Here is an 80821-nt window from a genome sequence, read left to right on the forward strand (position 1 = left end):
GGCCAACCTGCTGTCCCGGCCGGAGACCACCATCGCCTCCTACGTGGAGGAGCTGCGGGCGGGCAACCGGCTCGCGGCGCTGGCCGTCGAGGGCGACGAGCGGGCGGCCGTGCACGCGGCGTTCGACCTGTCCTACACGGCGTTGAAACCGGAGCTGGCGTCGCTGTTCCGGCTGCTCAGCCTCGCGCCGGGGGACATCACGCCGGACATCGCCGCCGCGCTGGGCGGCCTGACCACGCAGGACGCGCGCCGCCGGCTGGACCGGCTGGCCACGGCCAACCTGGTCGACAACCACGCGCCGGGCCGGTACCAGTTCCACGACCTGCTGCGCGACTACGCGGCCGAGCGGCTGGCGTTCGAGGACGACCCGGCCGAGCGCGCGCAGGCCCAGCGGCGGCTGCTGGACTGGTCGATCCGGTCGGTGGACAACGCGACCGACGCGGCGAAGTCCAGCATGCTGCGGCTGCCGCGCGAGTCGGTGGTGGCGGGCGTGACGCCGCGCGTGTTCGCCACCGCGGCCGAGGCGCTGGCGTGGCTGGACGCGGAACGGGCGAACCTGGTGGCCATGGTGCTGCACGCGGTCGACCGGGAGCCGGACCGGGACTGCTGGCAGCTCGCGGACGCGTTGCGCCGGTACTTCTACGGCCAGGGCCTGCCCGCGGAGTGGCTGGCGGTCACGAAGGCCGGGCTGTCGGTGGCGCAGGCGATCGGCGACCCGGTCGGCGAGGTTGCGATGCTGTCCTCGCTGGGCACGCTGTACTGGACGATCGGGCAGCACCGGGTGGCCGTGGACTGCTTCCGCCGCGCCATCCCGATCCAGCGGCGCGCCGGGGCCGCGCCGGCGGCCGAGGCGGCGGTGCTGATCAACCTGGGCGGCGTCTACATCGACACCGGCGAGCTGGAGCAGGCCGCGGACTGCCTGGAACGGGCGCTGGTGATCACCCGCGGCATCGGCGCGCTGCAACAGGAGGGCGTGGCCCTGATCAACCTGGGCGGGGTGTACCTGCAGCTCGGGCAGCTCGACCGGGCGGTGTCGTCGTTCGAGGGGTCGCTGGACGTCGGCAACCGGCTGGGCGTGTGGATCACCCAGGCCGACAGCCACCGGGCGCTGGCCGAGGTGCACCTGTTCCAGGGCCAGCCGGAGCGGGCGGCGCAGCTGTACCGGCGGGCGGTGGACCTGTACGAGCGGTCCGGCGCACGGGGGTTCGTGCACATCCCGCACGAGGGCCTGGCGCACACGTTGAACATGCGCGGCCGGTACGCGGAGGCCATCGAGGAGGCGTCCAAGGCGCTGGAGATGGCCGAGCGGCTGAACAACCTCAAGGGGGTCTGCGACACCAAGAACGCCCTCGGCGAGGCCCTGCACGGCGACGGGCGGCACGCGGAGGCCGTGGAGCTGCACACCGAGGCGCTGCGGATCGCCGAGGAGAACGGCTACCCGTGGGGCATCTGCGCGGCCCGGCGCGGGTTGGCCGTGGCGCACCGGGCGGCGGGCCGGCTGGACGAGGCCCGGTACTCGGCCCAGCAGGCGCTGGACAGCGCGGTCCGCTACCGGCTGAAGCTGGCCGAGGTGGACGTGCTGGCGTTGCTGGCCCGGGTGCGGCTGGACCAGGGCGACGTGCCGCAGGCGCTGGACCTGGCCCACCGGGCGCTGGACCGCAGCCGGGCGACCGGGCAGCGGTACGTCCAGGCCCGCGCGGCGCACGTGGCGGGGGACGCCTACGCGGCGGCGGGGTCTCCCGACGACGCGCGGGCGTTGTGGACGATGGCGCTGGAGTGGTTCACCGCCATCGGCAGCCCGGACGCCGAGGTCGTGCGGGCGGCCCTCAACCGGTGAGCGCCCGGTGGCCGCTCAACCGGTGAGGACGATCCGGTCGGCGCGGTCCCTGGTGCCGTCGACCGCGAACCAGCCCCGTTCGAAGGCCTGCCAGCGCTCCAGGTGCCCCCGACTGGCCTCGCCGTCCCGCGCGACGGCCCGTTCGAGCCGTTCCCGCGCGTCGGGCAGCTCGACCCAGACCGCTTCGTCCAGCTTCGGCGCGATGGACCGCCGGGCCGCCGACACGCCCTCGACGACGAGCAGGTCGGGCGGCTCGACGGTCACCCACTCGCCGAGGCGCGGCAGTCCCTCGCTCCAGTCCATGCGCCGGTAGCGGGCCGGGCGGCCCGCCCACAGCGGTTCCAGCACGTCGGCGACCAGGCGCGGCCACCACGACACCGGGTCGTCCCAGGTCGCGAAGTGGTCGGTCGGCACCACGACCCCGCCGAGCGTGGCCGCGAAGGTCGACTTGCCCGACCCCGAGGGGCCGTCGACGGCGACGAGCCTCACATGCTGCGCCGGCCGGAGAGGGCTCGGCCGAGCGTGAGCTCGTCGGCGAACTCCAGGTCACCGCCCATCGGCAGCCCCGACGCCAGGCGGGTCACGGTCAGGCCGGGGAAGTCGCGCAGCATCCGCACCAGGTAGGTGGCGGTCGCCTCGCCCTCGGTGTTCGGGTCGGTGGCGATGATGATCTCGTTGACCTCGGTGCCGATCCGGGTCAGCAGCTGCCGGATGCGCAGCTGGTCGGGGCCCACCCCGGACAACGGGTCCAGCGCGCCGCCCAGCACGTGGTAGCGGCCCTTGAACTCGCGGGTCCGCTCGACGGCCAGCACGTCCTTCGGCTCCTCGACCACGCAGATCAGGGTCAGGTCGCGGCGCGGGTCGCGGCAGATGCGGCACGTCGCCTCGGCGGAGACGTTGCCGCACACCTCGCAGAACACCACGCCGTCCTTGACCTTCTGGAGGGCGTCCTGGAGCCGGGAGATGTCGGCCGGGTCCGCCCCGAGGAGGTGGAATGCGATGCGCTGCGCGCTCTTGGGACCGACGCCCGGCAGGCGGCCGAGTTCGTCGATCAAGTCCTGGACGGGCCCCTCGTACATCAGCCGAACAGCCCGCCGAGGCTGTCCAAGCCGCCCATGCCGGAGGCCAGGGGCCCCATCTTCTGCGCGGCCAGCTCCTGCGCGGCGCGGTTGGCGTCGCGGACGGCGGCCACGACCAGGTCGGACAGCGTCTCCACGTCCTCCGGGTCGACCACCTTGGGGTCGATGTTCAGGCTCTTCAGCTCGCCGCCACCGGACACGACGGCGGTCACCAGCCCGCCGCCCGCGGTGCCGGTCACCTCGGCCTCGGCCAACTCCTGCTGTGCGGCGGCGAGTTGCTGCTGCATCTTCTGCGCCTGCTGGAGGATCTGCTGCATGTTCGGCCCACCGGGTTGCACCGCGGGTTCCTCTCCTCTGGGGTTTGCCACCAGCGTAGTCGCGCGCTCAGCTCTTCAGCGGGCGCGCGCCCAACTCGTCGGCGAGCAGCTTGAGCACGACCTGCTCGGGGTCGAGCTGATCACCGGCGTCACCGGGCCGGGCGGCCTCGGCGAGCATCTCCTCCTCGTCCACCGGCTCCGGCGGGAGGGGTTCGTCGGGCTCCGGCGGCTCGGGCGGCGGCGGCACGTCGTCCACCGGCGCCGACCGGCTCGGCGGCTGCCGGGGCTCCTGCGCCCGAGCGGCCTGGCTGGGCCGGGTGGGCGCGGGCCGCTGCTCGCGCTGGGGCGTCGGGCGCGGGGCGGCGGCCTGGTTGGGCGCGCCGTGCACGCACCGGACCTGCCACGACCCGCCGAACACCTGGCTGAACGCCTTGGCCATCGCGTCCACGAACCGCGGCTCGGCGAGCCGGCGCGCGAGGGGCGCGGACGTGTGGGTGATCGTGACCGAGTTGCCGTCGACCTCGGCCACGGTCGCGCCACTGGTCAGCAACGCGCTCGCACTGGGCCCGGCCAGCCCCTTGACGATCCCGCACAACTCAGCCCACCGCCGCCGAACCTCCGCGACATCCACCCCGCCCGAGGTCGGCGGAGCGGCTTGGGCGGGCTGCTCGACGGGCGCGGTCGGCGGCTCGGGACGACTCGGCTCGGGTGACTGCGGCGCGACGGCAGGACGGCTCGGCGCGACAGTCTCGCTCGGCGCGGCGGGTGGCGTGGCAGGACGGCTCGGCGCGGCCGGCGGTTGCGCGGGTGGTGCCTGCGGGGCGGACTCGGGCTGGGCGGGCCGCTGCGAGGGTCGTTGGAAGGTCCGCCCGCCTTCAACCGCCGCACCACCACCGACCGGCCCACCGGCGCTCGGCCCGCCAGCGCCCGGCCCGCCAGCGCCCGGCCCACCGGCGCTCGGCCCGCCAGCGCCTGGCCCGCCAGCGCCCGGCCCACCCGGGCTCGGCGCCGCGGCACCCGCGGGCGGGCCGTACTTCTCCAGGCGTTCGACCCGTTGCAGCACCGCCGACTCGGCGTCGCTCGCCGACGGCAGCAGCATCCGCGCCGACACCAGCTCCAGCAGCAACCGCGGCGCGGTGGACCCGCGCATGTCGGTCAACCCCTGGTGCAGCACCTCGGCCCACCGCGTGACCGTCGCCGGCCGGGTCGCGTCCCGCTGCGCGAGCATCTTGACCAGCACGTCGTCCGGCACGTTGACCAGCCCGCGCTCGCCCGCGTCCGGCACCGCGTGCAGCAGCACCAGGTCGCGCAGCCGGTCCAGCAGGTCGGAGGCGAACCGGCGCGGGTCGTGCCCGGCGTCGACCAACCGGTCGATCGTGCCGAACACCTTCGCGCCGTCCTCCTCGGCCAGGCCGTCCACGACGTCGTCGATCAACGCCACGTCGGTCACGCCGAGCAACGCGATCGCCCGGTCGTACTTCACCCCTTCGGGGCCCGCACCGGACAGCAGCTGGTCCATGACCGACTGCGTGTCCCGCGCCGAACCCCCGCCCGCCCGGATGACCAGCGGGAACACCGACGGCTCAACCGCCACGCCCTCGGCCGCGCAGTTGCGCTCCAGCAGCGCGCGCATCGCCGACGGCGGGATCAACCGGAACGGGTAGTGGTGCGTCCTCGACCGGATGGTGGGCAGCACCTTGTCCGGCTCGGTGGTCGCGAAGATGAAGATCAGGTGCTCCGGCGGCTCCTCCACGATCTTGAGCAGGGCGTTGAAGCCCTGCGTCGTGACCATGTGGGCCTCGTCGATGATGAACACCCGGTAGCGCGACTCCGCCGGCGCGTAGAAAGCCTTGTCGCGCAGCTCGCGGGCGTCGTCCACACCGCCGTGGGACGCCGCGTCCAGCTCCACCACGTCCACGCTGCCCGCGCCGTTGGGCGCGAGGCCGATGCACGAGTTGCACTCGCCGCACGGGTCGGGCGTCGGCCCCTTCACGCAGTTCAGCGACCGCGCGAGGATGCGCGCCGAAGACGTCTTGCCGCAGCCGCGCGGACCGGAGAACAGGTAGGCGTGGTTGACCCGACCGGCGGCCAGCGCCGTGCGCAGCGGGTCGGTGACGTGCTCCTGCCCGACCACCTCGGCGAAGGTGGCCGGTCGGTACTTGCGGTAGAGGGCGAGCGCCACGTCGCAGACCCTACCGAAGGGGTCCGACAGAAGAAGGGGACCCCGTGCACCCGCCAGAGCCCACTTATCCTTGCTGCCTTCCGGCCCTGGGGAGGTTCATGGGATGTGCGCCGCACGAGGTCCACGGCAAGTGTAGCCGAGGGTCAGCGGAGCGTTTCCACCACCACCTCGTGCAGGCCCGGCGCGGCGACCACGACGCTGTCCGCACCCGCGTGCCACGGCCCGCCGGACGCCGTCGTCACCACCGCCCCGGCCTCGGTCGCGACCAGCGTCGCGCCCAGCAGGTTCTCCGCGTCCCGGCCGAACTGCCAGAACGCGTCCAGCCGCCCGCCCGCGACGTCGGCGACCTGCCACGACGTCGGCCCGAGGTTGCGCACCGCCGCGACCCGGTCGAGCACCCCGGGCAGTCGAAGCCCCGCCACGGCGTTCGCGCCGGGCTGCCGCACGTGGGGGTGGCTGGTCGCGACCACGGCCGCCGTCGGGTCGGTCTTGCGCGACGGCACGACCGGCACCCCGTCACGCCACGCCCCGACGCCCTTCTCCGCCGCGTACGTCTCCCCCAGCCACGGCGAGTGCAGCACCGACAGCACCGGCTCCCCGTCCCGCAGCAACGCCACCGACACGCACCACTGGGGCAGGCCCTGCAGGAACTGCACCGCACCGTCCACGGCGTCCACCACCCACTCGCCACGCGGCAACCGGTCGAGCAACTCCGCCTCCGCCGGCCCGTCGACGGCCCGGAACCGCTCCACCAACTCGTCCCACGACACCGGCGGCACGCTCGGCTGAAGCCCACGCAGCCGCTCAGCCACGTCCGCCACCACCTCGATCACCCGTTCTCTCATGCGACCAAGGCTGGTTCCCGGATGGCGTTCGCGTAGCTTGCAGCCATCGACATGAGCGGAAATGGACACCAATGACCGCCGAACTGGCGTTCCAGGACCAGCGCGTGATCTCGGCCCTCCAGGTGGACGGCCGCGCCACCCCCGGCCGCATCGCCGAAGTGCTCGACGTCTCCCCGCGCACGATCGCCCGCAGCCTGACCCGGCTCGCGCCGCACGTGCGGGTCGTCCGCGTGCCCAACCCGGAGCACGGCCTGCGCGGCGCGACCCTGCTCCGCGTCCGGGTCCTGCGGGGTCGGGTCGAGGTCATCGCGGATGCCCTGGCCCAACGCCCCGAGGTGCTGTTCGTCGACGTGCTGAGTGGCGGCGAGGAGATCAGCGCGGTGGTCCTGGACGGTGTCCCGGCACTGCCCGCCAACGCGATCACGTCGGTCCGGGCCCTGTCGGTCCTGCACGTGTTCTCCGACGCCGCCGACTGGCGAACGGGCCTGCTCACAGCGGGGGAAACCGCCGCCCTGACCCCGCCGCCCCCGACGCTGGACCACACGCCGGACGCCGTGGACCAGGCGATCCTGGCGATCCTCGCCACCGATGCCCGAACCGGGCCGGGCGCCCTGGCGTCCGCGACGGGCACCCCGGAGTCCACCGTCCGCCGCCGCGTGGACCGCCTGGCGGCCTCGGGCCACCTGCGCACCTACGCGGTCGCCGACCCCAGGCTGTTCGGGCTGACCGTGGACGCGAACGTGTGGATGACCGTCCCACCCGGCCACCTGGACGCCCTCGGCCGCCGCCTGGCCCGCCACCCGCTCGTGCACGGCACCCTGGCGACCACCGGCCCCACCAACCTGACCACCGCCGTCTTCTGCCGCGACCTCCCGGCCCTCTACGGGTTCGTGACGAGCCTGAACGACATCCCGTCGGCCGAGGTCACCGTCGTCGGCTCAGCCGTCAAACGCGCCGGCCGCCGGGCCCGCTGAGCAACCTCCAGACCGCGATGACCACCCGTTTTGGGGACCGGAAGGTGCCTCCGTTAGACTCCTCGGCGGAGGATTCGCATAGCGGCCTAGTGCGCACGATTGGAAATCGTGTTGGGTTAACCCCCTCACGGGTTCAAATCCCGTATCCTCCGCAGAAAACGGCCCCGCCCGGATTTCCGGGCGGGGCCGTTTCGCGTTGTCGGCGGGTCAGCCCCGCACGCACTCCGCGAGGTCCTCCAGCAGGTGCACCATGCGGTCCACCTGCGGGTTCCCCGTGCTCGGGCGCAGCTTGACGACCTGCGGGTCGTGGTCGCTGGCCTGGTCGGTGAACTCGGCGTTGATGTGCACCACGTCGTAGCGGTACCGCGTGATGTTCGAGCTGATCAGGATGTGGTCCAGCGTCTGCGAGTTGCCGTCGAAGACGTAGCTGTACCGCTCGGCCTCGGGCAGCGTCGAGATCAGGTCCACGACCGTGCCGCCCGCCGTCAGCGTCTGGACCGTCGGCGAGAACTGGTAGTCGTTGATGTCACCCGCGAGCACCACGTTCGCGCCGCGGTCGACCGCCTTCACCTGGTCCACGAACGCCCGCAGCGCCGCGGCCTGCTTGAGCCGCTGCACCTCGGAGGACCGGTTGGGCTCCTGGTACCGGCCGTGCAGGGCCTGGTCGCCGCCCTTGGAGTTGAAGTGGTTGCCCACCACGAACACCGTGCGACCGCGGAACTTGAACTCGCCCGCGAGCGGCTTGCGGCTGTTCGCCCAGGCCGGGTTCGTCGGGTCGATGCGGCCCGGCGACACCGACAGCGCGGCGCGGCCGTGCTCCCGGACCACGGACACCGGGGTCGTCGCGTCGCCGCCGGCGCGGTCCACGAAGGACACCCGCACCGGGTTGAACAGGAACGCCACCCGGATGTTGCCGCCCGGCTCGCCGCCGTCGGTCTTGTTCTGCGGGTCGATCTGCCGCCAGTCGTAGCGCGGGCCGCCCGCCGCGACGATCGCCTCGGTGAACTTGGCGAACGTCTGGTCCGCCGCGACCGTGCCGTCGTCGGTGGCGCCGTTGTTGTCCTGGATCTCCTCCAGCACGACCACGTCCGGCGAAGCGAGGTTGTTCACCACGGCCGCCGCGAGCCGGTCGAACTTGGCCTGCGCGTTGGTCGCGGCCAGGTTCTCCACGTTGTAGGTGGCCACGGACAGCTCGTACTGGCGGGCCGCGTCGGTCGCCTCCGGCTGGATGCCGCCGGACACGTGCTCGCCGACCGACTTGGTGGCCAGGGTGTAGCCGCCGAAGTTGGTGTACTCGACGTTGCCGACCGTCGCGCCGCGCCACACGTCGCCCACGTTGGACGCCTTCGGGGTGGCGCTGCCCGCCTTGACCTTGATCCGGCCGCTGTTGGGCTGGTCGTAGCCGAGGTAGACGGTGCCGCCGCGCGGGGTCGGGTTCTGGTCCGGCCGCGTGGTGATCCAGGTCTCGCTGAAGCCGTTGGTCGGGCCGACGACGCGGGCATCGTCGACCTGGACGTACATGCCTTCCAGCGACTCGTAGTAGTCCTGGCCGTACTTGGCGGGCTCCAGCGGCAACGTTTCAATGCTGCCGCCGCCCGCCGTGGGGGTGAACCCGTCCGGCGGGGTCAGCACGACCGGGGCCGGCAGGGCGTTGCCCTTGGACAGCACGGTGACCGTCGCGCCGGTGATCTCGGTGAGCGTCTGGTTGGCGTTGGACGCGTTGTCGCCGCCCGGCCGGTACTCCGCGACGGTGCCGCTGACCAGGACGGAGTCGCCCGGCTCGACGGTCGGCGCGAGGCCCGCGGTGTAGACGAACACGCCCTCGCTGGTGCGCGGGTCGGTGTCCGGGGCGGTGTCCTGGATCCAGAAGCCGCGGTCGCCGGTGGCGCGGGTGGCCGTGACGACGCCGGGGACGCCCGCGACCTTCGCGCCGGTCAGCGGCGAGAGGCGGGTGGTGCCCTGGACGTCCCGGATCCGCTTGTCACCGGGCTGCGGCTCGGGGTCCGGGTCGCCGGTGCCCTGGCCCTTGGAGTTCACCGGGGTGGGCGCGCCGATCGTGAAGTCGGCCGCGTTGTCGTCGGTGTCGGTGAGGGTCGGGCGGGCGGCGGACGTGGTGTTGCTCAGATTCGCCGTCGGGGTGGTCTCGCGGACCACCGTGGCCGAGCCGTAGCCGACCAGGTCGCGGACGCGGGTGTCGGCCGCGCAGTCGGCGGCGGTCTTGCAGGTGAGCGGCTCGGTGCCGGTGACCAGCGCGACCGTGCCGCCGGTGGCGGACATCGCGATGGCGCCGGTGACGTCCGGGGCCGGCAGCTGCACCGTGCCACCGGAGCCCTGGGCCTGGGCGACCAGGAAGCGCTTGCCGGGCTCGACGGCGCCGGTGAGCGGCGTGGCCTGCCACTGGCTGCCCGCGCTCGCGCTGCCGGGCAGGTACTGGACGCTCCACCCGGCGAGGGCGACCGGGCTGTCACCGCGGTTGGCCAGCTCGACGAAGTCGCGGGTCAGCGTGGCGCCCGAGTTGCCGCCACCGCCGTAGACCTCGGCGATGAGCGCATCGGGGCTGGGCGCCGCGGTGGCGGGCACGACCAGGGCCAGGGACACGGCCGAGGCGGCGGTGACCGCTAACCCGACGCGGAGCGGGGTGGGTCTCAACGGATCCTCCGGAGAAATGTTGGCGGGTCCGCGCATCCTCCCCGGATCGAATGAACTTCGGTAGAAGGCGTCACTAACTGTTGACCCTCCACGGGCACACGCTGGCGACATGGGTCGGCGTGTGATCACCCACAGGGCGGATTGCCCGTCTTCACTCGAACGTGTGTTCGAACATGGGGTAAGCTCGATCACGTGCCAAGCCGGTGGCCCTCCCAGCGCCGGCGGGGCGCGACGCACACGACGGGGCGCCGCCCGCCTGACGAGGCGGCGCGGTGCCCCCGAAGGTGGCACCTTGACAAGACCAGAGCGAAAAGCGGACGGGGCCCGTTCCGCGATGATCGCGACGCGGCTCGTACCGTAGCGCCTCAGAGCCCGGCCTCGCCTCGGCAGCCGAGCGCCCTCCACACCACGGCCCCCTCCGTTCCGCGCCAGGGCTCGCCGACGACCGCACCCGTCACACACCGGACCGACTGATCCGCACCGGTCCGACACTGATGTCGAGCCCGAGCAACCAGACAGCGCTCCCCACCAGGAGGACTCCGACGGCCGCCAGGACGATCAGGCGGATGGTCGAACCCCAGTCCTCGACGGCGCGGGCCAAGGTGGAACGCGAGTCCCACCGGCCACCGCTGTCCGCCGGGCATTTCGACTCCTCGCCGCCCTCCTTCTGCTGCCCCGGTCCTTTCGCACCCGTGTGATCACCCACCTTCCCATCCGGCCCACCGATGTGCTCAACCTCGAATGCGGCACCTGAAGGGTTTCGTTCCGACCCGTCGGGAATGGACACAAGTCCAGTGTGCGTATCGGCCGGAACTCCACCAAGCGACGATGTGTACACATCTGGTCCACTGTCCCGACGCAGCCGGTGCTAAATTTCGCCCATGTTCCGCTTCGAGGAACCGCTGAACGAATCAGAGATCGGCATACGCGAGGCGCGCATGCGGTTGCCCGCCCTGCTGAGCACCGTCGAGTCCGGTAGCCACGTAGTCCATGTCACCCGTAGGGGAAAGCGCGTCAGCGCCCTCGTCAGTCCCGACGTGGCGGAGAGCATCGTGGCCGTTCGGGGAGCCCGCGGCCCGGTCATCCCGGGTGACATCGCCGGAGCGATCAAGCTCGTCGAAGCGTTGATGGCCGAGGACGAGGCACGCGCACCGTCCATCGACACGAAGGAGACGAGGCGCGAAGCACTAGTAGGTGCGTGCCTGACGCTCGTGGACATAATGCTTCCAGACCCGGTCCTCAACGAGGGCGAGCTTGAGGTCGACCTCGACGAGGGTGGCCAAGAAACGAAGTACGTGGCGGACTTCCTGGTCCGCTCACTGTACAGGCACCCACATGTCCGCACCGCAGCACTCGAAGCGATTCCTTTGATAGCGGGCAGCATCTGGGCCGCTCAAGTCCAGGGTTCCGCGGCGGAACACCGCCTGACGATACCGGCGGAAGTCTCCATCGGTGAATGCTACGGGTGGGTCATCGCGCTCTGGCAGCTTTGCCGACTCATCAACGCTGTGTGCGGCGACGGAGCGGCGGAGGAGTTGATGTACACCATTGAGGAATACTGCCGGACCACCTATGCCGGGACGCGATTCGAGGTTGGCTAGCTCGTCGGTTGCAGCACCACGGCTCTGCTGCCCCGACCGCGCGCGACCCACTTCGGGCAGGACGCCGTGCGGGGGTCGGCGGCTTCTGGCGGCTCGGCTCGATGTCGAGAGCCCCCGCTGCCATGATCGGCAACGGGGGCTCTCGTCTGCGGTGGCGGTGGGATTTGAACCCACGGAGGCTTGCACCTCACACGCTTTCGAGGCGTGCTCCTTCGGCCGCTCGGACACGCCACCGCCGAGAACAATACAAGACCGGGGCACCCGCCCGTCACCGGGGGGTGGCAGGCGTCGTCGGGAGGTCGTCGCGGCTGGTCACCGCCACACCTTCATGACCTCCGCCAGGCGCACCCGGGCCCGCGCGAGCCGACCGCGCACCGACTCCTCGCTGGCCCCCACCACCAGCGCGATCTGGGCGTAGGAGAGCCCGTCCACCTCGGCCAGCAGCCAGGCCGCCCGCTGCGGCTCGGGCAGCCGGCGCAGCGCCAGCCGCAGGGCCGCCACGGCGGCCACCACCTCCGCCACCGCGGACGGGTCGCGGGGCACCTGGCCCGACCCGACCGGCGTGACCCCGAAGTCCGGCAGCTCCCCCACCGGATCGGTCCTCCGCCGCCGCAGCACCCCGAGGCACTCCCGGTAGGCCACCCGGAACAACCAGGTCCGCACGGCGGCCGGTTCGGCGAGCGAGTCGAGCCGCCGCCACGCCGTGGCGAACACCTCCTGGGTCACGTCCTCCGCCTCGGCCCGGTCACCCAGCAGGCGGACGGCGAACCCCAGCACCCGCCCCTGGTAACGGCGGACCAGCACCTCGAACGCGGCCAGGTCGCCCCGGGCGACCCCACCCGCCAACACGGCGTCCACGCTGTCTACCGACACGCAACCGATCGTCGCAGCGCGCACTGCGGCCCGCCGATCAACGGCTTCCCCCGTGCGGGGTATTTCCGCCCGGCCCGGCCCGCGGCCCGGTGACCGCGATCACATGTCGGCGAAGAACGACTCCATCAGCGCCGCGCACTCGTCCGCCAGGACCCCGCCCACCACCTCGGGCCGGTGGTTGAGCCGGCGGTCGCGGACCACGTCCCACAGCGAGCCGACGGCCCCGGTCCGCGGCTCCCAGGCCCCGAACACCACCCGGGCCACCCGCGCGAGCACCAGGGCGCCGGCGCACATCGTGCACGGCTCCACCGTCACCGCCAGGGTGCAGCCGCCCAACCGCCACCCGTCGCCGAACACGGCCGCCGCCGCCCGCAGCGCCAGCACCTCCGCGTGCGCGGTGGGGTCGCCGAGGGCCTCGCGGGCGTTGCAGGCCCGGGCCAGCTCCGCGCCGTCGGGGCCGTAGACGACCGCGCCGATCGGCACGTCACCGGTGCGCGGGGCCAGCCGGGCGACCTCCAGGGCGGACCGGACCAGGTCTTCGTCGCTCACGCCTGGATGGTGTCCAGCAGCTTGGTGAACTCGTCGCCGAACCCGCAGCGCTGCGCGATCATCTGCAACTGCTCGTCGGGGTACAGGTCCACCTCGTCCACGATCACCTGCAGCTCGTGCTGCGGCATCCCGAGGTCGGCGAGGATCGCCAGGTCACCCTCGGGCCACAGCTCGTCGTCCTCCTCGTCGGGCGGGTCCACCCGAAGGAGGTCGAGCACGTCGGCGGCGATGTCGTAGTCCAGGGCCGCGGCGGCGTCGGAGAGCAGGAGCGACACCCCGCCCGGCACCGGCCGCAGGACGATGAAGAACTCGTCGTCCACCGCGAGCAGTCCGAAGACGGCACCTGTGGAGCGCAGTTGGCGCAGTTCGGTGATGGCCGCGTCGAGCTCGGACAGCGCGGAGCTGTCCATCCTGCTGCACCGCCAGCGGCCGTCCTCTCGGACCACCGCGACAGCGAAGCCGTTGACCGGCTCCTGGTGTGCCATGTGCACACCGTAGGGCCACCGGACCGCACCCGGTAGCACGGGGGCCTCGGCTCCGGGCGTCGGGGACCGTCCGGTGCCACTATCGGAGGATGAGCACAACTCTGCCGAACGCACAGACGACCACTTCCGAGCCCCGGTTCACCGGGCTCTCGGAGGCCGCACGCGCGCTCCAGCCCAGGACGGTGGCGCTGCGCAGGCAGGTGCACCGGCACCCGGAGCAGGGCCTCGACCTGCCCGCGACGCAGGCGGCGATCCTGCACGCGTTGTCCGGGCTGCCGTTGGAGATCACGACCGGCAAGTCCACGTCGTCGGTGGTCGCGGTGCTGCGCGGCGCGCAGCCGGGGCCGTCGGTGCTGCTGCGCGGCGACATGGACGCGTTGCCGCTGCAAGAGGACACCGGGCTGCCGTACGCGTCCGAAGTGGACGGTTCGATGCACGCCTGCGGGCACGACACCCACGTGGCGATGCTCGCGTCGGCGGCGCGGCTGCTCAGCTCGCGGCGCGAGGCGCTGTCCGGGCAGGTCGTGTTCATGTTCCAGCCCGGCGAGGAAGGGCACCACGGTGCCCGGCACATGCTCGACGAGGGCGTGCTCGACGCGGCGGGCGCGCCGGTGGAGAAGGCGTTCGCGCTGCACATCACCTCGACGCTCCAGTCCGGCGTCGTGGTGTCGCGGCCCGGGCCGACGATGGCCTCGGCCGACACGTTCCACGTGACGTTCACCGGCCGCGGCGGCCACGGCGGCATGCCGCACGACGCGCTGGACCCGATCCCGGCCGCCGCCGCCCTGGTCGGGGCGCTGCAGACGCTGGTGGCCCGGCGGGTGAGCGTGCACCACCCGGCGGTGGTGACGGTCGGCCACATCAAGGCGGGCACGACCACGAACATCATCCCGGAGACGGCCCTGGTCGAGGGCACCGTGCGAACGCTGTCCGAGGAGACCAGGGCGTTCGTGCTGCGGGAACTCCCGAAGGTCTGCGAACACGTCGCCGCCGCGCACGGCTGCACGGCGAAGGTGGAGATCGTGCCCGGCTACCCGGTGACGGTGAACGACGACGAGGTGGGCCCGCGCGTGGGCGCGGTGACCGCGGCAGCCCTGGGCTCCCGCTGGTCGGCCCCGATGGACGACCCGCTGATGGGCGCGGAGGACTTCTCGTACGTGCTCCAACGGGTCCCGGGCGCGATCGCGTTCCTGGGCGCCTGCCCGCGAGGCGTGGACCTGTCCCACGCCGAACCGAACCACTCAAGCCGAGTCCTGTTCGACGAGGCCGCGATGGAACACGGCGTAGTCGTCTACACCGCCTTCGCCCTGGACGCCCTGCGCTGACCACCCCGTGGGGCGCGGCAACCTCCACCCCGCGCCCCACGGCCAAGCGCAACCCACTGACCACCAGCCCCGCCGCCGCCCCGCCGAGCACGCGCCACCAACCCCGCCCCGCCGAGCACGCCCCGCCGAGCCACCGCTTCCGGCTGCCTGCACGCCTCGCCCCGCCAAGCCCGACCCCGCTCACCCGCCGCGCCCTGCCCACCGCGCCCTGCCCTCGCTTCCGTGCCCGTGGCCGCTCCCACCGGCGATTCCGGCTCAGCGGTGGCTGGTGATGAAGCTCGACTTGGCTCGGGTGTAGTCGTCGTGATCCGGGTCGCCGGCGTGGTCGCGGGCTGCCTGGTCCTTCACCTCCTCGTGCGCGCGGCGGGTGGCGGGGTCCGTCCTCAGCCGGTCACGGAAGGCCGTCGTCGCCCTGCACCACGGGGACGCGCGGTGTCGTGGGCGCGGAGTTCCGTCGCCACGGACTCGGACCGAGGGCCTCTGATCACTTCGATCCGCACGGTCCGGGAGACGTGCCGGGGCACTCACCGGTTGCGCAGTTCGCGGGAGATGTCGGGGTGCGCCGGCAGGATGAGCCCCGTGCGTGACGTGTGCGTGGTCGGACTGGGGTTGATCGGTGGCTCGGTGCTGCGGGCCGCCGCCGCTGCCGGGCGGGTGGTGTGGGGTGCCACGGCCTCGGCGGCGGACGCCGACGCCGCGCGCGGAGACGGCTTCGAGGTGCTGGACACCGGGGACGCCCTGCGGCGGGCGCGGGAGCGGGACGCCCTCGTGGTCGTCGCCGTGCCGCTGCCGGCGGTGGAGGACGTGTTGCGGTTGCTGCCCGACGGGGTTCGGCTCACCGACGTCGTGAGCGTCAAGGGGCCGGTCGCCGAGCTGGTCGCTCGGGTGGCTCCGACGGCCCGGTACGTCGGCGGGCACCCGATGGCGGGCACGTCGGCTTCCGGGTGGGGCGCGGGCACCGCCGACCTCTTCCGGGACGCCGCCTGGGTGGTCACCGCGGAGGACGGCTCCGACGTCGACGTGCTGACCGACGTGCTGGAGCTGGCGCTGGCCGCCGGGGCGCACGTCGTCCCCACCACCGCCGCCGAGCACGACGCGGCCGTGGCCCGGATCTCCCACCTCCCCCACGTCCTCGCGGCGGTGCTGGCCAGCGTCGGCGCGGACGGCGGGCCGCTGGCCCTGGCCCTGGCGGCGGGCTCGTTCGGGGACGGCACGCGGGTCGCGGGCAGCCGGCCCGAGCTGGTCCGCGCGATGTGCGAGGGCAACCGGTCCGCCCTGCTGGACGCCGTGGACGACGCCCTGGGCCGGTTGGGGGCCGCGCGCGGGTCGCTCGCGTCCACCGGGGGCCTGGCCAAGACGATCGACGCCGGGCACGCGGCGCGGCGGGCGCTGGTCGAGGGGCGGACCGCCGAGCTGACCGACCTGACCATCGACCTCACCTCGCCGCAGGCGCCGGCGGCCCTGCGCGCGCTGGGGTCGCGCGGCGGGCGGATCGTTGGGCTGAACGGCAGCACCGCGCTCGCGCGCACCTCATAGGCTCGACGGGTGCGGCGCAAGGTCCTCGTCTGGCTCGGCGGTCTCGTGCTCGTGGCGGGCGCGGTGGTCGTGCTGCGCAACGAGTCCGCGCCGCCGCCGGCGCGGGAGTTCGCGCGGTTCCTGGACGAGCGGGTGGAGCAAGTCGCCGACACGCAACCGCTGCGCCGGCCCGCCGACCTGACGCTCACCGCGCTGGACGCGACCAGCCTGCGCGCCACGTGGACGCCGACCGACGGCCTGACCCACGGTGGGTTCGAGGTCCGCTGGGCCGGCCGCACGCGCCTGGTGCGGGGCACCGAGACCGAGCTGACCGACCTCGACCCGGACGGCGAGGTCACCGTGGAGGTGCGGGCGGTGGGGCCGCTCGGCGACCGGTCCGAGCCGGTGGTCGCCCAGGCCGTGCCGCGCCTCGCGCACGACCCGGCGTGGGCCGACGGGCTGGTCCAGCCGATCGACCGGTTCGACGGGCCGGAGGCGTTGAGCCCGCGCCGGTGGCGGGTCGTGGACGGCGGCGGCGAGTGCCTGGGGCTGCGCCCGCTCAACGGCCGCCGCCTGGAGGTCGCCTGCGACCTGCTCGACCTGCAGTCGAACGTGCCGATGCGGCTGGGCGTGCCGGCGGCGGACGGCGCGGTGGGCCGGGTCGTCGTCACCACGGACGGGCCGACGGCCGCCGACGGCCGCGTGCTGCTGGCGCTGCTGCCCGAGCCGTTCCACGGCCTCGGGCACCTGACCAAGCCGTACCCGCCGGGCTCGGTGGTGCTGACGCTCGCGCGGCACGGCGCGACGTTCGACTTCGGCGACGGGCTCACCCCGACCACGAAGGTCGTCCCGGTCATCGGCACCGCCCCGCCGCCCACGCCCGGCGTGCGGCACCGGTGGGAGCTGCGGGTGCTGCCGGACGCCGTGGTGGCGTTGCGGGACGGCGAGGCGCTGGCCACCGCGCCGGTCGCGGTGCCGTGGACGACCGCGCACCCCCGGCTGGGGTTCCGCGACGCGCGCGGCACGCGGGTGGACACGTTCGGCGTGGGTGGCGCGCCGGAGAGCCCGGTGCCGGTGTCGCTGGTGCGGCTGGGCCCGACGCGGCTCGTCGAGGACGTGCTGGTGCCCCTGGGCACCGTGGCGCCGAACCGGCTGGAGGGCGCCAGCGGGGTGCGGGTGGTCGCGCGGGTGGCGCGGCAGCGCGGCGGCGAGGCCCTGCCGGTCACCGTCGAGTTCGGGGACCGGTCCGCGCCCGCCGTCACCGTGCCGTTCGGCGGGACCGGGCCGATGGCCGCCCAGTTCGTGCACGCCGACTTCCCGCAGCCCCTGCCGGACCGGGAGGTCGAGGTGCGGCTGCGCGCGCCGGAGGCGTTCTTCGTGCTCGACGCGCACCTGCTGGTGTCCGACGGGCAGGCCACGGCGCGCCGCCCGTTGCCGCGGGTGGCCGACCGGGGACCGGTGACGCCGGAGGTGCCGGAGGCGGTGGTGGCCGTCGTCCACGAGAGCGGGCCGGGTGGCGCGTTCCCGCGCGGCGGCAAGGCGCGGGTGGTGGTCGAGCTGGACGGGACGCCGGGCGAGGTGGCGGCGGTCAAGGGCGTCGAGGTGGACCTCGACGGGGAGGGTGTCGTCGTGCTGCCCGTGAACGGGTCGGCGGGCGGGCGGCTGGAGTTCCTGGTGGACCTCGACCGGGTGTCGACCGGCAGCCACCGGGTGGCCGTGCGGGTGCTCCCGGTGGACGAGCGGGGCCGGACCCGGTCGGCGGAGTACTCGTTCGAGATCCGGCCCCTGTAGATATCGGGTGCGCAACGGCCCGTGACCGCGATCACCTCGCGACATAGCTTGACCGGATGAACCGTCGCCGGATCGCCGTCATCGCCGCTGGTGTCGTGCTGTTCGGCGGGGTGGTGGCGGTGTTGCGGACCAACGGCGTCGGCGAACCGGCGACCGCGACCTCGACGTCCCAGCCGCCGCCCACGTCGCTCGCGCCGTTCGCCGCGCCGGGCGTGCTGGTGCCGACGCCGGGGGCCGCGCCGGGGTCGCCGCGCGCCCCGCGGGTCGTGCCCGGTCCGCGCCGCCTCCAGGTGCTGTGGACCGGGGACGCGCCGGGCTACGAGGTCCGCTGGGGCCGGGACGGCAAGCCCGACCAGACCAGGCTCGTCGCGCAGCCCGCGACCGAGCTGACCGGGCTGGACGACGGGACCGAGTACACGGTCGACGTCCGGGCGGTGGACGCGTTCGGGCAGCGGTCCGAGCCGCTGCGCGTCACCGGCACGCCCAAGACCGCGCAGGTCGGCGACTACGCCTTCGCCGACACGTTCGACCGGCCCGACGCGCCCGACCCGGCGCGGTGGCGGCTCGCGACGCGGGGCACCTGCGCCCGCGCCGGGGCCGACGCCGGCCGGCTGGTGATCAGCAGCACCTGCGCGGCGGCGCCGACGTCGCTGCGGTCGCGGGCGCCGTTCGTGCTGCGGGACGCGGATGAGCTGGGCCGGTTCGTGGTGGAGACCGACGCGCCGGGCGCGGACGGCGAGCTGTTCCTCGACCTGGTGCCGGGGCCGGTCAGCACGGTCATGGGCGACGGCCTGCCGCCCGACGCGGTCCGGCTGCGGGTGGCGTCCGGCAACGGCAGGACCACCGCCGAGGTGGTCACGGCCGAGGGCGCGCCGTCCACGGTCGTGCGGGAGGTGCCGCCGCTGCACCACGCCCTGACCCACCGGTGGGAGCTGGTGCTGCGCCGCGACGGGACGCGGGTGCTGCTCGACGGCGACGTGGTGGCGACCAGCCCGGCCGTGCCGCGCTGGCGGGAGGCGACCGCGCTGGTGTCGGTGGCCGGGCCGACCGGGCAGCGCGTGCACGTGGGGCTGGTGGCGTTCGACGGGGCTCCGACCGGCGCGCCGCCTGCGCTGGCGGGTCCGCCGGTCCAGGTGGCCGTGGTGCCGGACTCCGGTCCGCTGACCGGGTCGCCGATCACCGGGGTGGCCGGCGGGCAACTGCGGATGGCCCTCCTGCACACCGACGGCTCGCCGACCGCGCCGGAGTTCACGCTGGCGGTCGGCGGCACGCGGGTGCCGCTGCGGCCCGCCGTGCCGGGCGCGCCGTGGCGGGCGGGCGTCGGGTACCCGGTGGTGGCGGACGTGCCGGCGGACGCGTTGCTGCTGGACGACGGCCGGCTGCGGGCGAACGTCCTCACGCCGCTGCGCGTCCAGGCCACCCACGTGGACCTGGAGCTGACGCCCGCGCCGGGCGCGCCGGTCACGTCGCCCACGGGGACGACGCCGTTGCCCGAGGTGGAGCTGGACCTGGCCCGGATCGACGGGACGATCCTCGACGCGAGCGGCAAGCCGGTGCCGGAGGGCGCGACGGTGCACCGCGGGCGGCTGGTGTTCGACCTGACCCTGGTGGGGCGGCCCGGTCAGCGCGGGACGGGCCTCGCGGGGCTGGCCGGGTTCACCGTGCGGCTGGACGAGGAGCGGGTGGCGGCGGTGCCGACGAACCTGGGCGGGCCGGGGGTCGCCGGGACCTACCGGCTCGCGCTGGACACCAGCGGGCTGTCGGCGGGTCCGCACATGATCGAGGTGCGGCTGTTCAGCACGTCCGCCGACACGCGTCCGACCTCGGCTTTCGTGCCGTTCCTGGTGACCGCGTGACCGGGGCGTGATCTGCCGGACCCGGGAGTCCGGTGTCAAGATGGGGCCATGCAGCGCCCGCTGATCCTCGACGCCGCGCGCACGCCGTTCGGCCGCTACCGCGGCGGGCTGGCCGGGGTGCGCGTGGACGACCTGGCCGCCCTGCCGATCACCGAGCTGCTGCGCCGCCACCAGGTGGACCCGGCGCGCGTGGACGACGTGCTGTACGGCAACACGAACGGGGCGGGTGAGGAGAACCGGAACATCGGCCGGATGGCGGCGCTGCTGGCCGGGCTGCCGCCGACCGTGCCGGGGGTCGCGGTGAACCGGCTGTGCGCGTCCGGCGGCGAGGCGGTCGTGCAGGCGGCGCGGGCGTTGGCGCTGGGTGACGCGGACCTGCTGGTCGCGGGCGGGGTGGAGGGCATGACCCGGGCCCCGTTCGTGGTGCCGCGGCCGGACAGGCCGTTCGCCGACCGGCTGGAGCCGGTGTCCACGGCGCTGGGCTGGCGGCTGGTGAACCCGCGGATGCGGGCGGAGTGGACGGTGCCGCTCGGGCGGGCGGCGGAGGACGTGGCCGTGTCGCTGGGGATCACCCGCGAGCAGATGGACACCTACGCGCTGCGGTCGCACCGGCGGGCGTCGGCGGCGTGGGACGCGGGCGTGCACGACGGGTTCGCGTTCGCCGTGCAGCTGCGGGACGGGTCGGCGGTTCGGCGGGACGAGTCGGTGCGGCCGGAGACGTCGCTGGAGAAGCTGGGCCGGCTCGCGTCGGCGTTCTCCGAGGGCGGGCCGGTGACGGCGGGCAACTCGTCGCCGTTGAGCGACGGCGCGGTGGCGGTGCTGATGGGCACCGAGCGGGTGGCCGCCGACCTGGGCGTGACGCCGCTCGCGGAGTTCCTGGGCAGCGCGGTGACGGCCGACGAGCCGCACCGGTTCACGCTGACCCCGGTGACCGCGATCCGGAAGCTGCTGGCGCGGCTGGGGATGGCGGCCGAGGACGTGGACCTGTGGGAGATCAACGAGGCGTTCGCGGCGATGGCGCTGTCCGTGCTGCACCACCTGCCGGAGGTGGCGCGGGAGAAGGTCAACGTGCACGGCGGCGCGATCGCCTACGGGCACCCGCTGGGCGCGTCCCTGCCCCGCGTGGTGGTCGACCTGTGCCGCCACCTGCGGGCCCGCGGCGGCGGCACCGGCATCGCGGCGGCCTGCGTGGGCGTGGGCCAGGGCATGGCCATCGCGGTGCGCGCCTGATCCGCCGGCGCGTCAGATGCGGTAGGCGATGCCCGGGTAGTCGACGACCAGGCCGGTGCGGTCCACGGTGATGTCCTGGCGGAAGTCACCGCTCTCGAACGACACCACGGAGTGCTCGTCGCCCACCGACACGGTCCGGTACTTCTGGCGCACCAGCCGCACCGACAGGTCGGGCAGCGTCACGTAGACCACCGGCAGCTCGTGCTCGCCGGGCTCGGTCTGGAGGTTGAGCCGCCGGATGGGGATGGCGTTGAACAGCACCGCGGACTGCACGTCCACGTCCACCGCCCCGTCGAAGTCGGCGCGCTCGGCGCCCTGGCCGTGGTCGACCAGCCAGACGCCCTCCGAGGACCGGGACACCGAGATCTGGCGCTCCTCGGACACGGTGGCGGTGCGCAGCAGCAGCCGGGTCACGTTGCCGGTCTCGCCGACGCTGACCTCGAACGAGCCGCTGAACTGCTCCTCCGGCCCCGCCGTCACGATCCGGCCGGACGCCCGCAGCTTGCGCTCCGACAGCAGGAAGCGGACCTGTTCGAGCCGGGGCACGTCGTACCCCTGCCAGGTCACGATCTGCGCGGAAGGAGAGCGGGCCTCCCCGGTCTGGGTGACCCGCTCAGCCGTGTTGAACGAGTTCACGCTCCACCCGGAAGGATGTCCTTGGCCTTCTCGGCCACCTGCTTGACCTGCTCCTCGTGACCGAACTTCCCCGCGATGAAGTCGGCCGCGGCGTCGATGCCCTGGTCCACCTTCTCGTGGTTCTCCTCAAGCAGCTCGGACGCCTTGTTCTTGATCTCGTCGAAGTTCATCGTGCTCCTTCGCACTCCTGACGCAGGCTACCCGAATCGCCCCCGCGTCCCCAGCGCCAAACGCTACCGCCGGCGTGCGGAGATGGCTCGCCGTCGCCTGGTCGACCACGTCCCGTGGCCGTGAACCAGGAGCCACCCCGTGACCCGGCCGGAACCGCCGACCCGGCCGGACCAGCCCACCCAGCCCACCCAGCCCGCCCAGCCCCGAACCGCCGGACCAGCCCGAACCGCCAGCCCAGCCCGAACCGCCGGGCCAGTCCCAAACCGCCGGACCAGCCCCGAGCGCGGAACGGCCCCCTCGGGAGTCCCGAGGGGGCCGTTCGTCGAGCTGTCGCCTATCAGGCGGTCTTCTTGCGGCGCACGATGATCAGTGCGGCGGCGCCGGCGCCGAGCAGGCCGAGGCCGATCAGCAGCGGCACGAAGATGGACGCACCGGTCGAGGCCAGGTCGTCGTCACCGCCACCGGCGGCCGGGGCCGGGGTGGTGGTGGTCGTCGGGGCCGTGGTCGTGGTGGTGGTCGTCGTCGTGGTGGTCTCCGACGGCGTGGTCGGCTGGGTGCCCTCGGTCCACTTGACCTTCGCGGTGTCCTTGACCGACGCCGGGGTCGGCTTGGCGATCACCAGCGACTGGGTCTTCTTGCCGTCCTTGCCCACGAACAGGCGGCCGTGCTGCAGCTCCGCGGTGGCGCGGACGGTGAACTCGACCTCGCCGGGCGCGACGCCCTCGTCGACCTTGACGTAGACCTCGGCGATGTTGACCTGGGAGGCGGCGGTGAGGTCACCCTTCGCGGCGACGTCGAGCTTCTTGCCGTCCTTGTCGGTGAACGTGACGCCGGTCGGCAGGTTCGCCTCGATGGTGCCGGTGACCGCCGTGGTGCTGATGACGAACGGGCCGATCAGCGTGCCGGCCTTGCCCTCCAGCTCCTTCGGGTCGATCTTCAGCGTCGGGTTGGGCTCCTGGTCGAGGCCCGGGTTGTTCTCCGTCAGCTTCTTGTACATGGCGAGCACGTCGGCGTCGACGTCGTCCGGCTCGACCGTCGGGTCGCTCTCCTTGAGCACCGCGCCGTCGGTGAAGTGCCAGATGGCGGCCTGCGTGGCCGCGATCACCGCGCTCTCCTTCGCGCCCTCGGCGCCCAGCTCCTTCGCCGCGTCCTTGTAGGGCAGCTTCGGGTAGCTGTGGTGGAGGATCCAGTTCACCTTGGCCGCGTTCTCGGGGAACGTGGAGTCCGGGTTGGGGTGCTCGCCCCACGGAGCCTCGATCAGCGGGGTGCCGTCCTCCAGACCGGTGGGCAGCTCGACGCAGTAGGCGACAGCGGTGTCCTTCTCGCCGCCTTCCTTGATCAGGAGACCGATGAGCTCGGTGTTGACCGGCTTGCCACCGTCGTAGTCTTCGAGCTTGCCGTCCGCCTTCTTCTTCTGCAGGTGCACACCCATGCCCTGGATGTCGGCGGAGGGGTGCGGCTTCACCTCGACCGCGTCGGCGACGGCCGGGAGCGCGGTGGTCAGAGCGAACAGAGAGGCGCCAAGGACCGCAGCCCCTACGCGCTTCAGGGTCAACCGGGGTGCCATGTGTCTCCTTGAGGCTCGCGAGTAGCCCGTTGGTGTGGTTCGAGGCGGCGGGCTTCGAGTCGTCTTCGGGGGACCGCCTGGCAGGGGCTCCGACACCGAATCGACAGGAATCGGCGGAACACTATCCGATCGAGTTACCCCCGAACAGGTGTGGGTGACACTCTGTGTAGCAGTGGCTACGAGCAGCCAAAACGCGAGTGGACAGTCCACAAGGGACGATCGAAACGGGGTCCACGCTTGGGCCGGGCGGCCGTTTCGCCTACCGGCGAAAGGTCTCGACCAGTCCAGCCGGAACAGATCACCGCAGGTCAGGGCTGGTGTGGACCACCGACGCGGAAACCCGCGGGAACAAACCGACGCCGGTCCGTTGCCGAAAAGTGATCTAGGCGACCAGTTCGGCCGCGCCGATCGGCCGGATGTCCCCCACGCGCAACGAGGTCCCGGGCAGGCACAGGTCTTTCGCCGTCGGCGGCTGTCCACTCAGGATCCACTTGCACAGCGCCGCGAGCTGGTATGACACCAACGGGGGAACGGCATCCCCCAAGTGGCGGTAAGCGTTGCCGATGATGGACACGTCGAACCGGAACTTGCGCGGGAACCCCTGCAACAGCGCCATCTCGCGGACCGTGCACAGGCGGTGCTGCACGGGGTGCGCGTACCGGCCGTTGCCGACGTGCCCGCACTCGCGCTTGATGGTCCGCGCCGGCTCGTCCCACCACATGCGCCCGTAGACGTCCGGGTGGGACCCCCACTTGCCGTCGTCGATGATCTTGCGCTGCGCCGGGTTGAGCAGCTCCTCGGCGGGCGAGCCGACCAGGTCGCCCCACGAGCCGCCGTCGGCCGGGATCGCCATCATGCGTTCGAGGGACTTCGCGCTGCGGAACGACGGCGACACGTGCATCGCGTCCTCGGGGTCCGCCACGCCCGCCTCAACCGGCGGGAGCTTGCCGATCGCGCGCCGGACGGTCACCGCGCCGGGCCGGACCTCCCAGCCCGACCAGAGATCCTCCATGGTGCGCAGCGGGACGCCGGTGTCCACGGCGACGACCATCGCGCGCTCGCGCAGCTGCGGCAGCCCGAAGCGGGACAGCATGTGGCAGCTCGCGTCCACTTCGTACCCCAGCTCGACGAGCTGGTCGACCAGGCCGTCCAGGTGGTGGCGCTGCTTGCCCTTCACCAGCTCGCGGGCGTTCTCCAGCAGCATGACCCGCGGCCGGAACTCCGCCACGTACGCCGCCACCCGGCCGACCAGCGAGTTGCGCGGGTCGTCGCGCAGGTGGTTGGCGGGCGAGATGCGGGTGAAGCCGGAGCACGGCGGGCAGGCGACCAGCACGTCCAGCTCGCCCCGGCGGAGGTTCCAGACCTGCCGCAGCACGGCGGGGTCGAGCCGGCCGAGGTCCACCTGGAGCGGGTCGACGCCGATGTTCTCGCGGTAGGTCCCGTTGCAGCGCAACGAGCCCAGCCGCGACGACGGCTTGCCGATCTGCGCGTCGGCCGCGCCGACCACGGTGAAGTCGCGGTGCGCTTGGAACCCGAGGCTCATCCCGCCCGCGCCGGAGAACAGGTCGACGACCTTGTAGCTGGGTCCGCGCACCCGGCGATCCTACGGCGCGACACCAAATCCCCCGTGCGCGGTTGCCGGGTGCCGGCCGGGTGGATCACGTAGCTTGCCCGGCACGCGAGGCCGCGCCGGTGTGTCGCGGCGCGTTCGGGACCGATCATGTTCTTCGATCTGACCCGAACGCCCCGCGACGCACCGGCCCGCCGGCGGCCGAGCCTCCGCGACGAAGGAGCGGCAATTGGACGCAGCGCTGCCACCCGCCTGGCAACGACCAGACCCGTTGCGCGGCTTGGACAAAGTGCCGTGGTCCGACTTGGACCACGGTCCCGGTGTCGATGACCTGCTGCGCGCGACGGCCGAAGGCGACCCGGACGCGATCGCGGAGCTGGAGAGCCGGCTGCTGGACGACGACACGGTGTCGGAGGCGAGCTTCCACGCCGTGCCGTTCCTGGTCGAGCTGGCGGCCAACTACAAGGTGCCCGGCGCGGCGCGGGACCGGGTGGTGTTCCTGCTGGCCGCGATGGCCCTGGCGGGCGCCGGGTTCACCGACGACGGCAAGCGGACCCGCCGCCACTGGAACCCGGTGCGCCGCGAGCTGCCCCGCCTGCCGCCGGACTGGATCACCCAGACGCGGTACGCCGTCGCGAAGGGCGCGCCGAAGGTGTTCGACGCGCTGGCCGGTGCGGAGGTGGCGTGCGCGCTCGCCCTGGCCGTCGCGGTGCCCGAGGTGGTGCCCAAGCACGTCGTGGACGTGGCGCAGGGCATCGCCTTCGCCGGCACCCACCCGCAGTTGCTGGTGGAGGCGGCGTGCGTCGCCCTGCACCTGCTGCTGGACGAGGGCACGGACGACACCTGGGCCTACGCCATCGCGCAGGGCGACCCCGAGGAGCTGGCCCGCTACGAGAGCGGCGCGTACCCGGCCCACCAGCCGCCCGTCGTGACGGCGCAGCTGATGGGCTACCGGTACGCGTTCCGCGCGGCCTACGGCTGACCCGCCCGCCGGCGGGCGCCTACGCCGTGACCGCGCCCAGCTCGACCACCGGGTTCAGGACCTCGTCCTCGACCGCGACCGGGACGGCCGGCTCCAGCGGGCCGAGCGCGGTGCCCCACTCCTGGTCGGCCAGGGCGAAGGCGGCCACCGTCAGGGCCACCACCGGCCGGCCCAGGTTGAGCTGGTCGGCGACGAAGTCCAGCTCCAGCCGGGCCCCCAGCGGCGACGGGCGCAGCCGCAGGTACCCGTGCGGGGTCTCGTCGGGGTGGGCGAAGCGGCACGACCACTCGGTGAACACGATCGGGCGTTCCACCGTCTCGGTCGGGTTGAGCGCGCGCACGTTCGCGCCGACCGAGCCGTGCCGGAACGCGTCCGCCGCCCCGACCAGCAGCTCCTCGAACTCGATGGACGACACGCCCAGGTCGTGCCCGGCGACCAGGGCGACCTGCACCAGCGCCAGCGGCAGCTGCGGCAGGGCGTCCTCGAAGCACACCATCGCGCCGCCGTAGCGCGTGTTGATCTCGGTGGGCAGGAAGCCGTCGGCGGTGGCGATGCCGTCGAGGGTGAACGTGCCGCGGTAGTCGACCGTCTCGCGCAGGCGTTCGCCGACGCGGCGCGCCAGGTTGCGCATCTCCTCGCGGATGCGGGCCGGCGGGTCGTAGTACGACGCGCAGCCCGCGTAGAGGAACCGGGCCTGGCCCGCGCGGCGCGGGACGACCATCTCGATCGGGCGCAGCACGGCGGTGCCGTCGGGGAAGACGATGCCGTGCACGCTGACCGGGATGCCCTCCAGGAACGGCATCACCCGCACGAACTCGCACTTGGGCGCGAGCACCTGGAACGCGTCCAGGGCCTCCTCGCGGTCGCGGACGCGGCGCACGAAGTTCGCGCCGCCGTTGATCGCCGGGCCGTCGCCGGACCAGACGACGCCCGCGCCGCGGTCGAGCTTGAGCGTGGCGTCCCACAGGCCCTCGAAGTCGAGGTCGAGCACCACGGCCGGTGCGCGCGGCGCGGACAGCTCGTCCCACAGCGCGTCGATCGTGGTCTTGTTCTCCAGGTCCACCCATTCGGGGCGGCGCGCGTTGAGCACGGGCCGGCCCGCGAACTCGGGCGTGTGCACGTAGGGGGTGCTGATCACCAGCGCGTCGCCGGTCGGGTCGAAGTCCTCCAGGACCTCGCGGACGCGGCGGTTGGGCGAGGTGAGCAGCCGCGTCAGGCGGTTCTGCTCGACGGCGACGAACCCGCCCGCGATGCCCAGCGGCACCCAGCGGGCCACCTCGGAGTCGTGCAGCGGCGCGTGGTCGTCCGTCGAGAGCACGAGCGTATGGCGGGCACCCAGCTGGTGCAGCTCACCCGCGCGCGTACTCAGCCGGGTACCGCCCGCGAGCACGACCAGCCGGTCGCCGAACAAGGTGCCGAGGCGCGCGTGGAGCGCGGAAAGGACATGATCCATCGCCGAGAACTCGCTTTATGAGAAGCAGACGAGACAACCGGCGAGCGCCGGGTGTCACGCACTGTAGAGGTCCGCGAGTGGATCGGCCTAGCACGGTCTGGCAACGACCGGATGAAACTTGCCGATGGCGGTGGAACCCGCCGCGCGAGATCATCGAGCGGCGGCGCGAAGCACCTGGTCAACCTGGATCAGGAAGGCCTTGCGGTGGTCGGTCTGGGGCACCTGGAGGAGGAGGCCGAGCAGCGTGTCGTCGAGCGACGGCGGTGCGGCGGCGACGATCGCCGCGGCGGTCTCCAGGAAGCGCTGCCGCTTGGCCTCGTGCACGGCGTGTTCCGCGAGAACGCCCTCGATGCTCGTGTGCATGGCTGGGTGCGGGTAACTCACTTGGGTTGTATCGGCCGCCGCCAACAACACCTTTAGGGTCAATTTCCACCGGTTCGCTGACGCCCGACCGGGTGGTTGACGGCCTGTGCATCGCCGAACGGGTGATCGTGTTGGAATGTCCGGCATGCGTGTTCTGGTCACCGGCAGCCGGGGCTACCTGGGTCGTCGCGTTGTCGAACAACTCACCGGGGCCGGGCACGAGGTGGTGCCGTTCGCGGGCGACGTCCGCTCCGCCGAGGTGCCGGCGTGCGACGGGGTGGTGCACCTGGCGGCGCTCGTCCGGATCAGGGAATCGTTCAACAATCCCCTCGACTACTACGACGTCAACCTGACCGGCACGCTGCGGCTGCTGCGCGCGGGAGCGCCCCGGTTCGTCCTGGCGTCCACGGCGGGGGTGTACGGGACGCCGTGCGGCCCGGTGCTGGCGGAGGACCACCCGCGGGTGCCGACGAACCCTTACGCGGCCACGAAAGCCGCCGCCGAGGACGCCCTCACGTGGACCGCGCGGACCGGCGTGGCGGGGGCGGTGCTGAGGTTGTTCAACATCGCGGGCGGCGGCGACCGGGACGACACGCGGCTGGTGACGCGGGCGTGCGGGGTGGCGGCGGGCCGGGTGCCGTCGCTGGAGGTCTACGGGGACGGGACGGCGGTGCGCGACTTCGTCCACGTCCGTGATGCGGCCCGGGCGTTCGTGCTGGCCCTGGAGACCGCCGAGCCGGGTCGGTGCGAGGCCTACAACGTCGGGGCGACCCCGGCGAGCGTGAACGACGTGCTGGCCGCCGTGGAGCGCGGCACCGGGAACCCGGTCGAGGTCGTCCGCCGCCCCGCCCACCCCGGTGAGACGCGGGAGCTGCGGGCCGACACGGCGAAGCTGCGCGGCCTGGGCTGGGAGCCGCGCGAGTCGGGCCTGGCGGAGATCGTCGCCGACCAGTGGGCCGCCGAACGCCGCCACTGACCCGGGCTCGCGGCCGGGCAGGCGGGCCAGCCGGGGCAGCGGGGTAGGCGGGCCGGGCGAGGCAGGCCTGGCGGGCGGGCTGGCAGGGCGGGCAGGCGGTCGGGCAGGGCGGGCAGGCGGGCAGGGCGGGCGGGCAGGCGGGCAGGGCGGGCGGGCAGGCGGGCGGGCAGGCAGGCGGGCAGGGCGGGCAGGGCGAGGCGGGCGGGCCGGGCGGGGGCCAGTAGTCGGCGCGCGGTCAGCGTCGTTTGGGCACTGGCACCCGGTCGAGGTCGGCGGCGACCACCAACTCGCCGTCGAACACCTCCGCCGCCTCCGCCCGGAACGCCCCGGGGTCGGTGTAGCGCTGCGAGAAGTGCGTCAGCACCAGCTTGCGCACCCCGCACTCGGCCGCCACCCGCGCCGCCTGCCGCGCGGTCAGGTGGCCGTAGTCGACCGCCAGCCGCTCGTCCGCGTGCAGGAACGTCGACTCGATCACCAGCAGGTCCGCGCCGTCCGCCAGCTCGTACACCCCGTCGCGCAGCCGCGTGTCCATGACGAACGCGAACCGCTGCCCCGGCCGCCGCACGCTGACCTCGTCCAGCAGCGGCGGTTCCAGCGCCCGCACGGCCGGGCCGCTGATGCCGCGCGCCGCCAGCAGCTCGGGGACCATGCGCCGGCCGTCCGGTTCCACCAGGCGGTAGCCGTAGGTCTCGATCACGTGGTCCAGCCGCCGCGCCTCCAGGACGCCGAACGGGCCCTCCGCGACCACGCCCGGACCGTCCACCGGCACCTCGCGCAGGTCCAGGGTGTCGAAGAACGAGCTGGCGTGCCGCAGCCGCCCGAAGTACTCCTCGCCGGACGCCGGGTAGTAGGCGTGCACCGGGTGCGGCGCGCGGTCGAGGGACAGGCGTTGCACCACGCCGGGCACGCCCAGGCAGTGGTCGCCGTGGAAGTGCGTGACGCACAGGCGGGTGACGTCCCGCGCGGGCACGCCGGCCATCAGCATCTGCCGCTGGGCGCCCTCGCCGGGGTCGAACAGGAAGCCCTCGTCGTCCCACCGCAGCAGGTAGCCGTTGTGGGCGCGGGTGCGGGTGGGTACCTGGCTCGCGGTGCCAAGCACGACCAGCTCACGGGGTGACACATGGCAGAGTCTGCGGCATGGAGAGTCTGCACGCGGTGTCCCGGTGGCCGGTCGAGACGGCGGCGGCGGCGGTCGTCGACGCCTCCGGGCGGGTGCTCGGCGCGACCGGCCCCACCGACCACCGCTTCCCCCTGGCCTCGGTGACGAAGCTGCTCACGGCGTACGCGGTGCTGGTGGCCGTGGAGGAGGGGGCGGTGGAGTGGGACCAGCCGGCCGGGCCGGAGGGTTCGACGCTGCGCCACCTGATCGCGCACACGTCCGGGTTGGCGTTCGACTCCGCCGCGGTGCAGGCCGCGCCCGGGACCAAGCGGATCTACTCCAACACCGGCTTCGAGCTGATGGCGGACACCGTGGCCGCCGCCACCGACATCCCGTTCGCGGACTACCTGGCCGAGGCCGTGTTCACGCCGCTGGGCATGACGTCGTCCACTTTGGACGCCTCCCCCGCCGCCGGCGCCACGTCCACCGTGGACGACCTGGTCCGCTTCGCCGCCGAGGTGCAGGCCCCGAAGCTGGTCTCCGCCGGGCTGGTGGCCGAGGCGGTGTCGGTGGCGTTCCCCGGCCTGCGCGGTGTCCTGCCCGGCTACGGCATGCAGAAGGACAACGCCTGGGGCCTGGGTTTCGAGATCCGGGCGGACAAGTCGCCGCACTGGACCGGCACGACCAGCTCGCCGCGGACCGCCGGCCACTTCGGGCAGAGCGGCACGTTCCTGTGGATCGACCCGGACGCCGGCGCGGCATGCGTGGCGCTGGCCGACCGGCCGTTCGGCGAGTGGGCGGTGGCGGCGTGGACGCCGTTCACCGACGGGGTGCTGGCGGAACTGCGAGGCTGACCACGGCCTGGCCGCGGACCTCGCCGCGCCGCACGGCCTCGATGGCGCGCGGGACCTCGTCGAGCGGGTAGACCCGGTCCAGCACCGGGCGCACGTCGCCCGCCTCGATGAGATCCTTGAGGGCGAGGAGGCCGTCCCGGCTGTCCTTGTGCACCAGGACCTTCACCTTGAAGTGGCGGAACGGGGCGGCGAGCAGGGCGCGCAGCCACCGGTCGGTGCCCATGAACCACTTGCCGCCCGTGCCGCCGACGAGGACGAGCGCCCCGCCGGGCTTGAGGACGCGTCCGCAGTCCTTGAGGGACGGGTTGCCGTAGACGTCGATGAGGGAGTCGTACCGGCCGCCCCACTCGCCGCGGGTGTGGTCGAGGACGCGGTCCGCGCCGAGGTCGCGCACCAGGTCCGCCTTGGCGGGCCCGCGGATCCCCGTCACCTCCGCGCCCCGCGCCTTGGCGATCTGGACCGCGTACGTGCCGACGCCGCCGGACGCGCCGGAGATCAGCAGCTCCCGCCCGGTCGCCGCCCGGACGGCCTGGAGCGCGGTGAAGGCGGAGAGCGGGACGGCGGCGGCCTGGGCCGGCGTGAGGTTCGCGGGCTTGGCGACGAGCTGGGCCGCGGGCACGGCCACGAGTTCGGCGCAGGTGCCGCCGTGCCGGCCGAACACCTCGTCCCCCGGTTCGAACGCGGTCACGCCGGCACCGCGCGCGGCTCGGGCGGTTCGACGTCCCGCACGACGAGCACGTCCTCGGGCGCTCCGTAGCGTTGGTGCACAACGGCCTTCACCTGGCTCACCCCTCCGGGTACTGGAACACGTCGGTCAGCGGCACGCCGAACACGCGCGCGATCTGGAACGCCATCTCCAGCGAGGGCGAGTACTTGCCCTGCTCGATGGCGATGATGGTCTGGCGGGTGACGTCGACCGCCTTCGCCAGCTCCGCCTGCGTCATCTCCCCGTGCGCGAACCGCAGCGCCCGGATCGAGTTGGTGACCTTCGTCGGCTTGCCCACTCAGAACCCCCGCCGGTACGCGACGAGCTTGACGACGCTGCCGACGACCGCCGCGAGGACGAACGCCGCGTACATCGCGTTGGCGTTCCAGAAGTGCCGGGCCTCGGCGAGGGTCAGCGCGAGCGGGCCGACCATCGCCACCCCGAGCACGGTCCCGGCGACGTACTCGCCGCGCCGGTTGACGTCCCGGTCGCGCTCGTCGGTCTTCTGGTCGCCACGCGTGAAGACCTCGACCAGGATCCGCGCGACGACGGTCCCGACGATGGCCAGGCCGATCGCCCACAGCAGCGCGCCCTTGTAGGTGACGTCGACCAGCGGGCCGTCCCGGTTGAGCAGGACGACCGCGTACGCCGCCCATGTCCCGGCGGTGACCAGCAGGTACACCCATGTCCCGCGCTCTTCGTACGACACCCCGACCCCCATCGATGTAAAGCAGGCTTGACACGAGCCAGTGTCAAGCAGGGCCGACATGGTGTCAAGCATGTTTGACATGACCCGGTCGTCCGGGACAGTCCTGGAGCGCCGGGACCGCTTGTCGGACACCGGTTCGCACGGATTGCCTTCGAGTCGAGCGACCTCCGCTCGTCACCCCTACCGAGGAGAAGGCTTTGATCACCCTGCTCAAGAGGTTCGGCAAGAAGTCGGCCCTGGCGCTGGCCGTCGCCGGCGTGCTGGGCGCGGTCGCGCTGAGCGCGTCCGACCGGGCCCCCGAGATCGTCCCCGTCGCCGCGACGCAGGCCGACCGCGCGAGCCTGGGCGCGGAGACCGTGAGCGCGCTGGACAACCTCGCCCGCACCGGCAAGCTCACCGACGCCGACCGCAAGGCGCTGGCGAAGAACCGCGACGTGGCGCGCCAGGTCGTCGACCCGGCCAAGACGAAGGTCCACGAGGTGTCCACCGCGACGGGCGGGAAGGCCGGCAAGTCCGGCTGCCACCGCGCGGACCGCTACATCTCCTACAAGACCCTGTTGGGCGCGAAGGCGTTCGAATGGCACAAGGTGCTGCACTACTGCTGGTCGGCGAGCGGCAAGGTGACGATCAAGGAGCGCCGGCACTACATCAAGAACAACGACGGCTTCAACTACGACCGTGGTCTGGTGAGCAACACGCAGAGCGGTAAGAACACGCCGCACTACGCGTCCACGATGCAGGGCAAGGTGGAGAACTGCATCGTCAAGTACGGCTGCATCAAGATGAACAACCCGTACATCCGGATCGTGGTCAACGGCAAGAAGGGCCTGCCGTACCAGATCTGGCAGCGCCCCTGAGCGGGTCCCGACCCTGCGCACGAGAACCGCCGCGATGCCCTCGCGGCGGTTCTCGCTCTTGTGCCTACTCGTCGCAGAGCGCGGTGGCCGCGAGCTTCTTGTGGGCGGCCTCGAACCGCTGTCGCGTCGCCGGGTCGAACGGGTCGATGGCGCCGTGGGTGATCGAGAACTCGATGCGACGGGCGCCGTCGGCCGTGCTGTACATGTACGAGGTCGCGCTCTGGGTGCCGCCGGTGTGGCCGAAGGCGGTGCAGCCCGGGGCGAAGTCGTTGCGGAACAGGCCGAGCCCGATCTGCTCGCCGGGCACCGGCGTCGGCAGCGAGGTGCGCATCTGCGCCAACAGGTCGGGCCGCAGCAGCCGGCCGCCGAGCAGGGCGGTGAGGAACGCGTCGAGGTCGCGGGTGGTCGAGATGATCTCGCCCGCCGCGCCCGCCCAGGACGGGTTCATCCGGGTGATGTCGACGACCTGGAGCCGACCGTTCTCCGGGAAGGCCATGTAGCCGCGGGCGTGCGGGCCGGGGATGCCGGTGCGCGTGCCGGGCAGGGTGGTGCCGTGCAGGCCGAGGGGCTTGAGGATGCGCCGCTCGACCTGCGTGGCGTACTCGGTGCCGGTGACCTTCTCGATGAGCAGGCCGAGGAGGGCGTAGTTGGTGTTGGAGTAGGCGTAGCGGGCGCCCGGCTCGAACCGCGCGGGCTTGGCGAGGGCGGTGCGGACGAGGTCGTCGGCTTCGTAGGTGCGGAACAGGTTGTCGACGTACTCGCGGCCCCACAGGGGGAGGCCGGGGTCGGGTGTGCCGTCGGCCTTCACGTCGCCGGTGTAGTTGAAGAGGCCACTGGTGTGCTGCAACAGCATGCGGACCGTGATGCGGCGGTCGAGCCCGAACCGGGGCAGGTGGTCGGCGACCGGTTCGTCCAGCCGGACCTTCCCTTCACCGACGAGCTGCAACACCACGGTCGCCACGAACGTCTTGGTGATGCTCCCGGCCCGAAACCGCCCGCCGGGCAACGGCTGCACCGAACTCCCCAACTCCCGCGCCCCAGCACTACCCACCCACACACCCCGCCGATCGTTGACCCGAACCACCACACCGACCCCACCGGCCGCCACGACCTCACCCATGGCCTGCCGAACCCCGGCCGCCCCCTGGCCCCCCGGAGCCGCAACCGCCTGCCCACCCAGCCCCACAGCCACCGCGACAGCCGCGACGACACCGATCCACCGCATTCCGGTTCCCCTCAACGCTTCGAGATTGTCGAGGTCGAACCTAGGAACGGAAACCCGCGCCGAACATCTCGACAGCGCCCGCCCCGTGGTGGTGCAGACACCACCTTTTGCTTTCACCGAGCCGGTCACGCTTCACCACATCTACGTTGCCAAACGCCCCTTCCGCCGGCGTAACTTCGCGGACAAAGCATGACCCGCGACGCCGTCGAGGGCGCGACACAAGCCGACGACCTGGCCGCGCTCGGGAGAGGCACATCGAGCGGGGCTTGGGCGAGCAACAGTTCAGCGCACTGCGCCAAGCAGCCGACGACGTGGACGACGCGGTCGCGGGCGCGCGTGAGAACGTCGCCAACTCACTCGAACCCAGCTCGACCGCCGCGTCGGCCAACCGGGGCTGGCTCTCGTCCGGGGCGCTCGCCGAGTGCCGGCAGGCTTGGTCCGATCACCTCGTCGGTGTCATCGAGCGGACGGCCGAGGCGCTGGACGACCTGCACTGGGAGGCGGAATGACCACCGGGATCAGGTGGAGGTCTTGGGCCGGTGTGGCGGTTCTTGCCGCTGTGGGGAGCGTGCTGCTCAGTGCGCAGGCGCATGCGGTGCTAGCGGCGTTTCACCAGCGCACGGCGCACCTGTGTGACGGCTCCCTGCCGATGCCGGCCAGTTCGTACGTCTACGCGTGGAGTGGTGTCGCGGCTGCGGTCGTGGCTGCCGTGGGGGTGGCTCTGGTGGGGAGGGCGGCGGTTCGCCCTCTTGGTGTGGTGCTTGTCGTCATCCTCGCGCTGGCGGTGGGTGTGCTGTTGGTCTCTGCCGGGTGGACGGTGTGGGACGTGTACCAGGACGCACGGCCCGTCGCGCGGGTTTGCGGCGGGTAAGCGGCAAAGCAAGACCGCCGCGAGGTTCTCGCGGCGGTTCTTGAGGAGCGCGCTCGGCAGGATTCGAACCTGCAACCTTCTGATCCGTAGTCAGATGCTCTATCCGTTGAGCTACGAGCGCATCGTTCTTCAATTGTCACCCGACCGGGGTCGGGTGTTGCGGAGGCTCCGGGATTTGAACCCGGGATGGGCGGTAAACCCAAACCGCATTAGCAGTGCGGCGCCATAGACCAGACTAGGCGAAGCCTCCCGGAGCCCTGCGGTACGACGCATAGGTTACACATGCCGGTGCCCTACTAGCAAAACGCCCCCCTCCTACACCCATCCGCGCTGGTCAGAGGGTGTGGAGGGGGAGTTCACCGGGGGTTCAGGAGGCGCACTTGTGGCGTACGTCTCCCTCGATCATTCCGACGCCAGCGCCAGGAACGGGGTCAGGGCGTCCGGATTGCGCAGGGCGTCCCTGCTCACGGCCTTCTCCGGCGGGGTTCCGGCCAGGATCTTCTTGACCGGGACCTCGCACTTCTTGCCGTTCAGGGTCCTCGGGACCTCATCCACGGCGATGAAGCGGTTCGGGACGTGGCGTGGGGACAGGTTGGTGCGCAGTTCGCTCTTCAGGAGCGGTTCGACGGTCGACAACTCGACGTCGGGGGCCAGGACCAGGAAGCACAGCAGTTCGCCGTCGGTCTGGCCCGCACCGGACGTGTCGATCACCAGCGAGTCCAGCACGCCCTCGACGCCCTCCACTACCCGGTAGAACTCGCTGGTCCCCATCCGGACCCCGCCGCGGTTCAGGGTGGAGTCGCTGCGGCCGTAGATGACCGCCGAACCCCGCGGCGTGACGCGGATCCAGTCGCCGTGCCGCCACACGCCCGGGTACGTGTCGAAGTACGCCTCGCGCAGCCGCGACCCGTCCTCGTCGCCCCAGAAGAACACCGGCATGGACGGCATCGGCTCGGTGATCACCAGTTCGCCCACCTGGTCGACCACCTCGTTCCCGGACTCGTCGTACGCCCGCACGGCCGCGCCCAGCGCCCGGCACGACAGCTCGCCCAGCCACACCGGCAGGTCCGGCGCGGCGGCGACGAACGCGGTGCACAGGTCCGTGCCGCCGGACACCGAGGCGATCTGGACGTCCCGCCCGACCGCGTCGGCGATCCAGCGGAAGCCCTCGGGGGTCAGCGGCGCGCCGGTTGAGCCGACCACCTTCAGGCCCGTGAGGTCGTAGCGGGTCGCGGGCTTGAGGTCCTCCTTTAGGCACGACTGGATGTACGGGGCGGACGTGCCGAAGTACGTCACCCGGTGCTGCTCGGCCAGGTGCCACAGGACCGACAGGTCCGGGTGCGCGGGGCTGCCGTCGAACAGCACGATCGTGGTGCCCACCAGCAGGCCGGACACCAGGAAGTTCCACATCATCCAGCCGGTCGTGGTGAACCAGAAGAACCGGTCTCCCGGGCCGAGGTCGCTGTGCAGCGCCAGCATCTTCAGGTGCTCCAGCACGATCCCGCCGTGCCCCTGGACGATGCCCTTGGGCAGGCCGGTCGTGCCGGACGAGTACAGCACCCACAGCGGGTGGTCGAACGGCACCGGCTCGAACGCCAGGTCGGCGTCGGCGTGCTCGCGGAGCAGCGAGTCCCACGCGACCGTCCCGGGCAGGGTGCCGCCCAGGTAGTCGACCAGCACGGTGGCGCGAAGGGACGGGATCTCCGCCCGCAGCTTCTCCACCGTCGGCCGCACGTCGAACCCGCGCCCGTTGTACCGGTACCCGTCCACGGCGACCAGCACCGTCGGCTCGATCTGGGTGAACCGGTCGGCGATCGCCCGCGCGCCGAAGTCCGGCGAGCACGACGACCACACCGCGCCCAGCGACGCCGCCGCCAGGAACGCGATCAGGGCCTCCGGCGAGTTGGGCACCAGGGCCACCACGCGGTCGCCGCGGCCCACGCCCAGCTCCACGAACCCGGCCCGCACGGCCGCCACGCGGCGGCGCAGCTCGCGGTAGGTCAGCTGGGCCGCCAGCCCGTCCTCGCGGTGGAAGATCACGGCGAGGTCGTCGGTGTCGTGCCGCAACGCGTGCTCGGCGTAGTTCAGGGTCGCGCCGGGGAACCACTCCGCGCCGGGCATCGTCCGGGCGCCCAGGACGGCCGTGGGCGCGCTGTGGAAAGCCACCTCGAAGAACTCGGCGAGAGCGCCCCAGAACGCCTCCAGGTCGGTGACGGACCACTCGTACAGCTCCGAGTAGTCGGCGAAGGAGAGGCCCTTCTCGTCGGCGAGCCAGGTGCGGAACGCGGCCATGCGGCTGTCCGCGACCCGGTCGGGGTCGGGACGCCACAGCAGCTCTGCCTCGCCGGCGGCGGTGCCGGCACGCATGTCGGTCATACCTGAAGTTCCTAGCTCATCGGAGCGCCCGGAACCACAGTCGCCAACCACACACCGGTTCAGTTGCGGCTGGCGCCCGCCACCAGGTGTTCCACGGCGGAGGCGAGGCGCGCGGCGTCCACGGGCGCGACGACGAGCCACGTGCCGTCGCGGCGGACCAGGTACCGGCCGTCGGCGGTGTCCAGCCACGACACGGTGTCGCCGGTCGGGTGCAGGTAGCCGTTGCGGTTGCGGGCGATCACGCCGACCTGGCCGCCGCCGCGGCGGGTGGTGACGGCGCGCATGAGCGTGTTCGCCTCGGGTTCGCGCAGGCCGGCGCGGCGCAGCACGTCCAGGAAGCCCTCGGTGCCGTCCTGCTCGCCGGCGCGGCCCGCCGCCAGGTAGTCGTCCCAGCGGACGTTGACCGAGCGGCCGGAGCCGGGCGGCGCGGGCGGGAGGGTGCCGACGGTGGTGGCGGCCAGCGCGGTCGGCCGGAACCCGGTCACCTGCACCTGCTCGCCGACCCGGCCCGCGAACGCGCCGTGCCACGCGGCGGTGGCCAGGCCGCGTGCCTGTTCACCCCCGCGGGTGAACACGACCTCCAGGCCGATCTCGAACTCCGCGAGGCCGCGCAGGACGCCGTACAGCTCCTCGTCGGGCCGCTGCACGGTGCCCAGGCCGCGCGCGAACAGCTCGCGGGACGTGGTCTCCACGAGCCGCGCGCGTTCCTGCTGGGTGTGGCCGTAGTGCCGGGTGCCGAGCGGGACCGGGTGAGCCTCGCGGTGGACCGCCTGCCAGAGCAGGAAGAACTCCAGGGTGCTCAACCGGAAGACTCTGTCGGTCACAGGCCGATCACCGGGGGAGCGGCCTTGCGGTCGACGCCGAACACGTTGTCCTCTTCCTCCAGGTACCCGGGCCGGTTGCGCTCGTTGGACCCGGCGGAGCCGCCCGCGACCGGCGGCGGGGCGGCCATCGGCGCCGCGCCGATCATGCCCGACTGCGGGGTGACCGCCTTGGACGACGAGAACTGGCTGGTCACGCTGCCCGGGTGGGCGCTGCCGGTCCGGTCGCCGACGAAGCCGGGCGTCGCCGCGGGGCTGCCCAGCGGGCCGCCACCGCCGCCGGCCGCGCCGCCCATGACGGGCACGGGCATGCGGCCGGGCGCGTAGCCGCCGCGCCCGCCGGACCCGCGGCCCTGCTGCGGGGCGGTGTGCTCGCGGCCGGGCTGCGACTGGGGCTGGCCGGCGACGACGTGCCCGCCGGAGGTGTCCGGCGGGGGCGTGCCCGGTCCGGTCGGCGGGGCCACCGGCGGCGTGGTCGGCGCGGCCACCGGGTTGGGCGGCGGCACGAACGACGGGACGGTCCGGTCCACCAGGTAGGAGTTCTGCTGGAACATCGCCATGACCTCGGCGGCCTGGCGGTGCGAGGCGTCGGCGGTCAGCACGGAGTCCACGGCGGGCGCGCCGACCCGGTCGATGCCGGTGAACGGGCTGGTCGGCGCGGTGGGCGCGGGCACCGGCTCGACCGGCTCGCGCAGGCTGTCGACGGGCAGGCGGTCCTCGTAGCCGCCGTCCACCAGCGGGCGGCGGGCCGAGACCAGCGGCGAGCGCACGGGCGTCGGGGCGACCGGCGTCGGGGCGCCGGTGAGCGGGCCGCCGGTGGCCGGCGGGACGGCCGGGTCGGGCAGCGGCGGCGCGGGGACCGGCGCGGGCATCATCTCGCGCGCGGTCTGGACGTGCTGGATCTCGTCGCCGATGCACTTGGCGACGTTCTCGGCGTGGTCGCTGGTGTTCAGCGCCCACTTCTCCACCGACTCCAGCGCCTCCCGCGCGCGGTCGGCCGACTCGCCGGACCACGCCTGCTGGGACTGGGCGATGGCGCGCGCGAGCAGCTCGTGCACGTCGGCGAGCTGCTTGCCGACGGCGGTCCAGTCGGCCTGCGCCGAACCGGCGGCCTTCAGGTCGACGCCCTCGTGGATCATCTTGTAGAGGGCCTCGTGCGAGTAGGTCATCCAGTCGACCTTCTGGCCGAGGTCGCTGGGCTTGTCGTGGCCGTTGTGCTGACCGTTGTCGCCGTTCTTGTGGTCGTTCACGGGCCCTTGACCTCCCCGGCCTTGCCGAACGCGTCCGCGGCCTCGTCGTCCGCGTCCTCCAGGTTGCGGGCGGCGTCGCGGATGGTCTTCTCGACCTCGAACAGCACGTCCAGGAAGTCGCCGATGACGGAGACGGCCGACCGGTCGTCGCCGACGGCCACCTCGCGCAGCCGGCGGCTGATCGCCTCGCCGACCCAGTTGTTGCCGAACTTGAGCTCCACGTCGAGGTTGTCCACGGCGGTGCGGTGCACGCCGTCGACCAGGTCGCGGGCCTGGGTGATCAGCTTGACCAGGTCCTGCACGGCCTGCTTGTCCAGGTCGAGCTTGACCTCGCCCTTGTCGACCGCGTCCAGGGCGGTGGTGGCCTTCTGGAGGTCGGTCTCGGCGGAGTTGGCGAAGGTCGGGTTGGCGGCGGCGAGCGTCTCCGGCTTGATCACCTGGGTAGCCGACTGGTCAGTGCCCGTCGAGGTGGTCGGCGCGTCGGCGGGAGCCGTCGGGGGCGCGGGGGCCGGTGGGGTCGCGGGGGCCGGCGCGACCGGCGGCGGCGTCACGTACGTGGGCGCGTCGGCGATCGGCGGTGTCGTCACCTGGGTCGGCGCTTCGGTGGGCGGCGGCGCGAACGGTGGGGCCGGCGCGTAGGGCGGCTGCTCGGACAGCGCGGGCGCGCTCAACGTCACCGTCGCGCCGTCGGCGGGTGCCCCGAAGGGACCCACCGCGTTCTGCGGCAGGTCGGCCGGCGTGATCACCTGTGTCGTGGACGTGTCCGGCACCGGGTACGGCGCGTTCACCGGTGGTGCGGGATGTGTCAGTGGAACGGTGTTCCCGTCGCTCATCAGTTACCCCCTGCACTGCGCACTTCGCCGTAGCCGCGCCGCGCGTTACCCAGCCACCGCGCCCGCCTCGGCGTTCCGGACGCACTCCTTAGATGTACCGGGAAGCACGTCCGGTTCCAAGCCGCTGTAAAGACTCTTGTGAGGAGCCGTCATCGCAGGTGGGAGTCGAACCAGTTGAGGGCCCGCTGCCAGGCTTCCGCGCTGGCCGCCGGGGTGGTGTCGAAGCGGTGGCTGGTGTGCCGGAAGCGGACGACGTCGGTCGCGACCGGGGCCGCCGCGGCGGCGTCGCGGAGCTTCTCCACGTCCGTGAACGGGATCTCCGCGTCGTCGTCGCCGTAGAGCCCCAGCCACGGGCAGGTCAGCTCCTCCGCGACCTCCACCAGCGACGGCAGCCCCTCGGCCAGCGGCGCGAGGATGCCGCCGCCGCCGACGGTCACCGCGGCGCCGATGCTTCGGCTTCCCGCAACCACCATCGCGACCGATCCGCCCAGGTCGAAGCCCATGACGCCGAGGCGGTCGGCGCTCACGCCGCGCTGCCCCAGCCAGACGAACGCCACGTCGGTGTCGGCCAGCACCGACTCGCCGGACAGCAAGCCCGCCCGCTCGTCCGCGTCGGCCGGCTCGTCCTCCGCCCCGTGGTAGAGGTGCGGGGCGACCGCGAGCCACCCCTCGCCGGCCAGGCTGCTCACCAGTCCCCGGACGGTGTCGGTCACGCCGCGCGCCTCGTGCAGCACGACGATGCCGCCGCGGACGACGTTCTCCGGCTCGGCGACGGTCAGCCGCAGCGTGCGGCCGTCGGTGAGCGAGAGCGTCTCGGTGCGGGTAGGTGTCATGGGGCAACCCTTCCACGTGGAGGTGAACCGCAGTCAACGTGAGCAACCAGACGGCCGGTATGCCCCATCCGGGTCTTGAGCGGCTAACGTCCTGGTCAGAACCGGAAGGAGCCCTCGGATGACCGTGCGAACCCGCGCAGACCTCTCCGCGCTACCCAGTTACGTGCCCGGTAAAACCATCCCCGGCGCGATCAAGCTGGCCAGCAACGAGGTGTCGGCCGGACCGCTGCCCAGCGTGGTGCGGGCGATCGCGGACGCGGCCACCGCCGTGAACCGCTACCCCGACACCGCCGCCACCGACCTCGTGGCGCGGCTGGGTCAGAAACTCGGCGTGGCTCCGGAGCACGTGGCCGTCGGCTGCGGTTCCGTGACGCTGTGCCAGCAGGTGGTGCAGGCCACCTGCACGGAGGCCGACGAGGTGGTGTTCCCGTGGCGGTCCTTCGAGGCCTACCCGATCATCACCCAGGTCGTGGGCGCGCAGGCCGTGCGCGTGCCGCTGACCGAGGGCCACGGCCTGGACCTCGACGCCATGGCCGCCGCGATCACGCCGAAGACCCGGCTGGTGTTCGTGTGCAACCCCAACAACCCGACGGGCACGGCGTTGCGCACCGAGGAGATCGAGCGGTTCATCGAGCGGGTGCCGCGGGACGCGCTGGTCGTGATCGACGAGGCGTACCGGGAGTTCGTGGACGACGACGCGATCCCGGACGGCGTCGAGCTGGCCAAGCGGCAGTGGGCGGCGGGCCGGGACAACGTGGCCGTGCTGCGGACGTTCTCCAAGGCCTACGGCCTGGCCGGGCTGCGCGTGGGGTACGCGGTGGCCTCGCCGGCGGTGGCCGAGACGCTGCGCAAGGTCTACGTGCCGTTCAGCGTGAACGCGTTGGCGCAGGTGGCGGCGATCGCGTCGCTGGACGCCGAGGACGAGCTGATGGCGCGGTGCCGGGCGATCGTCGGCGAGCGGGCGCGGGTGCGCTCGGAACTGGTCGCGGCCGGGTTCGAGGTGCCGGTGACGCAGGCGAACTTCGTGTGGCTGCCGCTGGGCGAGCGCACCGCCGCGTTCAACGAGCACTGCTTGGCGCACAAGGTGATCGTGCGCGCGTTCGTCGGTGACGGCGTCCGCGTGACGATCGGCGAGCCGGAGGAGAACGACGCCTTCCTGGCCGCCGCGAAGTCGTTCGAGGGCTAGTCCTTCACCAGCAGTTGGACGATGGCCGCCACTCCCACCAGCACGATGACCGCCCGCAGCGCGGTCGGTGGGAGTCGGCGGCCGACCTTCGCGCCGATCTGACCGCCGACGACGGACCCGACCGCGAGCAGCGCGACGGCGAGCCACGCCACGTCGGCGATGAAGATGAACAGCACGCCGGCGACCAGGTTCACGAAGGCCGTCAGCACGTTCTTGAGGGCGTTCATGCGTTGGAGGTGCTCGTTCATGAGCACGCCCATGAGCCCCATCACCAGCACGCCCTGCGCGGCCCCGAAGTAGCCGCCGTAGATGCCCGCGAGGAACACGCCGACCCACAGCGACAGGCCGCCGTGCTCGTGGCGTTCACGTTCGGCGAGCTTGCGGTTGAGCCAGGGTTGCAGCACGACCAGGACGAGCGCGATGGCGATGAGGACGGGCACGATCGCCGAGAACGCGTTCTCCGGCAGGGTGACCAGCAGCACCGCGCCCACGACCGCGCCGAGCACCGAGGCCGGCAGCAGCCGCTTGACCCGGTCGCCCTGCCCGGTGAGTTCCCTGCGGTACCCGAACGCGCCGCTCAGCGACCCGGGGACGAGCCCGAGGCTGTTGGACACGTTCGCGGTGACGGGCGGGTACCCGACGGCCAGCAGCACGGGGAAGGTCACCAACGTGCCCGACCCGACCACGGTGTTGATGCCACCCGCGAACACCCCGGCGAGGACGACGATGACCGCTTCCAACGTCGTCACGTCCACCCCCGCTCGCCGATTTGATTAGCGACGCTAACACTCCGAACGGCCGCCCGCGGTGTGGCCCGCACGACAGAGGGGGCGCGGCCCGTGCGGACCACGCCCCCTCCGCGCTGCTCCGCGCGTCAGGCCGTCCGACGCCTGCCCGTCACGACCGCGACGAACCCGAGCGCCAGGGCGAGCAGGCCCAGCAGGCCGAGGCTGACCACGCTCGCACCGGTGTCGGCCAGCTTCGTGCCGGTGCTCCCACCGGCGGCGTTGGCGCCGGCGGCGGCGTTCGGGTCACCGGGGACCGTCGGCGTCGTGGGGTCGCCCGGCACGGTCGGCGGCCAGGGGTCCGCCACCTCGGGACCGGGGTCGACGTGCACGTTCTGCGCCTGCTGGTTGCCCTTCACGACCTGGAACAGCGGCAACTGGCGGTCCGTCCGCACCTTCCACGGCCCGACGACGACCGGCGTGTACCAGCCGACGGCGAGGTCCGGGAAGGTGAACTCGCCGGTATCGTCCGCGACCGCCTGCGCGACCGGCCGCTCGGTGAAGAAGTCGAGCAGGACGACCTTCACGCCGGGCACCGGCTGGTAGGGCCACTGGCCGGTCAGCACCTGCCCGCTGGTGGTCCACACCTCGCCGGTCACCGTCGCGATGTCACGGCCCCTCGGCAGGCCGTCGCCGTCCACCGGACCGAAGAAGCAGTTCATCCCGACCACGCCGGAGCCCGACGCGTACGACGGGATCGCGGTGACCACGTGGAACACGCTCGTCGCGCCGGAGGGCACCACCACGCCGGGGCCGTTGTACGCGAACGGACCCCACTCGGGCTGGTTGGTAGGCAGGCCGAGCTCGCCCGCGCAGAACATCTTCACCAGGACGTCCGGCCCGGTGTTGGTGAACTCCAGCTTGACGTCGATCTTGTCGTCCTTGTGGTAGGTCTCCTTGTCGAACTCCAGCGACGCGCTGAGGGTGTTCGACAGGGGGCGCACCAGGCCGATTTCGACGGTGGTCGTCTTGCCGCCTTCGACCGTGAACCGGTCGTAGTGGTCGAACGGCCGTGCCCACCCGGTGTCGTCCGTGCGCAGGTCGACTTCGTGGACACCCGCCGACGCCCCGGTCACCCGGTAGCGGCCCGAGCCGTCGGTCTTGCCGTCGAAGGACCGTCTGGGCACACCGCCGCCGATCCACACACCCATGTCGGGCAGCGCCTCGCCGTCGTCGAACGCGCCGTTGGCGTTGGCGTCGCCGTAGACCAGGATCTCGACGTCACCGGCCTGGAACGCCACCTTGGCGGTGAGGTCGATGCCCGGGGTGTCCCCACCGGGAGGGCCGTACCCCAGCGAACCCTTCAGCCGCACGGTGTCACCCGTCATGTACGGGCTGATCGTGCCGGTGACGGTGATCTCGCGGGACTCGCCCGGCCACAACTGGATGCCGTAACCCTGGTGGCCCCTCAGCGGGTCGAACTGGGCGCGCTCGTAGTCGAGGTGGGTGCGCGTGCCGTAGTCCTCGGTCCAGAAGACGGTGGTGCTCGACCCGGAGCCGGTGTTGGCGACCTTGATGCGGGCCGTCCACACGTCGCGGATGTCGTACACGGCCTTGTCGAACGACGCCGTGACCTCCAGCTTCGGCGCGTTGCGCGGCTCCTCGACGCGCGGGCCGGGCTTGACCCGGAACGCAGCCGGCACGACCCCGCCCGCCGGGATGTCCAGGACGAACTCGGTGCCGTCCGCGGGCTGGTAATCGCCCAGGACGAGGAACTTCGTGCGGCCCGCGACGACCCGGTCGATCCGCCACCGACCCTCGGCGTCGGTGGAGGCGCGGTTGACCGACAGCCCGGTGCGCGGGTCGAGCGCGAGGACCGTGGCGTCGGCCAGTGGCCGCTCGGTGTCGCCCTCGTCCAGCACCAGGGTGCCCTCGACGTCGCCGTAGCGGCCGTTGACCCGGGCGAGGTCGGAGGCGCCGCGATAGCCGGCGGTGTTGCGGGCGTTGTCGCCGAACTCGCAGTTCGCGTCGAGCCGGCCTTCGTCGTAGGCGGCCTGCGGCACGACGTCGGTGACGGTGAAGACCTTGGTCTCGCCCGGGAGGAGCGAGACGCCGGGGCCGTCCGGGTTCAACGGCGCCCACCCGGGGCCGTCGCTGGACAGGCCGGGCACGTTGCTCCTCGTGCCGCACACCGCGACGACGTGGCTCAGCGGCGTCGTGCCCTGGTTCTTGAGCGTGATTCGCAGCTGGACGGGGTCACCCGCGTGCAGGTACGGGTCGTTCAGGAACTCGACCGTCGGCACCAGCGACAGCGACACCGGATCGACCAACGGCACGAGGACCGTCAACTCCTGGCCGCCCACCACGTCGAACTCCGCGAAGCCCGGCGCGGGGACCTTCGGCTCGGGGTACCCGATCCGGATCCGGTAGTGCGCGGCGGTGGTGTCCGTGAACTTCAGCGTGCCGTCGGCCGCAGTGGTGCCGCTCAGCCGCAGGGTCTCCGTGTCACCGTAGGCGTAGAACGGCACACCGCTCCGGCGCTCGCCGTCGTCGACCTTGCGGTTGCCGTTGGTGTCGTTGAAGACGACCACCGTCACCGTGCCGCGGTCGCGCAGGACGCGGGCGTCGGCCTGGAAGTAGTTGTCGTTCGGGTTGGCGTCGACCTCGGGGAACTCCTGCGGCCCCTGGTAGGCCTTGATCTGGAAGTAGAGGTCGTTGGACCCGTGGTCATAGGACTGGCGGGCGACCAGGTCGTAGGTGCGGCGCTGCCCGGGGGCGAGTTCCGGCCCGGGAACCTGGTGCAGCTCCACCGCACCGGACTTCAGCGTCAGGCTCCGGCTGTTCTCGCGCAGCCGGACGTCCGTGGCAGTCACCTTGCCCACGTTCTCGACGGTGACGCGGATCTTCATCTCGCTGTCGACCGGGTACTCGGCGCGGTCGAACGCCGCGGTGACCCGAAGGTCGGGCAGCGGGGGCGCGGCCTGCGCCTCCAACCCCTGGTCGAGGACGCCGGCCTTCTTGTCGGCCGGGGTGGGCTGCTCGTCGGCCGGCTCGGTGCCGGTCTCCGCCGGAGCGGTGGGTTCGGTGGTGGTGCTCGGGGTCTCCGACGGGGTGGCGGACGGGGTGTCCGTCGGCGTCCCGGTCGGGGTCTCCGTCGGGGTCGTACTCGGCTCCTCCGGCGGGGACGGGGTTTGGGTCGGCGTCACGGTCTCCGTGGCCGACGGAGTGGTGGGCTCGGTGTCCTGCGCCCACGCGGTGGTGCCGCCGAGGGCGACGGCGAACGCCAGTGCGCCCGCCGTCGTCGCTCTGACGATCTTTCTGAGGGCGCGCGAGCGCGCGCCAGTGCCATGACTGGACAAAGGTGTTGCCCCCCGGTCGAATTCTGCCCGCTGCGGGTTGTCGACGTCCCCCGATGCCGCCGCCGGAGCAGGTGTTCACGTCATCCGGGCGGAAGCTACTCGACGGGCAAGATCAGGAAAAGGGTTTCCGGATCACAGTTCGCGCAGCGTGAAGCTGTCGGACGTGGCGCCGTTGAGGAGCGCCCCCAGGTCGCCGTCCACGGCGTAGCTGCCGTGGGGTGAGTGGGTGATCGTCGTGGGTTCGTCGTCGGCCCACGGGGCGGCGCGGCGGGTGGTGTGGGCGGTGTGCCAGTCGTCCTTCGAGCGGAGGACGGTGATGGCGTTGGCGCCGGGGGCGCCCAGGTCGTTGGTGACGACCGCGAGGGTGCCGTCGGGGCGCAGGGCCAGGCCGTCGGCGCCGGTCAGGTCGGTGTCGGTGGTGATCTCCGTGAACGCCGCCGGGTTGTCGACGGGGATCTTGAAGAACGTGCCGGTGTCGTAGCGGCCCGCGATGAGGTAGCCGGACGGGTGCCACACGATGCCGTTGAGGCCGATGGTGGTGCTGCCGAAGCGCGGGTCGCGGTGCAGGACCGAGGCGCGGCCCCGCGGGTCCACGCGGTAGATCGCGTCGGAGGCCGGGTCGGTGACGTAGGCGTTGCCGCGGCGGTCGACCGCGACGTCGTTCGCGCCGTGCCGGCCCTCGCCGAGCGCGAGGTCGACGAAGTGCAGCAGGCGGCCGGTGACCAGGTCGTAGACGGCCAGGCCGCTCGACCGGTAGGTGGTGTCGGGCGTGGACCGGGCGCCGAGACCGATGTCGGCGAAGGTGACGTAGAGCTTGGCGCCGACCGCGTGGATGCCGAACGTGGACACCATGCGCGGGTCGCGGACCAGCGTCTTCGTGGTGCCGTCGCGCCGGACGACCTCGACGGTTCCGTGCCGGATCGAGCCGACCAGGAACGCGCGGCGGACCGAATCCCAGGTGATCCCTTCCGGGTGGAGTGCGGCCGAGTGCCCGGTGACGACGTGGGTCCCCGGGGTGGCCTGCGCCGGTGCGGCGACCAGCAGGAGGGCCGCGACCAAGGTAATCAGGAAACGCATGACGCTCCGTCCTCGTAGGTAAGTACGGGAGCGAAGTTAGATCAGAGGTCTGATAGCCGTCAACGGGTTACTACGATGTGCCCATGGGCATGCCGTTCGAGGAGCGCCTGGGCGGCGACATCAAGCACGCGGAACACGCGCTCATGCAGGCGAAGCAGCAGGCAGTGCGCCCCGCCGGCCTGACCGTGGCGCAGTACGCGACGCTGCTGGTGCTCAGCGAGAACCCCGGTGTGTCGGCGGCCGAGCTGGCCCGGAAGTGCCGGGTCACGCCGCAGACGATGACGACCATCCTGCGCAACCTGGAGGCGGCCGGCCTGATCGCCCGGGTGCCGCACGAGGTGCACCGCAACGTGCTGGAGACCCGGCTGACGGAGGCCGGGCGGAGCACGTTCGAGACGGCCGACGTGCGGGCGTCCGCGGTGGAGCGGCGGTTGGCCGACGAGTTCAGCGAGCAGGAGCGCGCGACGCTGCGGTCACTGCTCGCGCGCGCGGTGACCGCCCTCGGCGGGGACTGAACAGGGCGGGACTGAACAGGGCGGGCCGGTCAGCCCAGGTTCTCGGTGTCGAAGGTGCCGCAGCGGGCCGGGTCGCCGGTCTCGTAGCCCAGCGTGTACCACTTCTGGCGCTGGGCGGACGTGCCGTGCGTGAACTGGGTCGTGTCGATCCGGCCGCCGCCCAGTTCGCGCTGGATGAAGTCGTCGCCGATCCGGGCCGCCGCGTCCAGGGCCGCCGCGATGTCCTCCTGCGTCACGCCCGTGATCAGCGGCTTGCCGGACGCGGTGGGGATCGTCGTGGCGTGGTTGGCCCAGGCCCCCGCGTAGCAGTCGGCCTGCAGCTCCAGCCGGACGGCGTCGGACTTCGGGCCGCTGCGCGTGCGCACGCGGTCGGACGTGCCCAGGAGGTTCTGCACGTGGTGGCCGTACTCGTGGGCCAGGACGTAGGCCTCCACGAACGGCCCGCCGGTCGCGCCGAACTTCTGCTGCAACTCCTGGAAGAAGTTCAGGTCGATGTAGACCTGCGCGTCGGCCGGGCAGTAGAACGGGCCCACCGCCGAGGACGCGTTGCCGCAGCGGGTCTGCACGCCGCCGGAGAAGAAGTTCGTCTGGGCCGGCTGGTAGGTGTTGCCGGACCGGGCGAACTGGTCGGTCCAGAAGCTCTGGATCGAGTTGATGAACGCCACGGCGCGGCAGTCGGCCTCGCGGTTCGCGTCGGCGCCGGTCTTGCACTTCTCCTTGATGGCCTCGGAGCCGACCTGCTGGTCGCGGCCCACGTCGGAGAAGCCCGAGCCGGTGGGCAGCTGCACGCCGCCGCCCAGCTGGGACAGCACGAAGTAGATGATCAGGCCCACGATCCCGAGCCCGCCGCCGCCCAGGGCGACGCGCCCGCCGACGCCCCGCTGGTCGGTGACCTGTGACGTGTCGAGCTCGGCGTCCTCGTTGAACTGCACGCTGTCCTCCAACCGCGCACCCGGGGCGGGATCACGATAGCCGCACTCGGGTACCCGCGAACGGCGACGCGGACACCGTGTCGGTGAACGGTTGGCGCACGCGCCCGGGTGCGGAGCCCGACGTCGCCGGCACCGCACCCGGGTTTCTTCCCTTGTGGAGTGACGTCCTCCGCGGTCGTCGCGAGGTGGCGTGGACCTCGGCCGGTGCCGACGTGCGAGACGGCACCAGGATTCGCACCGGGGTCAACAGCGTCGTACGCGCCCATCACGCCGGAAGCGCCGCGCGCTCGAAACCTCGTGGGAACCGCTCACGATCGCGACCGGGACGATCTGCACCATCCCACCCGCGGGGTTGCGGCCGAACGCGGATCGTCACAGCGAGGACTTCTCTGCACCGCACCACCTACCCCTTCCGGGCGTGCCGGCGGAGGCTCTTGCTGGGGAACACCTCGCGGCAGGTCCACCCCAAGGATGCGCTTGATCGGCCCGTTATTCAACCGTTCACCGTCGCCCTGAACTGGTGAAACGATCCTCATCCGGCTCAGTGGGACGGTGGTCGCGCGCTGTGGGCGGGCCCGGGCGGACCCGCTCACAGCGCGTGTCGTCATGCCACGTTCGTGATGCGGCCGGTCGCCGGGGCGGTGATGCCGGCGTTCGCCTTGAGGTAGGCGATGAAGCCGTCGAGGTCGATGCCGCCGCCGGTGATGTCCGTGCCGCCGGTGAAGGCGGAGAAGCCGTCGCCGCCGCCCTGGAGGAACGAGTTGATGGTGACCCGGTAGCTCGCGGCCGGGTCCAGCGGAGCGCCGTTCAGGACGATGTTCGACACCTTCGAGCCGATCGGCGCGGACGCCGACCACGTGTAGGTCAGGCCGGCCGACGGCTGGAGCACGATCTGCCGCGTCGCGCCGTTGACGACCTGCCACTGCTGTTCCAGCGCCGCCTTGATCTGCGTGCCGGTCAGCGTGACCGTCTGGAGGATGTTGCCGAACGGCTGCACGGTGAACGCCTCGCCGTAGGTCACCACGCCCGGGCCCTCACCGGCGGGCGAGGTGGCGTAGGTGAGGTCGGCGCGGACGCCGCCCGGGTTCATCAGCGCGAGGACCGCGCCGTTGCCCTTGGTCGCCGCCAGCTGCGAGTCGGCGATCAGCAGGCCCAGCGGCTGCTCGCCGGACGGGGTCGCGGCGCGCACGATGTCGCCGCCGATGGTGGCGACCGGCTCGTTGGCGATCGGGCCCGACTTCTCCTTGGCCAGGTCGATGATCGACTGGACCTCCGGGTCCGCCGCCACGTCGCGGGTGACGATGTGGTTGCGCGCCTTGGTCTCGGAGCGGATGACGTCGCGGCTGCGCTTGTCGATCTTCAGGTCGACCACGGACAGCTCGCGGCCGAACGCCAGGCCCTCGATGAACGGGCGCGGGTTGCCGTCCGGGTCGGTGACCGTGCAGTTGTAGTGCTGGTGGCTGTGGCCGGAGAAGATCGCGTCGATCTTCGGGGACACGCTCTCGGCGATGACCTGGCCGGGGCCCTTGGTGGCGCCCAGGCGGCAGTCGTCGGGGCCGCCGCCCTGGGTGTTGTCGCCCTGGTGGATGAGCAGGACGATCGACTTCACGCCGAGCCAGTTGAGCAGGTTGGCGTAGCGGTTGGCGGCGGCGATCTCGTCGCCGAAGTTCAGCTCCTTGATGCCGTTCGGGTCGACGAGGATCGGGACGTCCTTCAGCGGCATGCCGATGAAGCCGATCGGCATGCCGTCGCGGAACTCCACCCAGAACGGGGGCAGCGCGGGCCGGCCGTTCTTGGCCAGCGTGACGTTCGCGCCCAGGATCGGGAAGTCGGCGCCCTCGTAGGTGGCGCGGAAGTCGCAGCCGTCAACCGGGTGGCAGCCGCCGCGCTGCATGCGCAGCAGCTCCTGGTAGCCCTCGTCGAACTCGTGGTTGCCCGCGGCGGTGGCGTGCATGCCGACCGAGTTGAGGATCTCGATGGTCGGCTCGTCGTGGAACAGCGCGGACACGATCGGGGACGCGCCGATCAGGTCGCCCTGGCCGACGATGACCGAGTTGCGCACCTGCGCCTGCAGGTTCTTGATGTGCGTGGCGTTGTACGCGGCGCCGCCCGCGGTGACCTGGGAGCCGTCGGACAGCGTGACCCGACCGGACGAGCCGGACGGCGGCTCGATGTTGCCGTGCAGGTCGTTGATGCCGATCAGGCGGACGTCCACCGTGCGCGAGGCCTTGTCGTCGGCCTGGGCGGGTGCCTGCGCGAGGGTGACGGCCAGCCCGGACACGGCGGCCAGCGCGAGCGCGGCCGTGGTCCGTCTGAACGAGGTCATAAGGGGGTTCCTCCCTGACGGCGCCCCGGTAGGAGGGCGCACCAAGGTCAGGGAGTTTGCCTCCCGAACCTGACGCGCACCAGACACTTGCGTGGATCGTCCGTTAACGGAGTTGCGCGGGCATAGCCTGGTGGGGTGACTGAGCAGGAGCCCCGATGGCTCGACGACGGTGAGATGCGCGCCTGGCGGAACTACGTGGTGGGCGCGTCCATGCTGTCCGACCGCCTGCACCGAGAACTCCAGGACCGCCACGGTCTGTCGCTGGCCGACTACGAGGTGCTGGTGCGGCTGTCCGAGCAGCGGGGCCTCCGGATGCGGATGTCCCAGCTGGCGGACGAGGTGGCGTCGTCGAAGAGCCGCGTCTCCCACCAGGTGGCCCGCATGGAGCGCGAGGGCCTGCTGGTCCGGCGCGAGTGCCCGGAGGACGGCCGGGGCGTCTTCGCGGAGCTGACCGACAAGGGCATGAAGGCCCTGGAGGGCTCGGCGCCGACGCACGTCGAGGGTGTCCGGGAACACATCATCGACCTGCTGTCGCGGGAGGAGCAGGAGGTGCTGGCGAAGGTCTTCGACCGGGTCATCACGCACCTGCGCGGCCTGGACGGGTAACCTCTGGGCCCGCGGCACCTACGGGGAAGCGTGGCAGAGCGGCCGAATGCACCCGCCTTGAAAGCGGGAGACGGGCAACCGTCCGGGGGTTCAAATCCCTCCGCTTCCGCAGTGGAAAAGGGGTGTCGATGGTCCTGTGTGGACCTCGACACCCCTGTTCGGACTCCGGCGGGTTGGTTCACGGAGTTGTCGGAGGGCTCGTGGACGACCTGATGGGTGAGTACCTCGACGCCCTCCTGCGGGACCCGTCGACCGGCACCTGCCCGCGTTCCTCGAATGGCTGGAAAAGCCGCTCAAGCGCGAGGCGGTCCGGTGGCGGTGGGTTCGAGGCGGGTAGGCAGGGCCCGCGACCGGTTCGTCAACGCTGTGGGATGTGGTCCCCGGAGGCCCGTGAGCTGGTGTGGATTATGCGGGACGGGCCGAACGCCCCGTTGAGGGTTCGGCCCGTCCTCCACTGCACTTAGTCGGTCAGGTCACTCGGTCGCGTCGTGCGTGTGGTGTTCCTCGTGGTGCTCGTCGAGGGACAGGGTGCGGGCCGCTTCGGCTCGCACGGTGGCGCGGGTGGCGCGGGACGGTACGCCGTTCACGTCTTCCGTGCTGATCGCGTACACCGCGGTCACCCAGGCCAGGGCGTCGGAGTTGCGGTCCAGGGCGACGCGGTCGATGTTGCCCAGGGTGTCGCCGACCTGGTGGTAGTTCGGGTCGTAGGCGACGCCCGCCTTGCCGCCCCACTTCGCCACCTGCGCCTCGGTCTTGAGCACCTCGGCGCCGGTGAACAGGCCGCCCGCCGGGATGCCCTGGCGGATGAACTCGCCGTAGTCCGACCGGCCGGTGAAGTCGGTGCCCTCGACCTGGATCTGCTTCTCCACGGTCAGGTAGTCGACGAACGCCTTCTCGATCTGGCCGGAGCCGTACGGGCCGGGGCCCGCGCCGACGCCGTCGGAGTTGTCGCCGTCGTAGACGAAGTAGCCCGCGTTCGGCGAGCCGATCATGTCGAAGTTCAGGTACAGCGCGATGTCCAGCTGCTGCTCGAACGTCAGCGACTTCACGTAGGCGATCGAGCCGAGCAGGCCCAGCTCCTCGGCGCCCCACCAGCCGAAGCGCACCGCGTTCTTCACCTTCGGGGAACCGCCCAGCTTCAGCGCGGTCTCCAGCAGGCCCGCCGAGCCGGAGCCGTTGTCGTTGATGCCGGGGCCGGCGGCGACGCTGTCCAGGTGCGCGCCCGCGAACACGACGTTGTCGGTGCGACCGGTCTTGGTCTGGGCGATCACGTTGCGGGAGACGCGGTTCTCGGAGTGGTAGCGCAGGTCCACCGTCACCGGCTGGCCCGCGAACGCCACCAGCGCGGTGCCGTCGGCCTTCGACACGCCGCCGGTCGGGACGACGCCGGGCGAGCCCAGCGTCACGCCGGACAGCTTGCCGTCCACGTTGTTCGAGATGATCACCGCGATGGCGCCCGCGGCGGCGGCGTTGCGGTGCTTGATGTCGAACGAGCAGGTGCCGCGCCGGATCAGGGCGATGGCCCCGGTGAAGTCCTGGCCCGCGAAGTCGGTCGCCTCGCAGCCCGGCGAGCCGTCCTCGGCGACGACGCGCAGCGGGCCGGTCAGCCCGCCGACCGGGGTCTGCGGCGAGAACGTCAGCGGGATGTTCTCGTAGGTGTTCGTGCCCGCCTTGGCCACCGCCGCGTCCGTGACCTGCACCTGGTAGGTGAACTCGGGCGTGGTGACGTCGAAGCCCGCGCCGCGCAGCTTGCCCGCGACGTACTCGACGCTGGCGTCGTAACCGGCGGTGCCGGCCGCCCGGTTGCCGCCGTTGCGGTCGGCGATGCGCTGGAAGGCGATCAGGTGGCGGTTGACCCCTTCCAACGTCACGCTCTTGGTGAGCTTGTGGGCGAGAGCGGGACCGTCCAGGGCCGACGTCGAGGGTGCCGCGTCGACGGCCGGGGCGGCCACGAAGACGAGGGACGCGGACGCCGCGGCGATGGCCGCGCGGCGCATCCGGGTTCTACCTGACATGAGCGAGTTTCCCCTTCACTCGGATTGGCAGACCCTCGCCCGGTGACGACGCGGGGTCAATCCGTCACTCGGCGGGTTCTCAGCCCGTGAGCAACCACAGGCAGTCTGTGACCCCGGTCACCGACAGCTCCCAGTCGGGTCGGCGGAAGCCCTCGCGGTCCAGCACCAGGCGGGTCTGCTCGGCGCGGGCACCCCGGCGGACCTGCACCAGGGAGCCGTCGGGCCGGTAGCCGAGCTTGCGGCTCACGGCCAGCGACGCCGGGTTGTCCACGAACGCGCTGGACCGGGCCGTGCGCGCGCCGAGGTGGTCGAACGCGAACACCAACACGGCCGCCCGCATCTCGGTGCCGAGCCCCTGCCCCTGGTGGCGCCGGCCGAGCCACGAGCCGGTGGACACCTCGCCGGTGACCGAGAAGTCGTGCCCCACCAGCGTCTGCTCGCCGATCACCCGCCCGTCCAGCCGCACCAGGAAGTTGACCGCCCACCGGCCCGGACGCTGCTCGGACCGCACCGCCCAGTGGTACTGGAGGGCGTTGATCCCGAGGCGGTCGCGCGGCGCGTCGGTCCACTCGACGCCGAACGGCATCTCGTCGGGCGGGTGGATGCCGTCGAGGACCAGGTCCACGAGTTCGCCCAGCCCCTCGTCGTCGTCGGGGCGCAGGTCGAGGCGGGGTGTGCGCAGTGCCAGGTGTCGGTAGGGCCAGGCGTCCATGCCGGTCGATGGTGGCGGTCGCGGCACGGCCGGGGCCAGCGGATTACCTTGCAGGCATGCGCGCGATCACCATTCGTGAACCAGGCGGGCCGGACGTGCTGGAGTGGGCCGAGCTCCCGGACCCGGTCGCCGGCCCCGGCGAGGTGCTGCTGGACGTCGCCGCCACCGCGGTCAACCGGGCCGACCTGCTGCAACGGCAGGGCCACTACCCGCCGCCGCCGGGCGCGTCGGACGTGCTGGGCCTGGAGTGCTCGGGCACGGTCGCCGCGCTGGGCGAGGGCGTCACGAGCTGGCAGGTCGGCGACCGGGTGTGCGCGCTGCTCGCCGGCGGCGGCTACGGCTCGAAGGTCGCCGTGCCGGCCGCGCAGCTCCTGCCGCTGCCGGACGGCGTGGACCTGGTCACGGCCGCCTCCCTGCCCGAGGTGGCGTGCACGGTGTGGTCGAACGTCGTCATGGTCGCCCGCCTGGCCGAGGGCGAGACGTTCCTGGTCCACGGCGGCGCGGGCGGCATCGGCACGCACGCCGTCCAGGTCGCCAAGGCGCTCGGCGCCCGGGTGGCCGTCACCGCCGGGTCCGACGAGCGCCTGGAACGCTGCCGCGAGCTGGGCGCCGACATCACCGTGAACTACAAGACCCAGGACTTCGTCTCCGAGGTCCAAGCTGACGTGATCCTGGACAACATGGGCGCCGCCTACCTGGGCCGCAACGTGGACGCCCTCAAGCCCGACGGCCGGATCGTCGTGATCGGCATGCAGGGCGGGGTGAAGGGCGAGCTGAACCTCGGCAAGCTGCTGTCCAAGCGCGCGTCGATCACCGGCACCGGCCTCCGGTTCCGCCCGGTGGACGGCCCGCACGGCAAGGGCCGCATCGTCGCCGACGTCCGCGACCGCCTGTGGCCGCTCATCGCGTCCGGGCAGGTCAAGCCCGTCGTGGACCGCGTCCTGCCGGTCCAGGACGCCGCCGAGGCGCACCGCGCGCTGGAGGGCGGCAGCGTCTTCGGCAAGGTCGTCCTGAAGTTCTGAACCTCTGAAGTGCTGAAGTGCTGGAGTGCTGGAGTGCTGACGCCTCACTCCAGGGCGACGCCGGTGGCCAGGAACGTGCGCGGGGTGGTGCGGAAGCGCAGGGCGAACTCCTCCGCCCAGCGCACCAGCACGGTCTGCTCCCCCGGGCGTTCGGCGTCGTCCACGAGCACGGCCGCGCCCGGCGCCAGCACCCCGCGGAACACGGGCAGCGCCGGGTAGCGGGCGTCGCCCAGCAGCGGACCGTCCACCAGGAGCAGGTCCACCAGCCCGTACCGCTCGACGAACGCCGACACCTCGTCGTGCACCAACTGCGGGTGGTACCACTGCGCGCTGCCCAGGGCGGCCGGGTGCGGGGTCAGGGGCGCCTGCACGACCCGCGCCACGTGCCCCAGGCCCTCCCGGCGCAGCTGGCTGGCGACGAAGGCCGCCGTGCGCTCGTCGTGCTCGATCGACAGCAGGTGGCCGAAGCCGCGCCGGGCCAGCAGGCGGGCCAGGAGCACCGAGGACGCGCCGCAGCCGCACTCGACCAGGACCGTGCGGGAGCCGAGCAGCACCTCGTCCACCACCGCCGCCAGCGCGGCCGGGCGCAGCTCGTGCGGGGTGGTGGGCAGGTACTCGCTCATCAGGGGGCTCAGGCGGTGCAGTGCGGCGAGGTCGGCCAGTTCCCGGGACAACGCGTCGTCCACCACACCTCCGGCTACCCCAGCTCGGCGACCGCCCGCACGAGTTCGTCCACCTCGACCGCGTTCGTGTAGTGCGCCAGGCCCACGCGGATCGCCCCGCCGACCTCGCCCACCCCCAGGACCGAGAACACGCCGTGCTGCCCGGAGTCCGCGAACGCGCAGACGCCGCGTTCGGCCAGGTGCTCGACGCCCTCGGTCGACTTCACGCCGGCGACCGTGAACGCCAGCGCCGGGACCCGGCGCATGGCGTCGCCGATCACCATGACGTGACGGAGCGATCGCAGTTCGTTGATGAGATTAGCCAGAAGACCCGCCTGGTACGCCTTCACCGAGGACAGCGACGTGAGCAGGCGCTCCCGGCGCGGGCCCACCGCGGCGTCGTCCAGACCGGCCAGGTACTCGACCGATGCCACCAGACCGGCCAGCAACGGGTAGGCGTGCGGGCCCAGCTCCAAACGTTCGGGACCCCGCGCGCCGGGCTCGACCGCGACCGACGGCAGCAGGTCCAGCCGCGACGGGTCGCGGAACACCAGCGCGCCCACCGGCGGGCCGCCCCAGGCGTTGGCGGACACGGCGACCACGTCGGCGTCCATGGAGGTGATGTCCAGCGGCACGAACGGGGCGGCGGAGGAGGCGTCCACGACCACCAAGGCGTCCGTGCGGCGGGCCGCCTGGGCGATCTTGGCCAGGTCCGGGCGGGAGCCGACGGACCCGGAGGCGGCGGTCACCGCGACCAGCTTGCACTTGTCGGTGACCAGCTCGTCGTACTGCCAGGCGGGCAGCTCGCAGGTCTCGATGTCCACCTCGGCCCACCGCACCACGCTGCCGGTGCGCTGCGCGGCCCGCTGCCAGGGCGCGATGTTGGCCGGGTGGTCCAGGCGCGAGACCACGACCTCGTCGCCCAGGAACCAGCCCTCGGACAGGGCGTCGGCCAGCCGCTGGAGCAGCACGGCCGAGCTCGGTCCCAGCACCACGCCGGCGGGGTCCGCCCCGACCAGGTCGGCGACGGCGCGCCGGGCCGCGTCCACGATGGCCTCGGCGCGTTGGGAGGCGGGGAAGATGCCGCCCGGCCCGGAGACCGGTGCGCGCAGCGCGGTGGAGACGGCCGTGGCCACCTGCTCGGGGACCTGCATCCCCGCGGGCGCGTCCAAGTGAACCCAGCCGTCGCCGAGCGCGGGGAACAGCCCACGGACTCGTGCGACGTCGAACGCCATGCCCGCGACTGTATTGGATTGCGCGCCGCCTGACGCCCGCCGGGTGAGAGCGGGCACGTCGACCCGGTTCACCGGCGGCCACCCGATCGGTCCAGTATTGACGCATGACTGAGGCAGCGGACAGCGAGCGGCACGTGGTGGTGGTCGGGCCGGACGGGACCCCGGTGGGGGCCGCGCGGGTGCCCGCGGGCGAGGACGGCGGTCAGGACGTCACCGACCTCGTCGAACAGCCGGCCAAGGTGATGCGGATCGGCACGATGATCAAGCAGCTGCTGGAGGAGGTGCGGGCCGCTCCCCTCGACGAGGCCAGCCGGCAGCGGCTCAAGGAGATCCACAAGCGGTCCATCGACGAGCTGGAGGACGGGCTCGCGCCCGAGCTGCGGGAGGAGCTGGAGCGCCTGTCGCTGCCGTTCACCGAGGACGGCACCCCGTCGGACGCGGAGCTGCGGATCGCCCAGGCCCAGCTCGTGGGCTGGCTGGAGGGCCTGTTCCACGGCATCCAGACGGCCCTGTTCGCGCAGCAGATGGCCGCCCGGGTGCAGCTGGAGCAGATGCGCGGCCGGGCGCTGCCCGCCGGACCGTCGGCCGAGGGGCCCGAGGGCGGCCACGTGCGCGGCGGCCAGTACCTGTAGCGGCGATCGGGTAACGGGTCTGGACACGGCGAGCGGCGCTGCTCGACCGTGTGCAGCGTTCGTCACGTCGAAGTGAGGAGAGCGGACGTGCTCGACCAAGTGCGCCACCACCCGGCGCTGGAGGAGCTGCGCAAGAGGCTCCGCGGCAAGATCCTGCGAGCGGTGGACGACGTCGTGGGCCCCTACCACCGCGCCCAGGCCGACCAGATCGACCGCCTTCAGCGCGAGGTCGCGGAACTGCGCGAGGAGGTCCGGCACCAGGCGGACCGGCTCGTCGAGGAGACCCGCCGGTTCGAGATCCGGGCCCGCCGCGACCTGGTGTTCGCGGGTGAGCGGGAGGCCGCCACCGACAGCGCCCGGTTCGTCCGGGACGAGATGGTGTCGGCGCCGCACTTCGAACACCCGCACGCCACGCTGGAGCACGCGCTGGGCCTGGTCGAGGTCGAGGGCCTCACCCTGGAGTTCGGCGTCTACGCGGGCTCCACGCTGAAGATCATCGCCGCCGCCCGCGAGGGCCGCGAGGTCTACGGCTTCGACTCGTTCGAGGGACTGCCCGAGCACTGGCGCAGCGGCTTCCCCGCCGGCATGTTCAGCGTCGACGACCTGCCCGACGTGCCGGGCGCGGAGCTGGTCGTGGGCTGGTTCGACGACACCCTGCCCGGTTTCCTGGCCGAGCACCCCGGTCCGGTGGCGTTCCTGCACGTCGACTGCGACCTGTACTCCTCCACCAAGACCGTGCTCGACCTGGTCGGGCCCCGGCTGGTGCCGGGCAGCGTGATCGTGTTCGACGAGTACTTCAACTTCCCCGGCTGGCGCGAGCACGAGCACAAGGCCTGGTCGGAGTACGTGGAGCGGACCGGGACGCGGTTCCGCTACGAGGGATACACCTACGACCACGAACAGGTGATCGTGAAGGTCACCGGCGTGCCGGACCCCGCGCCGGAGTCGGTGACCGCACCGTGACAGCCCGGCGGCAGGTCGGCCTACCTGCCGCCGGTAGTCTCAACACTCGTGCAACACACGAGTACGGTCGACCGACCTGTCGTTCCCCCCGCACCCGACTCCCGCACGTTCGCCCGGGCGTTCGGGGACGTGCGCGACGCGTGGCGGCAGCGCGAGCTGTGGGGCCACCTCGGCTGGCAGGACATCAAGCAGCGCTACCGGCGGTCCGTGATCGGGCCCCTGTGGATCACGATCTCCATGGGCACCACGGCGCTGGCGCTGGGCCTGCTGTACTCGACCCTGCTCGGGCAGCAACTGTCGACGTTCCTGCCGTACGTGACGGTGGGCTTCATCGTCTGGAACTTCATCCTGGGCGTGGTCACCGAGGGCACCGAGGTCTTCATCGCCAACGAGGGCCTCATCAAGCACCTGCCCGCGCCGATGACCGTGCACGTGTTGCGCATGGTGTGGCGCCAGGTGCTGTTCTTCGCGCACAACCTGGCCGTCTACGTGGTCGTGCTGGCGGTGTTCTTCCCGGCGCTGACCGAGCAGTACAAGATGGAGGGCGACGTCGTCACCCACCCGGGCATCTCGTGGACGATCGTCCTCGCGCTCCCGGCGTTCGCGCTGCTGGTGGTCAACGCTGTGTGGGTGGCGATCCTGTTCGGCATCATCAGCACGCGGTTCCGCGACATCCCGCCGGTGATCCACAGCTTCATCAACCTGATCTTCTTCATGACGCCGATCGTGTGGCACGTGGGTGTGCTCAACAAGTTCACCGAGGGCGACAGCGACTGGAAGATCCTGATCGCCGAGTTCAACCCCCTGTACCACTTCCTGGAGATCGTGCGTGCCCCGCTGCTCGGCCAGGTGCAGGATGGGCACCACTGGGTGGTCGTGGGCGCGTTCACCGTCGTCGGCTGGGCACTGGCGCTGGTCGCGCTGCGCAACTACCGTGCCCGCGTCTCCTACTGGGTCTGAGTGAGGCCGTCACCTATGGTCAGCATCGACGTCTGGAACGCCTCGGTGGACTTCCCGATCTTCGACGCCAAGTCGAGGTCGCTGAAGAAGCTCGCCCTGGGCAAGGTCGGCGGCAAGATCGGCTCCGAGGGCCGCGTCCCGATCATCGAAGCGCTGCACGACATCAACATCTCGCTGCGGCACGGCGACCGCGTGGGCCTGGTCGGCCACAACGGCGCGGGCAAGTCCACCCTGCTGCGCCTGCTCGCGGGCATCTACGAGCCGACCCGCGGCAGCTCCCGGATCCAGGGCAAGATCGCCCCCGTGTTCGACCTGGGCGTCGGCATGGACCCGGAGATCTCCGGCTACGAGAACATCATGATCCGCGGCCTGTTCCTCGGCATGACCCGCAAGCAGATGGAGAAGCGGGTCGACGACATCGCCGAGTTCACCGAGCTGGGCGACTACCTGTCGATGCCGCTGCGGACCTACTCCACGGGTATGCGCGTCCGCCTGGCCCTCGGTGTCGTGACGTCCATCGACCCCGAGATCCTGCTGCTGGACGAGGGCATCGGCGCGGTGGACGCGGCGTTCCTGGAGAAGGCCCGGGACCGCCTGAACGACCTGGTGAAGCGCTCCGGCATCCTCGTCTTCGCGAACCACTCGGACGACATGCTCGTGGAGCTGTGCAACACCGCGATCTGGATGGACGAGGGCCGCGTCAAGATGCACGGGTCGCTGCGCGAGGTGGTCAAGTCGTACAAGGGCCGCGACCCCTACGAGCACCTCAGCCCGGAGACCCTGGAACGGATCGGCCAGTCGCCGGTGCTGAGCGGGAACGGTGGCGAGTAGACCATGAGCAGCGCGTTGCCCAAGGGTTCCGTGGTCGGGGTGGTGGTGACCCGGCACCGCCGCGAGCTGCTCGCGCAGTCGCTGAAGGTCCTGGCGTCCCAGACCCGGCCGCTGGACCACCTGGTCGTCGTGGACAACGGCCCCGACCAGCCGGTGGACGACCTGGTCGAGCAGTGCCCGATCCCCACGACCTACCTGGCGTCGCACCGCAACCTGGGCGGCGCCGGCGGCTTCGCGCTGGGCATGCTGCACGCCCTGTCCCTGGGCGCGGACTGGCTGTGGCTGGCCGACGACGACGGCCGCCCCGCCGACGACCGCGTCCTGGAGGTGCTGCTGGACGAGGCCGAGCGCCGGAACCTGGCGGCGGTCTCCCCGGTCGTGTCCAACATCGAGCACCCGGACAAGCTGGCGTTCCCGCTGCGCCGCGGCCTGACCTGGAAGCGCCGCACGGCCGACCTGGGCGTGGACTTCCTGCCCGGCATCGCGTCGCTGTTCAACGGCGCGCTGTTCCGCGCCTCGACGGTGGACGTCATCGGCGTCCCGGACTACCGCCTGTTCTTCCGCGGCGACGAGGTCGAGATCCACCGCCGCCTGGTCCGCACGGGCCTGCCCTTCGGCACCAGCCTGAAGGTGGCCTACCTGCACCCGGACGGCTCGGACGAGTTCAAGCCGATGCTCGGCGGCAGGTTCCACGCGCAGGACCCGGAGAACCCGGTCAAGCGCTACTACACCTACCGCAACCGCGGCTACCTGCTGGCCCAGCCGGGGATGCGCAAGCTGGGAGCGCTGGAGTTCTTCCGGTTCGGCCTGTACTTCCTGGCGGTGCGCAAGGACCCGAAGGCGTTCGTGGAATGGGTGCGCCTGGTCCGCCAGGGCCAGCGGGAGCGGTTCTTCCGCAAGTAGTCCGGTGACGCCGGGTGAACCACCGGGCACGTCAAGAGCGGTACCGCGGACCCGCTAGAGTGCCCGTCGAAGTTGTCGCGGGCCGTCCACACGCGGTGGGAGCTGTGCCCGATCGTCCAACGCACACCCCGTGGAGTGGTCATGTTCCTCACGAACACGACGTTTCGGCCGTCCGCCGACGGTTGGTCGAGATGACCGCCGCGGTGACGCGCCCCGCCGAGGGCGACCAGCGGCCGGGCCGGGCCGGGCGGCTAACGCCCCCGCTGACCATGATCGGGCTGGTGTTGCTCGGGGCGGCGATGCCGCTGTACCGCAACAGCGTCTTCTACTACTGGGACGACACCGCCGCGGTCGCCGTTCCGGTGTGGCAGCGGATGGGCGAGGCCATCGGCCAGGGCCGGTTCCCGCTGCTCGAACTGGACATGTGGCGCGGCGGCAACTTCGCGGCCGAGGTCGCCACGGGCATGTGGAACCCGGTCGAGGTGCTGCTGGCGATCCTCACCGAGCGCATCGACAACGTCGCCGTCGCCATCACCGTGGTCAAGCTGGTCTTCCTGGTGATGTTCTCGCTCGGCACCTACCTGCTCGCCCGCGAGTACGGGGCCAAGCCGTGGGTGGCCGCCGCCGTCGGCGCCGCCATCCCGCTGTCGGGCTACGTCCTGTTCATGGACGGCACCTCCTGGATCAACGGCATCATCACCTACGGGTTCATGCCGTACGTGTGGTGGACCGCGCGGCGCACCGCCCGGGCCGGCAAGTCCGCGGTGTGGGTCGTCGTCGCCGGGTACCTGGCGTGCACGACCGGCAACCCGTACGAGCTGGTCAGCATGGGTCTGTGCATCCTCGCGGTGATGATCGAGGCGTGGCTGGTCTTCGACCGCAAGCGGGTGCTGAACCTGATGGCCGCGGGCGCGGCCGTCGTGCTGCTCAACGTCATCGTCTACCTGCCGTTCGCGCTCACCGCGTCGGTCAGCTACCGCCGCGACAGCCGGACCCTGAACGACGGCTTCCTCGCGCCGCAGCTCCAGGACTTCCTGGCGATGAGCAACCCGGCGCTCCAGCCGATGGTCAACATCTGGAGCGGCCTGACCCCGACGTTCCCGGCGCTGTACCTCGCGTGGTTCGTCCTGCCGCTGGTGCCGTGGCTGCGCTGGCGCGTGCTGAAGGAACGCCGCCGCGAGCTGATGGGGCTGTACTTCTACACGGCCGCCTACACCCTGCTCGTGCTCGGCCCGTCGCAGCTCAGCGTGTTCCGGTGGCCGATGCGGCTGGTGCCGTTCCTGTTCCTGCCGCTGGTGGTCGGTTGGGCCGTCGTGGCGAGCCAGGGGCTCCAGCGCACCGGGTTCCGCGCGCGGATGATCGCGTCGCTGGCGATCGTGGCCGTCGGCGGCTACCTCGGGTGGGCCGCGCTGCCCTCCACCGACCGCCGCCAGACCGTGACCGCGGTGCTGGTCGCCGTGATGGTGGTGCTGCTGGTCAAGGTCGGTGTGGACCGGTTCAAGGGCTTCGCGGTGATGGCCGTCGGCACGCTGGCGTTCCTGGCCGCCCAGCTCTACTGGTTCCCCGGCAACTACAGCGTCACCGACTACCGGTTCCCCACCAGCGAGAAGCTGCTGGAGGAGCGGTTCAGCAAGCGCTACGAGGGCATGACGATCCAGATCGCGGACCTGGGCAAGGTCGACCCGAACGACAAGCACCCGGACGGCGCGTACCGCGACCTGACCTTCGGCAGCAACTACAGCCTCGCGGGCGTGGAGACGCTCACCGCCTACAGCGGCGTGGGCTTCAACGCGATGGACGCCGCCATGTGCACCGCCTACCAGGGCAGCACCTGGTGCCCCGAGGCGTGGTCGTCGCTGTGGAAGACCCCGGCGGGCGCGGACCGGCCGCTGGCCGACCTGCTGCGCGCGCAGACCGTGGTCGTGCAGAACACCCTGATCGACACCCGGGACTTCCCGGCGCCCGCCGGCTGGCGCAAGGCCGAGTCCACGAACCGGGTCGTGGTGTGGGAGCGGGTCGACCCGCTGCCCTACTCCGGCGGCAGGCTGTCGTCGGCTCCCTCCGGCGTGCGGATCGAGTCCGACCGGATGACCGGTGACGTGGCCGAGGAAGTGCGGTTCAGCGGGGCCGACGGCGGTTCGCTGGTGTTCGCGCGGCTCGCGTGGCCGGGCTACGAGGCCACCATCGACGGCAAGGCGGTCCCGGTGCGGCTCGGGCCGGCCGGTCTGGTGACCGTGGACCTGCCCGCCGGCGTCGACAGCGGCACCCTCAAGCTCGACTGGGTGATGCCCGGCCTGGGCGCCGGCCTGATCAGCGGTGCCGCGGGTCTGCTCATCACGCTGGTGCTCGGGGTCGCCGACGTGGTCGGGCGGCGCAGGCGCAAGCGCGACGAACCCACCACCGACCGGCCGGAAGCCGGGAAGTCCGGCGAGCAGGCTCCGCTGCCCGTCGGAGCAGGAGAACAGCAGTGACCCGCCAAGCAGACTTGAAGGCAGACATGAGCGACTCCACCCGACGCCCGCTCGTCTCGATCATCGTTCCGGCCTACGACGAGGCTCCGAACGTGGCGGGCACGGTCGAGCTGTTCCACCAGATCCGCCGCTCGCAGCCCGACGTGGACTTCGAGATCGTGCTGGTCGACGACGGCTCGACCGACAACACCGCCGACCTGTTCATCGCCGCGCTCGGCGAGGACGACGTGGCGCGCGTGGCGTCCTTCTCCCGCAACTTCGGGTCGCACGCCGGGGTGAGCGCGGGCTTCGCGCTGTGCCGCGGCGACTGCGCCATCACCCTCAGCGCCGACCTCCAGGAGCCGCTGGAGGTGATCGGCCGCTTCCTGGACGAGTGGCGTGCCGGCAACGACATCGTGTGGGCGATCCGGTCGGTGCGCGCCATGCCCAAGGGCCTGGCCAACAAGCTGGCGCTGAAGTTCAACGACTTCTTCGCCAAGCACTCGGAGCTGCCGGCGAGCTACCCGAAGGAAGGCCCGTCGCAGATGCTGGTCAGCCGACCGGTCATCGACGTGGTCAACGCGATGCCGGAGCTGAACCGCAACATCCTCGCGCTGGTCGCCTGGTCGGGCTTCCGGCAGACGACCCTGTCGTTCGAGCAGCGCCCGCGGCCCGCGTCGCAAAGCAAGTGGACCACCAGCAAGAAGATCAAGCTGGTGTTCGACTCGTTCGTCGGGTTCTCCGCCATGCCGGTGTTCCTGACCCTGCTGTTGGGCGTGCTGTTCAGCGCGCTCGGGTTCGTGGGCGCGCTGGCGACGCTGGTGGTCGCGCTGGTCACGCTGTCCGCCCCGAGCACGGTGGCGCTGGTGCTCAGCGGCGTGTTCTTCGTCGGCGGCGTGCAGCTCGGCTGCATCGGCATGCTGGGCCAGTACGTCTACCGGGCCGGTGACGACGCCCGGAAGCGCCCGCTCTACGTCATCCGGCAGCTGCGGGACGTCAACCCGCCGTCGGTGACCCAGCGGTCCTCGGTGAACGCCGACGTGCGCGTGGCGTCGAACGGTCTCGCCGCGGGCACCCGTTAGCCACGCCGACCCGCCGCTGATCCGCTGTCGGAGGCCCCGCGGGGATTCCGCCGGCAGCGGATCAGCGGCGGGCGAACCGGCGTTGTGACCGGGGTGCGGCCGGGCCAGCCTGGGCACATGAGCGAAACGCCGAAATCACTGGTGCTGCACCTCGCGGCCAACAGCAACCCCATCAGCCTCAGGTTGAGCCCGGAGACGATCGAAGACCTCGCGCCGAGGCTGGTGCAGATCGTGCGCAACGGGCACACCCAGGCGATCGCGACCGAGGACGGCGGCGAGTTCGTCGTGAACTTCAGCCACGTCGTCGCCGCGCACTTCGCCTGAGTGCCCTGCCGCGGTGCGCGGCTGGAGGAAAGCCAGTGGCGCCTCCCCCGGGTTCGGGGAAGGCGCCACTGCGGCGTTGCGGGGTCGATCAGTTCTCGAAGACCTTCCGCCACGACTCGGCGGCGGTCAGCTCAGGCAGCGCGTCGCGGTAGACCTGCTTGAGCCGCGGCCACTCCTGGCCGAGCCGGCGGTAGTTGCGCGCCGCGCGGGCCATCAGCTTGCGGAACTCCTTCGGGTCGCGCTTGCGGAACGCGACACCGCTGCCGTCGGCGTTGGACACCGTGGCGCTGTCCAGGTTGCCGAGCAGGAACCAGCGGGCGTTGGTGGCCGGCACGTTGATCTGCGGGCGCTGCGTGGTCGACTCCTCGGGCGCGCGCAGGTTGTGCACCAGCGCCTTGGCCGCCTCGGCGGCGATCGTCGCCGGGTTCGTCGGCGGCTTCAGCATCGCCTCCGCGCGCACCATGTCGAACGTGGGCGGCGGGAACTCGCGGGCCGACGGCAGCACCTGGGCGTCCGGGTACTGCTTGCGCAGCGCCTGGATCTCCGGCAGCGCCGTGCGCAGCGAGTCGAACAGCCGCGACGGCCCGGCCATGAAGTCCTCCAGGGCCTTCTGCTGCACGGCCACGGTGGAGTACTCCATCGACAGCAGGTGCCGCAGGGTGAGCTTCATGCCCTGCTTGACCAGCGTCGACCGGATGTCGTACGGGCTGTGCAGGGCCGCCATCACCAGCCGGTTGCGGGTGTGGAAGTAGGCCTGCCAGTCGGTGGCGTCGTTCTTGTCCGTCCACGGCATGTGCCACACCGCCGAGCCGGGCAGCGACACCGTCGGGAAGCCGTTCTCCAGGGCGCGCAGCGAGTACTCGGCGTCGTCCCACTTGATGAACAGCGGCAGCGGGTAGCCGGTGCGCAGCACGACCTCGCGCGGGAACAGGCACATCCACCAGCCGTTGTAGGTGGCGTTGATGCGCAGGTGCAGTTCCTCGGTCTCGCGCAGCGACTCCTCGCTGAAGTCGTGGTCGGTGACCGCGCCGGGTGCCGGCCGCCAGTAACCGGAGGCCAGGTCCACGACCTCGCCCATGCTGTGCAGCCGGGCGCGGGCCTGGAGGTTGAGCATGTGGCTGCCGACGATGACCGGCTGCGCCGCCGCGCGGGCGAACGCGTTGGAGCGCAGGACGGCGTCCGGCTCCAGGCGGATGTCGTCGTCCATGAGCATGATCTGGGCGGCGTCGGTGTGCTCGATCGCCTCGTACAGGCCGCGGGTGAAGCCGCCGGAGCCGCCGAGGTTGTCCTGCTCGATGACCTCCAGCTTGTCGCCGAGGACCTTGACGGCCTCGGCGTAGCCCTCGGTGTCGCGGACCTTCACCGGCCCCTGGTCGGCGACGAAGACCTTCTCCACGACGTCCAGCACGGCCGGGTCCTCGCCGAGGGCGCGCAGCGCGATGACGGCGTCGACCGGCCGCATCGTGGTCATGCCGATGGCGACCTTCTGCCGCGGCAGCTCTCGGTCGGTGGTCCACGCGGCCTCGACGATCTCCAGCGAGGAGTCGTCGGTGAAGACGTCGAACCAGATCCAGCCACCGTCCTCGAAGGGCTTGAGGCCGACGGTGAACTCGACGGGCTCCGCCTCCCCGGTCACCCGGATGGGGCGGCCGTCGAGGTGGATGGTGTCGCCGTTGGGCTTGGAGCGGTACACGTCGATCCGGCCGGAGCCGCGCACGCGCATCCGGAGCACGACCTCGTCGACGACGGTCCAGCGCTTCCAGTAGCTCGCGGGGAAGGCGTTGAAGTAGGACGCGAACGAGACCTTGGCCGAGGTCGGCACGGTCACCGACCGGCGCGAGGAGACGTGCGAGTGCACGTTCTCGGGTTCGTCCAGGTACAGCGGGCGGACGTCCAGCGGGTCCTCGTCCCGCGGCAGGATGATCCGCTGGAGCACCTTGCTCGGGTCGATGGCGCCACTGGAGCTGTGCTCGGTCACGTGCTTTCCTCCGGGAAACCCGCGGCATGGGGTTCGACGTCGAGTACGGACGACCACCGGGCGTGAGGGCCGGGGCGGTCTGGTGGTATCAGCGACCATACCGCGTCGCCACCGGGACGACGCGGTACGGCCGGATCGCCGGTCGGGCGGCTAGTCCAGGCTGCCGTCGAGCGGCGCGCCGTCGGTCAGGTGCGCCGCGATCTTGTTGTCGAACGCGGTCAGAGCCGACCCGATCGCCATGTGCATGTCCAGGTACTTGTAGGTGCCCAGACGGCCGCCGAACAGCACGTTCCGCTCGGCCGCCTCCTTCTTGGCCAGCTCGCGGTACCGCTCCAGCTTGGCGCGGTCGTCGGCGGTGTTGATCGGGTAGTACGGCTCGTCGTCCTCCTTGGCGAACCGGGAGAACTCGCGGACGATGACCGTCTTGTCGTTCGGGTACTCGCGCTCCGGGTGGAAGTGGCGGAACTCGTGGATGCGGGTGAACGGCACGTCCGCGTCGTTGTAGTTCATCACCGGGGTGCCCTGGAAGTCGCCGGTCGGCAGCACCTCCTGCTCGAAGTCCAGGGTGCGCCAGCCCAGCCGACCCTCGGCGTAGTCGAAGTACCGGTCCACGGGGCCGGTGTAGACGACGGGGGTCCCCTCGGGGATCTCGTCCTTGACGTCGAAGAAGTCGACGTTGAGGCGGACCTCGATGTTCGGGTGGTCGGCCATGTTCTTCAGCCACGCCGTGTAGCCGTCCTTGGGGAGGCCCTCGTACGTGTCGTTGAAGTACCGGTTGTCGAACGTGTACCGGACGGGGAGCCGGCTGATGACCGCCGCCGGCAGCTCCTTGGGGTCGGTCTGCCACTGCTTCGCGGTGTAGTCGCGCACGAACGCCTCGTAGAGGGGGCGGCCGATCAGCGAGATCGCCTTCTCCTCCAGGTTGGTGGCGTCCTTGGAGTCGATCTCGGAGGCCTGCTCGGCGACCCAGGCGCGGGCCTCGTCCGGCGACAGGTACTTGCCGAGGAACTGGGTGATCAGGCCGAGTCCCATCGGGAACTGGTAGGCGACACCGTTGTGCATCGCGAAGACCCGGTGCTGGTAGCCGGTGAACTCGGTGAACTGGTTGACGTAGTCCCAGACCCGCTTGTTCGAGGTGTGGAACAGGTGCGCGCCGTAGCGGTGCACCTCGATCCCCGTCTCCGGTTCGGCCTCGGAGTAGGCGTTGCCGCCGATGTGCTCACGGCGCTCCAGGACCAGCACCCGCTTGTCCAACTGGCTGGCGGCACGCTCGGCGACGGTCAGGCCGTAGAACCCGGAACCGACCACGATCAGGTCATATCCTGCGAAGCTCACGAAGTTTCACCTTACCGGTGGGACGGGTGCCGCCCCGAACCGCCCCCGATCGGCTGTGGGACGTGACGGGCGGTCACTTGTTTGTGGCATTTCAACCGTCGAGGTGTTCGACGGTGGCTCGGTCGAGTCGGTACACGCGGACTTGGCCGCTGCGGAACTCCTCGGTCAGGCCGGGCAGCCCGGCGAGGGCGGTGAGGCCGGGCGCGGTGGTGAAGACGCCGGTCCCGGCCCAGTTGCCGGGCGAGCCGGAGGCCCAGATCGCCGGCGGCGCGGCGTCCACGTAGACCCAGGTGATGTGCAGTTCGAGCACCAGGCGACGGATTTCCCGATCATTCGGGTATTGGTTGAAGCGCTGGAGCAGGCGATAGGTGTAGGGCGCGCGCTCGAACCCCATCGCGACGGTGTTGACCACCGGAATGCCCTTGTCGACGTAAAGATATGTGGAGCCGTCGTTGGCGGAGTTCATGACGCGTTCGCCGGGGCCGACCCGCCCGTTCAGGAAATCGAACGCCGCGCGGTCGTCGGCTCCGACCCGGTCGATGTCGGGGTGGCCGTAGCGGCTGGCGAGGTAGTGCGCGTTGACGTCGGCGTACCCGCGGCTCGGCCCGACGGCGTACGCGGTGGCGCCGAGGAGCACCAGCACGGCGGCGACGGCCGGCGCGGGCAGTGGTCCGCGGCGGACGGGTCCCAGGCGGCGCAGGCGGGCGGCGACCAGGGACGCCAGGACGAGCAGCCCCACCCCGACGAGCGTCGGCACGAGCAGGTGCACGTGGGTGCGGACGCGGACGAAGGAGTTGTAGAAGAAGCCCGTGACCAGGGCTTCCGGTCCGCTGCCGGGGCTGACGAGCATCGCGACCGACACCGCCGCCCACGCGGCGAGCGCGGTGAGCAGCCCGAGCGCCCTGCGGGTCGCGAGGAGGACCACCGCCGCGACGGCGGCGAGCACCACCACGGCGAACTGGACGCGGTCCTGGTACTGGGGCAGGTAGCCGGTCAGCGGCAGCGCGAGGGTGTGGCGCAGCGCGCTGGGCAGGGTGGTGGCGGAGACGTCGGGGGCGAAGGCCGCGGTGCGCGTGGCGGTCTGGCCCACGAGCTGGGCGAGCAGGGGCGCGCCGAGCAGGACGGTCAGCCCTCCGACCAGCGCGAGCGGGACCACCTGGCCGCGCAGCCGGGCGAGGCCGCCGCGGGTCGCCAGGTCGCCGATCCACCACGCCACGAGCGTGACGCCGACGGTCATCACCGCGCTGGGGTGCAGCGCGACCAGCCCGACCGCGGCGACCGCCACGGGGAGGGCCGCGAGCCGGTCGCCGCGGCGCAGGGTCAGCAGGGCCGCGACGAACCCGGGGGCCAGGGCCAGCGAGGCGGCGTTGGGCAGGATGCCGCCCTGCGCGGCCAGCGTGATGGTGGGGGCCTGCATCCCGACCGCCACCAGGACCGCGACCCCGGCGGCCATCAGCGTCGCGGGCACGCCCAGGCGGGCGCGCCGGGCGGCGGTGGCCGCGAGCGCCGCCACCGACAGCGCCAAGCCCAGCACCAGCAGCACGACGGTGACGCCGTTGAGCCCGCGGACCGGGCCGCCGGTGAGGTCGCCGGTGGTGGCGGACAGCAGGTGCATCCCGGAGGGGTAGAAGCTCACCGGGGCGCCGTCGAGCAGGTCGACCGGCAACAGCTGCCACACCGCGCCGCGCCCGGTCCGCGCGATGTAGGCGACCAGTTCGCTGTGCACGATGGTGTCGTGCTCCTGCGGCGGGGTGGACAGGTCGCCGGCCAGGCCGGACAGCCAGGTCCGCAGCCCGAGGGCGATCCCGGCGAGCGCGACGAGCGGTCCGGCGAGCACGGCCGCGCCGCGGAGCCGGGGGCGGGGCCGGGGGCGGCGGCGGTGCACGACGACCGCCACGACCAGCAGCAACGCGGTGGCGACAGCCAGCGGCACGATCCCGTACCGGACGCCGAGCAGCGCGCACGCCATGCCGACGAGGGTGGCGACGCCGACCGACGCGGCCGGCGCGAGACCGGCGAACCAGACGGGCCTGCGCACACCGACCGCCGCCACCAGCGCCGCACCGGGCGACAACACCACCGCGAGGGCGGCGAGGAGAGTTGCTGCTTCTCTCATGGCGCGCTTTCGGTCGGGAAGCGGGAGCCGGACGCCGGCCCGCGGCATCCTCGCAGATCGGGTGGGCGCGCCGGGCGGCAGGTCACCCGGCCGCCAGTTCCGGCAGGACCTCCTCGGCCACCCGCTCGACCACCGCTTCGCGGCCGGCGTAGGGGCCGTCGCCCCGCGGCCAGTGCACGACGACGTCGGTGAACCCCAGCTCGGCCGCGCGGCCGGCGGCGTCCCGGAACCGCTCGACGCTGGACAGGGAGTACACCGGCGCGGCGTCGAGCACGAGGTGCCGGTCCACGCGGGCGCGGGGCCGGTCGGCGGCGGCCAGCGCGGCGTCGAAGCGGCGGGCCAGCGCGGCGACGCCGGTCCACCAGGCGTCGTCGTCCTCGGCGGCGGCGCCGGTGGTGACCCAGCCGGTGCCGAACGCCGCCGCCACGGCCAGCGCGCGCGGCCCGGTGGCGGCGATCGTGAACGGCAGGCGGGGCCGTTGGACGCAGCCGGGGGCGCTGCCGACGTCCACCGCCGCGTAGCGCTCCCCGTTCCACGTCGTGCGGTCCTGCGCCAGCAGCCGGTCGAGCGCGGTGACGAACTCGGTGAACCGGTCGAGGCGCTGCCCGGCGGTCGGCGGGTCACCGCCCAGCAGCGCCTCGTCCTCGCCGCGGCCCGCGCCCAGGCCCAGGGTGATCCGGCCGTCGGACAGGTCGTCCAGGGTGAGCAGGTCGCGGGCGAAGGGCACCGGGTGGCGGTGCTCGGGCGTCGAGACGAGCGTGCCGAGCCGGATCGTCGAGGTGACCGCGGCGGCGGCGGTCAGCGTGGGCACCGCCGAGAACCACGGCGCGTCCGCGCCGCCGCCGCCCAGGCGATCGCACGTCCAGGCGTGGGCGAACCCGTACTCCTCGGCCGCCCGCCACTTCGGCTCGGCGATCCACCAGCGGTCCTCGGGAAGGATGACGATGCCCACGCGCACACCGCAGACAGTAACGAGGCGTCCGTGCCCGGTTCACCGGGGCGAGGCAGGATGGGGTGGTGGAGACACCTCGCCTGATCGCCTCGGACGTCGACGGAACGCTGCTGGGACCGGACGAGCGGGTGAGCCCGCGCACCGCCGCCGCCGTGCGCCGGGCGGGGGCCGCCGGCGTGCCGCTGGTGCTGGTGACCGGCCGCCCGCCGCGCTGGCTCCACGAGGTCGCGCGGGCCGCGGGGACCACGGGCCTGGCGGTGTGCGCCAACGGCGCGGTGCTCTACGACATCGGCGCGGACCGGGTGCTGTGGACGCGGACGCTCGACCCGGTGCGGCTGGCCGACCTGGCGCACGAACTCGACCACCTGATGCCCGGCAGCACCGTGGCCGCGGAGCGGGTCCCGGAGTCCCCCGGCAGCACCCTGGCCCCGTTCGTCGCCGAGCACGCCTACCGCCACGCCTGGGCGTTCAGCGACCACCACGCGCGCGACCGGGCCGAGGTGCTGGGGCACCCGGCGGTGAAACTGCTGGTCAGGCACCCCGGGATGACCAGCGGTGAGATGGCGCGGGCGCTGGCGCCGCTGGCCGGCGACGACGTGTGCGTCACCTACTCGACCGACGCGGGTCTGATCGAGCTGTCCGCTCGGGCGGTCACGAAGGCCACCGGCCTCGCCGACGCGGCCCAACGGCTGGGGGTCGAGGCGGCCGACGTGGTGGCGTTCGGCGACATGCCCAACGACGTGCCGATGCTGCGGTGGGCCGGGCACGGCGTGGCGATGGCCAACGGCCACCCCGAGGTGCTCGCGGTGGCCGACGAGGTCACCGCCTCGCACTCCGAGGACGGCGTCGCCCTCGTGCTGGAGCGCTGGTTCTAGGGCCCTGGGCGGTCGCTAGTCGGCCGCGGGGGCTGCGGCCGGCTTGCGCCAGTGCGCCAGGCCGGCCGCCGCGCCGGCGGTCAGGAGGTCGGCCACGATGAACATCACCCGGGACGCGACGGCGAACGCGCCGGCCTGCACCGGCTCGATGCCGCTGGCCACGAGCACGGCGGCCATGACCAGCTCACGGGCGCCGGCGCCGGCGGGCATGATGAAGAAGAACAGGCCGATGGTCATGGCCAGCGCCATCGCGCCGACGCAGAGCACCAGGCCGCCGAAGCCGGGTGCGCCGACGGAGTTCGCCAGCAGCCACAGGTGCAGGCCCTGGAAGCCGAAGCCCAGCACGGCGTAGCCGAAGACCTTGCCGACCGTGGACCACTTGAGCCGGTGGTCCAGCGGCGGGCGGCGCAGGACCCTGAGCACGAGCGAGGTGGCCCAGGTCAGGACGCGCGGGTGCAGCGCCACGAGGCCGAACGGCAGCAGCGCGAACAGCCACACCGCCTCTGGCGTCTCGTCCATCAGCACGGGCAGCGCCGCCGCGCCGAGCAGCAGCGACACCACGATGGACACGCCCACCTGCACCAGCGCGGCGGTGAACACGCGTGCCCGCGCGAGACCGGCCTTGCGGCCCAGTTCCATCTGGAGCACGTACGCCCACAGCGAGCCGGGGACGTACTTGCCCAGCAGGCCGACCAGGTTGATCTGCGCGCCGCGCAGCACGCCGATCGGCTTGCCCAGGTCGTCCACCATCGTCTGCCAGCCGAGGACGCCGAACACGATGGACACGACGACCGCGACCTGGCTGAGCACCGCGGACTGCCAGGCGATGCCGCTGATCGTGCCCCACACCTCGGACCAGTTCGTGGCGAGCTGGTAGCCGGCCGCCACGACCACCACCAGCACCAGCAGCCGGCGGGCCCAGTTCAGGAGCTGCGACTTCAAGCTCTTGGCGGGCGTTGTGCCGACGGTCGGTTCGGTGTCGACGGTCGTCATGGGGTCTCCGCGGTGGGCGCTGTGGGACATGTCAGGTGGTGACGGTGGTCAGCCGGCTGAACTCCGCCGGCAGGTCGTAGCCGTCCCAGATGGCGGCGAAGCTCAACGCCGACCCGAACGGCACGATCCGGTCGATGCCCCGGCCACCGAGCCGGTGGGCGAGTTCGAGCAGCTCGGCCCGGTCGAAGCCGAACACGCTCAGGGTCTGGTCCTTGCGGCCCGCGAACGCCGCCAGGTCGGTCAGCTCCGCGAGGTCGCCCTGGGGGAACGTGCCGACGCCCAGCCACTCGCGGGGGACGGCGGAGGGCTCGACCAGCTCCAGCGTGGCCACGCCGTTGCCGTCGAACCGGATGCGGTCGGCCAGGCCCTCGGCGGCGACGCCGTAGGCGGACACCCGCTTCTGCACCGCCATCGCGGGCTCCACGACGAAACCCTTGGCGGCCACGACCTCGGCGAGCAGCGTGCGGAACTCGTCGCGCGCGGCGCGGGCGGCGTCCCGGTCCCCGACCCAGAACAGGGTGCGCGGGGACGAGCAGGCGGCCTGGTCGAACCAGTACGAGTCGTTGTAGAACCCGACCACGGCGTCCCGGCGCTGCTCCGGCGAGGCGGCCAGCCAGCCGGCGACGGACACGGCCGCGAACGAGGCGCGGTCCGGGAAGGTCAGGTCGCGGGCGGAGGGCTTGAGCGGGTGGGCGCGCAGCGCGTTCACCGAGGCGTCGCCGCCCCAGATGACGCGCAGCTCGCACGCGGCGGACAGGGCGGCGGTCACCGCGTCGTCCCGGCCGTAGGTGATCATCCGCTGGGTCCGGGCGATGATCGGGTCGGCCTCGCCCAGCGACTCGTTCAGCGCCTCCAGCACGACCTCGGCGGCGCCCGCCGAGCGGGAGGAGATCCGGACGACGTTCGGGTTGCCCGCCAGCGCCGACAGCGCCCACGAGTACACGAAGATCGTGTCGACGTTGGCCGGCGGCACGTGGAACACCAGGCCGCGCGGGAACCGCAGCTCGTCCTCGCCGCCCTCCAGCCGCGCCAGGACCTTGGCGATCTCGCCGCGGCGCAGGAAGAACCCGAGCGAGGCCAGCTCGGGGTAGCGGCGGGCCACGGCGGGTGCGAGGAGCTTGCGGGCGAAGCGCACCAGGAAGTCGACGACGCGGGGGTCGCCGACGGTCAGCCGGTCGGCCGCGGCCAGCTCGTCGAGCAGGTCCGCGACCTCGATCTCCGCGCCCTCGGGGAAGCGCTGGGCCACCTTCACGCCGCACCTCCGCTGAACGTGTCCGAGCACCCGCGCGCTTCCGCGCGGGGCAGTCGGCCGAGCACGGAGAACCGCTTGCCCGGCCAGTCGCCGTCGTCGACGCCGTGCACGACGCCCAGGTCCTCGGTGAGCAGGACGTGGCCCGGGTAGGACCGCGGCACCGTGCTGACCACCTCGATGACGCCGGGCACGCCGACCGGTTGCTCGGCCCACGTCTCCGGGTCGCGGATGACCACGTCGGCGAAGTCCGGGCAGTACAGGGAGTTCCCCGACGGGCCCTCGACGAACACGGTGCCGAGCTGCTCGACCATGCCGTAGTAGTTGTGGATGCGGGTCAGGCCCGTGTCGGCGGCGAACCGGCGGCGGAACTCGGCGTTGTCCACGGCCCGGTCGATCAGCTTCTTCCAGCCGCCCGAGTGGATGAGGATGCCGTTGGACAGGTCGAGCTTGTGCTCGCGGGCGACCTCGTAGAGGTACTGCCACACCATGAAGGTGAAGCCGAAGATCAGGAAGGGCTGGTCGCCGTGCGCGGCGAGGAAGCCCTTGATGGCCTCGACGTCGGGCTTGTCGTTCTCGTCCAGCGCGTAGACGTGCTTGCGGCCGAAGTTGGCCATGCCGAGCACACCCGCGCCGCGCGCGGAGAACGAGCGGCGGTTCTTGATGATGCCGATGGTGTCGACCATGAGCATCGGCAGCCGCTGGTCGCCCAGGACGGCGCGCAGCGTCCGGCCCAGGTAGCGGGGCTGGTCCGCCGCGGCCTCCCGGTCGAGGTAGATGCGCGAGACCTCGGCGCCCGTGGTGCCCGAGGAGGTCAGGACCTTGAAGACCTCGTCGTCGGGCACCGACTTGAGCACGTGGTGCTTGAACATCCGGACCGGCAGCCACGGCAGCCGCTCGATCGAGTCGAACTCGCGCGGCACGTCCATCGAGGCGAGGATGCGGTCGTACGCCTCGCAGTGCGCGCGGTGGTGCTCGGTCAGCTCGGTCAGCGCGGGCAGCAGCGCGGCCTCGCGGTCCGCCTGCGACAGCCCGAACACGCCTTCGACAGTCGCCGTCACGCCCGACCCTCCAGTGCGCGGTAGTCCACCTTGCCGCTGGGCAGCAGCGGCAGGACGTCGATCGCCCGCACGTCGAACCCGCTCACGTGCAGGCGCAGCTTCTCGGAGAGCGCCTTCGCGACCGCCTTGCGGTCCGCGTCGGCGGCCTTCTCCAGCCAGACGACGACCTTGTCGCCCGCGGGCACCGCGGCGGCGGCACCGATCCCGTCCGGAGCGCCCGCGCGGACGGCCTGCTCCAGGTCGTCCAGGCTGACGCGGTTGCCGAACACCTTGCCGATCCGCTTGAGCCGCCCGGTGATGTAGAGGTACCCGTCCGCGTCGAGCCGACCCAGGTCGCCGGTCTCCAGCACCCCGCCGGTGACGTCGCCCAGCGCCAGCTCGTCCTCGCCCTCGGCGTAGCCCATCATCACGTTCGGGCCGCGGTAGAGCACTTCGCCGACGACGCCGGCCTCGGTGGTCTCGGTGCCGTCCTCCAGGCGGACGGCGAACGCCCCGCCGGGCAGCGCCGGACCGGCCGAGCCGATCTTGTCGGCCAGCCGTTCGGCGGGCACGGTGGCCATCCGGGGCGCGGCCTCGGTCTGGCCGTACATGACGAACATGCGTCCGCCGACGGCGCGCATCTTGTCGTTGAACTCGACCACCAGGTCGTCGCGCAGCTTGCCGCCCGCCTGGGTGATGGTGCGCAGCGACGGGTACCGGGCCGGGTCGAACCGCAGCCGGCGCAGCATCTCGTAGTGGTACGGGACACCCGCCAGCGAGGTGATCCCGTGCTCGTCCACGGCCTGCCAGAACGGCCGCCCCATGACGCCGCTCGGCTCCACGACCACGGTCGCGCCGCGCAGCAGGTGGCTGTTGAGCACCGACATGCCGTAGCTGTAGTGCAGCGGGAGGCTGGTGGGCGCGACCTCGGCCGAGTCGATGCCCAGCACCTCGGCGATGGCCTCGGCGTTGGCCAGGACGGCCGCGCGGGACAGCCGCACGAACTTGGGGTTGCCGGTGGACCCGCTGGTCGGCAGCAGCACCGCCAGGTCGGGGTGGGGCACGACACCGCCGGCGTCCACGCGGACCCACGCGGGCCCGGCGACCTCACCCGCGCGGTAGCCCTCCGGGGGCTCGCCGTCGGCGCCCAGCACGGCGGCCGGCCGGAACCGGGCCACCAGGCCCAGCAGCACGTCCCGCTCCTGGCCCGCGTCCAGCAACGCCACCGGCCGGCCGGCCTCGAACGCGGCCAGGTAGCGCAGCACGCTCGGCGCGTCCACCGACGTGCGGGCGAACAGCACGCCGGCGGGCAGGTCGTCGAGCGGCACGGCCGCGACCGCGGCGGCCAGCTCGGCGCCGGCCCAGGACCGGCCGTCGGTCGCGTCGACCAGCCGCGCGCCCGGGTGCAGGAGCCCGCCGGTCACAGCACCAGACCGCCGTCGACGCCCAGGACCTGGCCGGTGATGAACGACGCCTGGTCGCTGGCCAGGAACCGGATGGCCTTGGCCACGTCCTCGGCCTGACCCAGGCGGCCCAGCGGGGTGTCCTCCAGCCGGCCCTTGATGATGCCCTCGTCGAGGTGGGCGGTCATGGCGGTCTCGATGACGCCCGGCGCGACGCCGTTGACCCGGATGCCGTAGCGGCCCAGCTCCTTGGCCGTCGACCGGGCGATGTTGCCCACCGCCGCCTTGGACGCGGCGTAGGCCGTCTGCCCCGCGCTGCCCTTCTCGCCGACGATGGACGCCAGCACCACGATCGCGCCGGACTTCTGCCGCATCATCGCCCGCGCGGCGGCCTGGACGGTGTAGATGGTGCCCGCGACGTTCGTGGTCAGCATCCGCTCGACCAGGTCGTCGCGGATCATGCCGACCAGCGCGTCCTCCAGGACGCCCGCGTTGGCCACCACGACGTCGAGCCGGCCGCGCTCCTTGGCCACCCCGCGCACCAGCGAGGCGACCGCCTTGCTGTCGGTGACCTCCAGCGGGGCGCCGGTGACGTCCGCGTCGAACTCCGCCGCCACCTCGGCCGCGGCTTGTTTCGCCCGTGCCTCGTCGCGCCCGGTGAGCACCACCGCCGCGCCCGCCTCGGCGAGCGCGCGCACGGTCGCCAGCCCGATGCCCTGGGTCCCGCCGGTCACCACGGCGACCTTGCCGCTCAGGTCAATCACTACGCCATCAGTCCTGTACACAGTCGAATACGCCGGATGGGTCCGTCGTGGCCGGCGTCGCCGGCCGCGGGCGCCCAAAGCACCCCCGGTGGAGCCTACCCGTGCGCCACGGGTGATCGTCTTCGCCGGCCGGTGGACCGATCGGGTCATCCTCAGCCGAATGTGAAACGCCGTGGTCCGGCGCGAACGACACCACCGGTGGAGGGACGGCGCCGGCGCCAGGGGCCCGCCGGCTATCGCGGGGAGGTCACGATGGCCATCGATCCGGAGCAGTCGCAGCTCAGGATGGTTCCGGGGGGCGACGGCGTGGTCTACAGCGTCCAGGCCGACGGACGGCTGCTGTTCTACCGGCACCTGGGCTGGCAGACCGGGACGGCGGAGTGGGCCAACGGCGGCAACGGCGTGCAGATCAACGCCGGGTGGCACATGTTCACCACCGTGCTGGCCGCCGCCGACGGCCAGCTGTTCGGCTTCGCCGAGGACGGCACCGTCCGCTGGTACCGGTACCTGCGCGACAGCGGCACGTGGGCGCCGGGCGGCGCTGCGGTCATCGGCGTCGGGTTCGACCGCTACCCCCGCATCACCGGGGGCTGGGACGGGATCTTCTACGCGACCGACCGCTCCGGCGACCTGTACTGGTTCCGCTACCTCGCGGGCGACGGGAGCACCGGCGGCGGCGCGTGGGCGAACGGCGGGCAACCCCTGCTGATCAAGCGCGGCGTCGGCCACTTCCACGAGTTCGTGGCCGACCAGGGTGGCGTGCTGTACGGCGTGCGGCAGGGCGAGGAGCTGCACTGGCTGCGCCACGACGGCGGCGGGACGTGGGCCAACGGAGGGGTGTCGGTGCCCATCGGCACCGGCTGGACCGGCGAGTACCAGCGCGACTTCATCGCCCAGGGCGGCTCGCTCTACACCGTGTTCATCGACCGGGCCTCCCCGCCGGGGCCCGACCACGAGCTGAACTGGTTCCGGCTGGTCAACTGGCGCGACATCCCGCTGGGCGGCACGCCGAACTGGGCCAACGGCGGTGTCGGGCGCCCCGTGGGCACGGGGTGGACGACGTGCCGCACGGCCAACCTCCAGGGCTACCCGTCGGCGCTGTCGACGCCGACGGGCGGCAGCGTGGGGATCAAGGTGTCCTCGACCTTCAGCTCCTACCAGCTCACGGTGCAGCGGTTGGAGGGGCCGCTGCCCGACGGCGGCACCACCGTCTGGGGACCGGTGACCGTCGCCGGCCGCCTCCAGCCCGTCCAGGCCGGCTACCGGCGCGCCGGCTGCGGGTGGGCCGACGACGTCACCGTGCCGATCCCGGCCTCGTGGTCGAGCGGGCTCTACACCGCCACCCTGGCGGGGCCGCTGGGGATGCGCCGCCAAGTGCCGTTCGTGGTCAAGCCCGCCGCGCCGACCCGGCAGCTGGCGGTGCTGCTGCCGACGCTGACCCACAACGCCTACAACTCGTGGGGCGGGCACAGCCAGTACACCTGGGACATCGTGCCCACGAACCGGTACATCACCCTGAGGCGGCCGGCGGACGCGGTCCTCCAAGCCCCCGGGCGGGTCAACGCGCGGTGGTACAGCGACCTGCTCCTGCTGCGCTGGCTGAAGGCCAACACCTTCGCCTACGACTGCTACCAGGACGTCGACCTGCACTTCGGCGACTGGCTGGGCAGCTACAAGGCGCTGCTCCTGTGCACCCACCCCGAGTACTGGACGCTGACCATGCGCACCAAGCTGGCCGACTACGTGCAGGCCGGCGGGCGGGTCGTCTCCACCGGCGGCAACGTGCTCTACGAGCCGGTGGACCTCGCCGACGGGGGCGCGACGGCCGTGCACCGCGACCCGTTCGGCAACCGCGTCTCGTACGAGGCGCACGGGCTGCCGGCTCACGAGATCATCGGCAACACCTACACCGACGACTCGTGGTTCTCCTTCGCCCCCTACCAGGTGGCGGTCCCCGACCACCCCTTCTTCGCGGGCACCGGCGTGGCCGCCGGCGACAGCTTCGGGCAGACGGGCGTCAACGGCGCGGCGGCGGGCTGGGAGATGGACGTCACGCCGAGCGGCTTGGCGGGCGCGACGGTCATCGCGAGCGGCGCGCAGGCCGGGGGAGCGGACATGGTGCACTTCACCAGGGGCGCGGGCTGGGCCTTCGCGGTGGGCTCGCTGACCTTCAACGGGGCGCTGGCGGACCCGGTGGTGTCCCGGGTCCTGCGCAACGCCCTGACCGCCGCGCTCGCCTAGGTGTACTGCCCGGAGAGGTTGTGAACAGGGCGACACGTGATCGGATGATCTTGGAATGAGGGAGGGCCTCCGGGTTCGGTGTGGATTGCGACATCTGC

At 72.4% G+C, this 80821-nt stretch carries 72 protein-coding genes, 5 tRNA genes and 1 other RNA gene (1 of these 78 only partly in view); 29 read left to right on the top strand and 49 right to left on the bottom strand.

Annotated features, from left to right (window positions below; translation table 11 throughout):
- A protein-coding gene (locus tag ABD126_RS21515) for an AfsR/SARP family transcriptional regulator (RefSeq protein WP_343935661.1) crosses the window boundary here: on the top strand, positions 1-1837 show its 3' portion. 1418 nt of this gene lie to the left of the window's left edge; the window shows 1837 of its 3255 coding nt (coding positions 1419-3255); its start codon lies off the left edge, out of view; its stop codon occupies positions 1835-1837.
- 15 nt (positions 1838-1852) lie between these two features.
- Here ABD126_RS21515 and ABD126_RS21520 read toward each other — a convergent pair whose 3' ends face one another.
- The 6 genes from ABD126_RS21520 to ABD126_RS21545 form a co-directional block, all read right to left on the bottom strand.
- On the bottom strand, positions 1853-2326 hold the full coding sequence (locus tag ABD126_RS21520; RefSeq protein WP_343935662.1) for a uridine kinase family protein: 474 nt from the start codon (positions 2324-2326) through the stop codon (positions 1853-1855).
- The gene (recR, locus tag ABD126_RS21525; protein WP_343935663.1) at positions 2323-2916 is read right to left on the bottom strand and encodes a recombination mediator RecR; all 594 of its coding nucleotides are present in this window, start codon (positions 2914-2916) and stop codon (positions 2323-2325) included. The genes ABD126_RS21520 and recR overlap by 4 nt, the downstream gene beginning before the upstream one ends.
- Positions 2916-3254, bottom strand: a complete 339-nt coding sequence (locus tag ABD126_RS21530) for a YbaB/EbfC family nucleoid-associated protein (RefSeq protein ID WP_343935664.1) — start codon at positions 3252-3254, stop codon at positions 2916-2918. Before ABD126_RS21530 ends, recR begins: the two co-directional genes overlap by 1 nt.
- A gap of 46 nt (positions 3255-3300) precedes the next feature.
- Positions 3301-5415 (bottom strand): DNA polymerase III subunit gamma and tau, encoded by a 2115-nt coding sequence (locus tag ABD126_RS21535; protein WP_343935665.1) that lies wholly within the window; start codon positions 5413-5415, stop codon positions 3301-3303.
- A 31-nt stretch (positions 5416-5446) separates the two neighbouring features.
- Positions 5447-5541: signal recognition particle sRNA small type (gene ffs / locus ABD126_RS21540), an RNA gene on the bottom strand.
- A gap of 17 nt (positions 5542-5558) precedes the next feature.
- On the bottom strand, positions 5559-6260 hold the full coding sequence (locus tag ABD126_RS21545) for an inositol monophosphatase family protein (RefSeq protein WP_343935666.1): 702 nt from the start codon (positions 6258-6260) through the stop codon (positions 5559-5561).
- A gap of 71 nt (positions 6261-6331) precedes the next feature.
- Between ABD126_RS21545 and ABD126_RS21550 the strand changes: the two genes are divergently transcribed.
- Together ABD126_RS21550 and ABD126_RS21555 are read left to right on the top strand one after the other, a co-directional pair.
- On the top strand, positions 6332-7234 hold the full coding sequence (locus ABD126_RS21550; protein ID WP_343935667.1) for an Lrp/AsnC family transcriptional regulator: 903 nt from the start codon (positions 6332-6334) through the stop codon (positions 7232-7234).
- Between the two features lie 67 nt (positions 7235-7301).
- Positions 7302-7386, top strand: a tRNA-Ser gene (locus ABD126_RS21555).
- Positions 7387-7441: 55 nt separating this feature from the next.
- Here ABD126_RS21555 and ABD126_RS21560 read toward each other — a convergent pair.
- Together ABD126_RS21560 and ABD126_RS21565 are read right to left on the bottom strand one after the other, a co-directional pair.
- A complete protein-coding gene (locus ABD126_RS21560) occupies positions 7442-9919 on the bottom strand; it encodes an endonuclease/exonuclease/phosphatase family protein (RefSeq protein ID WP_343935668.1) in 2478 nt (825 codons plus the stop codon).
- Between the two features lie 418 nt (positions 9920-10337).
- Complete coding sequence (locus tag ABD126_RS21565; RefSeq protein WP_343935669.1) at positions 10338-10670, bottom strand: hypothetical protein; 333 nt, start codon at positions 10668-10670, stop codon at positions 10338-10340.
- A gap of 94 nt (positions 10671-10764) precedes the next feature.
- On the opposite strand from ABD126_RS21565, the gene ABD126_RS21570 reads away from it, so the two are divergent.
- Positions 10765-11484 (top strand): type II toxin-antitoxin system Phd/YefM family antitoxin, encoded by a 720-nt coding sequence (locus ABD126_RS21570; RefSeq protein ID WP_343935670.1) that lies wholly within the window; start codon positions 10765-10767, stop codon positions 11482-11484.
- A gap of 149 nt (positions 11485-11633) precedes the next feature.
- Here the strand turns inward: ABD126_RS21570 and ABD126_RS21575 are convergent.
- The 4 genes from ABD126_RS21575 to ABD126_RS21590 form a co-directional block, all read right to left on the bottom strand.
- Positions 11634-11718 (bottom strand) — tRNA-Ser (locus tag ABD126_RS21575).
- A 78-nt stretch (positions 11719-11796) separates the two neighbouring features.
- Entirely contained in the window at positions 11797-12357 is a 561-nt protein-coding gene (locus ABD126_RS21580; protein WP_343935671.1) for an RNA polymerase sigma factor, read from the bottom strand.
- Between the two features lie 99 nt (positions 12358-12456).
- Positions 12457-12906 carry a nucleoside deaminase gene (locus ABD126_RS21585; protein ID WP_343935672.1) on the bottom strand — a complete coding sequence of 150 codons (450 nt, stop codon included), beginning with the start codon at positions 12904-12906 and terminating at the stop codon, positions 12457-12459.
- Positions 12903-13391, bottom strand: a complete 489-nt coding sequence (locus tag ABD126_RS21590; RefSeq protein WP_343935673.1) for a tRNA adenosine deaminase-associated protein — start codon at positions 13389-13391, stop codon at positions 12903-12905. Before ABD126_RS21590 ends, ABD126_RS21585 begins: the two co-directional genes overlap by 4 nt.
- Before the next feature lie 89 nt (positions 13392-13480).
- Here ABD126_RS21590 and ABD126_RS21595 point away from each other — a divergent pair, with 89 nt between their 5' ends.
- Positions 13481-14716 carry a M20 metallopeptidase family protein gene (locus tag ABD126_RS21595; protein ID WP_343935674.1) on the top strand — a complete coding sequence of 412 codons (1236 nt, stop codon included), beginning with the start codon at positions 13481-13483 and terminating at the stop codon, positions 14714-14716.
- Positions 14717-14971: 255 nt separating this feature from the next.
- Here the strand turns inward: ABD126_RS21595 and ABD126_RS21600 are convergent, their stop codons facing one another.
- Positions 14972-15244, bottom strand: a complete 273-nt coding sequence (locus tag ABD126_RS21600) for a GrpB family protein (RefSeq protein ID WP_343935675.1) — start codon at positions 15242-15244, stop codon at positions 14972-14974.
- Positions 15245-15295: 51 nt separating this feature from the next.
- On the opposite strand from ABD126_RS21600, the gene ABD126_RS21605 reads away from it, so the two are divergent.
- The 4 genes from ABD126_RS21605 to ABD126_RS21620 are packed head-to-tail and all read left to right on the top strand — an operon-like array spanning position 15296 to position 21108.
- Positions 15296-16252, top strand: coding sequence for a prephenate dehydrogenase (locus ABD126_RS21605; RefSeq protein ID WP_343935735.1), 957 nt, complete (start codon positions 15296-15298; stop codon positions 16250-16252).
- A gap of 9 nt (positions 16253-16261) precedes the next feature.
- Positions 16262-18022 carry a fibronectin type III domain-containing protein gene (locus tag ABD126_RS21610; protein WP_343935676.1) on the top strand — a complete coding sequence of 587 codons (1761 nt, stop codon included), beginning with the start codon at positions 16262-16264 and terminating at the stop codon, positions 18020-18022.
- A gap of 56 nt (positions 18023-18078) precedes the next feature.
- A complete protein-coding gene (locus ABD126_RS21615) occupies positions 18079-19878 on the top strand; it encodes a hypothetical protein (protein ID WP_343935677.1) in 1800 nt (599 codons plus the stop codon).
- Positions 19879-19926: 48 nt separating this feature from the next.
- Entirely contained in the window at positions 19927-21108 is a 1182-nt protein-coding gene (locus ABD126_RS21620; protein WP_343935678.1) for a thiolase family protein, read from the top strand.
- A gap of 12 nt (positions 21109-21120) precedes the next feature.
- On the opposite strand, the gene ABD126_RS21625 is transcribed toward ABD126_RS21620, so the two are convergent.
- The 4 genes from ABD126_RS21625 to ABD126_RS21640 form a co-directional block, all read right to left on the bottom strand.
- A complete protein-coding gene (locus ABD126_RS21625) occupies positions 21121-21744 on the bottom strand; it encodes a putative glycolipid-binding domain-containing protein (protein WP_343935679.1) in 624 nt (207 codons plus the stop codon).
- On the bottom strand, positions 21741-21914 hold the full coding sequence (locus ABD126_RS21630; protein WP_343935680.1) for an antitoxin: 174 nt from the start codon (positions 21912-21914) through the stop codon (positions 21741-21743). Before ABD126_RS21630 ends, ABD126_RS21625 begins: the two co-directional genes overlap by 4 nt.
- 338 nt (positions 21915-22252) lie before the next feature.
- Positions 22253-23482, bottom strand: coding sequence for a thioester domain-containing protein (locus ABD126_RS21635; protein ID WP_343935681.1), 1230 nt, complete (start codon positions 23480-23482; stop codon positions 22253-22255).
- A gap of 382 nt (positions 23483-23864) precedes the next feature.
- Positions 23865-25076 carry a DNA cytosine methyltransferase gene (locus ABD126_RS21640; RefSeq protein WP_343935682.1) on the bottom strand — a complete coding sequence of 404 codons (1212 nt, stop codon included), beginning with the start codon at positions 25074-25076 and terminating at the stop codon, positions 23865-23867.
- Between the two features lie 205 nt (positions 25077-25281).
- On the opposite strand from ABD126_RS21640, the gene ABD126_RS21645 reads away from it, so the two are divergent.
- Complete coding sequence (locus ABD126_RS21645) at positions 25282-26034, top strand: hypothetical protein (protein WP_343935683.1); 753 nt, start codon at positions 25282-25284, stop codon at positions 26032-26034.
- 19 nt (positions 26035-26053) lie between these two features.
- Here the strand turns inward: ABD126_RS21645 and ABD126_RS21650 are convergent, their stop codons facing one another.
- Complete coding sequence (locus ABD126_RS21650) at positions 26054-27487, bottom strand: hypothetical protein (protein ID WP_343935684.1); 1434 nt, start codon at positions 27485-27487, stop codon at positions 26054-26056.
- A gap of 150 nt (positions 27488-27637) precedes the next feature.
- On the bottom strand, positions 27638-27850 hold the full coding sequence (locus ABD126_RS21655) for a hypothetical protein (protein WP_343935685.1): 213 nt from the start codon (positions 27848-27850) through the stop codon (positions 27638-27640).
- A 145-nt stretch (positions 27851-27995) separates the two neighbouring features.
- On the opposite strand from ABD126_RS21655, the gene ABD126_RS21660 reads away from it, so the two are divergent.
- Entirely contained in the window at positions 27996-28826 is an 831-nt protein-coding gene (locus ABD126_RS21660) for an NAD-dependent epimerase/dehydratase family protein (RefSeq protein WP_343935686.1), read from the top strand.
- 235 nt (positions 28827-29061) lie between these two features.
- Here the strand turns inward: ABD126_RS21660 and ABD126_RS21665 are convergent, their stop codons facing one another.
- A complete protein-coding gene (locus ABD126_RS21665) occupies positions 29062-29946 on the bottom strand; it encodes a ribonuclease Z (protein ID WP_343935687.1) in 885 nt (294 codons plus the stop codon).
- Between the two features lie 17 nt (positions 29947-29963).
- Here ABD126_RS21665 and ABD126_RS21670 point away from each other — a divergent pair, with 17 nt between their 5' ends.
- The gene (locus tag ABD126_RS21670) at positions 29964-30779 is read left to right on the top strand and encodes a serine hydrolase domain-containing protein (RefSeq protein ID WP_343935688.1); all 816 of its coding nucleotides are present in this window, start codon (positions 29964-29966) and stop codon (positions 30777-30779) included.
- Here ABD126_RS21670 and ABD126_RS21675 read toward each other — a convergent pair.
- The 3 genes from ABD126_RS21675 to ABD126_RS21685 form a co-directional block, all read right to left on the bottom strand.
- Positions 30745-31467: an NAD(P)-dependent alcohol dehydrogenase gene (locus ABD126_RS21675; protein WP_343935689.1), complete on the bottom strand. Its 723-nt coding sequence runs from the start codon at positions 31465-31467 to the stop codon at positions 30745-30747. The two genes, ABD126_RS21670 and ABD126_RS21675, sit on opposite strands and share 35 nt — an antisense overlap.
- A gap of 97 nt (positions 31468-31564) precedes the next feature.
- Positions 31565-31783, bottom strand: a complete 219-nt coding sequence (locus ABD126_RS21680) for a helix-turn-helix transcriptional regulator (RefSeq protein ID WP_425542855.1) — start codon at positions 31781-31783, stop codon at positions 31565-31567.
- Positions 31784-32194, bottom strand: a complete 411-nt coding sequence (locus ABD126_RS21685) for a hypothetical protein (RefSeq protein ID WP_343935690.1) — start codon at positions 32192-32194, stop codon at positions 31784-31786.
- Between the two features lie 197 nt (positions 32195-32391).
- Here ABD126_RS21685 and ABD126_RS21690 point away from each other — a divergent pair, with 197 nt between their 5' ends.
- A complete protein-coding gene (locus tag ABD126_RS21690; RefSeq protein WP_343935691.1) occupies positions 32392-33051 on the top strand; it encodes a hypothetical protein in 660 nt (219 codons plus the stop codon).
- A gap of 64 nt (positions 33052-33115) precedes the next feature.
- Here the strand turns inward: ABD126_RS21690 and ABD126_RS21695 are convergent, their stop codons facing one another.
- Positions 33116-34276, bottom strand: a complete 1161-nt coding sequence (locus tag ABD126_RS21695; RefSeq protein ID WP_343935692.1) for a serine hydrolase domain-containing protein — start codon at positions 34274-34276, stop codon at positions 33116-33118.
- Between the two features lie 266 nt (positions 34277-34542).
- Here ABD126_RS21695 and ABD126_RS21700 point away from each other — a divergent pair, with 266 nt between their 5' ends.
- Positions 34543-34785, top strand: a complete 243-nt coding sequence (locus ABD126_RS21700; protein WP_343935693.1) for a hypothetical protein — start codon at positions 34543-34545, stop codon at positions 34783-34785.
- 410 nt (positions 34786-35195) lie between these two features.
- Here the strand turns inward: ABD126_RS21700 and ABD126_RS21705 are convergent.
- From ABD126_RS21705 to ABD126_RS21735, 7 genes are all read right to left on the bottom strand, one after another.
- A tRNA-Arg gene (locus ABD126_RS21705) sits at positions 35196-35268 on the bottom strand.
- 39 nt (positions 35269-35307) lie between these two features.
- A tRNA-Ser gene (locus tag ABD126_RS21710) sits at positions 35308-35397 on the bottom strand.
- Positions 35398-35549: 152 nt separating this feature from the next.
- A complete protein-coding gene (locus ABD126_RS21715; protein WP_343935694.1) occupies positions 35550-37523 on the bottom strand; it encodes an acetoacetate--CoA ligase in 1974 nt (657 codons plus the stop codon).
- Between the two features lie 59 nt (positions 37524-37582).
- On the bottom strand, positions 37583-38347 hold the full coding sequence (locus ABD126_RS21720) for an ESX secretion-associated protein EspG (protein ID WP_343935695.1): 765 nt from the start codon (positions 38345-38347) through the stop codon (positions 37583-37585).
- Positions 38344-39594, bottom strand: coding sequence for a PPE domain-containing protein (locus ABD126_RS21725; protein WP_343935696.1), 1251 nt, complete (start codon positions 39592-39594; stop codon positions 38344-38346). Before ABD126_RS21725 ends, ABD126_RS21720 begins: the two co-directional genes overlap by 4 nt.
- Positions 39591-40427, bottom strand: coding sequence for a hypothetical protein (locus ABD126_RS21730; protein ID WP_343935697.1), 837 nt, complete (start codon positions 40425-40427; stop codon positions 39591-39593). The genes ABD126_RS21725 and ABD126_RS21730 overlap by 4 nt, the downstream gene beginning before the upstream one ends.
- Before the next feature lie 149 nt (positions 40428-40576).
- Complete coding sequence (locus tag ABD126_RS21735; RefSeq protein ID WP_343935698.1) at positions 40577-41260, bottom strand: dienelactone hydrolase family protein; 684 nt, start codon at positions 41258-41260, stop codon at positions 40577-40579.
- A gap of 118 nt (positions 41261-41378) precedes the next feature.
- Between ABD126_RS21735 and hisC the strand changes: the two genes are divergently transcribed.
- Positions 41379-42446: a histidinol-phosphate transaminase gene (hisC, locus tag ABD126_RS21740; protein ID WP_343935699.1), complete on the top strand. Its 1068-nt coding sequence runs from the start codon at positions 41379-41381 to the stop codon at positions 42444-42446.
- On the opposite strand, the gene ABD126_RS21745 is transcribed toward hisC, so the two are convergent.
- The 3 genes from ABD126_RS21745 to ABD126_RS21755 all read right to left on the bottom strand — a co-directional run bounded on the left by ABD126_RS21745 (position 42443) and on the right by ABD126_RS21755 (position 47607).
- Positions 42443-43195, bottom strand: coding sequence for a sulfite exporter TauE/SafE family protein (locus ABD126_RS21745; protein ID WP_343935700.1), 753 nt, complete (start codon positions 43193-43195; stop codon positions 42443-42445). The two genes, hisC and ABD126_RS21745, sit on opposite strands and share 4 nt — an antisense overlap.
- Before the next feature lie 125 nt (positions 43196-43320).
- Positions 43321-46377, bottom strand: coding sequence for a carboxypeptidase-like regulatory domain-containing protein (locus tag ABD126_RS21750; RefSeq protein ID WP_343935701.1), 3057 nt, complete (start codon positions 46375-46377; stop codon positions 43321-43323).
- 285 nt (positions 46378-46662) lie between these two features.
- Entirely contained in the window at positions 46663-47607 is a 945-nt protein-coding gene (locus tag ABD126_RS21755) for an SMP-30/gluconolactonase/LRE family protein (protein WP_343935702.1), read from the bottom strand.
- Positions 47608-47690: 83 nt separating this feature from the next.
- On the opposite strand from ABD126_RS21755, the gene ABD126_RS21760 reads away from it, so the two are divergent.
- Positions 47691-48122, top strand: coding sequence for a MarR family winged helix-turn-helix transcriptional regulator (locus ABD126_RS21760; protein WP_343935703.1), 432 nt, complete (start codon positions 47691-47693; stop codon positions 48120-48122).
- Between the two features lie 29 nt (positions 48123-48151).
- On the opposite strand, the gene ypfJ is transcribed toward ABD126_RS21760, so the two are convergent.
- The gene (gene ypfJ / locus ABD126_RS21765) at positions 48152-49054 is read right to left on the bottom strand and encodes a KPN_02809 family neutral zinc metallopeptidase (protein WP_343935704.1); all 903 of its coding nucleotides are present in this window, start codon (positions 49052-49054) and stop codon (positions 48152-48154) included.
- A gap of 604 nt (positions 49055-49658) precedes the next feature.
- Positions 49659-51380 carry a bifunctional metallophosphatase/5'-nucleotidase gene (locus tag ABD126_RS21770; protein ID WP_343935705.1) on the bottom strand — a complete coding sequence of 574 codons (1722 nt, stop codon included), beginning with the start codon at positions 51378-51380 and terminating at the stop codon, positions 49659-49661.
- 135 nt (positions 51381-51515) lie between these two features.
- Here ABD126_RS21770 and ABD126_RS21775 point away from each other — a divergent pair, with 135 nt between their 5' ends.
- Entirely contained in the window at positions 51516-51986 is a 471-nt protein-coding gene (locus tag ABD126_RS21775) for a MarR family winged helix-turn-helix transcriptional regulator (protein WP_343935706.1), read from the top strand.
- A gap of 24 nt (positions 51987-52010) precedes the next feature.
- Positions 52011-52095: transfer RNA gene (locus ABD126_RS21780), tRNA-Ser, on the top strand.
- A gap of 364 nt (positions 52096-52459) precedes the next feature.
- Here ABD126_RS21780 and ABD126_RS21785 read toward each other — a convergent pair.
- A complete protein-coding gene (locus ABD126_RS21785; RefSeq protein WP_343935707.1) occupies positions 52460-54001 on the bottom strand; it encodes a M28 family metallopeptidase in 1542 nt (513 codons plus the stop codon).
- A gap of 79 nt (positions 54002-54080) precedes the next feature.
- On the bottom strand, positions 54081-54713 hold the full coding sequence (locus ABD126_RS21790) for a GNAT family N-acetyltransferase (protein WP_343935708.1): 633 nt from the start codon (positions 54711-54713) through the stop codon (positions 54081-54083).
- Positions 54714-54769: 56 nt separating this feature from the next.
- On the opposite strand from ABD126_RS21790, the gene ABD126_RS21795 reads away from it, so the two are divergent.
- Positions 54770-55735 (top strand): NAD(P)H-quinone oxidoreductase, encoded by a 966-nt coding sequence (locus tag ABD126_RS21795; protein WP_343935709.1) that lies wholly within the window; start codon positions 54770-54772, stop codon positions 55733-55735.
- 44 nt (positions 55736-55779) lie between these two features.
- Here the strand turns inward: ABD126_RS21795 and ABD126_RS21800 are convergent, their stop codons facing one another.
- On the bottom strand, positions 55780-56421 hold the full coding sequence (locus tag ABD126_RS21800) for a class I SAM-dependent methyltransferase (protein WP_343935710.1): 642 nt from the start codon (positions 56419-56421) through the stop codon (positions 55780-55782).
- An 11-nt stretch (positions 56422-56432) separates the two neighbouring features.
- Positions 56433-57632, bottom strand: coding sequence for a cysteine desulfurase-like protein (locus ABD126_RS21805; protein WP_343935711.1), 1200 nt, complete (start codon positions 57630-57632; stop codon positions 56433-56435).
- A 104-nt stretch (positions 57633-57736) separates the two neighbouring features.
- Between ABD126_RS21805 and ABD126_RS21810 the strand changes: the two genes are divergently transcribed.
- From ABD126_RS21810 to ABD126_RS21845, 8 genes are all read left to right on the top strand, one after another.
- A complete protein-coding gene (locus tag ABD126_RS21810; protein WP_343935712.1) occupies positions 57737-58264 on the top strand; it encodes a bacterial proteasome activator family protein in 528 nt (175 codons plus the stop codon).
- An 87-nt stretch (positions 58265-58351) separates the two neighbouring features.
- Positions 58352-59227 carry a TylF/MycF/NovP-related O-methyltransferase gene (locus tag ABD126_RS21815; RefSeq protein ID WP_343935713.1) on the top strand — a complete coding sequence of 292 codons (876 nt, stop codon included), beginning with the start codon at positions 58352-58354 and terminating at the stop codon, positions 59225-59227.
- 48 nt (positions 59228-59275) lie between these two features.
- Complete coding sequence (wzm, locus tag ABD126_RS21820) at positions 59276-60187, top strand: galactan export ABC transporter permease subunit Wzm/RfbD (protein ID WP_343935714.1); 912 nt, start codon at positions 59276-59278, stop codon at positions 60185-60187.
- Between the two features lie 15 nt (positions 60188-60202).
- Positions 60203-61018, top strand: coding sequence for a galactan export ABC transporter ATP-binding subunit Wzt/RfbE (gene wzt / locus ABD126_RS21825; RefSeq protein WP_343935715.1), 816 nt, complete (start codon positions 60203-60205; stop codon positions 61016-61018).
- A gap of 3 nt (positions 61019-61021) precedes the next feature.
- Positions 61022-61921, top strand: coding sequence for a galactofuranosyltransferase GlfT1 (glfT1, locus tag ABD126_RS21830; RefSeq protein ID WP_343935716.1), 900 nt, complete (start codon positions 61022-61024; stop codon positions 61919-61921).
- Between the two features lie 191 nt (positions 61922-62112).
- Positions 62113-64392: a hypothetical protein gene (locus ABD126_RS21835; RefSeq protein WP_343935717.1), complete on the top strand. Its 2280-nt coding sequence runs from the start codon at positions 62113-62115 to the stop codon at positions 64390-64392.
- 26 nt (positions 64393-64418) lie between these two features.
- Positions 64419-65453: a glycosyltransferase family 2 protein gene (locus ABD126_RS21840; RefSeq protein WP_343935718.1), complete on the top strand. Its 1035-nt coding sequence runs from the start codon at positions 64419-64421 to the stop codon at positions 65451-65453.
- 117 nt (positions 65454-65570) lie between these two features.
- A complete protein-coding gene (locus ABD126_RS21845) occupies positions 65571-65777 on the top strand; it encodes a hypothetical protein (RefSeq protein ID WP_343935719.1) in 207 nt (68 codons plus the stop codon).
- 88 nt (positions 65778-65865) lie between these two features.
- Here ABD126_RS21845 and ABD126_RS21850 read toward each other — a convergent pair whose 3' ends face one another.
- From ABD126_RS21850 to ABD126_RS21865, 4 genes are all read right to left on the bottom strand, one after another.
- Entirely contained in the window at positions 65866-67755 is a 1890-nt protein-coding gene (locus ABD126_RS21850) for a glycosyltransferase (protein ID WP_343935720.1), read from the bottom strand.
- Positions 67756-67905: 150 nt separating this feature from the next.
- Positions 67906-69090: a UDP-galactopyranose mutase gene (gene glf, locus ABD126_RS21855; protein ID WP_343935721.1), complete on the bottom strand. Its 1185-nt coding sequence runs from the start codon at positions 69088-69090 to the stop codon at positions 67906-67908.
- 91 nt (positions 69091-69181) lie between these two features.
- A complete protein-coding gene (locus tag ABD126_RS21860; RefSeq protein ID WP_343935722.1) occupies positions 69182-71206 on the bottom strand; it encodes a DUF6541 family protein in 2025 nt (674 codons plus the stop codon).
- 82 nt (positions 71207-71288) lie between these two features.
- Complete coding sequence (locus tag ABD126_RS21865) at positions 71289-72164, bottom strand: LLM class flavin-dependent oxidoreductase (RefSeq protein ID WP_343935723.1); 876 nt, start codon at positions 72162-72164, stop codon at positions 71289-71291.
- A 59-nt stretch (positions 72165-72223) separates the two neighbouring features.
- Here ABD126_RS21865 and ABD126_RS21870 point away from each other — a divergent pair, with 59 nt between their 5' ends.
- The gene (locus tag ABD126_RS21870; RefSeq protein ID WP_343935724.1) at positions 72224-73033 is read left to right on the top strand and encodes an HAD family hydrolase; all 810 of its coding nucleotides are present in this window, start codon (positions 72224-72226) and stop codon (positions 73031-73033) included.
- Between the two features lie 15 nt (positions 73034-73048).
- Here ABD126_RS21870 and ABD126_RS21875 read toward each other — a convergent pair whose 3' ends face one another.
- The 5 genes from ABD126_RS21875 to ABD126_RS21895 are packed head-to-tail and all read right to left on the bottom strand — an operon-like array spanning position 73049 to position 78482.
- On the bottom strand, positions 73049-74026 hold the full coding sequence (locus ABD126_RS21875) for a lysylphosphatidylglycerol synthase transmembrane domain-containing protein (RefSeq protein ID WP_343935725.1): 978 nt from the start codon (positions 74024-74026) through the stop codon (positions 73049-73051).
- A 31-nt stretch (positions 74027-74057) separates the two neighbouring features.
- On the bottom strand, positions 74058-75278 hold the full coding sequence (locus tag ABD126_RS21880) for an acyl-CoA reductase (RefSeq protein ID WP_343935726.1): 1221 nt from the start codon (positions 75276-75278) through the stop codon (positions 74058-74060).
- A complete protein-coding gene (locus ABD126_RS21885; protein WP_343935727.1) occupies positions 75275-76336 on the bottom strand; it encodes a LuxE/PaaK family acyltransferase in 1062 nt (353 codons plus the stop codon). Before ABD126_RS21885 ends, ABD126_RS21880 begins: the two co-directional genes overlap by 4 nt.
- Entirely contained in the window at positions 76333-77739 is a 1407-nt protein-coding gene (locus tag ABD126_RS21890) for an AMP-binding protein (RefSeq protein WP_343935728.1), read from the bottom strand. Before ABD126_RS21890 ends, ABD126_RS21885 begins: the two co-directional genes overlap by 4 nt.
- A complete protein-coding gene (locus ABD126_RS21895; RefSeq protein WP_425542856.1) occupies positions 77736-78482 on the bottom strand; it encodes an SDR family NAD(P)-dependent oxidoreductase in 747 nt (248 codons plus the stop codon). The genes ABD126_RS21890 and ABD126_RS21895 overlap by 4 nt, the downstream gene beginning before the upstream one ends.
- A gap of 252 nt (positions 78483-78734) precedes the next feature.
- Between ABD126_RS21895 and ABD126_RS21900 the strand changes: the two genes are divergently transcribed.
- Positions 78735-80723 (top strand): N,N-dimethylformamidase beta subunit family domain-containing protein, encoded by a 1989-nt coding sequence (locus ABD126_RS21900; RefSeq protein ID WP_343935729.1) that lies wholly within the window; start codon positions 78735-78737, stop codon positions 80721-80723.
- The last annotated feature ends 98 nt before the right edge of the window (positions 80724-80821 follow it).

The organism is Saccharothrix mutabilis subsp. mutabilis, from assembly GCF_039521145.1.
In the GTDB taxonomy this organism is placed as follows: domain Bacteria; phylum Actinomycetota; class Actinomycetes; order Mycobacteriales; family Pseudonocardiaceae; genus Actinosynnema; species Actinosynnema mutabilis.

Excerpts from the sequence above, each read along its gene's own strand:
- ABD126_RS21570 (WP_343935670.1), top strand. The coding sequence starts at position 10,765 with ATGTTCCGCTTCGAGGAACCGCTGAACGAATCAGAGATCGGCATACGC.
- ABD126_RS21860 (WP_343935722.1), bottom strand. The coding sequence starts at position 71,206 with ATGAGAGAAGCAGCAACTCTCCTCGCCGCCCTCGCGGTGGTGTTGTCG.
- ABD126_RS21770 (WP_343935705.1), bottom strand. The coding sequence starts at position 51,380 with ATGACCTCGTTCAGACGGACCACGGCCGCGCTCGCGCTGGCCGCCGTG.
- ABD126_RS21620 (WP_343935678.1), top strand. The coding sequence starts at position 19,927 with ATGCAGCGCCCGCTGATCCTCGACGCCGCGCGCACGCCGTTCGGCCGC.
- ABD126_RS21840 (WP_343935718.1), top strand. The coding sequence starts at position 64,419 with ATGAGCGACTCCACCCGACGCCCGCTCGTCTCGATCATCGTTCCGGCC.
- ABD126_RS21845 (WP_343935719.1), top strand. The coding sequence starts at position 65,571 with ATGAGCGAAACGCCGAAATCACTGGTGCTGCACCTCGCGGCCAACAGC.
- ABD126_RS21810 (WP_343935712.1), top strand. The coding sequence starts at position 57,737 with ATGACTGAGGCAGCGGACAGCGAGCGGCACGTGGTGGTGGTCGGGCCG.
- hisC (WP_343935699.1), top strand. The coding sequence starts at position 41,379 with ATGACCGTGCGAACCCGCGCAGACCTCTCCGCGCTACCCAGTTACGTG.
- ABD126_RS21630 (WP_343935680.1), bottom strand. The coding sequence starts at position 21,914 with ATGAACTTCGACGAGATCAAGAACAAGGCGTCCGAGCTGCTTGAGGAG.
- ABD126_RS21545 (WP_343935666.1), bottom strand. The coding sequence starts at position 6,260 with ATGAGAGAACGGGTGATCGAGGTGGTGGCGGACGTGGCTGAGCGGCTG.
- wzt (WP_343935715.1), top strand. The coding sequence starts at position 60,203 with ATGGTCAGCATCGACGTCTGGAACGCCTCGGTGGACTTCCCGATCTTC.
- ABD126_RS21755 (WP_343935702.1), bottom strand. The coding sequence starts at position 47,607 with ATGCGTTTCCTGATTACCTTGGTCGCGGCCCTCCTGCTGGTCGCCGCA.
- ABD126_RS21590 (WP_343935673.1), bottom strand. The coding sequence starts at position 13,391 with ATGGCACACCAGGAGCCGGTCAACGGCTTCGCTGTCGCGGTGGTCCGA.
- ABD126_RS21735 (WP_343935698.1), bottom strand. The coding sequence starts at position 41,260 with ATGACACCTACCCGCACCGAGACGCTCTCGCTCACCGACGGCCGCACG.
- ABD126_RS21875 (WP_343935725.1), bottom strand. The coding sequence starts at position 74,026 with ATGACGACCGTCGACACCGAACCGACCGTCGGCACAACGCCCGCCAAG.
- ABD126_RS21660 (WP_343935686.1), top strand. The coding sequence starts at position 27,996 with ATGCGTGTTCTGGTCACCGGCAGCCGGGGCTACCTGGGTCGTCGCGTT.
- ABD126_RS21550 (WP_343935667.1), top strand. The coding sequence starts at position 6,332 with ATGACCGCCGAACTGGCGTTCCAGGACCAGCGCGTGATCTCGGCCCTC.
- ABD126_RS21615 (WP_343935677.1), top strand. The coding sequence starts at position 18,079 with ATGAACCGTCGCCGGATCGCCGTCATCGCCGCTGGTGTCGTGCTGTTC.
- ABD126_RS21650 (WP_343935684.1), bottom strand. The coding sequence starts at position 27,487 with ATGGATCATGTCCTTTCCGCGCTCCACGCGCGCCTCGGCACCTTGTTC.
- ABD126_RS21900 (WP_343935729.1), top strand. The coding sequence starts at position 78,735 with ATGGCCATCGATCCGGAGCAGTCGCAGCTCAGGATGGTTCCGGGGGGC.
- ABD126_RS21560 (WP_343935668.1), bottom strand. The coding sequence starts at position 9,919 with ATGCGCGGACCCGCCAACATTTCTCCGGAGGATCCGTTGAGACCCACC.
- recR (WP_343935663.1), bottom strand. The coding sequence starts at position 2,916 with ATGTACGAGGGGCCCGTCCAGGACTTGATCGACGAACTCGGCCGCCTG.
- ABD126_RS21655 (WP_343935685.1), bottom strand. The coding sequence starts at position 27,850 with ATGCACACGAGCATCGAGGGCGTTCTCGCGGAACACGCCGTGCACGAG.
- ABD126_RS21785 (WP_343935707.1), bottom strand. The coding sequence starts at position 54,001 with ATGTCAGGTAGAACCCGGATGCGCCGCGCGGCCATCGCCGCGGCGTCC.
- ABD126_RS21595 (WP_343935674.1), top strand. The coding sequence starts at position 13,481 with ATGAGCACAACTCTGCCGAACGCACAGACGACCACTTCCGAGCCCCGG.
- ABD126_RS21790 (WP_343935708.1), bottom strand. The coding sequence starts at position 54,713 with ATGGACGCCTGGCCCTACCGACACCTGGCACTGCGCACACCCCGCCTC.
- ABD126_RS21715 (WP_343935694.1), bottom strand. The coding sequence starts at position 37,523 with ATGACCGACATGCGTGCCGGCACCGCCGCCGGCGAGGCAGAGCTGCTG.
- ABD126_RS21795 (WP_343935709.1), top strand. The coding sequence starts at position 54,770 with ATGCGCGCGATCACCATTCGTGAACCAGGCGGGCCGGACGTGCTGGAG.
- ABD126_RS21835 (WP_343935717.1), top strand. The coding sequence starts at position 62,113 with ATGACCGCCGCGGTGACGCGCCCCGCCGAGGGCGACCAGCGGCCGGGC.
- ABD126_RS21635 (WP_343935681.1), bottom strand. The coding sequence starts at position 23,482 with ATGGCACCCCGGTTGACCCTGAAGCGCGTAGGGGCTGCGGTCCTTGGC.
- ABD126_RS21805 (WP_343935711.1), bottom strand. The coding sequence starts at position 57,632 with ATGGCGTTCGACGTCGCACGAGTCCGTGGGCTGTTCCCCGCGCTCGGC.
- ABD126_RS21670 (WP_343935688.1), top strand. The coding sequence starts at position 29,964 with ATGGAGAGTCTGCACGCGGTGTCCCGGTGGCCGGTCGAGACGGCGGCG.
- ABD126_RS21760 (WP_343935703.1), top strand. The coding sequence starts at position 47,691 with ATGGGCATGCCGTTCGAGGAGCGCCTGGGCGGCGACATCAAGCACGCG.
- glfT1 (WP_343935716.1), top strand. The coding sequence starts at position 61,022 with ATGAGCAGCGCGTTGCCCAAGGGTTCCGTGGTCGGGGTGGTGGTGACC.
- ABD126_RS21730 (WP_343935697.1), bottom strand. The coding sequence starts at position 40,427 with ATGAGCGACGGGAACACCGTTCCACTGACACATCCCGCACCACCGGTG.
- ABD126_RS21695 (WP_343935692.1), bottom strand. The coding sequence starts at position 34,276 with ATGCGGTGGATCGGTGTCGTCGCGGCTGTCGCGGTGGCTGTGGGGCTG.